The sequence below is a fragment of the Tenacibaculum caenipelagi genome (assembly GCF_004363005.1).
In the GTDB taxonomy this organism is placed as follows: domain Bacteria; phylum Bacteroidota; class Bacteroidia; order Flavobacteriales; family Flavobacteriaceae; genus Polaribacter; species Polaribacter caenipelagi.
This window is the reverse complement of the sequence record NZ_SNYH01000002.1, coordinates 1-115,343: the sequence shown is the minus strand read 5'-3', so window position 1 is coordinate 115,343 and position 115,343 is coordinate 1. Positions and strand designations below refer to the sequence as shown.

Sequence of the window (115,343 nt, the reverse complement as noted above, 5' to 3'; positions counted from 1 at the left end):
GGCTATCAAGTAAGTTGGTGTTTGAACTAAAATATATAAGAACCGAGTAAAATTTTTACTCGGTTTTTTATTTCCTGCCAAAATCAGCGGGAATTTCTCCCCAAGCTTTGGTCTCCCACTTTAAAAGTGGATTTTTAAAGGAGTTTTCTTGCAGCCATTTTTCAGCGCGTTTAATCAAATCTAATATTTCTTTGTTTGAGCTGTCAAAAACAATATTAGTTCTGCATTGTTTTTGTTTAACCCATCCCATGGCTATTTTTGAATCGGAATAAATAGGGCAGGTGTCCATTTTTTTGCTTTTTAATAAAGCAATTCCATGCACAAGAGCCAAAAACTCTCCTATGTTATTGGTTCCGTTTTTAAAAGGACCCATTTTAAAAATTTCCTTTTTATTGTGAGTTAGTACACCTCTGTATTCCATTAGTCCAGGATTCCCAGAACAAGCAGCATCAACAGAAATACTTTCTAATACAGGAGTACCATACTTAGCCTTTTCTTTTGCAGATAAAGTAGGCTTTTTAGTGTTTTTTCCTTTGTATTCGTCGTAGCTTTTGCTCAGTGCTAGTTCGGCTTCTTTTTTATCAGTAAAAGCTTTGTATTGTGCCCCAGTGAAACCGTCAATTTGTTTTTTACAGGCATCCCAAGACGAAAAAACTCCCGTTTTTTTACCTTTCCAAACGACGTAATATTTTTTCTTTTTACTCATTTTGTAAAATAACCTCTTCAATCACCTTTGGAAAATGTTTGTATTCCAATTCGTGCACTTTTTGAGCAATAGTTTCAGAGGTGTCTTCAGAGGAAATAGAAGTTTTTGCTTGAAAAATAACAGCACCTTCATCGTAATTCTCATTTACATAGTGAATAGTAATTCCTGTTTCGGGGTCATTATTTTCTTTTACAGCATTATGCACATGCATTCCGTACATTCCTTTTCCACCATATTTTGGTAATAAGGCAGGGTGGATATTGATAATTTTATTAGGAAAAGCAGCTATAATTTTAGCTGGAACTCGCCATAAAAAGCCCGCCAAAACAATAAAATCGGCTTCTGTTAGTAAAAAATTAAGTACGGTGTCATCATTTATAAAGCTATCTTTATCAAATAAAGAAGCATCAACCCCTAATTTTTCACAACGGTCAAAAACTTTAGCTTTTCCGTTATTAGACAACACATGAGTAACAATTGCTGTTTGAGTTGATTGGAAGTATTTAATAATATTTTCAGCATTACTGCCTGAACCAGAAGCAAAAATTACGATGCGTTTCATGTTAAATTATAGTAGTTATGTTACTACAAAAAAAAGAATAATTATTAACAATGATGGTATTTGTAGTAAAATATTCAGGTATTTTTTTTAATTTAGACATCACATTTTTGTGCAAAAGTTAGAATTAATAACTAAGATTTGTATTTTTGCCACGATTTTAAATTTTAAAACAAACAAATTATGTCAGACATTGCATCAAGAGTAAAAGCAATTATCGTAGACAAATTAGGAGTAGACGATAACGAAGTAACTAACGAAGCAAGCTTCACAAACGATTTAGGGGCAGATTCTTTAGATACGGTTGAGTTAATCATGGAATTCGAAAAAGAATTTGATATTCAAATTCCTGATGATCAAGCAGAAAACATTGGTACTGTAGGTCAAGCGATTAGCTATATTGAAGACGCAAAAAAATAAGATTATATGCAATTAAAACGAGTTGTAGTAACTGGACTTGGCGCATTAACGCCAATAGGAAACAATAAAGAAGAGTATTGGAATAGCTTGGTTAACGGAGTTAGCGGAGCAGCACCTATAACGTATTTTGATGCTGCCAAGTTCAAAACTCGTTTCGCATGTGAACTTAAAAACTTCGACGCGACCGAATTTATCAATAGAAAAGAGGCGCGTAAAATGGATAGATTTACGCAATATGCTATGATTGCTTCTGATGAGGCAATAGTTGATGCTAAACTAAATTTAGACGAAGTTAACAAGTTAAGAGTGGGTGTTATTTGGGGAGCTGGTATTGGAGGCTTAGAAACATTCCAAAATGAAATGTTAAACTATGCTGAAGGTGATGGTTCACCTCGTTTTAACCCATTCTTTATTCCTAAGATGATTGCAGATATTGCGCCAGGAAATATTTCTATTAAAAATGGATTTATGGGGCCTAATTATACTACGGTATCTGCTTGTGCATCATCTGCAAATGCAATGATTGACGCATTAAACTATATTAGACTAGGTCATTGTGATGTAATTGTAACGGGTGGTAGTGAAGCCGCTGTTACTCTTGCTGGTATGGGAGGTTTTAATGCAATGCATGCTTTATCAACCAGAAATGATAGCCCAGAAACAGCTTCAAGACCTTTTGATGCTGAACGAGATGGTTTCGTTTTAGGTGAAGGAGCAGGAGCTATTGTTTTAGAAGAATATGAACATGCCAAAGCTCGTGGAGCTAAAATTTATGCTGAAGTTATAGGTGGAGGATTGTCTTCGGATGCCTACCACATGACAGCGCCTCATCCTGATGGGTTAGGTGTAATTGCTGTAATGAGGAACTGTCTTGAAAATGCTGGAATAAAACCAGAAGACGTAGATCATATCAACACTCATGGTACTTCAACCCCCTTAGGAGATGTTGCAGAGTTAAAAGCAATCTCTGAAGTTTTTGGAGATCATGCTAAAAACATTAATATCAATTCAACAAAGTCTATGACAGGGCATTTGTTAGGTGCTGCTGGAGCTATTGAAGCTATTGCTTCTTTATTGGCAATGGAGCATGGTATTGTTCCCCCAACGATTAATCACACTAACGTTGATGAAAGCATCAACCCTGAGTTAAATTTAACACTAAATAAAGCTCAGAAAAGAGAGATTAAAGTTGCAATGAGTAATACATTTGGTTTTGGTGGTCATAATGCTTGTGTAGCCTTTAAAAAACTAGATTAATCTTATATGAATTTTTTTCGTAGAATCGTCAAACCCCAAAATGCTGAAGACGAAGCTTTTTACTACGAATTAAAAGAGTTACTTAATTTTAAACCAATTAAGTTATCTTATTATAAAAAAGCGTTTACGCATAGATCCTTAAAATTGACCGATAGTAAAGGGAATCCTGTTAACTACGAGCGATTAGAGTTTCTAGGTGATGCTATTTTAGGTACAGTAATTGCGTCGTATTTGTTTAAAAAAGTACCTTACGGTGACGAAGGGTATTTAACTCAAATGCGCTCAAAAATTGTAAGTAGAGAACATTTGAATAGCTTAGGAAAAGACCTAGATTTAATTAGGCTTGTAAAAAGCAATATTTCAAAAGAAAACGTTAGCAATAATATCTATGGTAATATATTTGAATCTTTAATAGGAGCTATTTATTTAGATAGAGGTTATAACTATTGCCATCAGTTTATCTATGAACAAGTAATAATGCCTTATGTAGATATTGAAAGATTAGAAGGAAAAATATCAAGTTACAAAGGGTTTGTTATTGAATGGTGCCAAAAAAAGAAGAAAAAATATAAGTTTGAATCGTACGAAGATTCAGGTAATCAAAATAAAAAATACTTTAGCGTTCGTGTTAGCATTGATGGTAACATTGTAGCAAAAGGTCGATCTACTTCAAAAAAGAAGGCAGAAGAAATTGCAGCCAAGAGAGTGTATTATGCCATGCAAAACCAAATGGCAAATTCTTAACATATAAGCTCTAACGTTTTCATAAATTTTACATGCTATTTTAGATACATTCATTAATTTAGCAAAAAGCAAATTATTGTTTTTATGCCAGTTTATGAGTTGAATATTGATGAATTTTCTAATGACAATTATACGTTAATAGGTATTCATACAATTCTGAATGAATACAAGTTGGCTTATTTATTAAATCAGTATTTGCATGTTAAGTTCAATAGAACGAATTACGATTTAGATTTTGTTCAAAGAAACAGCGAATCTTCGTTTGCTGTATATGAGTATACAAACACAAAGCTTTGTCAAAAATGGTTTTTAATATCGAATGTATATAAGTCAACTCGTAAAGCTACATCAATAGGTCTTTTTGAACACAGTGATTCAATTAGTCATTTGATACCAGAGAAGAAAAAAGTTGATTTTTTTTTGAAATTAGAAGGAGTGTTTGAGTACGAATCGGTTGTTAAAACCATAGAAAAAATTAATCAAATACCACAAATTATTACCTCTTATCAATTAGAGGTAAACTCATTAAAGTCGAAAGACTTCTTAATTTTTTAAACTATATGCCACACAACAAGAAAACAAAAATAGTAGCAACACTTGGTCCAGCAACCAATACAAAAGAAATTTTAGCTGATATGGCGACAGCTGGGGTAAATGTTTTTAGAATTAATTTTTCACATGCAGATTACGGTGTAGTAAAAGAGCGTATTCGTCAAATACGAGAGATTAATGAAGAAAGAGGTTATAATGTAGCCATTTTAGCCGATTTACAAGGCCCAAAACTAAGAGTTGGGGTAATGAAAGAAGGAGTTGAGTTAAAGGCAGGAAACATCTTTGTTTTTACTACTGAGAGGTGTGAAGGAACACATGAAAAGGCTTACATGACCTATCAACAGTTTCCAAGAGATGTGAAAGTAGGAGAGAAAATTTTGGTTGATGATGGAAAATTGATGTTTGAAGTAATAGCAACAGATAAAGACAAAGAGGTAGTTACTAAAGTAATAGTTGGAGGTGCTTTAAAATCGAAAAAAGGGGTTAATCTACCAAATACAAAGATTTCTTTACCTGCGTTAACTGAAAAAGATAAAAAAGATGTTGTTTTTGCATTGGAACAAGAAGTTGATTGGATAGCGCTTTCATTTGTTAGAACGCCTGAAGACTTACGTATTTTACGTGATTTGATCAAACAAAAATCTCGATATAGAGTACCAGTAATAGCGAAAATAGAAAAACCAGAAGCTGTTGAAAATATTGATGCATTAATTCCGTATTGTGATGGATTAATGGTGGCACGTGGTGATTTAGGAGTTGAAGTACCAATGCAAGATGTACCTTTAATTCAGAAAAGTTTAGTGTTAAGAGCTAAACAAGCTAGGATTCCTGTTATTATTGCAACGCAGATGATGGAAACGATGATTGAAAATCCAGTACCAACAAGAGCTGAAGTAAATGACGTAGCCAATTCTATCATGGATGGTGCTGATGCGGTAATGCTTTCTGGAGAAACATCGGTAGGGAAGCACCCGGTAGGAGTAATACAAAAGATGACAGAGATTATTGGAAGTGTTGAGTTTTCTGAATTGATTAAAGTACCTCAAGAACCACCTCATATACGAACTAATAGATTTGTTACAAAAGCGGTTTGTCATCATGCAGCTCTAATGGCAGATGATATCAATGCAGCGGCTATTTCAACTTTAACTAATAGTGGATATACTGCTTTCCAAATTTCTGCATGGAGACCTAAATCACATGTATTGGCATTTTCTTCAGAAAAAAGAATTTTAGGAAAATTGAATTTATTATGGGGAGTTAGAGCTTATTTTTATGATAGAGAATTAAGTACCGATGATACTATTGAAGATATCAATGAGATTGCCAGAGAGAAAGGTTTTGTAAAACCAGGAGATTTTATGATTAATTTATCTTCTATGCCTGTAGAAGCTAAAGGTATGGTAAACACTTTACGTGTTTCTCATATCAATTAGAATATTACACACTATAATAAAACAAAAAGCTCAACTTAAAAGTTGAGCTTTTTGTTTTTATAATTGAAGTTTTCGTGTACAAATAATAGCATCATTAATTACAAATGGCATTGGCATCATTACTTCGCTTCTCGGTTTTATAGTGAATTTTGGATGCGATAATAAGTCATTTGATATTTCATTTAATACAAGATCAGGTTTTATGTTTTTATCAATAGTAAAAGAAAGGGTTAAGGCCTTATCAGTATTTGCCATTTGATAAACTAATAAAGTTCCTTTATCAGCAGTAAAAGCTTTTCCAGAGTCATCATATGAAACTCCATTAACAGTAAAGTTATCCAGTCTTATTTTAGTATTGGTAAACAACTCATATCTGTCAATCTTTCGAGTAGGCGTAATGGTAAACGATAGATTTCTTTGATTATCAATAATAGTATCTTGATTAATCGTTATGTTAGAGATGCTAATACTTTTATTTTCTGCTTTTGTATAGTAATTAAAAGAGGTATTGTATTTACTGTTTCCTGCAATTAAATCTATACCTCCTTGTGGAGAATCGTCGTTTAAAAATTGTTTGGTGTAGCCGTCTAAAGTTTTATTATGACTTGCCCAATAAGAAGTGTTTGTGTCTGAATTTTGAATAAAAACTAAACTGTTGGGTTTTTTCTTTTCTAATGAAAAACCACTATTAAAAGTTGCAATGACAAAGAAAAGAAGTGACACTAAACCTGTTAAAGTTTGCCAACCATTTTTCTGTTTTTCTTGATGAAAAACAGGAAGCATAAACCCAAAGAGGAGTACCAATAGAATGGCAGAGATAAACAATGTTTTCAACCCTAAAGCTACAGGAAATAGTTGTATCATTGGAGCAATTATATAAATTGTAGGAATTGAAATAACAGCAAATAAAGCAGCTTTAGATTTTATTCTAATATTCATAAAAAGTTGAATAGCTAAAATGAATAATGCTATATAAACAGGAATAACTAAAAAGCCAGCACCAGGTAAGTTTACATAGACTAAATAGTTTAAAATTAATCCAAAAGTAATAGGAGCAATAAGTAAATCGTTTGTTTTATGCTCTTTAAGATAGTTATATATCTTAAAAATGAGCCAAAGATTTAAAAATATAAATGCAATAATATATTGATATCCATTATAGGTAAATCCATGTAGCATATCGGTATATTGAGGATGTATAATTAGTAATAATTGCCATAAACTATACGATATTCCAATGCAAATTACTAATGAAATTATATAAGGAATAAACCCCTTAAGCATTCCAATAACCGTTAGCTTTTTTCGTGAAATTCCTATGAAAATGAGAAATATAAATAAAGCAAAGGCAACAATTAACATTGGTAAAACCCAAGAAAACGGATAGCTTAAAAGTTTTGTAAAAGGAAAGTTTACATAAATATAATCGGTGTCACTATTCAAATTTGTTAAATCAGCATTTGCAAAATAATTTAAAGTAGTCGTTAAATAATCTGCCTGATGTAGTAAGGTTTCCCTATTTAATCTTTCATAAGAATCTTGTTCGGTATGATAATCAAAATGATCATCAATAAAGGCAAAATTGAATCCATTAATATTACCATTTTCTCTAAAAATTGTTAAATCCGTATCGTTAGGAAGCTTTTTGTAAACACCGTACATTAACGAATTGGCAGCTGGATAATTTGGATTGGCGTTTAAAAATTCTGCTAATAATTTTTTATTTTTTCCATTTGTCTCCATTAGCATATAGCTAGAGCCACCGCTACCACGAGCTTCAAAATTTAACACCAAACCTATATCTTTTGCCCAAGGGTGATTTTCAACAAAGGCTTGTGCCCCCAGTAAACCTAATTCTTCGGCATCTGAAAAAAGGATTATAATATCGTTTTTAGGAGTTTTATTTGCAGCTAAGTATGCTCTTATACCTTCTAAAATCGTTACAACACCAGAACCAGCATCACTAGCACCTAAAGATGAGTGTGGATTGGAATCATAATGTGTTAAAAGCAGTAAAGCTTTACTATTATCAGTTCCTTTAATTCTAGCGAGAATATTTTCTGTAGTTGTAGCTGCCCTCCATTTTTTATTAATAGCAGTTTGATATTGAATTTCAGGTTCTAAGTTTAATTTCTTTAACTCTTTTACAAGGTAATTTTGAACTTCTTTGTGTTCAACAGAACCTGTGTAATGAGGTTTTTGAGAAATGTTTTTTAGATGATATAGCGCATTGTCTATTGAAAAATCTGTGGTTTTTATATTTGTTTTTGGTGATGATACACTAGGTATCATATCAGTAAAGCTCCAGTAAACTGTTAAAATAATAACAATTACTGCAAGGTAATTTCTTGATGTTTTCATAGTTGAATTTTATCCCACATAAAAGTAAGTAATTTATTTTTTAGTGAGTCAATTTGTAATTGATTAAAAATCAGTATATTTAAGTTTATCTTTAAAATGAACTATTATGGGAATTATCAATTTTCAAGGTAAACGAAATAATCCGCCAGAAAAAGAGGAGGAGCTAATTTTAGTGTCAGATTACATGACAAAGAAGCTTATTACGTTTAAGGAAGATCAATCTATTCAAGAAGCTATTAATATATTGATTAATAATAAAATATCTGGAGGACCAGTTGTAAATGATAAAAATGAATTGGTAGGTATTATTTCAGAAGGTGATTGTATAAAACAAATTTCAGATAGCAGGTATCATAATTTGCCAATAGAGAATAGTACCGTTGGAAGAGCCATGGTGAAAGAGGTTGAAACGATAGATGGTAATATGAATATATTAGATGCCGCCAATAAGTTTTTACAATCTCGTAGAAGACGTTTTCCTATTGTTCAAAATGGTAAACTAGTTGGGCAAATCAGTCAAAAAGATGTGTTAATTGCCGCCATGAAGCTAAAAGGGAATACCTGGAAGTAGTTACTCTTGTTTAACTAATAAGTACATTTCATTTTCCAACTCTAAATACCCTTGGTCGTACACATAAAAATAGGTGTTACCAGTTTTTGTGATATATAGAGACGTGATAAATTTAAAGTCAAAACCTCTATCAAATAACTTGCGACGTGTTACTTTCGTTTTACCCGAAACATTTAATTCTGAAAGGATTTTATAGTTTTTTCGTAAACGGTTGTTGGTGTTTCTGATAAGGTTTTTACTCTCTTTATTAATCTTGTTGTTGTAAGCATTTCTACAGTAATCGGAACAGAATTTTTTATCAATTCGTCCGATTACCTTTTCTCCACACTCTAAACATTGTTTATCGGTCATAATCTGTTTTTTTTAATTCATACCAATTAACATCTACTCCCTTATAACCAAATTCATTCACAAATTGTAAACCTATTTTTTGTAGAATTTTGTTAGAACCAATATTTTCTACATCAGCAGCACCGTAAATTATATCATAGTTCATTTGTGTAAAGCCAAAATCTAAGCAAGCAAAAGCTGATTCAGAAGCATAACCTTTGCCCCAAAAGCGCGGAATAAAACGATAACCTATATCTATAAAATTAGTAAAGCCGTTTAATTCTTCTTTTTTTCCTATATTAAGTTTTAGTCCGGACCATCCAATGAATTCCCCCGAAGCTTTTTCGAAAGCTGCAAACCTACCAATACCTCTTTCTTTATACTGTTCTTCAAAAAATGTTATAATGTCTTCAGCCTGCTTGTAGGTGGTAATAGGGTTCTTTCCTAAATATTTATGTACTTCAGCGTTTGAGTCTAACTCAAAAATTCCCTCAGTTTCACTTTCTCTGAACTCTCTTAAAATTAAGCGTTCAGTTTCTAAATAAAATTTCATGCTCTAACTGTTTGATTTCAAAAATATTAAAAATATTTAAATGATTACATTCAATTACAAACGAAAATAAACGATTACTAACCATTTTTAATTTGCACACTGTTTCATCTTTGCAGTGTCAATTCGTTTGAATGACAAGGTCTTAACTGTTTAACATTAAAAAATACTATTATGAACGCACTAAAAAACAGAGTACAGTTAATTGGAAATTTAGGAAATAATCCAGAAGTAATCACTTTAGAAAGTGGAAAGAAATTAGCAAAATTTGCTATAGCAACTAATGAAACGTATAAAAATGCCCAAGGCGAAAAAGTAACGGACACACAATGGCATAATGTAGTTGCCTGGAATAAAACAGCAGAAATTATTGAAAAATATTTAGAAAAAGGCAAAGAAGTAATGATAGAAGGGAAGCTTACTTCTCGCTCTTTTGACGATAAAGAAGGTAATAAACGCTACATAACAGAAGTAGTTTGTAGTGAGCTACTGATGTTAGGAAGTAAATAAGAGGGTAAGTTGCTGAAAAAGAGTTAAAAAAGAAATAAAAAACAAGCTGGTTATGTAATCAGCTTGTTTTTTTATGTTAAAAATTTAATTTTAACAAGAAGTTTGGGGTAGAACCTAGCGAATAACGAGAATACCTATTAGCACTATTATTTTCTACTCTATAATAATTATTAATACTATTTTTAGTATTGAATAAGTTCCATACTGAAACACCAATATTTACACTCATATCATCAGTTAGTTGTTTTTTGTACAGGGCAGAAGCATCTGCTCTTAAATAATTATTAAGTCTACTATTATTAGCACTTTCATAATTAATTTCATTATCAATAATTTCATTACCCGAAACAGGTTGAGAAGTTGGTTTTCCAGAAGTATAATTTAGTCCAAGCGAAATATTGAATAATTTGCTAGAATAAGTACTACCGACCGTAATAGCATGAGTAATATCAAAATTACTAGGAAATTGATATTCAACTAAATTGTCAAAAAAATATGTGTTTTGAATAAATGAATAACTTAACCAAGTATTTAGGTTTTTGAAGTTCTTTCTCAATAAAAAATCAATACCAAAAGCATCATAACTTCCTTTGTTTTTACTAAACTCATATTTGGTGGTAAAACTTTGACTTTGTGTGGTAATACCATCAATAGTTTTGTAGTATCCTGTAGCATCTACAAGCCATTGCTTCTTTTTATAAGTGAATCCTATTGAAGCCTGTTTACTTTTTAATACAGGAATGCTATCGTTGTCAGATAACTGCCATCTACGTTTTTCAATTCCTAAAAAATCATTCTGAAAATTGATAACTTGAGAGACATTTTGATGCTTAAACTCCCCCAGAACTTCTATAGAAAGAACGTCATTAACTTTTTTATGAATACTTAATCGAGGTTCTACAAGGATTTTGTTAAACTTCTCAATATAATTAATCCGTAACCCTGGTTTTATAGTAATGTTACTATTAGAGTTTTGATATTGAGTTTGTCCAAAAACGGCATGCTCTCTAATAACATTAGAGTACAATCTTACAAACCTAGGATTATCAACATCGTTTCGATTGGTTATTTGTGTTTCAACAAAATGATAACCACCATTGTATTTCCAACTATTTTTAGTGTAGTTACCTTTCAGTTTTACACCTGTTTCAGAAACGATGTTTTCTTGTAAAAAACGTTGATTATCTAGAATGTTTGCGTTAATAGCTTGTAAATTATAATCTGTCTCGTAAACCTGTAAGGTTGTGCTAAATTTTGGATTCCATTTTCGATGATAATTAATACCGCCAGCAATGCTTTGTTGCGACAAACTACTTTGTTTGGTCTCTGTTGAGTTATTTACAACTGCAGTTTCATCAAATGTTAAGTTGTTATCAATTAAAATAAAGTTTATTCGAATAGCATCTTTGTTGGTAGGAGTATATAACCATCGTAACGAGGTGTCGTAAAAATTAAACTCTTGATTAGAATTCGTAACGTTTTTATCGTTGTTTTCTATTTCGGTACTTTGGGTAACGCGCTTAAAGTAATTGTGATAAGTTGGAGTTTTAATCCAATCGTCAATAGATCTACGAGCGGCCACTTGAAGTGAAGACTTTTTTCCTAAAGGAGTATCAGCAAAAATATTAGCATTGATAAAGTTCAGACTCAAACTTCCTGTGAAATCTGTTTGTAAAGTAGCCGCTGTTTTCATGTGAATAGTTCCCGAAACTCCATTAGAGTAAGAAGCATCAGTACCGTTGTTAATTACATACGCAGTTTGCGTGATTTTTGGATTGAAGCTAGAGATTAACCCGAAAAAATGTCCAGTTTGATACATTTTTATACCGTCCCATAAAATAAGGTTTTGATCGTGTGAGCCTCCTCTAATAGTGATGTTTGAAACTGTTTCATCTACACTTTGAATACCTGGTAGAGCTTGCACAGTTTGCAACACATCAGATTCAATTAATCCTGGAAGTAGGGTAAATTTTGAAAAATCGATAATAGTGTTACCATTAATAGTTTTATCAATACCTTTTACCAAATATCCATTGACAGTAATATTAGAAATTAACTCTTGATGTTCACTTAAAAAAAGGTTTTTACAGTCTGTAGAAGACAACTCACTTGCTAATTTATCAATTGTATGATAACCAATAAACCGAATGTTTACTTTTTCAGAATTACTTCTAGTTTTAAGGTCAAAAAAACCATGATTGTCAGTAACGGTATAGTTATTATCTGTCTTAATAGTTGCTCCAACCAAAGGAGCTTTTGTTGTAGAATCTTTTAAGTATCCGCAAATTATTACAGGAGATGAAATTCCAACTATTTGTGAATCTAAAAGAGTAAATATAAAATTTGTTTGTGCTTCTAGTTTTTTAAGTTTATTACCTAAGCTAAGCTTATTAGAAATAGGAAATACATAGATGTTCTTAATTAAACTACTACTGTAGTTAAATTGGATGCTGTGTGTATTTGCAATTTGCTCTAATACCGTTTTAAGAGGCGCTTTTTTAGGTTCAGTTTGCGCTTGTATGCCAAAACAAAAAGACCAGATGAGTATTAAAAAAAAGAAGGATTTATAGTTGTTCATCCCAAATAATTACATGTTGCTTATTCTTAATTTCGTACGATAAATTAAATGGAAGAGTGATTGATTTTAAGGCTTTTTCAAGGTTATTGTTTGTAAAAGCACCTGTAAATTTTAGATCACTATTTTGTATGCTAAGTTGTGCCTTAATGCTGTATTGTTGCTCAAGTTCAGCAACAACTTGAGAAAGCAAGACATTTTCAAAAACACTCATGTTTTTCAACCATTTTGGTTGTGATAAAATTGTACTGGTCTTTTGTTCTATTCCTTTAATAATACTCAACTCTTTTCCAACAGGTAGTTTTGTAATTTTATTTTTATAGTTTACTTGTACCAATCCTTCATAACATGAAACTTTAAAAATACTGTCTCTGTCTAGTACATTAAACTCAGTACCTAAAACACTTATAATTCCGTTTTTAGTTATAACATCAAAACGCATTCCTTTTTCAACATCAAAAAAAGCTTCGCCTTTTAATTGCAAACTTCGTTGCTTTTTCCAGGTATTACTATTGTATTCAAGGTGAGAAAATTCATTTAGTTCTACTATCGAATTATCGGGAAGTGTAATGGTTTTACTCTCGGCATATTGAGTATTAAAAGCGTTTACTTGTTTAGCATTGAAAAAATAAAATATACCTAAACCAATAATAAATACTGCGGCAATTTTAGAAACGACTAATAGCCAATTTGTTTGGGGTGGTTTTTTAGAGGGTAAACGATTGTTTAAGCTTTCAAAAGAAGGTATAGAAATATGCTTGTCAGCTTTAAATCGCTGACCTTCTTGAATAATTTCTTCAAGAAAACTAGCATCTTCTAAGGTGTTAAAAGCTGCTTGTTCTTCGTTGGTTAATTCGTTACGTAACCATTTTTGTATTAAATCATCCTTCTTCATGAGTGATTGCCTATATTAATAAAACACTTTACTTAGTGAAAATCCCGATTTTTTATTTAAAATCTTCTAGTTGATCTTTTAATTTTTTAAATGCCGAATAAATTCTGTGTTCAGCAACCTTTTTTGTAACTCCTAATATTTCTCCTATCTCCTTGTGGGTTTTACCATCTATTTTATTCAACATAAAGGCAACACGTTCTTCTTCTTTTAAGTTTGATAAAGCTTTTTCATACCGCTGTAAAAACTCTTTTTTGCGAAGTATAAATTCAGGTGACTCATTTGTGTAATCTTTAGGCTTTATTTCTTGATGTTTAAAAACTACTTTTTGATGCTTCACAGCATTTAACATTAAATTGTTAGCAACGGTATAAAGAAAAGATTTAACTTTTTCAGGAACTACTTTCGCACAATTTTCCCATAATTTAATAAAAGTATCCTGAACTTTATCAGTAGGATTTAAAGTATTTCCATATTTATAGTATAAAAAATTACCTAACTCTTGAGCATATTTTTCATACAATAAAGAAAAATTCTTTTCATTACAAACGTTATTATGTAGGGGTTTTGACAAACTAAAATAGGGTTTTAAGAGTGAGAAAGGTATAAAAAAATATTTTTCTCGGGATATTAAAGAAGTTAGTTGTTTTATAATAAAAGCCGAAAGAAATCAAACTAAAACAAATAAATAACCCCAAGATTATGAAATTTTTAAAAACAACCTTAGTATTATTTAGTGTTCTACTAGTACTTTCTTCATGTAGAACCGAAGAAATTCAAATTATTAACCCTCCAATTGAAAATGAGCTTGTAGCAAACTCTACAGTAGCTAATTTGATGAAATATACTGTTACAAAAGACGGTTCTGATGATAATATTATTGATAGAGCTAGTTGTCTTAGTGTTAAATTACCAGTAACTGTTACTGTAAATTCTAAAGAAATAACGGTAAATGATGAAGATGGCTATGAAGAAATAGAAGATATTTTTGATCTTTTTGATGATGATGTAGATTCTATAGTTATTTCGTACCCTATTGAAGTAATACTAAGTGATTATACAGTAAAAACAGTTAATTCTGATGAAGAGTTAGAAGCTTTAGCACAAAACTGTAAAGGAGAAAATGAAGATGATGATGATATTGAGTGTTTAGATTTTTACTACCCGCTTACAGCTTCTGTGTTCAATTCAAATCAAGAGTTAATACTTACCCTTACCATAGAGAATGATGAAGAGATGTATGAATTAATAGGGAACTTAAAAGATTATGCAGCAGTGACTATAGATTTTCCTTTTAAGGTGATTTTAAATGGAGACACATATGTGTATATTAACAATATGCAAGAATTAGAAGAGGCTATAGCAGCAGCAAAAAATAGTTGTGATGAAGATGATGATAATGATTACAATGATGATGATTGTGATGGATGTACTACCGAAGGGGTTAAAGAGATATTTGCAAACTGCAATGAATGGATTGTTGAGAAACTATACATAGACCAAACGTATCTTACTGATGAATACAAAGATTTTGTGTTTAATTTTAAAGAAGGAGGAATAATCTTAGTAAATAAAAATGGAACTGTTTACGAAGGTAGTTGGGAAGTTTCAGGAGAAGCTAATGACATGAAAATAGTTGTTAACGTTCCAGATTTTCCAGATTTTAATGCTATTTGGTATCTACATGAAGTTAAAGAAGGTTCAGGGGAAGTAAGTGTACATTTATTACTTGAAGGAAATCATCTTCGTTTTAAAAGTCAATGTTCTGTTGTAAAAGATGAATTGAGTGATATTTTATTAGCAGAAGGTAGTGTTTGGGCAGTTGAAAACTATAAAAATAACGGAGTTGATGAAACAGAAACTTTTACCAATTATCAGATCTATTTTTATTTAGATAATGTTGTTAAGGCGAAAAAAGATGGAGTTGTTATGGTAGGATCTTGGGAAGTATCGAGTGATGCTAGCATATTAGCTTTAAATTTTTCTGATGCTCCTGTAAATGAATTTAATAAAGAGTGGGCAGTTGTCTCAACCTCTGAAATTCAAGTAGTTTTAGAAGCAAATGATAGAAGGTTAGTTATAAAACGCATTAATTAAAAGAATAAAATTAATTATCCTTTAGTGTCTATTTATCAATTTTTGATTGCAAAAGCCAGCTTTAAACAGCTGGCTTTTGTTTTAAAAACTCATACTTAGTTGAATACGTTTTCTTGAAATATCTACCTCTAAAACCTTAACCTGAACGTGTTGATGCAAGCTTACATGTTCATTTACATCTTTAACAAATGTGTCAGATAGATTGGATACATGAACTAAACCACTTTCTTTAATTCCAATATCCACAAAACAACCAAAATTGGTAATGTTATTTACAATCCCAGGAAGTACCATGCCTATTCGTAGATCATCTATTGTTTTAATATGTTCGTTAAAACTAAAAGCTTTGGCTTTTTCGCGAGGATCTAATCCTGGTTTTTCCAGTTCTTTTATAATGTCTTGTAGTGTTGGTAATCCGTAAGATTCGGTTACATATTGCTGTAGTTTAATTTGTTTTAAAACAGAAGAATTACCAATTAAGTCATCCACTTTAGTTCCCGCATCTTTTGCAATTTGTTTAACCAAAGTATAACGTTCTGGATGAACAGCAGAATCATCTAGTGGATTATCGCCGTTTTTAATTCGTAAGAATCCAGCAGATTGCTCAAATGCTTTTCCTCCTAAACGAGGGACTTTTTTAATGGCAGTTCTATTTGTAAAAGCACCATTTTCATTTCTGTAACTTACAATATTTTCAGCCAATTTAGGACCGATACCAGAAACATAGCTTAATAAGGAAGCACTAGCAGTATTAATATTAACTCCTACTTTGTTTACACAATGTTCTACTACAGTATCTAATGATTTTTTTAATTGTGTCTGGTCTACATCGTGCTGGTATTGTCCAACACCAATAGATTTTGCTTCAATCTTTACCAGTTCGGCTAAAGGATCTGCTAATCGACGCCCAATAGAAACTGTACCGCGAACAGTTACATCATAATTAGGAAACTCATCTCGTGCAATTTTAGAAGCTGAATAAATAGAGGCACCCGCCTCGCTTACTACAAATATTTCTACTGGATTTTTAAAATATACGCGTTTTACTAATTGTTCCGTTTCTCTAGAAGCAGTCCCATTACCTATAGCGATAGCTTCTATTTTATAAGCATCTGCTAAAGAACTAAGTTTATTCATTGCTTCTTTTGATTGATGCTGAGGTGCATGCGGAAAAATAGTTTCGTTATGTAATAAGTCTCCTTGTTCGTTTAAACAAACCACTTTACAACCAGTTCTAAATCCTGGGTCGATAGCTAAAATTCGTTTTTCACCCAATGGGGAACCTAACAGTAATTGCTGTAAGTTTTTAGCAAATACTTTAATGGCGCTTTCGTCTGCTTTTTCTTTAGCAATTGTTAAAGCTTCGTTTGATAGTGCAGGGAACAGCAAACGTTTGTATGCATCGGCAATAGCTAGTTCAATTTGTTCTGCACATTCATTATGTGAACGAATAATTCTGTCTTCCATTTTTTGAAGCGCTCGTTCGTCATCAATACTAACTTTTATGCGAATAAAACCTTCTTTTTCTGCACGTAAAATAGCTAACAATCGGTGAGAAGGAATTCGACTTAGATTTTCTTCCCAATCAAAATAATCTTTAAATTTTTGTGCAGCTTCGTCTTCTTTTTTTGTTTTAACGACTTTGGTTGCAATGGTCGCAAAACGTTCTAATTGATAACGAATGTTATTTCGAATATCAGTTCGTTCGTTAATCCATTCAGCAATAATATGGCGAGCACCTTCTAAGGCATCGTCTATTTGCTCTACTTCGTTCGAAAGGTATTTAGAAGCGGTAAATTCCAAATCGTTTACTCGCTGACTCATAATCATCTTTGCTAATGGTTCTAATCCATTTTTACGAGCCGTTTCTGCTTTGGTTTTACGTTTCTTTTTATACGGAAGATATAAATCTTCTAACGAGGTTAAATCTTCTGCTTTTTCAACCTTGTTTTTTAGTTCATCTGTTAAAACCTCTTGTTCTTCCAGAGCTTTTAAAATGGTGGTCTTACGCTTTTCTAAGGTTTCGAATTGTTCTTTGAATTGAACAATTTGACCAATTTCAACTTCATCTAAATTTCCTGTTTTTTCTTTTCGATAACGAGCAATAAAAGGAATGGTGCAATCTTCATTTAACAGTTCAATGGTGTTTTGAATAGCGACAGAAGAAAGGTTGGTATGAGAACCTATAAAGGATAGTAAATTCATAAAATAAAGCAAATATAAATTTTTATTTGAGGGTGTACAATCTATATGTTTTTAGACTATCTTTCGTAGTTAGTCTAATTTTAAATTTATTAATGCAAACAACTGTAAATGAATTGCATAAGCAACAGTATGAACGATTGATTACTGGCTTAATTTCCAACGAGTTTGGAGTTTGTGATAACTTTTTTTCTGCGGATATGATAGCAGGGCTTCGGAATAATTTGAAGCAACTTTATGAAGAAGGAATGATGTATAGAGCGGGTATTGGAAAAGACTCAGACTATACAAAAGACAAAGAGATAAGACGAGACGTTATTTGCTGGATTAACGAAAAAACTGAAGATGATCTAGAAAAAAAGTTTGTTCAAAAAATGAATGAGTTTGCTGAGTATCTAAACAAAACATGTTACACGAGTATCAATGCTTTTGAGTTTCATTATGCGTATTACGATATAGGTAGTTTTTACAAACGTCATGTCGATCAGTTTAAGAGCGATAACGGAAGGTTGTTTTCATTTGTTATGTACTTAAATGAGGACTGGAATGTTGATGATGGAGGGGAGTTAGTACTCTACACCAAAGAAAAAACAGAAACCATTTTACCTATTGGAGGTAGAGTTGCTTTTTTTAAGAGTGATGTAACTGAGCATGAGGTAAAAGTAGCGTTGATAAGACCTCGCTTAAGTATCGTAGGTTGGTTAAAGAATGTGTAAAATAAAAAACCTCGCAATTTGCGAGGTTTTTTATTTTATGAATATATGTTTTAAGCTATAAACTCTCCGTTGTTTACTTTTTCTGAAGGTTGCACAAAAGCTAATTTACCATCAGGAGTATCAGTCATTAAAATCATTCCTTGACTTTCTACGCCACGAATTTTTCTTGGTGCCAAATTACATAAAACAGTTACTTGCTGTCCAACAATATCTTCTGGTTTAAAGCTTTCAGCAATACCAGAAACGATTGTACGAACATCCATACCTACATCAACTTTTAGCTTTAATAACTTTTTAGCTTTAGCTACTTTTTCAGCTTCTAAAATAGTTCCAACACGCATGTCCATTTTGGTAAAATCATCAAACTCAATAGTGTCTTTTTGAGGTTCAACTACTTTGTTGGCAGCCTCATTTGCTTTTTTAGTTGCTTCTAATTTATCTAACTGTGCTTGAATAGTAGCATCTTCAATTTTAGAGAATAATAATTCAGCTTTATTTATTTGGTGGTCTTTAGCTAATAAAATATCTTTTTCAGCTACATCATTCCAGGTAAGCGTATTATCAATGTTTAAAATTGATTTTAACTTTGTTGAAGTAAATGGTAAAAATGGCTCTGATACTACTGCTAAGCCTGCTGCGATTTGTAACGCAACATTCATGATCGTTTTTGTGCGCTCTTCATCTTCTTTAATTACTTTCCAAGGCTCTTCATCTGCTAAATATTTATTACCCAAACGCGCTAAATTCATCATCTCTTGAGAAGCTTCTCTAAAACGATAACGCTCGATAGATTTCGCAATCACATCTGGGAATTGTTTTAATTGCTCTAAAGCATTTTCATCTGCTTCTGATAATTCACCAGCAGCAGGTACTAATCCGTTATAGTATTTGTTTGTTAGCACTACCACACGGTTGATAAAGTTTCCGAAAATGGCAACTAATTCATTATTATTTTTCGCCTGAAAATCTTTCCAAGTGAAATCATTATCTTTATTTTCAGGTGCGTTTGCTGTTAAAGTATAGCGTAATACATCTTGCTGATTAGGGAAGTCTTCTAAATACTCGTGTAACCAAACCGCCCAGTTTTTAGAGGTAGATAACTTATTTCCTTCTAAATTTAAAAACTCGTTTGCTGGTACATTTTCAGGTAAAATAAAATCTCCGTGTGCTTTTAGCATTGCAGGGAAAATAATACAGTGAAATACGATATTATCTTTACCGATAAAGTGTACTAATTTTGTGTCGTCTTTTTTCCAATAATCTTCCCAGTTTTTACCTTCACGCGCAGCCCATTCTTTGGTAGAAGAGATGTATCCGATAGGAGCATCAAACCAAACATATAATACTTTTCCGTCAGCACCTTCAACAGGAACTGGAATTCCCCAATCTAAATCACGAGTTACAGCACGAGGACGTAATCCGTCATCAATCCAAGATTTTACTTGACCTAATACGTTAGGCTTCCAATCGTTTTTATGTCCTTCTAAAATCCATTCGCGTAAAAAAGCTTCGTGTTTATCTAATGGTAAAAACCAGTGTTTGGTTTCTTTTAAAGTAGGTACATTTCCTGTAATTGCCGATTTAGGATTGATTAAATCGGTAGCATTATGGCTCGTCCCGCATTTTTCACATTGATCACCATAACTTTCTTCATTTCCACATTTTGGACAGGTACCAACAACAAAACGATCTGCTAAAAATTGATTAGCCTCTTCATCATACAATTGTTTGGTAACTTCTTCAATAAACTCACCATCGTTGTATAATTTGGTAAAGAAATCTGAAGCTGTTTTATGATGAATTTCTGCTGAGGTACGCGAGTAATTATCAAAAGAAATTCCGAAATCTTCAAACGATTTTTTTATGATTCCGTTGTATTTGTCAATGATAGCTTGTGGGGTAACACCTTCTTTTTTAGCACGCATAGGTATGGCAACTCCATGCTCATCAGAACCACAAATGTACGCCACGTCTTTTCCTTTTTGGCGTAAATAACGTGCATAAATATCTCCAGGAACATACACCCCTGCTAAATGACCGATGTGGATAGGTCCGTTTGTATAAGGTAATGCTGCTGTAATAGTATATCTCTTAGGTGTATTCATGAATTTTGTGCTAAAAATTAAACTGCAAAAGTACAAAAAAGCAATTTTTTAAACTGTTATAAATTGGGTACATTTACTAATTAGTACTTTTAGTTTCATAATATGAATACCATTATAGTTAGGCAAGCAGAAAAAGAAGAAATAGATTGGATTAATGCACAATACTTATCAATTGATTTTAAACCGTCTAATTTTGAAAATGAATACATAGTTATTGCAGAAATAGATGGGAAAAAGTGTGGTTTAGGACGATTGGTAAAAATAGATAAACAAAATACCGAATTAGGAGGTATTTATGTTTTTAATGATTATAGAGGATTGGGAGTAACTGATGTTATAGTTCAGTTTTTATGTAAAAACAATCCGTTTTTAAATACAATCGTTTGGTGTTTGCCTTTTGAAAACTTGCAAGATTTTTATGGTAAGTTTGGTTTTATTAAACAGAAATTAATACCGCCTAAAGAAATTGCAAAAAAACATGAATGGTGTAATACTAGCGGAATTTATTCAAAAAAAGTACTTTTACTATCTAAATCTTGTTATTCATGAGAAAAGAACTTTATTTTTTGCTGCTAATTTTTATAGGTTCAATGGTTAATGGTCAAAATTCAAATATGAAATTAATAACGCCACCGTATTTACAAAAGGGAGATACCATAGCAATGGTTGCTCCTGCTGGAATTTTAAAGAATAGAAAACAGGTAATTGATAAAGCTAAAGAATTAGTTGAAAGTTGGGGGTTAAAAGTAGTATATGGTAAACATCTATTTAATCAAAATGATCATTTTGCAGGCACCGATGAGGAGCGCTGCCAAGATTTTCAAGAAGCATTAGATAATCCTACTATTAAAGCGATTTGGAGTGCGAGAGGAGGATATGGTTCTGTAAGAATTATAGATCAGCTAGATTTTACGAAGTTTAAACAGCACCCAAAGTGGGTAATAGGATATTCTGATATTACAGCATTCCACAATCATATTCATAATTTAGGAGTTGAAACCTTGCATGCTATGATGGGTACAAGTATGGAAGAAAAACCTGAAGAAACAATACAGACAATAGCTACTTTTAAAAAGGCATTGTTTGGTGAAGAATTACGTTATGAAGTTTTGTCATCAAAAATGAATAGAGTAGGAGAAACCTCAGGAGAGTTAGTGGGGGGAAATATTGCTATTTTAGCTTCGATGTTAGGGTCGGATAGTCAAATTTCTACGGATGGGAAAATTCTGTTTATTGAAGAAATAGGAGAATATAAATATTCGATAGATAGAATGTTACAAAGCTTAAAACGTGCAGGATATTTTACAAAAGTTAAAGCGATTATTGTGGGTAATATGACTAAAGTTAAAAAAAATACGACTCCATGGGGAAGTTCGATAGAACAATTAATTTTAGATGTTGTTCCAAAAGATATTCCTGTACTATTTAATTTTCCTGCAGGTCATGAGCCTGATAATAGAGCCTTAATTATGGGAAGAAAGGTTTCTTTAAGTATACATAAAGACAACACTTCTACTGTTGCGTTTGACTAATTTATTCTTTAGACTTACGAGTGTTTATGCCAAATAAGGAATAAAGCGGGCAAAAGTTTATCAAACTGGTAACCAAAAATACAATTGCTAAAACCAACAGTACATTACCCAGTACTCCTGTAATAATATCAAAGTAAGACAAGCAGGCAATAATTAAAGCAATTAAAGTTCTAATAGCTTTATCGGTATTCCCCATATTTTTTTTCATGGTAAAAGTTTTTTAAATTACTCAAATTTAACATTTTAAATGGCAATACACAATGAACTTGGTAAAAAAGGAGAAGAATTAGCTATAGAATATTTGATTGAAAAAGGATATTCAATAGTTGAAAAAAACTACCGTTTTTTAAAAGCTGAGGTTGATATTATTACTATGAAAGGAAATGAATTAATAGCGGTTGAAGTTAAAACCCGTACGACAGCTTATTATGGAAATCCGCAAGATTTTGTAAACCCTAAGAAAATAAACCTCTTAGTTTCTGCAATTGATAATTATGTTAATCAACGTGATTTAGATGTAGAAATTCGATTTGACATAGTAGCTATTTTAAAAGAGAACAACACATATGTAATTGAGCATATTGAGAATGCATTTTTGTATTTCTAAAAAAATAAAAAGCTCAACAAAATTTGTTGAGCTTTTTTAATTTGTCTGGATTAAGACCTAGTTGTTTTCAAAATATTTTTGAACATCTTGAACATGATCAGGCATCGCTATAATTCTTTTTTCTCTGTCTAGTACAAAATAAGATGGTGTTCCTAGCAAATTATATTTCTTTACCGTTTCGTTATCAAACTTATATTCTGGGTGAGTTCCTACTGCATTATGCCATTCTGGTAAGTCTTTTACAAACTCAGTCCATTCAGTTTCGTCATTTTCAATACCAAATGAAACTACAGAAACTTCTTTATGAGTTTTCATGTATTTATAAAGCTCAGGAATCTCTTTTAGACAGTGAGGACAACCTGTACTCCAAAACACTAATAAATATTTGTTTCCGTCATTTAAAGTAGATAATTTTTGGTCTTCATTGTTCTCTTTCCATGAAAAATCAGGAGCAACTCTACCTACAGTTGCAAGTAAAATACCTAGTTTTTCTTTTTTAAATTCAGCATCTTGATCTTCAGTAGGAAGGTCGTCGTAGTATTCAGAGAACATCCAGTCTACGGCAGGTCCGTTACGTTTGTCGGTAAGTGTACTAATTAAGTAATAGATAACTGCTTTTTCTAATTTATCAGAAGAGATTTTTTTCATTACATCAGTAATTGACTCTTTTATCAATTTCTGTTGCATTTCTTTATCTTCAGAATAGTTTAAATAGAAAACGTAATCATTAATTTTATCAATTAAAAAAGAAGAATTAAATAAAGCTTCATTTTTAAAATCGATATACTTAAAAAAGTTATCAGATGTAGCTGATAAATAATCTTGAATATTGTCATGAATATTATAAGAGTTGTAACGACGAGAAGCTTTAATGAAGTTGTTTACTAACATTCCTTCAGATTTATTTTCATAAGCTTCTTGAACATCTTCAAGCTCCTTAATTTCTTTCTTATATGCTTTTTTAGCATCTCTCGAATCTGTTTCGATGTATGCAGCTTGGGCAGAGTCTATTTTCTTTTGAATCTTATTAATAGCTTGTTTATATTCACTATATAATTTATTCTCTCTAGAACTTGTAAAAAGCAATGATTGCTCTGGAAATTTAGGATTGAAAACAAATTCAACATTTTCTTTGTTAAAGAAGAAATCAACAAATCCTGCACCAGTGTTTCTGTAGGTTGCTCTATAAGCTCCAGCTTCTGCTGTATTTGGCAATTCAAAGCTAAATTTACCTAGTATTTGTTTTTCACCACCAATAATTACTGTGTCATGCTTAATGGTTGTATCTTTTATATACTTTTGCTTGGCACCTTCAATTTTATAAAGAATTACCCAGTCACTTTTTTCTGGAGGGGTTATGGTACCTTTAATAGTATATTGAGCACTAACGATAGATGTAGTAAATATTAATAGAGCCAGTAATTTTTTCATCATGATATTTTAAAGGGTTATTAATAAGGTTTTAAAACTAGTCATTTACAAACTTCTTTCCAAGAAGTATACCACTTTTATTTTTTTCTAAAATTAAAACCTTTTTTTAGTTGTTTGATATTTGTTTGTTATGAAATGTTGTGGTTTTTGTAATGTTTTTAATTCAGAATTTGAAAAAACAAAATTGTTAAAAAAAGTTTATTCCTTCAAAATAGTTAATAATTGCTTCTTTCATTAATACGGTTTGCTCACCTGGTTTTAAACTAGGTAACTCAGTTATTGTTTTATAATGTGGCCAACCATCATCATCAAAAAAGTCAAATTCATAATAACCATAAGGTTCCAATAGTTTACATATGGCGATATGCATTAAATTGACTTTTTCGTCTTTTTTAAATTTTCGATGCCCTTGCCCCAATTCTTGAACGCCAATTAAATAAATAATTCCATCAATGGTTAATTCATCACCATCAGCAAACTGATGCGATAATTGGGCTATCACAAAATCCCATTTTTCTTTTAAGTTAGTTTTTTCGGTCATTTGTACTTTTTGAAAAAGCAAAGATATGAATGAGTTGTGTATATTTACACGGAAGAATTAAATAACTATGAATACTTTCGATATTATTATAACAGCCTTGTTATTGTTTGGTTTTGTTCGCGGATTAATGAAAGGGTTGTTTGTTGAAGTTGCCTCTTTGGTGGCTTTAGTGGCTGGAGTTTATGGAGCAATACATTTTTCGTATTTTATAGGAGATTGGTTAAAAGATAGTGTAAACTGGGAAGAGAAATATATCTCTCTAGCAGCTTTTGCAGGAACTTTTGTAGTAATAATTGTAGTGATTGCTTTGCTAGGTAAAATCTTAACGAAGATAGCTGATTTTGCTTCACTAGGAATTTTAAATAAGATTTTAGGAGGTGTTTTTGGAGCTTTAAAAATAGGATTAATTTTAAGTGTGATTTTTATTTTCTTTGGAAAAATGAACGATACAATTCCGTTTGTAAAGCAACAAAGTTTAGAAGAGTCTATTTTATATAAACCTGTAAAAAAGATTGCACCGACTATTTTTCCATCCATTATTAAAGATGGAGAAGATGAAGACAGTAAGCAAGAGTCGGAAACTACTGCATAAAAAACAAAAACGGATGAAGAAATTCATCCGTTTTTATTTTTAATTAAATTAGAAGTTAATCTAAATGATATATTTCCATAATGTCTTCTAAGATATGTTCAAAATCGATATTCAAATCGATTAGCCCGCCTGTTTTAATATCAAATACCCAACCATATACTTTCAATCCTCTATCTCTGTAAGCTTTTTGTACAGCGGCGGTTTTAATTAAGTTAACACATTGTTCTTGCACATTTAAATCAACTAATCGATCATAACGAGCTTCTTCATCTTCAATTTTGTTTAATTCTTCTTTATGTAAGCGGTATACATCTCTAATATAGCGTAACCAAGGATTTAACAAGCCTAAATCTGCAGATTGCATGGCAGCTTTAACACCACCACATGAATAATGTCCACAAACTACAATATGATTTACTTTCAAATGTTCTACAGCATATTCAATTACCGATGCTGAATTTAAATCGATAGCAGGAACCATATTAGCTATGTTTCTATGAACAAAAACTTCACCAGGTTTTAATCCCATCAAGTTTTCTACAGAAACTCTACTGTCTGAACATCCGATGTATAAAAAATTTGGGCTCTGACCCTCATTTAATTTTTTAAAGTAATCGGGATTAATGGATAGTTTTTCTTGCACCCATTTTTTATTGTTTTCAAATATTTTTGATAAATCCATAATAGGAAGTGTTTATTGGGTTGAGCCATTTACATTTTGTTTAATCCATTCTAAACAATTAGAGAAAGAATCAAAAATATGTTCTTTAGAAATTAGGTCAGGAATTATATCAATACGTTCCATCATATAACGTGGTTGTTTTAATACATCTACTAATAAAACAGTAATTCCATTTTTCTCTAAATCAACCAATATATCTTCTAAAGTGTATAAACCAGATTGATCTATGTATTGCATTCTATCCATACGAATAATTACATGTGAAGCAGTAGCAGGAATTTGTTTTGCTAATGCTTGAAAGTTACTAGTTGAACCAAAAAATAATGGTCCTTTAACATGTTTTATAAATACTTTTTCAGAAAATTCTTTAGGGAAATTTTTTTCATCCGCCCAAGGTTCCTCTTTTAGAGATTTTAAGTTAGAGCGTTCAGCTGTTAAATCACCAATTTTTTTCATAAACATTAGAGAGGCTATTACTAAACCGATACCAACTGCGTAAACTAAATTCCAAAAAGTTGATAGAATTAACACAACGAGCATAATAATAACTTCTGAACTTACTTTAAATGGACCTATTTTGGCATCTCTTGGTAGGTTAGGAATAGCTTTTAGCCCTTTGTAATCCATTACACCTATACCTACAGTAATCAGGATACCAGCCAGTACAGCAGCGGGAATTTTTGATGCAATAGGTCCTAAACCTAATAAAATAATTAAAAGCATAACACCAGCAACCATTCCAGATAACTTAGTTTTACCACCAGAATTAATGTTTACTACTGTACGTATAGTTGCTCCTGCACCAGGGATACCACCAAAAACAGCAGCGATACTGTTTCCTATACCTTGACCAACTAATTCTTTATTGGGTTTGTGTTTAGTCTTAGTCATATTATCAGCAACTACAGAAGTTAATAGGGAGTCAATGGCTCCTAATAAGGCTAAAGTTAAAGCTGTAAAAATGTATGGGGTAATACTTGTTAAGCTAAATTGTGAAAAGATTTTCATATTTGGAATAGGAAAGCCTCCAGGAATTTCTTCTATAGGACGGTAGTTTAGTCCAAAAGCTAAAGCTATACCCGACATGACAACTAAAGCGACTAATGTACTAGGTATTGTTGTAGTAATTCGTTTAAATCCGTAAATAATAAAGATAGTACCTAAAGCTAAAATTAACTCCAGCCAATTTATATTTTTTAATGCTCGTGGTAATACTTTAAAAGTACCTAAAACACCTGAAGCTTCTTTTCCTGCAATGGTTTTACTCTCTTTTAAAATATCTGCTTGAGTAGTAGCTTCTGCTCTTTTTACAGTCTCTTTAAAATCTTCAAGCACTAAGATGCCTTCTCCGGCTTCTTCTTTTAAGATATTTTCTAGAATTAATTCTTCTGCTTGAGGTTTAAATTGCTCGACAAATTGAGTGTCTTCTTTAGCATAATAACCTACAGCTGGAAGAATTTGAGTAACCAAAATAATTACTCCAATAGCAGTCATAAAACCTGATACTACAGGGTAAGGAATATAACGGATATATTTACCTAAACCTAAAAGGCCTAACCCAATCTGAATTAAACCAGCAAGTAAAAAGACAGTTAGAATTGCTGGTAAAGCTTTGTTAATATCGCCATCATTTGTAGCCAAAATTCCTGCTATGACTACCATACTTACAGCTGTCATAGGTGCAGTTGGTCCAGATATTTGGGTGTCAGTACCACCAAATAAAGCAGCGAAAAAGGCAATAAAAATAGCACCGTATAACCCTGCGCTAGGGCCTAAACCAGAAGAAACCCCAAAGGCTAATGCTAGAGGTAAAGCAACAATTCCTGCTGTAATACCACCGAATAAATCACCCTTAAAGTTTGAGAATAGTTTTTTCATAAATCAATTAATATATAGAACTACTAAGATAGTTATTATAGCGTAAAAAAAAAGAGAATCAAGGTTTGTTTACCTTAGATTCTCTTTAAAGTTGAAAACAACAATTTCGTTTATTCAAAGAAAGTTACAGCACCATCTTTAATATTATACATGGCCCCTACAATCATTATTTCTCCACTTTTATGCATGTCTGCTAGTACATCACTTTCTTGTAAAATTCTATTAATAGTAAGTTTTACATTTTTTTCAGCAACTGTATCTACAAATTCTAGATTTGAAGAGTTTCTTAAGCTTGTATCTTTTGGTTCAGTAACAGCTTCTACAGCTGGCTTAATTTTACGTAACATGTTTGTTAAATTTCCTAGCTCGGCATTATCACAAGCTCCTTTAACAGCTCCACAACTTGTATGACCTAAAACTACGATTAATTTTGTGCCAGCAAGCTTACAAGCAAACTCCATACTACCTAGTATATCTTCGTTTACGAAATTTCCGGCAATTCTTACACTAAAAATATCTCCTAACCCTTGGTCAAAAACCAACTCTGAAGAAACTCTAGAATCAATACAACTTAAAATAGTTGCGAACGGGAATTGACCGTCTCTAGTATCGTTTACTTGTTCTAATAAGTTACGATTAGCTTTTAAATTGTTTTGAAATCTTTGATTCCCTTCTTTTAGATATTGTAATGACTTTTGCGGAGTCATTGTAGCTTGTGTTTCTTTAGTATGTGCTTTCATAATGTATGTTTTATTAAGGTTGTTATTTTAAATAGACGTAACTAATAGTGATGTTTTTAAATTATTAATCACTGCTTTAATGTCAGATTTAGTTAATGAGTTTTTATCCTTTCTTCTGTTAATATGTAGAAGGTGAATTTTGTTTTTTAATAAATAACTTGAAAGGTTTTTAATTGTATTGTTATTCTGATCAAAAACATAATCTACTGATTCTTCATTTAGAGAATTTTGTATGTTGTTTGCACTGCCTTGGTTTTTAGCAATGTTAAAAGATACTAATGGCTCTGTTGTATTTGCTAGAATTTTTTTTGTGAAACTTTCATTTAATGAGTCTTTATTACTATTTAATAAACCTAAAGTAAAGGGTTTATAAGGTTCTAGACTATTATTGTTTTCTGCAATAAAAATTGTACTAGTGTATCTTTTTAAAATAAAATCAGTAAGGTTATCACCAGTAATATTAAACATAGTCGATTTTCTTTTTCCTAAAACAATAATATCTGGTGTGTTTTCCTTTATGTACTGATCTATTTCATTTTTAATATTGCCAAAAGAAAATTTATAGTTTATCGATACTCCGTATTCTTCTGTAAAAGGAGATATAAAATTCTGAATTTTCTTACTGATGGTATTGTATTCTTTATTTATAGTGCGCATTGCCGATAACTGACTCTCTTCTTTAACAACATCAGTTGGTTTTTTTACATGAAAAAAAGTGATGTTACCTTGAGTCATTTTTGCAATACTAACAGCACTTCTGAGAGTACTGTTAGTTGAACTTTTCATATCGGAAAGCACTAGTATTTTATAATTACTTTGCTTCATGGTGTTCAGTTTTAGGCAGCTTTTGGTCTTAACTTAAAGAATTGAATGAAACTGTCTGGGTTTTCTACAACACCACGCTCAGAAATAAGTTTAATATTGATATTTCTTTCTTTTGCTTTGAAGGCAAAGTCTTCTAGTATTTCAACAATATCGTTGTCTAAATATCTAGTTTTTCTTACGTCTAATTCTAAATACGTGTCTCTTGGTAAGTTGTCTAATTCTTTTAAAATGGCACCTTTGTTAAAGAAAGTTACTTCTTCTGCAAGTGTCATTTTTATTTTGTGTAAACCGTTACTCTTATCTTCAATATGTAAGAAGTGAGAGTTTTGGTAACTTTTAATTAAGATAACGATTACACCAACAGCCAACCCTAATGAGATACCGGTTAGTAAATCGGTAAAAACAATACCAGCTACAGTTACAATGAAAGGGACAAATTGTTTTCGTCCTAAGGCATACATTTGTTTAAAAAGACTAGGCTTTGCTAACTTGTAGCCTACTACTAGCAAAATTGAGGCTAGTATTGATAAAGGAATTTTGTTTAATAACCTAGGAATTAAAATAACAGAGATTAATAAAAGAAAACCGTGTAAAATAGCAGACATTTTACTTTTTCCTCCAGATTGTACGTTAGCAGAACTTCTAACAATTACTTGAGTAATTGGTAAACCTCCAATTAATCCCGATATAATATTACCAGTACCTTGTGCTAATAACTCTCTGTTAGTTGGCGTGATATTTTTATCAGGATCTATTTTATCAGTAGCCTCTACACAAAGTAAGGTTTCTAAACTAGCTACTAAGGCAATAGTAAAAGCCGTAATCCAAACTTCAGGACTTGTAATTGCACTAAAGTTAGGAAATGTAAATTGCTCCATAAACGATGCTGCACTTTCAGGAATAGGTACACTTACCAAATGAGAAGCCTGTATTGATAGTACTTCGTTTCCTTGAGTTAACACAAAAAAGATAATACCAATTACAACTGCTACTAAAGGTCCTTGAATTAAATGGAATATTTTCCCTTTTTTGCTAAGAACTTTATCCCAAAGAATTAAAATAGCCAGCCCAATAAAACCTATAAGCATTGAGCCTATAGTAATATGATCCGTAATGTGTAAAATAGCAGAAAAGGTATTTTCTCCTGAGGTTTCAATAAAACTATCGGCACCTTCTGGTTCTGCATCATACCCAAAGAAATGAGGGATTTGTTTTAAAATGATAATGATACCAATACCAGTTAACATCCCTTTAATAACAGAAGATGGAAAGTAATAACCAATAACTCCTGCTTTAAGAACTCCAAAAAGTATTTGAATAATACCTCCTAATACAACAGCTACTAGAAAGTTTTCGTAACCTCCTAAAGAACTAATAGCGGTTAAAACAATAGCAGCTAAACCAGCTGCGGGACCACTAACTCCTATTTTAGAACCACTTAAGGCTCCAACAACAATTCCTCCTATAATTCCTGCTATTACACCTGAAAAAAGAGGTGCGCCACTTGCTAGTGCAATACCTAAACATAAAGGTAATGCGACAAAAAATACGACAATACTTGCGGGTAAGTCGCTTTTAATATTTTTAAACATGATATATGCGTTTCTACACCCTAAATGAATATTTAGAGTATTGATTTAAATAATTGATTTTGATACTAAATAATTTGAAAAACTAAATAGTAAAAAACTCAGGAGGTGGGGTTAGAATTTTAGGATATTGAGAAACGTAATTTTTCGATTGAAAACGTACGTTTTTCTTTTTTTGAATCCTGTAATATAAAAATGAAGAATTGTTGTTGTTTTCTATAGGATGAATTGTCATCTCCAACCCTTTTATTTCTTTAGTGTTCTCTTCTTCCTCATTTAAGCTTAAAAAAATAGTAAGGTCTTGATTTTTGTCCATCAAAGTAACTACCGTAGGTGTAACAATAATACTTGCGAATAGAACAATAAAAAAGATGGCTGCTTTAGACTTCAAGAGAGAGATTTATAAGTTCGATGGGCGAAAGTAACTAATTTTTTACACTTTAAATGTTATAATTCTTTTAAATTTTCGGAAGGAACCCAACCAACTTTTCCGTCTACCAGCTTTATTTTCTTCCAGTTATCTACCGAGTCTAGTACATTTACTTTTGTTCCTTCATGTAAGGTGAAAACTTCGCTAGAATTTGAGGTTGGTTCATTATTTACAGAAACTTCTTCAACAAAAATAATAGCCTGAATATTGTTTTTTGATTGATTGTATTGTGTATAGGTTATTACAAGTGATATAATTAATAGTAAAAATGAAATAATACTTGTGGTAAAATAAGTTCTTTTTTTACTGGAAGCATCCGAAAAATAAAATAACAAGAATAATACAGAAGCGATAAATGAAAATACAATGGTAATTATCGCCCAAGTGTTGTAGGTGAATTTTTGTAAATAGTTATGGTTAAATTTTTGAAATATCGATTTTGGCAATGCTTCGATTCTATCTAGTGTTAGACGTTTAGCTAAAATTAAATTGTTTTGAGCATCTTCATTTAAAGGATTTAATTTTAACGCCCTTTCATAGTTGTAAATAGTTGGGGCAACTTTGTTTAGTTTATAATAACAGTTTCCTAAATTATAATATAGTTCTGATGAAATGGCATTTTCATCTTCTATTTGTTCGTATAACCTAATAGCCTCTTCATACTTCCCTTCTTTGTATAAATCATTGGCTTTTAAAAATAAATCGCTGGTGCTTTGTGCTAACGTAATTGTTGACACAAATAAGAATAATAATATGGCTATAGTTCTCATTATAATTGTCTGTCTAATTGCGTTATTACTTGTTTTGCTTTTTCGTACTCTTCTTTCATTTGTACATTAGTAATTGGAGTGTACCGAGCAAAATCACAATCGTTTAATACATTAATAAAATTAGTAATGGTACTTGAATCAATATTTTTACCATGCAATAAATCAGTGATTTTATCGCGACTAATATCAGAGGTTTCTACACCTAGTTTAGCTTTTAAATAGTTATGTAAAACTCTTTCTAAAGCTTCATAAAAAGCTTCTTTGTTTCCTAACTGTTTTTGTGCTTCAAACAAATATTTTTTTGCAAGCTTATCGGCTTTTCTTAATTTATTTCCTAGAATGTCACTATTACGCTCTTCTTTCTTTTTATGAATGGATATTCCAACAGGAATAGCTAAAATTGGAAGCAACAAAAAGATATAAAACCATGTAGATTTAAAGAAATCTTCTGTTTGCGTAGGTTGAAAGTTAGTAGATGTTTGAATATATCTAAAATCACTACCAGTAACTGTTACATTTTGTTTTGATACGGCATTTGTATTAGAATCTGAAGGGACTTCTTTGCCCTCTAATACGTCAACATATAAATCGTCTGTTGTAATAGTTTGATATACTTCTTCTTTTGGATTAAAGTAAGAAAAGGAGGTCTTTGGAATTTTGTACTTTCCTTTAAATTGTGGAACTACGGTGTAGTTCTCAGTAACCGATCCTTTTAAGCCATCAGAAGCAATACCAACATTTTCTTTTCTTTCAGGTTGATATACTTCTAGTTCTTTCGGAGTTTCAATCTTAGGAAGTTCAAACAATTTTAAATTCCCTTTTCCTTTAACAGAAACACTTATTTGCGAAGATTCATTTGCTTTTAAAGTGTTTTTACTTAGTGATACATCAAAAGAAAATTCACCTACTGCACCTGTAAAATTTTCCGGCTTGTTCTGTAGAGGTAAAGCTTTGGCGTTAATCACTTTTTTTACTGAAGAAAACTCTTTACGAACCTGACGAGTGATGACATTTCCAAAAAAATCTGCTCTTCCAGTAGGAACAGCTACAATAACATCCATTTTCATAGGGTCAATTGTCAGTTTACCAGAAGCTGTAGGAATTAATAAAGCTTTGTGTAATACAGCATAACGATAACGTTCTCCATTGTACATGCCATTTTTCACGGGCATTCCGTTACGTTTAATTTCTTGATTCCAAAATCCGTTGTATTGTGGTGCTTCAGTTACAGCGTTGTCATAGATACCTACATTATCACTAAAATATAAGCGATACTCTACATAAATTCCTTCACCAACATAAGGGGTTGCTTTGGAAACTTCAGCAACTAAATGAATATTTTGCTCAGCAATATAATTAGGGTCATTCGGATTTTTTGGAACTTCAACGGCATCCAAAACAATCACTTTTATGGGGTTGGATGTAAGGGTCTCTCCGTCAACTTCAATACTAGCAGAAGGGATATTAAACTCTCCTTTTCTTTTAGGTTGTAATATGTAAGTGTACGATTGATTAAAAGAAACTTTACCATTAATCCATGATTGACTTACAGATTGACTTGGTCCTCCAACGATTTTGAAATTTGTAAAGTTTGGTGCTTTAAAATTATCGGCACCTTGTTTGTTAATTGAAAACTCAATACGTAATCGTTGGTTTACGCCTAATTTGTTTTTGCTAACTGTAGCTGTCAGTGCAGCTTCTTGTGCACTAATAGCAATGGTTATAAAACTAACTAATAACGATATGTATAATTTCAACTTCATATTATTTTTTAAAAAGCCCTAAAAATAATTAAGATTTTAACAACTGTAAAATTACCAGTCTTTTTCTTGTTTTACTTTTCTACCCTTTGATTTTTGCGCATTCATTTTCTTTTGCGTCTTGTTTTCCTCATTGTTTAAACTCTCTAACAATTGTTTCATTTGTTCAGGAGTCATTTTGCCTTGTTGAGGTTTAGGCTGTTGATCTTGTTTGTCTTTTTGATCTTGATTAGGTTTCTGCTGATTTTTTTGATCGTCATTTTTCTGATCTTGCTTATCATCTTTTTTATCCTTATCGTCGCCTTTTTGATCTTTATTCTTATCGTTCTGCTTGTCTTTGTTGTCCTTTTTTTGTTGATCCTTATCTTTCTGATCTTTATTCTTATCCTTATTGTTCTGCTGATTTTGTTGTTGCTCTTTGGCTTCTTTTTGCGCTACAGCCAAGTTGTAACGTGTTTCGTCATCATTAGGATTTCTTCGTAAAGCATTTTTGTATGCATCAACAGCTTGTTGATATTGTTTTTGCTCCATCATAGCATTACCGATATTATGGTAAGCTTCAGCTTGAGCTATTTTGTCTTTTGAAGTTTTTGTAGTTACTTCATATTGTTCAATTGCTTCTTTGTATTTTTTTTCTTGATATAAAGTATTTCCAAAGTTATAACTCGCTTTTTCGTACTTGCTATCTTTACCTAAAGCTTTTCTATAGGCAATTGCAGCATCACTAAATTTTTGTTTATTGTATAGTTTGTTCCCTTCTCGCAATAAGGCACGTGCTTCACGTTGTAATTTAAGAGTGTCTTGTTGTGCATTTGCTATAGCAGAAATGACAAAGATGAGGATAAACACTATGTTTTGTAAACTTTTCATACTACATTTTAAGATTCTTCATTAAATAAATCTACTTTCTTCAACCATTTGGTTTTTTTATCAAATAGAAACATATCAAAAATTAAAAAGAATAAACCGATTGCAACAAACCACTGAAATTGGTCTTTGTAATCTGAAAATTGTTTGGTTTCAAATTCACTTTTTTGTGCGTTTCCAATAATTTTTTCAATTGCTTCTACTGGGTTTTCAGTTTTATTACCGTCAAAATATTTTCCGTCAGAAGCATCGGCAATTCCTTGTAAAACATCAGGTTTCCTTTTGGTAATTACCGTTTCTCCCATTCTGTCTTTTTTGTAACCAATAAGTGCGCCATTTAACTTTATAGGAATTGGGCCACCTTTTTCGCTTCCCACGCCTACAGTAAAAACTTTAACTCCTTCGTTAGCTATGTTTTGTGCAACTTGTTTGGTTTCTTCTTGATGATCTTCACCATCAGAAATAATAATTAAAAAGCGATTGGTTTGCTCATCGTTATCATAATAGGTTTTGGCTAAGTTTAAAGCTTCATTTATAGCGGTACCTTGACTTGAAACCATGTCTGGGTTAGCATTTTGCAAAAACATTTTTGCAGCTGCATGGTCGGTAGTGATTGGAAGTAGTGGATAGGCATTACCAGCATATATAATAATACCAACTCTATCGCTACCTAGTTTGTCGATAGTTTTAGAAATAATTTGCTTCGCTTTTTCAAGTCGATTCGGAGCAATATCTTCAGCCAACATACTTTTAGAAACATCTAAAGCAAAAACCACATCAACTCCTTCTCTTTTTACCGTTTTAAGTTTTGTGCCCATCTTCGGGTTTACTAATGATAGAATTAAAAAAGATAATCCTAAAATGAAGAAAATTAGTTTTAAAACAGGTTTAAAAGTAGAGCTATTCGGAGCTATTTTTGTTAATAGTACTATGTTGGCAAACTTTTTTTGTGTTCGCTTTTTCCACCATAAAACCAACAGGAAAAAGACAACTATTACAGGAATAATTGCAAAAAAGTAAAAGTATATTGGTTCTTCTAGTTTGTACATATTACTTAAATAAAACTTTTAAATAGGGTGTTTTTTAGGGTAAATTCTAAGAGTAAAAAGAATCCTGCTAGGAATACTAAAAATCGATATTTTTCTGAGTAATTGTAATATTTAAACTCTTCTATTTTAGTTTTTTCTAGCTTGTCAATTTCGTCATAAATAGCTTTTAGTTTTGCATTGTTTGTAGCTCTAAAATATTGTCCATCGGTTTGGTTAGCTATGTATTTTAATAAACTTTCATCTATTTCAACTGATTGATTCTTGAAAGAAATTTTACCAGTTCTAGGATCTCTTGTCCATGGAAAAAGTGCCATTCCGTTGGTTCCAATTCCAATAGTATATACTTTTATTCCGTTTCCTTTGGCTAACTCTGTTGCTGTTTTTGGGTCTACAAAACCTGCGTTGTTCACTCCATCAGTCAACAGAATAATTACCTTACTCTTTGCTTTACTTTCTTTTAATCGATTTACTGCCGATCCTAACCCCATACCTATGGCTGTACCTCCTTCTAACTGTCCCCATTTAATTTCAGAAATGGTTCTTTTTACAATAGACTTATCACTAGTAATAGGGGTTTGTGTAAAACTTTCTCCTGCATACACAACGATTCCTATACGATCGTTCGGGCGGCGATTTACAAAATCAGTAGCTACCCTTTTTAAAGCTTCTAGTCTGTTAGGTTGTAGGTCTTTTGCTAGCATACTAGCTGAAACATCAATAGCCATTACGATATCAATTCCTCGGTTTGTTTTTGTCTTTTTGCTGACAGCTACGTTTCTCGGACGAGCTAATGCTATGATTAAACAACTTACTGCTAACAATCGTAACAAGTATAATAAAGGTTTCAATTTAGGCAAAATTGAAGTTTGTACTTTAAACCCTTTAGTACTTGGTATTTTTAATTCGGCACTATCTTTTTTTCGGGTGTAAAAACTCCAGAATGCTAATAGTGGAATCAGTATTAGCAACCATAAAAACTCAGGGCTATGAAATTCGAAATTATTCCACATTATCTTCTTCTACTTGTTTTTTAGGTTTTAAATGATCAATAATATATTTAGCGTCTTTTCTGTCTTCCTCTATTTCGTGAGATAAAGGTTTAGATTTTGCAAACTTTACTAAGTCTGATTCTTGTAATAATCCTTTTAGCTTTTCAATAGTTTCTTTGGTGGTTTCAATTGATTTTATGTTGTTAAAATCTTGTAAAATATCTATTAACTCATCGGTAGTGCTTTCTAAGGCAGGAACATGTAGTTCTCGCTCAATATAGCCTCTAATAATGTCTGTTAATTCACTGTAATATTTTTTAACCTGGTTGTTTTGCCACAATAATTTCTTATCTAATTCTTCTAACTTTTGCATCGCTTCCTCATAAGGAGCTAATAAAGGAATGATAACTTCTTCTTGTTTTTCTTTTTTCTTTTTGAAAACAAAGAAGTATAGTAGCAGTGCAACGAGTGCTAAAGCAATTACAGCCCACCAGATGTACTGTTTAAAATCGTCCAACTGATACGGTTCTCCCTTAATTCCTTTGATAGGGAATTTTTTCACCTTGGTAGTGTCAATAGGTACAGTAGTGACATTTATTAATAAACTATCGGTTAAATAGACTTGATTTCTAATGAATATTTGTTGGCGAGGAATGTGAAAGGCGCCACTATCAAAACCCGTTAAAATATACTTTTGAACTAGTTTGTTTTTGATTGTGTCTATTTTTAGGCTATCTATAACCTCTAGTCCTTTTAAGTTTTCTAGTTTAGGAATGATAACATTCTCGGTTGCATCAACAGATATTTTATATTGAAATTGTTCACCAATTCTAATATTTGAGGTGTCAACTTCTACTTTTACTTGAGGTTGTTGAGCAAAGGTTAAAGAAGCTAAAAACAAGCATATATAAAGTAGTTTGTATTTCATTATTGTTCTTATCCTTTTTGTTTAAAATAACCTAATAGTTTTCGCACGTAGCTTTCATCAACTCTTGTGTTGATGGTTCCTGCACCACTTTTTGTAAAAGTACTTTCAAAATAATCAACTAATCGTAAGGCATTTGCCTTGTAATGAGTTCTAATCGATTTTGAACTAGTGTTTACTAAATGTATCTTTCCTGTTTCAGAATCGAGCATAGGAACCATTCCTAAATTTGGAATTTCTTCATCGTGTTTATCATATACTCGAATACCAGTTACATCATGCTTGTTTCCAACAATTTTTAAAGTACGTTCGTAACCCTCATCCATAAAATCAGAAAGCATAAAAACAATGGCTTTCTTTTTCATAATGTTAGATAGGAATTTTAACGCTTCACTAATGTCGGTATGCTTACTTTTTGGTTGAAACTCGATAAGTTCTCGTATAATTCTCAGTACATGACTTTTTCCTTTTTTAGGAGGAATGTATAACTCAATTTGATTAGAAAATAGAATTAGTCCTACTTTATCATTGTTTTGAATAGCAGAAAAAGCTAGCGTTGCAGCAATTTCGGTAATGGTATCTTTTTTAAATTGGTTAGAAGTACCAAAAAATTCTGAGCCAGAAACATCAACTACCAACATCATGGTAAGTTCTCGTTCTTCTTCGAAAATTTTCACATAAGGTTCGTTGTAGCGCGCAGTTACATTCCAATCAATTGCTCTAATATCATCTCCATATTGATATTGACGTACTTCAGAAAAAGTCATACCCCTACCTTTAAAAGTAGAGTGGTATTCTCCTCCAAAAATATGATTAGACAATCTACGTGTCTTTATTTCTATTTTCCGAACTTTTTTTAGTAACTCTTTTGTATCCATTAATTTAACCAAGATTCAGGTAGTGGAGGAAGCTCCACTTCTGTATATTCAACGCTCTTTTCAAAAGCTAAAAAAGGTGCTTCTTGTATTGATAAATTTACGTTGTTCTTCTTGCCTATTTCTTTTATAACTTCTTGTATACACCTTTGTTGACTTAAGACTAAACTATTCATAATTACGTTAGATTCTGTTTGTAAATCAAAACAGTTTACATAATAACTAGGTTTATCATCTTTGTAAACAATAGCTTCTGTTTTTCTCTTCTTTTTTAATTCTAAAATTTTTTTCGTTCCTTTTAATGTTTTGTACGTTGTTAATTTAAAAGTCATTAATAGCTAATTTAAGGGGATTAATATTAATAGTAGGTTTTGGTTAGTTATAAACGAGTATGTGTACTTTATCTAGGGTACCTGTACCTCATTTATGATTGAATTTATTATATCTATAGATGTGATATTCTCAGCTTCAGCTTCATAAGTAATTCCAATTCTATGACGTAAAACATCGTTTACGATAGCTCTAACATCTTCTGGAATTACATAACCTCTTCTTTTAATAAAAGCGTAGCACTTTGCAGCTTTAGCTAATGCAATACTACCACGAGGAGAAGAACCAAAGCTTATTAATGGTTGTAATTTTTCTAAATTGTATTTTTCAGGATAACGTGTAGCAAAAACGATATCTAAGATATATTTCTCAATTTTCTCATCCATATAAACCTCATTTACAGCTTTACGAGCTTTAATGATTTGGTCTATAGAGATTACAGGATTTATCTTTTGAAAACTACCATTTAGGTTTTGACGCATGATAAGTTGTTCGTCTAGTAGTTTTGGGTAATCAATTACTGTTTTTAACATAAAACGATCTACCTGCGCTTCTGGAAGCGGATATGTTCCTTCTTGTTCCACAGGGTTTTGTGTTGCCATTACTAAGAAAGGTTCGTCAAGTTTAAAGGTTTCATCGCCAATGGTAATTTGACGTTCTTGCATGGCCTCTAATAAAGCAGACTGTACTTTGGCAGGGGCACGGTTAATCTCATCTGCTAATACAAAGTTGGCAAAAATAGGCCCTTTTTTAATAGAAAAATCGTTTTCCTTTACGTTGTATATCATAGTACCTACAACATCGGCAGGAAGTAAGTCTGGAGTGAACTGAATACGACTAAAGCTTCCGTCTACTGCTTTTGAAAGTGTGTTGATAGCGAGAGTTTTAGCCAGTCCTGGTACACCTTCGAGTAAGATGTGTCCATTTCCTAAAAGCCCAATTAGTAATCGTTCAATCATGTGCTTTTGACCAACAATTACTTTGTTCATTTCTGTAGTTAATAAATCTACAAAAGCACTTTCTCTTTCTATTTTTTCATTGATGGCTCTTACATCTATATCCATAGTAATTGAAATAAATTAGATTTTTATGAAACAAAGCTACAATATTAAGAAATTAAAGCTTGTTAAAGTATGGTTAAAGATAAAATCGTGATTATAGCTGTTTTATGTTTGGTTTTTAAATTTTTAACTTGCGTTATTTCTTGTTAAATGACCTAAATATTGCTATGTTTATAAAAAATTAACTTTTTTAACAGAAAAAACGAAGTCAAATTAAATCGTGTAAATATGAAAAAAAAAATGAAATTTCTTGTTTGTATTTTATTGATGTCTTTTGCATCAATAACTGGACAAACCATTAAGGGTACGGTAACAGATGAAAGTGGTGCGCCACTTCCTTTTGTAAATGTTCTAGAAAAAGATACTGCTAATGGAGTAAGTACGAACGAAGAGGGACACTTTGAACTTAAAGTTAAGAGAATACCTGTTACGTTAGTGTTCTCTTCGGTGGGCTTTGTTACTTTAGAAAAAACAGTTTATTCTGTTGCAGAATTTACGGTAGTTTTAAAAGAAGGAAATGTTTTAGATGAGGTTGTGTTAACGGGAAACCGTTCTAAGCCAAGAACAATCTTAGACTCTCCAGTACCAATTGATAATATTGATGTAGCCGAACTACAAAATAGCGGGAAGCCTACTTTTGATAGGATGTTGGTGTTTAAAGTGCCTTCGTTTAATGCGCAAAACCAAGCTATTTCAGATGCTACGGCTCATTATGACCCGGCCGATTTACGTGGTTTAGGACCAAGTAGAACGCTGGTTTTGATTAATGGAAAACGTAAAAATCAAAGTGCGCAAGTATATCTAAACAGAACCCCAGGAAAAGGAGAGGTGGGAGTCGATTTAAAAAGTATCCCTACCGCAGCTATAGAACGTGTTGAAGTATTGCGTGATGGAGCTTCTGCGCAATATGGTTCTGATGCAATTGCAGGAGTGTTAAACATTATTTTGAAAAAGAATGTTGAGTTTTCGACTTTTTCAACAAAAGCAGGAATAACTTCGGAAAAAGATGGGTTTAACTTTTCAGCTGATTTTAATACGGCATTCGATTTTGGAGAAGGAGGTTTTATCAATTTAACACTTGGATATTACAATCAAGAAATAACCAATAGAGCTGGGTCTCCAGGAGTTTCTGATTTGCCAGATAATCCGCTTCCTAATTGGGTTGAATGGGCACAAGAAAACCCGCGTCTTGGTATGAAAGTAGGTCAGCCAGAAATGGAAAAGATGGATTTATTTGTAAATATAGAGCATCCTTTAGGTGAAAAATCTACGTTGTACTCTTTTCATGGGTTTACCAAAAGAGAAGGGAAAAGTTTTGCTTATTATAGAGCGCCATATTGGAGACAAAGTGATGTAGGAGATACAGGGTTTCTTACTAGACCTGAAGACTTTAAAGGGTATCAGCCAACTTTTGAAGCTGAGATTACTGATCATATTAACGCGGCTGGAATCAAATTGTTGTTAACAGAAGGATGGAATGCTGATGCGAGTATTACATATGGATCTAATGATGTCTTTTATACGGTTAATAACTCTGTAAATAGAGATTATTTAGTTGATCATACTGTTTATGATACCAATACAGGTGATGTAATTATCGGAGGTACTTCTCCAAGAACATTCAAGCCTGGAGGATATAGATTAACGAATGTTATTGGAAATTTTGATGTGTCAGGTTTAATTTCAGAGGAATTAAGTACAGCGATAGGTGTTGAATACAAAGAGGAAGGTTTTAGAGCCTTTGAAGGTGATCCGTTGTCTTATTATAAAGGTGGTTCTGATTCTTTTGCTGGAATAAAACCGGATGAAGCAGGGAAATGGTCTAGAAATAACTTTGCCGGGTATGCGCAGTTAGATTATGACATTAATAAAGATTTCTTGTTTGGTGCAGCGGCTAGGTATGAAGACTTTTCAGATGCTGGAGATAATTTTTCTTGGAAAGTAAGCGGAAGGTATAAACTAGGTGAAAAAGGTGCGATTAGAGCTTCTTATAGTACTGGCTTTAGAGCACCAACACTACACCAGTCGCATATTACTTTAAGTCAGTATATTATTATTGCGGGTTCTTCTGAACCTTTATTACAAGGTACTTTAGCGAATGATAATCCAGCAGTTCAAGCCTTGGGTGTTCCACAATTAACCCATGAGATTTCAAAAAATTTGTCAGCAGGGGCAACCTATAAATTCAATAAAGATTTTTCAGCTTCTTTAGATATTTATCAAATAAAAGTAGATGATAGAATTTTATTTTCTTCTCAAATTGGTTCTGATAGTGATAATACTACCACAAATCCTGTAGAGCAAATTTTAGAAGATAATAATGTGGTTGCTGTTCAGTTTTTTATCAATGCAGGAGATACCAAAACAACTGGAGGTGATTTAGTTTTGAATTATAGGAATATAGAGATTGGGAGTGGTAAATTATCAGCTAGTCTAGCTGCAAACTATAATAAAACCACAATTGATGCAATTAATACGCCAAAGGTTTTGGCAGATAATGGGTATAACATTTTTGATAGACAAGAACAAGGATTGATAACAAACTCAAGACCAAAATCTAAAATTATATTAGGACTGAACTACGACATTGAAAAATGGAATATTAGTTTAAATAATACCAGATTTGGAGAGGTAACAGTTACTGCGCCACAATCTGGAGGGATTGACCAAGAACTGGAAGCTAAAATCACAACCGATTTAGGATTGGTATATAACTTAACAGATAAAGTAAGTATTAACGCAAATGTTAATAATATTTTTGATGTATATCCTGACCCAACAGATCCAGCTACAAATACAGCACAAGCAGGAGGACGTTTTATATATTCTTCAGAAGTACAGCAATTAGGTCAACTAGGAACTAATTTTAGTATAGGTTTGAATTATCAGTTTTAATTATTAGTACCTATACATACTCTGTATAACAAAAGCCACACAATATTGAAAATGGAGTTTACTTAACTGTGGTTAAGGTTTGAATTTTTAATATTTCAGTGTTGTGTGGTTTATTTTGTGTCATTTACTGTTTAAAGTTCTAAATATTTACTATGTTTATAAAAAATTAACTTTTTTAACATTTATGTATTAATTAAACTTAGTGATATGTGTATGAATCAAAAAAACAAAATTTTTGTTTTCATCCTATTGATGTCTTTCACATCAATGATTGGGCAAACAATTAAAGGTAAAGTAACAGACAAAAGTGGGGAGCCACTTTCTTTTGTTAATGTACTAGAAAAAGAGACAGTTAATGGAGTAACTACAGATGAACAAGGAGAATTTGTCCTCAATGTGAAAAAGATGCCTACCACTTTAGTGTTTTCTTTTGTAGGTTTTACTACGGTAGAGAAAACATTATATAATGTTTCTTATGTTACAATAACTTTGAATGAAGATAATGTTCTTGACGAGGTTGTGTTGACAGGAAACCGTTCTAAACCAAGAACAATATTAGACTCTGCAGTTCCTATAGATAATGTTAGTGTGCGAGAGTTACAAGCAACGGGTCAAACTAATATTGACCAAATGTTAACCTATACGGTTCCTTCTTACAATTCAAGTAATCAAACAATTTCTGATGCTACAGCTCATTTTGATCCAGCAGATTTACGTGGACTGGGGCCAAGTAGAACATTGGTTTTAGTAAATGGAAAGCGTAAGAATCAAAGTGCTTTAGTGTATGTAAATGATACGCCAGGTAAAGGTGAAGTTGGAGTAGATATGAAAAGTATTCCGACAGCAGCTATTGAAAGAGTAGAGATTTTACGTGATGGAGCTTCGGCACAGTATGGTTCTGATGCAGTAGCTGGAGTTGTAAATATTATATTGAAGAAAAATATTGAATTTACGCAGGTAAATGTGAACTCAGGAGTGACAAAAGAAGGAGATGGATTTAATGTTGATGGTGATGTTAATCATACTTTTACTTTTGGTGAAGGAGGATTTGTAAATGCTACATTAGGTTTAAGTTATCAAGAAAAAACAAATAGAGCAGGTGAACCTGGAAAAGATGATTTATTTGGTGTAGATAACCAATGGACAAGAGATAATCCAGATTTAGGGATGACTATAGGTCAGCCAGAAATGAAAAAAGGGGATTTGTTTGTAAATGCAGAATATCCTTTAAATGATAATACTAAGCTTTATGCTTTTGGTGGATTTAATATGAGACAAGGTAAAAGTTTTGCTTTGTATAGACCACCGTATTGGATTACTGATGACTTTGGGTTACTAACACCTCCAGGAGAAACCTATGATGGGTTTCAGCCAACCTTTGAGACTGATATTCAGGATGTTTTGTTTACTGCAGGTAGCAAGTTTAAGTTAGGAGGTTTTGATGCTGATTTAAGTGGAAGCTTTGGTCGTAATTCGGTAGATTACACTATTGGAAACACAATTAATGTAAGTTTAGGAGCGAATAGTCCAACATCTTTTGATGCAGGAGCCTATGCCTTTAGCAACATTATAGGTAACTTTGATGTGAGTCGTTCTTTTGGAGATGTAAGTATTGGATTAGGGGTGGAAGCAAGACAAGAACGATTTGAGGTAACAGCTGGTGAAGAGGCTTCTTATATTGACGGAGGAGCACAATCATTTCCAGGATTACAGCCAAGTAATGCTTTGGATGAAACAAGAACTAATATCGGAGGTTATGGTACTTTAGATTGGGATGCTTCTGAAGATTTTTTAATTGGAGGGGCAATTCGTTATGAAAATTATTCGGATTTTGGTGATAACTTTTCTTGGAAGATTAGCTCAAGGTATAAATTAGGAGAAGCAGGAGTTTTAAGGGCTTCATATAGCACAGGGTTTAGAGCTCCTTCATTACATCAAGTATATTTAAGTAATGTACAAACATTAGTTTCTGGAGGAACAATTTCTAATCAAGGAACATTTAATAATGTAAGTCCAGTAATTAAGGCCTTAGGAGTAGATCCATTATTTGCAGAAACTTCAAAAAATATCTCTGCTGGTATAACAGTAAAAGCTTCTAATAATTTTACCATTTCGTTAGATTATTATAATGTGAAGGTAGACGATAGAGTATTATTCTCTGGAGAAATTGGAGGAACTGATGATAACGGGAACCCTAATGCTACAGTTCAACAAATCTTAGATGACTATGATGTGACAAGTATTAAGTTCTTTATTAATGCAGCAGATACTAAAACAGAAGGATTTGATTATACAATGCGTTATAAAAATATTGATTTTGCTGCCGGAAAATTAGGATTAAATTTAGCATTAAATATTAATAGAACTAAATTAGAAGGAGAAGTTAAAACACCTACAAATTTAGCAAATTATAAAGACGCTATTTTTAATAGAAAAGAACAATCAAGAATCATTAGCGCAAGACCAAATACAAAATTCTTATTTGGAGGTGATTATAAATACAAAAAGTTTACGGCTTATTTGAATAACACTTATTTTGGAGAAGTGACATGGCAACATGCTACTGACCCAGGAAAAGATCAAACATTCAGTGGAAAAATAATAACTGATTTATCTTTAGGTTATGAATTTTCTGATATGATCTCTTTTAATGCTCAAGTAAATAATTTATTTGATGTGTATCCAGACGAAATTGATACTAAGGGAGATGTTGTAACTGATTTAGGAGGACGTTTTAAATATCCTTGGGAAGTAAATCAGTTTGGTTTTAATGGAATGACATTTAAAGCAGGATTAACCTTTAAGTTTTAAGCTTAATTATTTGATAACCGAAAAAGCACCTTAAAGAGGTGCTTTTTTTATGAGTTGTATTCTTTTAAAACTAATTTATCTTTTTCAAAAACAGCATATGTAAAATATTGAATCCAATCACCAGTATTCAAATAAGTACTATTTTCTTTAAGTTGAATTTCTAAAGGAAGATGTCGATGTCCAAACACAAAATAATCGTAGTGTTTAGCTTCTAGTTTACGTTTGCAATACTGCACTAACCATTCGTTATCTTCTCCTAAAAACTTAGCATCTTCATCACCAGAAATTAATTTGTTCTTAACTGACATATACTGTCCTAATCGAACACCTAAATCTGGATGTAACCAGCGAAATAGCCATTGAAATAAAGGAAAAGTAAATACCTTTTTCATACGTTTATACCCTTTATCTCCTGGGCCTAATCCATCACCATGACCAATTAAAAACAGCTTGTTATTGATTTTGAATTCTTGAGGAGAGTGGTATACAGGAATGTTTAATTCCTTTTCAAAATAATCATGCATCCATAGGTCGTGATTTCCAACAAAAAAGTAAATAGGAATGCCACTGTCTTTTATTTCTGCGAGCTTACCTAGAACGCGCACAAAGCCTTTAGGAACTACAGTTTTGTATTCGAACCAAAAATCGAATAAATCACCTAGAATAAAAATAGCCTCAGCATCTTCTTTAACTTTGTTTAACCACGCAACAAATTTTTGTTCACGAGGAAAACTAGCTTCAGAAGTAGGAGCTCCTAAATGTTGATCAGAAGCAAAATAAACTTTTTTATTGTCAGAAGTGTTGATTGAAATCAAATCGTAAATTTTGGTAAAAATAAGTATTTTACTCAGAGTTAGCACAAACAAATTTTGGCTACATTTGTTTAAGAACTTGCATAAACCCACGTATATGAATCCGTTTGATGATGTCTACTTTATGAAAAAAGCCTTACAGGAAGCCGAAATCGCTTTTGATAAAGGAGAGGTTCCGGTGGGTGCTGTAATTGTTTTTAATAATCAGATTATAGCTAGAACACATAACTTAACAGAATTGTTAACAGATGTTACTGCGCATGCAGAAATGCAAGCATTTACAGCAGCGGCAGATTTTTTAGGCGGAAAATATTTAAAAGATTGCACGTTGTATGTTACGCTAGAGCCTTGTCAGATGTGTGCTGGGGCAAGTTACTGGACACAGATAGGGAAGATAGTGTATGGAGCGAGTGAACCGAAACTAGGTTTTTCTGTATTGCAAACTAAATTACATCCAAAAACGAAAGTAGTATCTGGGGTTTTAGAAGAAGAATGCGGGTTTTTACTGAAGAAGTTTTTTATAGAAAAGCGAAACTTAAATTAATAATCTTCATTACGAGGAGTTGAATAACGAAATAATCTCGACAAAAGATTACTTCATCTCGAAGTTCGTAATGACGACAATCAGAACAATGTTTGTTGTTTTGCTCCACTTTCGTGTTCTAATAACCACTTTTTACGCCAAACACCACCTGCATATCCTGTTAAGGAACCATCAGAACCAATAACTCTGTGACACGGAATTATTATCCAAATAGGATTTTTACCGTTAGCAGAGGCTACAGCGCGAATCGCTTTTACATCCCCTAGTTGTTTGGTTTGTTCTAAATACGTTCTGGTACTTCCAAAAGGAATGTTAAGTAATTCTTTCCAAACTGATTGTTGAAAGGTTGTTCCCTGTGGATTCAATTTTATATCAAACACTGTTCTTGTTCCAGTAAAATATTCCTTTAGTTGGGTAACACATTCTTGTAAACAAGCAGGAACATCTTTTTGAGTACTGATTGGAGTTGAGGTGTCTTCATCTAAAACAGAAATCGATTGAATTCCGTTTTCATCACCTTCAATTTTAGCAGTACCGATAGGGGTTTTATAATATGTGGTTTGTAAGTTCAATTTAATCTAACTGTTGATGTTTTTTCTTTGTCTATCTGAGCTTTTAAAATACAAATCGTTGAAAAAAGGGTACTCTTTTGAAACTTTTATTCGAATTATTTTTTTGTTTTTACAGTCTTCTAAAATACTACAATTTATACTATCCTTATGAAGTCTGGTTCTAAAAGAAAAATCTTGATTATTAAAATTATAACTAATATAAAAGTCTAAAGCTGGATAATGCCCTTCTAAAACCTTTGTTATTTTTCCATTAACATAAACTCCATCATTAATAAATTTTTTTGGGTTTAGAGGTTTTTCTGTTAATAATAGCTTACTTACATTATTTTTTTCTAGACTATAAAGAATGGGATAAAACCCAAGTTTTTCAGGAAGGAGGCTGTTTTCTTGAATTTTTTGAGAACCATTGTAAATTTTTCCACCAACAGAGTATTTGTAATGTACATAGGTTCTTGTTTTGACCGAAGAAATGTCTGTCATTAAAGCTACACTTCTGACACCCTCTTTATCTAAATTTTCATGTAGATAATCTTCATTACTTCTTGAAAATTTTAATATTATATAAGATAATATTAAAATTAAAAATATTAAATCTTGACGGAGTAATTTTCTAAACACCAAAAACTTCTTTAGAGTTCTCTGTTGTAATTTCTGAAATTTCTTGGAAAGTCAATCCATAAATGTCTACTAACTTATCTACAACCTGAGTAATATAACTACTTTCATTACGTTTGCCGCGGTAAGGAGTGGGTGCTAAGTATGGAGAATCCGTTTCTAAGACAATATGCTTGATGTCTATTTGATTTAAAAATTGGTCAATTTTTCCGTTTTTAAAAGTGGCTACACCACCAATTCCTAATTTCATATTGTATGAAATTGCTTTTTTGGCTTGTTCTAAGGTTCCAGTAAAGCAGTGAAAAATTCCGAATAAATTGGCTCCTTTTTCTGTTTCTAAAACTTCAAAAATTTCATCAAAAGCATCACGACAATGGATGACAATCGGTAGTTTTTTTTCTTTTGCCCATTGAATTTGTGTACGAAAAGCTTCTTGCTGTTGTGGTAAAAAAGTTTTATCCCAATACAAATCGATACCAATTTCACCAATTGCGTAAAAATCACGTTTGTCTAACCATTCTTTTACGTGCGCTAACTCTTCTTGGTAGTTTTCTTTTACTGAAGTTGGATGTAACCCCATCATCAAAAATACATCGTTCGGGTAGTTTTTTTCTAAATCGAACATACGTTCAGTGTAAGAACTATCAATAGCAGGAATAAAGAAACGAGAAACCCCAGCATCTTTTGCGCGTTGTATCATTTCATTTCTGTCTTCATCAAATTGGCTTGAGTATAAGTGGGTATGTGTATCGGTTATCATTTTTTGTTATTATGTCATTGCGAGGAAGTAATGACGAAGCAATCTGTTTATAAAGATTACTTTACTTTGTTCGTAATGACGTATTTTTGTGCAAAAGTACAAGAAATGGCAAGTTTGAAAAAAGTATTACGAAAAAAGAAATACATCAAAATAAAACTCAAAAAAATGGTGACAAACCACTTGGAGTTAACTGCTGAAATAAATGGGGTAAAGGGAACCTTTATTCTAGATACCGGAGCGTCTAATTCTTGTGTTGGATTGGATTTAATTGAGCGTTTTAAACTTATTTCTGAAGAAAGTGATGTAAAAGCGGCTGGAGCTGGAGCGACGGATATGGATACGCATAAGTCTGAAAATAATTCATTGGTAATAGGGAAATGGAGAGACAATCAATGTGATTTGGTGTTGTTTGATTTAACTCATGTAAATACTGCTTTAAAACAACATGATGCTGATGAGGTAGATGGAATTATAGGAGCAGATATTTTAGAAGCAGGAAAAGCATTTATCGACTATAACAAAAAAACATTGTACTTAAAGAAGCCTAAAAAGAAGAAAGTTAGAAAATTAAAAGTCCCTTTTTAATATAGGTTTCAAAGTAGAGACTTCAATGTATGAGATTTCTCACTCGTTGTTCTCGATTCGAAATCGATGACTTATAGAAAACAAAAATCCGTAAGAAATTTCTTACGGATTTTTTTATACTTGACTGTTTAAGTTAATTAACTTAGAACTTCTTTAATTCTTTTGATAGCTTCTCGTAATTGTAACTCAGAAGCAGCATACGATAAGCGTACACAGTTTGGAGCACCAAAAGCCTCACCTGTTACTGTAGCTACATTTGCTTCTTCTAACAATAACATAGAAAAATCGTTGGCATCTTTAATTTCTTTTCCGCGGATAGTTTTTCCAAAGAAATCAGAAATGTTTGGGAAAATATAAAAGGCACCTTCAGGTACGTTTAATTTAAATCCGTCGATTTCACCTAATAACTGTAATACTAAATCTCTACGGTTTTTAAACTCATCTACCATGTATTGTACCTTTTCAGGAGATGCTTTTACGGCAGTAATTGCAGCACGTTGTGCAATACAGTTAGTTCCTGAAGTAATTTGACCTTGCATTTTTGTACACGCTTTAGCAATCCACTCAGGAGCTCCTATGTAACCAATCCTCCATCCCGTCATGGCAAAAGCTTTTGCTAACCCGTTAACAGTAATAGTACGATCATACATGTTTTCTATAGCAGCAAAACTAAACGGTTTCGTTCCGTAGTTGATATGCTCGTAAATTTCATCGGATAAAATATAAATATCTGGATATTTTTCTAATACTTTAGCCAAAGCACGATATTCTTCTTCGCTATAAATTGTTCCACTCGGGTTATTTGGCGAGTTAAAGAAAATCATTTTTGTTTTTGGTGAAATAGCAGCTTCTAATTGTTCTGGAGTGATTTTAAAATCATTTTCAATAGAAGAAGGAATTTCTGTATAGGTTGCTTCGCATAAAGTAGCGATAGCAGAATAACTTACCCAATATGGTGCTGGTAATAACACTTCATCACCAGGGTTTAATAATACTTGAGCTACATTAGCAATTGATTGCTTTGCTCCTGTAGAAACTACTATTTGATTTGGGTTGTATGTTAAGTTGTTATCGCGTTTAAACTTTTCGCAAATAGCTTCTTTTAACTCTACATATCCGTCAACTGGAGTATAAGCGTTGTAATTTTGATTAATGGCTTCAATAGCAGCATCTTTAATAAAATCAGGAGTGTTAAAATCTGGTTCTCCTAAACTTAAACTGATAATATCTCTACCCTCAGCTTTCAATTCTCTTGCTTTAGCAGCCATAGCCAAAGTTTGAGATACAGGTAAACTGTTAATTCTGTTTGATAATGCGTTTGACATTGTGTTGTTATGTTGTATGTTGATTTATGCTAATTGTGGCTTTTTTCCTAATTCAGATAAATGTTTAAAATGCTCGATAACTGCTTTACGTGTAGTTTTGTATTCGTTATAAGGAAGGTTAAATTCCTTAGCAGTTTCTTTAACAATTTTAGCTAATTTATCGTAGTGAATATGCGATATGTGTGGGAAAATATGGTGTTCTACTTGATGATTTAAACCACCTGTATAAAAATTAATAAACCAGTTTTTAGGTGCAAAGTTTGAAGTGGTATATAATTGATGAATAGCCCAAGTATTCTTTATATTTCCATCTTCATCAGGTAAAGGAGTTTCTGTTTTAGGAACAATGTGTGCTAATTGAAAAACAACACTTAAAATAATACCAGCAGTGTAGTGCATTACAAAAAATCCAATTAATACCTTCCACCAAGCAACATTCATAACTGCGATTGGTAATACAATCCAAAGTACATAATAAATAACTTTAGAAACTACTAATTTGGTCCATTCTTTAGCTGGATTTGGAAATTCACCATATGATAGTTTACGCTTTAAATAACTATGCATTTGTTTAAAATCGGTGGTAATTGCCCAGTTAATAGTTAACAATCCGTATAAAAAGATTGAGTAATATTTTTGGAACCTGTGAATCCATAACCATTGTGAGTGTTTAGAAAAGCGAATAATTCTACCAGCATCCATGTCTTCATCATGATCTTGAATGTTTGTATAGGTATGGTGTAATACATTGTGTTGTACTTTCCAGTTATATACGTTACCTGCTAAAATATAAATACTACTTCCAAAAAGTTTATTTACCCATTTTTTACTTGAAAAAGATTCGTGGTTAGCATCGTGCATTACATTCATTCCTACTCCTGCCATTCCAATTCCCATTAAAACAGTTAGGGCTAATTTTATCCATTGCGACATATCTATCGTTAAAATTAATATGAATGGAATAATAAAAGTAGCTAACATAATTATAGCTTTGGAATATAATTTCCAGTTACCTGTACGTTTAATATTGTTTTCTTTAAAGTAGGTATTAACTCTTTTATTTAGAGTTCTAAAAAACTTAGTTTTATCTATCCTTGAGAAGTTTACTGTCTTCATTTGTTGTTTGTTTGTGTCGCAAAAATAAACGTTTTTGCTTCATGGTTATTGCTAAAGCCTAACTTTTTAACTAGATTAATATCTTTTGCATAAAAATTAACAATACCAATTAGTTTTTTATTTTTGCAAAGGAAAAAATCACTTCATGGAACTTATAAAAAAATACTTTGACAATTTATCAGAAACGCAGTTAGAACAATTATCTAAGTTGCAAGAATTATACCAAGATTGGAACTTGAAAATTAATGTTGTTTCTCGTAAAGATATTGATGAGTTGTATTTACGTCATGTTTTACATTCGCTAGGAATTGCTAAGGTGATGGAGTTTCAACCTGGAGCAAAAGTAATGGATGTAGGTACTGGAGGAGGTTTTCCAGGAATTCCTTTGGCAATCTTATTTCCTGAAACTCAATTTCACTTGGTAGATTCTATCGGAAAAAAAATTAAAGTGGTAAATGAAGTGGTTGAGGGCTTAGGGTTACAAAATGTGAAAACGACTCACGGACGCGTTGAAGAAGTAGATGAGACTTACGATTTTATTGTAAGTAGAGCTGTAGCGCAGATGGAAACATTTCACCGTTGGGTAAAGGATAAAGTGCAGAAGAAACAAAACCATGCACTTAAAAACGGAATTTTATATTTAAAAGGAGGCGACCTTACGGAAGAACTTGCGAATTTCCCTAAAGCCACCATTTATGATTTACCTAACTTTTTTGAAGAAGATTTCTTCGAAACAAAAAAAGTGGTGCATTTACCTATAAAATATAAAGGTTAATGTTTTATTGAGGAAAATACATATTGCATTTCTGAAGCTATTTCTAAACTGCGCTCTAAGTATTTTTCTTTTTCTAAAGATGTTCCGTCATATAATTTTGGGTCTTCATAAGTAACGGGTACTCTTTTATCAGCACCAGCAATAAAAGGACATCCTTCATCAGCTTGTGAACAAGTCATGATAGCGAAAAATCTTGATGTTGGATTAAAACCATCATCATACTTTTTAGAAAAACCTATAATAGGGGGTATATTATCAGCATACTTTACCGCGTAAATAGGATTAGTTCCATTAGATAATTGTTGAATTTGAAATCCGTTATCAACTAATGTTTTTACCACTGTTGAATTCATGGCAGTAGCTTCAGTTCCTCCAGAAAAACTATGTACATTCAAAACTTTATAATGATGTGCCATGGTTTGTGCCCATACTTGTGATAAATGACTTCGTCTTGAATTATGTGTACAAATAAAATTCAGATTTATTACTTCCTTATTATTGAGTTTTTCTTGAATGTAATTGATAAGAGGCTGTAAAATTTCTTTTCGCTCTTCTGAAACAGTTGGTAAATTCGAAAGAGTTTGCTGTATTTCAGAAAATAGTAATGAGGTAAGTGTCTTCATATTAGCAGCATCCTGAGTTAGGTGTACAACAAGCTTCCGTTTGTTTTTGTAAATCTGATAATCGCACTCTAGGTTTTTCTGATGGAATTCCGCAACTACTTTTTGCTAAGCAATCGGTTTGTTTGGTGGTTAATAGGAAGTTTGTTCCGTCAAAATCCAATCCGTATTTACCAATGGTGCTTCCTTGGTATTCCACTTCGATTCTTAAATCAGGAGAAATGTGTAACACTTTTTCTGATAGTTCTATGATGTGGATTAACTTTTCAGGGTGTAATCGATGGTCATAATCATCGGCATCCCATAATTGAAAATTTACGACTTCTTCGTCTCTAATAGTGCCTCCGCAGTCAATAAAGTTTTTGGTGATTTTTCCTACTTCGGTTACGTGAAAGTGATTAGGGACTAAACTTCCATCAGGTAATTGAAAAGCGATGGTTTTTAATGTACTTAAATGTTGTTTAATTTCTGAGAGTTTCATGGTATTTACATTTATTGTAATATTACGATTAATGGATTCAAATTTTTTTAGCAACAACTCTGGTTATTCATATCAAGGTTTAAAAAAGAAGAAAGTAAGGTTTTAATTTCTTTCCATGTTGATGGATTGATGCAATAGCAAACGCTAGTTCCTTCAATAGTTCCTTTAATGATACCAACTTTTTTTAATTCTTTTAAATGCTGCGAAATAGTAGGTTGCGCCAAACCGATTTCATTTACCAAATCACCACAAACACAAGAATTCAATTTGAATAAGTGTTGTATAATAGCGATACGAGCTGGATGCCCTAATACTTTCGCAATCGTAGCTAATTGATTTTGCTCTTCAGTAAATATTTCTGATTTGGTTAATCCCATTGATTCATTATTATATTGCAATATTACGATTAATAAATAAAAGCCACAACATTTTATCTTATTTTTTTAATAAAAGGTTTAATACCAGCGTTTTTTCTTCTTTTTAGAAGCTTCTGATTTTCTTCCTTTTTTGTGTTTACTAACAGTATTGGGTTGTTTTTTAGGCTTAGGTTTAGCTAAAGGAAATGGATGGTCTTCTACAATTTTTATAGTTCTATCCATAAATTCTTGAATAGCTTTGATGTAAGAAGTTTCATCGGCACTACACAATGAAAAGGCAATTCCAGATTTACCAGCTCTACCTGTTCTACCAATTCTATGCACGTAAGTTTCAGGAATGTTGGGTAAGTCAACATTAATTACAGCATCTACTTTGCTAACGTCAATTCCACGAGCAGCAACATCCGTAGCAATTAAAATATTGGCTTTGTTGTTTTTGAAATCCTCTATAGCTTGATTTCGTAGATTCTGAGACTTGTCACCATGTACACTGGTTGCTTTGTATCCGTTTTTTTGAAGTGTTTTTTCGAGTTTATCAACCCCAAATTTGGTACGACGAAATATAATAATTCGACCTTTTATGGTGTTGCGTAATAAGTGCAAACACAAATCGACCTTATGTTTTTTTGGTGTGTAATACAGTAACTGACCGATATTTGTTGCCGTAGTTTCAGCAGGCGAAATATCTACCTTTTCAGGATTGCGTAGCATCGATTTTGCTAAATCACTTACCTTTTCAGGTATCGTTGCAGAAAAAAGTAAGGTTTGCTTTTTACGTGGACATAATTCTTCAATCTTTTGAACGTCTTCAATAAAGCCCATATCTAGCATTAAATCAGCTTCATCTAGCACCAATGTTTTTAGTTGACGAACATCAATACTACCTTGTTTGTGTAAATCGATAAAACGACCAGGGGTAGCAATTAAAATATCGATACCTTTTTCCAAAACATCTTTTTGAGGCTGGATAGCAACACCACCATAAATAACCGTAGTTCTTAAATTAGTGTATTTGCTATAGGTTTTAAAGTTATCTTGAATTTGAATCGCTAATTCACGAGTAGGGCTTACCACTAACGCTTTTATCTTTTTGGCTCTTTTTTCAACATCAGCTTCTTCAGAAAGCTCTTGAATAATAGGCAACGCAAAAGCAGCTGTTTTACCTGTACCTGTTTGAGCAGCTACAATCACATCTTTTTTATCGAGTACTAACGGAATTACTTCTTGTTGTACTAAAGTTGGTTTGTGGTGTCTTTCTTCGGTAAGTGCTTTTAAGATAGACTTGTTAAGTTGTAGGTCTGAAAACTGCATCAAATATTTTTTTGCAAAGGTAGGCTAAAAGGAATGATATTATAAGGTTTACCAATAAGTTAAAATATATCCTAACATAGCGCCTCCTAAAACGATAAAAGCACTATTTAATTTTTTTAAATAAAAAACAGCTACTAGGCTTATAATAGCAATAACAATAGTACGCCAATCAGTTATGGTATCTTTTGCCATTTCAATACAGACAGCAATTATCAGAGCCACGACAGCTACATTTACAGCATCTAGAATAGCACCAATAAGCTTCGATTTCCTCATTTTAGGAATCAACGGATTTAAAACTAAAACAAAAAAGAAGGATGGTAAAAATATCCCTACAGTTGCTGCAAGTGCGCCAGTTATTCCATTCATTTGCCAACCAATAAAAGTAGCGGTAGATAAAACAGGACCTGGAGTTATTTGTCCTACAGCAACTGCATCTATTAGTACTTGTCTTGAAAGCCATCCGTTAGCAACCAATTCTGCATCTAAAAAAGCAAATAATACATAACCACTTCCGTATAAGATTGCTCCAACTTTTAAAAAGGTAAATAAAATTTTCAGATTGTTAACTTGAAGCGTTTCACTCGCCTGAAATATAAAAAAAGGAAGTATGCTGGTTAAATTATTACGGTTTTGGTTGAAAAAATAGAGTAACGCACCTAGTAAGCCACAGCCAAATAAAGCTGCTATTTCGTTAACACCTAAAAGGCAGGCAACTAAAGTAATTAACCCTAAAATAGCTAAAGATGTATTCTTTACAGCTTTTTTACCTAATCGATAAGCTGCCATAACAATAATGGCGATTACTGCGGGTTTTATTCCGTAGATAAAAGGTTCAACTTTAGGAAGCTGACCATATTCTTGGTATAACCACGCAACTATTGATGTAATTACTACGGCAGGAAAAATAAAACAAAAGCCAGCTACAATTAACCCTTTCCAACCAGCTCTTTCATGTCCGCAATGCATGGTCATTTCAGTAGAGTTGGGGCCTGGTATTAAATTGGTAGCTCCCATTAAATCTAGAAAATGTTGCTGAGTCATCCATTTTCTTTTTTTAACAACTTCATCTTCCATCATGGCAATATGCGCAGCAGGTCCGCCAAAAGCAATACAACCTAGTTTAAAAAATAGTTTGGCGACTTCTTTAAGTTGAGTTTTTTGTGACATTTTAAAGTGTTAGAAAAATAGATTTTAGTGGTTTTTGGAGGTAAATTTAAATAAAAGTACACTGGTTAAAGCTTTTTTACACTTTTTTGACAATTGATTTACACTTTTAACGGAAGGTTGCGATAGTTTTGATGAAAACTTTAAAAACGAATATTATGAAAACCATTAAAAATAGAATTTTGTTAGTTGGGGCGTTATTAACTATTGTTTTGATTAGCGGGTTTGCTAAAAGTACTTCAACAGTTACACCAAAAGAGGAAAAAAAGGTGATAGAAACTGTAAAAAATCAAACAATCAATATGTTTGTAACACATGGACATTGTAGTACACCGTTTGGAGGTATTGTAGACGATTTAAAAGTAGATATTCCTGTGCGAATGGATGCTGGAAATCCGTTAGAAAACATGCGTATTTCTTTTGAAGTTGATCCAAACTCATTTAGAGCATGTAGAGGTGATGTTGCTGATTTAACCAAAAGAGTTAAAACCAAAGGAGTGTTTATTAGCGATAACAACGAAAAAATAAGGTTTAAAACGACCAATGTGTATGTGATGGGAGTAGATTGGTATCAAATTAATGGAGTGATGTCTATTAAAGGAGTGGAAAGAGAAGTGAAGTTTTTTGCAACAGGAATTAGAGATTCATACAAAAGCATGTCTAGCGAACTGGTATTACAAGGTCAAGTGAATTTATTGGACTGGGGTATTGATTATGATAAGCTAGTAAACGGACAATCATTAGATGTACCAACAAAATGGTTGTATTTGAATATGAAAATTGAGTTGAGTTAATAAGCCTATGAAACCCAAAATAGTATCTAGATACTATTTTGGGTTTAGCTAATGTTTTTATGTGGCTGAGTGTAGTATTTATTTTAACTTGTATCGTTCTTTGAATTTCTTTACATACGTGTTTTTATTATCAATACTATCTTTATACCCTAAATCCATTTCAGTGATTAACTCATTTTGAATCTCTTGAGTAAAGTCTAGAAAGTCCCATCTTTTTGGAAAGTCATTAAATGGAAGTTTTATAATTTTATGTGGATTGGTTAGGATGTTTTCAGCTATTGAAGTATAAACAGCTATGAAAGTTCCTATCTTTTCTTTCAACTCTTTTTTGGGTAAGTAAGAGTTGTTTAAGACAAACAATCGTGTAAGTTTATTTTGTAAATCTATATTTTCTGATACTTCCCTTAAAACTTTTACCTGCCTTAAATATTTTTCTTTTTCAGATTCATTTTTCGTTTCCGAAATAATGTCATTTTTAAAATGATTAGTGTCTTCAAAATATTGATAATTACCCACAAGAATATGAGTTATTTCAAGCATTTCTTCTAATTTTTCAATTCGTAATTGTCTTTTTTCTATTCTCGAGTTTTGTATGTAGGCGATTATTGAAATTACAATAGCAGTTATTGAAATTATCCCAGTTACATAATCGTTTATTTCCATTTTAGTTATTGAATTTAGGTATTTTGTATTGTATATAATTTTTCAGGAATATGAATCCGTTTTAATAATTTATAATCAACGTCAATCAAGTTAGTTTAAATCGTATAAAAAATCAAACCTAAAAAATAGACTGTTCAGAAAGTGTGGTAAACTCTTCTAAAAAGCGCATGCCTCTATACGAGTTTCCTTTTTTGTTCAATTTAGGACTCCATACAGCAATGGCGTATTGGTTAGGGTGTATGGCAATAATACCACCACCAACACCACTTTTTCCTGCCAATCCAACTTTAAAAGCAAATTCACCCGATTCGTCATAAAACCCACAGGTTTGCATTAGCGCATTAATTCTCTTCGATTGACTTTTAGTTAGTATTTGTTCGCCCTGTCTGGTTTGTCCGTTATTGGCTAAGAAGAAAAACAATTCAGAAAGTTGCTCGCACGTCAATTCCAGCGAACATAAATCGAAATAGAAATCGAGTACTTCTTGAGGGGCGTTATGAATGTTTCCGTAGGATTTAATAAAATTACACAAAGCAACATTTCTATATCCTACCGATTTTTCAGAAGCTGCAATTTTTGCAGAGTAGTCAATGTCTTTATTTGTCGAAAGGCTCTTGATAAAATTTAATAAATCTTCCTTCGGGTTTACCAAACTGCTAATTAAAATATCGGCAATTACAATAGCACCTGCGTTGATAAACGGATTTCTAGGAATACCATTATCCGTTTCCAGTTGTATCAATGAGTTAAAACTATTACCAGATGGTTCTACACCCAATCTGTCCCAAATAGATTCACCAAGATGTTTGTATGCCAAACAAAGTGATAATACCTTAGCAATACTTTGAATAGAGAACTTTTCTTGAAAGTCTCCTAAACCAAAATTGGTATTGGAAATGGTTGATATGTGTACGCCAAATTTTTCAGGGTCAATTGTAGCTAATTCGGGGATATACGTAGCTAACTCACCTATGTTTTCAATAGGAGCTATTTTTTGATATACCGTTTCAAGTATTTCTTTGTAATCCATTGTTTTTAAATCTAACGAACAGTTGGTAAACGAAATTAGTTGAATTCTGTTTGAAAACAAATAAAAAAGCAACCTCATTTGAGGTTGCTTTTAGTTTATATAAAGATTCCTTGTTAGGAATATATTATCCTAAGAAAGGGTAACGGTAATCAGTTGGAGAAACAAATGTTTCTTTGATTAAACGAGGAGATACCCAACGTAATAAGTTTTGAGCAGATCCTGCTTTATCGTTTGTTCCTGAAGCTCTTGCTCCACCAAATGGTTGTTGTCCTACAACAGCACCTGTTGGTTTGTCATTCACGTAGAAGTTACCAGCACAGTTTTCTAAAGCTTTAGTAGCTTCTGCAATCGCATAACGATCTGTAGAGAATACAGCACCAGTTAAAGCGTATTCAGAAGTTCCGTCAACTAATTTTAAAGTATCAGCCCAATCTGCATCTTCGTATACATAAATAGTTACTACAGGACCGAATAATTCAGTTTCCATAGTAGTATATTTAGGGTTGGTAGTTAAGATAACAGTTGGCTCAATAAAGTATCCTTTTGACTTATCGTAGTTACCACCAGCAAAAATCTCAGCATCAGCATCTGCTTTAGCTTGGTCGATATACTTTGCTAACTTATCAAAAGAACCTTCGTGAATTACCGCAGTAATAAAGTTACTCATATCTTCTGGAGAACCCATTTTAAAAGAAGCGATATCTTCTTTTACATAGTTTAAAGTTTCTTCAGCTAATGATTTTGGTAAGTATACTCTTGAGGCTGCAGAACATTTTTGACCCTGAAATTCAAAAGCACCACGAGAAATACCTGTAGCTACTTGTTTTGGATTAGCAGAAGGGTGTGCAATGATAAAATCTTTACCTCCAGTTTCACCTACAATTCTTGGGTATGTTTTGTATGTGTGAATGTTTTCACCAATCTTTTTCCAGATTTCTTTGAATACATATGTAGAACCAGTAAAGTGGATTCCAGCAAAATCAGGAGACGATAAAACTACATCAGTAATTTCAACAGGATCACCATAAATTACATTGATAACACCGTCTGGTACACCAGCTTCTTTAAATACATCTACAATTACTTTAGCAGAGAAAATTTGACTATCAGATGGTTTCCATACTACAACATTCCCCATCATTGCAGCTGATGCAGGTAAGTTTGCAGCAATTGCAGTAAAGTTAAATGGAGTAATTGCGTATACAAATCCTTCTAACGGACGGTACTCAACACGGTTCCAAATTCCGTCGTCAGAGTTTGGTTGCTCGTTGTAAATTTCTGACATGTATTCTACATTAAAACGTAAAAAGTCAATCAACTCACAAGCTGCATCAATCTCAGCTTGGTGAACAGTTTTTGATTGTGCAATCATTGTAGCAGCGTTAATCTTTGCACGGTAAGGACCAGCAATTAACTCAGCAGCACGTAAAAAGATAGCAGCTCTTTGTTCCCATGGCATTTGTGCCCACTCAGTACGAGCTTCTAAAGCATTAGCAATAGCTTTTTCAGCATGAGATCTATCTCCAATATGATATTGACCTACCACGTGTTGGTGATCGTGTGGAGGAGTCATGTTACGAGTATTTCCTGTTCTAACTTCTTCGTTACCGATATACATTGGTACATCTACAGATCCGTTAAAATATTCTTTGTATTGTTTTGAAACCGCTTCACGCTCTGGAGATCCAGGAGCATATCCTTTTACGGGTTCGTTAATGGCAGTTGGTACGTGAAAAAATCCTTTTCCCATTTGTATGTTGTTTGTTGAATTAAATTTCTTTCTTTGTTATAGAAAAGTCTATATAAATTTTCTAGACGTACAAAGTTACGGTTATTTTGGAAATATTTAAATGGACATAAGGCTGGAATTATATAAAAGGAAAATAACATGTGTACGGTAACTTATTTACCTTTAGGGAATAAAGATTTTATATTAACTTCTAATAGAGATGAAGATCCAATACGAAGAACGATTTCTCCAAAAACTTATGTTGAAAATGGGATAAGATTAACCTATCCTAAAGATGAATTAGCAGGAGGAACGTGGATTGGTGTTAGTGAAAAAAAACGATTGATTTGTTTGTTGAATGGTGGGTTTACTAAGCATCAAAGAGCAGAGTCGTATCGAATGAGTAGAGGAGTAATTGTAAAACAATTATTAAAGGTTGACGATCCTGTTGAAATCATTAACCACTTTGATTTTGAAGGAATAGAGCCTTTTACTATTGTGTTGGTTGATTGGGCTACTGAGTTAAAAGCGTACGAGTTGGTTTGGGATGTGAAAGGGAAACATTTTAAAGAGTTAGATAATGAGCCAAAAATATGGTCGTCTTCTACATTGTATGATGAGAATATGAAAGAATTAAGAAAACAGTGGTTTGCAGATTGGTTAACAGAATATCCAATATATGAGCAATCAAATATCATTGATTTTCATCAAGATGAAACCAAAGGAACTCCTGAAATTTCTATAAAAATGAAGCGAAGTTATGTAGAAACTGTAAGTACTACGTGTATCATTAAGAAAGAAGATGAAGTTACTATGGAATATTATGATATTTTAGAGGAAAATAATAAAACAGCAGTTAAAATTACTGGGGCTTAAGAAAGGCTTTTGGTATATTTGCAAAAAAATATGATGAATAAAAAACTGCTATTATTTCTTTCTTTAACATCACTTTTTTTATTTACTAGTTGCTTTGAGTTTGTTGAAGAAGTAACTTTTAATAAAGATGGTTCTGGAAGTGCTGTATTAACTATTAACTTAAGTAAAAGTAAAACGAAGTTAGCTTCTATCATGTTATTAGATAGTGTGAATGGGTATAAAGTGCCTTCTAAAGCCATAATTAGAAGTAAAGTGAACGAAATAGTTCGTAAAATACAACAAACAAAAGGGGTGCGTAATGTGAAAAACACCTTAGATTTTAATGAATTTATTGTGACTGTTTCGTGTGATTTTGACAATGTTGAAGCGTTAAATGAAGTAATCTCAAATTTCAGTTCAAAAAAGCAAGCCGAGGTAATAAAAAAGAATAAGCATTTCACATTCAATAAGAAAAGCAAAACCTTTACACGTAGTCATCACTTTGATTTAGGAAAAGAGTTCCAAAAAACAAAAATGCAAGACCGTAAAGTTTTCGAAACTGCAACCTACACAAGTGTGTATCGATTTGAAACTCCAATACAGACAAGTGCGAATAAACAGGCAAGAATATCAAAAAGTAAAAAAGCTATTATGTTGCATTTACAAGCGCAAGATATAGTAGTAAATAGAGAAACGATAAAGAATAAAATACAATTAGAGAATTAAACTTAGGATGAAAAAAATTATTGCTACACTACTGTTTTTAAACACATTTACGATTTTGCAAGCTCAAGAATTAGAGACTAAAATCCCTAGTAATATAGATGTGTTAATTTCTGCAAATGCAGAAAATTTATTTAAGTTAATAAAAGTGTCTGATATTGATGAGAATGCTATCGGAAAAGAAATATTAAAAGATTTAAACAGAAAAAGGGAAGAAGATAAAGTGTCGTCTGTTGCAAATGCAGGAGTAAATATTAAAGCGAATGCATATTACTTTTTTAGTAAAACAGACAGTGTTTCGTATCATAACTTGTATGTTGAGTTAAACAACAAGCAGTTGTTTGAATCGATGTTAAGTGAAAGAGACAAGAAAAAAATTCAAAATAAAGATAACTATAGTTATATAGAAGGACGCAGTGCTTTTAAAATATGGAATGATAACTCTCTTTTAATAGTGGGTGGAGATATGTCAAGAGGATACTTTTCAGCTCACAAAGAACGCTTAGAAAAGTTGAAAGAAGAAGGAGAGTATAACTATTCGTTTAAAAAGAGAATAACCAAGGAGTGGACAAAAGAGTATGTATTAAGTGTTTTTAATAAGCGTTTTGATAACTCTATTGCTGCAAGTAATAAGTTTCTAAAAAGTAAAAAGAAAAACGCATCGGCAACACTTTGGGTTCGTAATTACGGTATGTTAATGACCGATTTGTTTAAGTCTTTTGGTGAGTATTTGTATCCTATGTATGCTGAAGGAGGAAGTCAAAATATTTATGGAGTTGAAGAAGTAACAGCTAATTTATTTTTTGATAAAAATGATGCAAGAGTTTTATTGGATATGTCGGTTAGTCCTGAGATGAAAAAATCTTTCAAAAAGATTTACAATAAAAGAATGAGCCGTAACCTAGTAAACAGCTTTGATCACGATAAAGCATTAGCTTTTTGGAGTGTATCTTTAAATACTGAAGAAACGTTAAAGCAATATCCAGAATTAGTACACAGAATGTACGGAGGTATTTTACCTAAATTTAAAGAAGAGATGGAAATTGTAGGAGACTTATTTTCTTTAATTATTGATGAAGAAGCAATAGGAAGGTTAATTACAGGAGATGCTCTTTTAGTATTGAACGATTTTTCTAAAGAAGAAGTAGAGTATACTACTTATGAATATGATAAAGACTATAAGCGTAAAGAAGTAACGAAAACGAAAGAAGAATTTATTCCTGATTTTACGTTAATGATTGGTTCTGAAGAAGAAGATTTGTTAAATAAATTTTTTAAGTTAGGAGAAAAACATCAAGCAGTAGAAATTGAAAATAACGTAGTTAAGTTTAAAACTAAAAAGTCTGATATACCTTTTGATTTATATTCAGTAGTTAAAAACGATGTGTTGTATTTAACAACGTCAAAAACTAATGCGTTAAGTATTGTTCGCGGAAATAATAATTTTAATACTAAAAAACACAATAAGTTGGTTAGAGATAATTCAACAGTGCTTTTTGTTGATGTGAATGCTGTTTTAAATAAAATTCCTAATAATTGGATGAGTAAATCGGAAAAAGAAGCAATGCGTTTTTCAACAGATAACTTAAACGACGGAGTATTTAGAGTATCTAGAATGAAAGGAAATACAATTTCTAGTGAACTAAAACTTTCTACACAGGGAAATAAAGAAAACACCTTAAAATTATTATTGGAGTTTATCAACTCGGTAGCAAAATAAGCTGAATGATAAAAAAAGTTGCATATATTTTTATAATAGGATGCTGTATTTTGGTTACGGTTGGGTTTTTTAGATATAATCCAACCGTAATTTATATTGATAAAGTACCAGTTTCTGCTGAAACAGTAGTACATGTTAATCTACGTGAAATAGAATACAATATTCTTTGCAGTTTTTTAAAACATCCATTTTCGCAATTAGATTTTGAAAGCTCATCGACAAAAAAAAGAGAGAAAAAAGAATCATTATTAGATCAGGTAGAAATTCCTAATAGCATCTTTTTTTATACTAATCAACAAGAGTTTAAGGGCTTTTTGATAAGTAATGAAATTTCTTTTAAAAAGAGTTTTGTTAAAACGTTACAAGAAGAAGGTTTTAAAGAGCAAAACATTAAAGGAGCTTCTTTTTATGTTAAAGGCAGGGTGGTTTGTGTTTTAAAAGAAAACACTTTTCAAGTATTGTGTAAGTTGGATAAAGATGCTGTGATTTCTCCAGAGTTATTAGCGTCGTTAAATAGTGAAGATTATTTTTCTAATGAAGCTCCGATTTTTGATAATATTAAAGACAAAGAAATCCCTATAGCTATAGCTACTTCTCAAGGTGATTTTTTTGAAATTATAATTGATGAAGGTCAGTTAATGCTTCGAGGTCAATTAAATGAAGAAAGCACTGCTTTTTTACCCTTTGATGCAACTCCAAGCAAAGGTTCTATTGCTATGCTTTCTGGAAAGTTGAACGCTAATCTATTAGTAGATAACTTAGGTGAAAAAGCAAAAAGTAGCTTTAAAAAGCTAACAAGTTTGTCGTTAGATTCGATTACTGGTAAATGGAATGGGGCGCTAAACTTTAATCTGTCGTCATTTATTGAAAAGTCAGATACTATAGTAAGCTATGAGTATGACGATGATTTTAATAAAGTAGAGAAAAAACAAATTCAGCATATGATAACTCCCAACGTAGTTTTAGATATAGAAGGGAAAGGGCTGTGTGGTTATTTGAATAAAAAACAAGCGATTAAGTTAGTGGAAAATGATTCGGTGTTTACATTGATGCCTTTGTTTACTACATATGTTTCTTGTAAAGAAGATGTATTGAGGTTAACTTCTGTAAAAAACCAATTCGAAAAAAAAGAAGCAGAAGAAACTAATAAATTTCTTTTTTGGTTTGATGTAGCAGCATATCAAGAAAAGGAAAGAGGAATGTATACTTTCCAAAACAAGTATTTAGATAAAATAAATACTATACAGTTTTCAGTAGCTAAGAACAATGAAGTTAAGGCTACTGTTCAGCTTAAAAACACTTCAAAAAACTTCTTTTTTCAGTTGTCTAACTAGTATAAAGCAAAAGCTGAAAGAGCTATTATTATTGCTCCAAATACTCCTAAAATAAAAAATACTATGTTAGCCAACATGTATTTTATAAATGTTTTAAAGTACCCCTGTTGGTAAAACTTTTTCATGGCTATAAAAAGATATATCATGAAGAGTAGTAGGAATACATTTAAAAAATCATCTGCTGATTTAAAAAAGTCAATTATATAAAAGACAGAAAAGAGTAGGAAAAATACTGTTTGGATATGAAAAACAAAGACTAAGTGTTCTACATAGGTATATTTTCTTCTAATATAAAAGAGTTTTAAAAATACTGTGAATAGGGGTAGTAATATAAAGAGTGATATAGAAGAGTATGATAGTAATTGGTCAGTTAGTTTCTTAAAAACCCCTTTGTCGGTTAAAAAACCGTTAATTAAAGGTGTTCTTGAGTAGGTGAATCGGTTAAAAAAAGTTTTTTCTATTTTAAGGCTATCTAAGGCGTTATCAATGGAAAGGTTTGGATGCTTTTCTTGAAACTGACACATTTCCTTAAATCTAACTTTTCTGCTACCAAACGCAAAATATGAGTTTTTTTCTTTTGTGACAAGGCTAGGTGAAGCTACAATAGAATCTTTTTGTATGGTTTTGGTTGCTTGGGAATCTGTTTTAATAGAATCTTTTTTTATATCCTCATCCATTGCACTTTTAATGGCTTTAATTAAAGTAACATCATCGCTTTCACCACCATTTTGTAATCTGTTAAACTCACTATATTTACTTGTTGCATTGATGATTAAAAAAAAGATAATAGAGGTGGCTAAATAAAATCGAAAAGGATTAGTGTATCTGCTTCGTTTCCCTTCTATATAATCTTTAGAAACTTTTCCGGGTCTTATTAGTAATGGGATAAGAGTTCGCCAAAATTTAGCGTCCCAAGAAAGAAATCCAGCAAAAATTTCTTTAAGAAAGTTTCCGAGTGTAATCTTTTTTCCACGGTTTTTTTGTCCGCATTCAGGGCAGAATTTTTCATCGTGTGAAAAAGGGTATCCGCAGTTTAAGCAATTAGGATCTTTTATAATTGCAACCTTATTTTTTTTAATCATTAGTTTAAAGTAGGAGTGGTTGTTAGTTGAAATGTTGGAATGGTTACTAAAAATTCTTTAGATGTTTCGAGGTTAATCATTTTATAATGTCCTCCCATTGCACCTGTAGAGGAAAGTAAAAAACAATTTGATTTGTAATTGTAAGTGTCGTTAGGTTTTATAGTTGGAGTTTCACCAACAACACCTTCACCTTCTACATATTCTGTATTGTTAAGTGCGTCGAATATAACCCAATAACGTTCTAGCAACTTCACAGCATCTTTTGATTTGTTTTCGATGGATATATAATAGCTAAAAGAATAATACTGTTCATAGTCTCTATGAACAGTGCCATTAAATGTAGTTTTTACTGAAATTTTTATCCCCTTAGTTACTTGCTGAAACATAGGATAAAGATAGTTCTTTTTCCGTTTTTAGTCAATGGTTATTGTAAGGCTTATCTGTTTTGGTTAAAATACCCGTTACCTACACCTATTACTCTATCGTAAATTTCACCAAAAGGTTTGTAGTAAACAATAACAGTGTATTCATTTTCGGTTTGATAAAAAGAGCCGTCAACTTCATGTAAATCAATGGTGTTGTTGTTGTCTAGGGTAACGTAGCTATAGTTGTAAAAACCCTGTTTAAAGGGCAAAGAAGCTTTATATATTTCTTGATTTGAGTCGTAGGTCATTTTATTGTTTTCCGACAATTCATAGTTGTTAAAAGCGCCATAAACGTATACGTTTTTGTTTTCATAAGGCTCAAAAGCATCTAATGAAAAATGAACTATTGAGTAATCAGCCTCTGTATCTGCTTGCTCATTAATAGCATCCCGTTCTGTAGTTCTTATCACAAATTGACCATTAATGTCAGGATTATAGGTGTATGTTTTATCAGCTCTAGGTTCATCGGTATAAAGATAGCTGTGATATAGGTTTTTACGTTCAACTTTAGCAATGTTTAAGCTACTGCTTCTAATGTATTTTGTATCAAAGTTTAAAAATTCATTTCCGCCCCAAAAATTAGTTTCTACTGTGTGATTGTATAGTAATTGTTGAGGTTTTATAAATAAAGGTTGTAAGTTGTTTATAACGGTATTCCAATTGTGGTTTTGAAATAAGGTGACATGAATTTCTTGAGATGGATTGTTGATTTGTGTATCTGGATGATTTATAGAAAATTGGACAGTTTGTTGTTGGTTAGCTGCGGATGCATTTCTACTTCTAAAAACGGCAACACCTACCGTAGTTATATCTTCATAAAAAACACAACGTCGTGTAAAAACTACTTCATAGTTTTGATCTATTACAGAAATTAAGTAATTACCACTTTTTGTAATAATGGTATTTTGGTTTGGAATTTCGACAGAATAATGAGTATAAGGTTGTAATGTGTTAAATGAATTTGAAAAATTGATGATTTCATTTTGTTCAAAACCTTCGATGTATTGATTACTGGTCATTGAACTTGATTTCCAATCATGTGTCATGTGTTCGATTTTATACTGATATTGCTTACTATCAGCATCTAAATCGTCAAAAGAAAGTTTTAAAACTTCACCCAATCGAACTATAGGGGCGTACTGATTTGGATTGTGTTTTGGTCGTAACTGTATTGTTTTTATGTTTTGAGCATAAGCTGAACCTAACAGTAAGTATGTGATTATTGTAAGAATCTTTTTTGTCATATCTTAACAAAAGTATCAAAATATAAGCCAAATGCTAAGATTTTTATTTAGAATAAATATAAATAAAGTTGTTTCTTGAAGATAAAAATGGTTTTGTTCTGCAATGGTTTTCAAAATTTTTAAATTTGCATGTTTTTTAAGAAAATCAAATTAATCAGTTACTATGTCAAAAGACATCCGTATTAAGAAAGGCTTGGATATCAAGCTAGTTGGCGAGGCAGAACAAGTAACTACCGAACTTCCATTAGGTAGTGTGTTTGCAATAAAGCCAGATGATTTTCACGGCGTTATTCCTAAAATTTTAGCTAAAGAAGGTACAGAAGTAAAAGCAGGTCAAGCACTTTTTTATTCAAAAAGTGATGAGCGTATTTTATTTCCAAGCCCAGTTAGTGGAAAAGTTACAGAAATCGTACGTGGAGCACGAAGAAAAGTTTTAGCAATTAAAATCACTGCTGATGCACAGCAGGAATACAAAGATTTTGGTAAAAAAGATGTTGATGCAATGTCTGGTGAAGAAGTGAAAAATCACTTATTTACTTCAGGTTGTTGGCCATTTGTAAAACAACGTCCTTACGACGTGATTGCAAATCCGAATCAAGCACCTAAAGCCATTTTTGTATCTGCCTATGCAAGTGCACCGCTAGCAGCTGATTATGATTATGCGTTAAAAGGTAAAGAAGCTGAGTTACAAGCAGCTTTAACAGCGTTAACAAAGTTAACTACTGGTAAAGTTCATGTTTCTGTAGCAGCAAATTCAACATTATCTCCGTTTAAAGAGTTAAAAGGTGTTGAATTACATAAAGTTTCAGGACCACACCCATCAGGTAACGTAAGTACACAAATTGCACAGATTAGCCCGATTAACAAAGGAGAAGTTGTGTGGGTGGTAACACCTCAAGACTTAGTGGTAATTGGGGAGTTGTTATTAACTGGTAAGGTTAATATTACACGTACTGTTGCTTTAGCAGGATCTAAGTTTAACAAACCTCAATATGTAACAGCGAAAGCTGGAGCACAAATAGCAGATGTTGTTAAAGGAAATTTAGATGCTGATAATACTCGTATGATTAGTGGAAATGTGTTAAGTGGTTTAGAAGTTGCTCAAGATGGTTTCTTAGGGTATTATGATAATTTGATTACTGCGATTCCAGAAGGAGATGATTATGAATTTTTCGGGTGGAATAAACCAGTATTTAACAAGATATCTGCTTCTAGAGCATTGACATTCTCTTGGTTAAATCCAAAGAAAAAATATGATTTAAATACAAATACTAATGGTGAGCACAGAGCATTTGTGGTAACTGGTTCGTATGAAGAAGTATTTCCATTAGATATCTATCCGATGCAATTATTAAAAGCTTGTATGTACAAAGACCTTGACGAAATGGAAGGGTTAGGAGCTTATGAAATTGCACCAGAAGATTTTGCATTAACAGAATTTATTTGTGTATCGAAACAACCTCACCAAAAAATAATTCGTGAAGGATTAGATTTAATGAGAGAAGAATTAGGATAAGATATGGGCTTGAAACAAAATTTACATAATTTAAAAGAGAAATATAAAGGTACTAAGATGGCACCTGCGTTTAACGCAATCCACACCTTTTTATATTTGCCTAATGAGACAACTCATGGAGGAACTCATATCAAGGCAGCCGATGATTTAAAACGTACGATGAATATCGTAATTATGGCATTAGTGCCATGTTTAATCTTTGGAATGTTCAATGCAGGGTATCAACATAACGCTGCTATTAACGGTTTTACTGAAGGAATGTCTTTCTTTAGTGGAGACTTTTGGAATATGAACAATTTCTTAATTGGTTTAACTAAAATTTTACCATTAGTAATTGTATCGTATGGAGTTGGTTTATTAATTGAATTTATCTTCGCTGTAATTAAAGGACACGAAGTAGAAGAAGGTTACTTAGTAACAGGAATGCTAGTTCCGTTAATTGTACCAGTAGATTTACCATTATGGATGTTAGCGGTAGCTGTAGCATTTGGAGTTGTAATTGGTAAAGAAGTATTTGGTGGTACAGGAATGAACATCTTAAACCCAGCTTTAACGATTCGTGCATTCTTATTCTTCGCATATCCAACATGGATGTCGGGAGATAAAGTATGGGTTCATGGAGCTGTTGAAGCTGCTGGTACAGCTGATGCTATTTCAGGAGAAACTATCTTAGGAAGTTTAGCACAGTCACAACCTTTAAGCTATTCGGTTTCTGATATGTTCTTTGGGTTTATCCCAGGTTCAGTAGGAGAAACATCAACATTATTAATCTTATTAGGAGCTTTATTCTTAATCTTTACAAAGATTGGAAGCTGGAGAATTATGGTGTCTGCAGTTATTGGAGCTTTAGTAATGGGATTCATCTTTAACCAAGTTGTGGCTTTAGGATGGATTGGTGAAACAAGCAAGTTTCATGGATTAATGAAATTAGAGTTTTGGAAGCATTTATTAATTGGAGGTTTTGCATTTGGTGCGGTATATATGGCAACTGACCCGGTAACAGCATCGCAAACTAACAAAGGAAAATGGATTTATGGTTTCTTAATCGGATTTATCTCGATTATGATTCGTGTATTCAATCCAGCATATCCAGAAGGAGTAATGTTAGCAATCTTATTAATGAATGTATTTGCTCCAACAATTGACTACTATGTAGTACAAGGAAATGTAAAGAGAAGACTAAAACGTTTAAAAGCTAAAACTGCCTAATTATGAGTAAGAAGACAGATAGTAATGTATATACAGTACTTTTCGCTATAGGAATGGTACTAGTAGTGGGTGCGTTGTTAGCTTTTACAGCGTCATCACTTCGCCCAACAATTGATGCGAATAAACGTATCGAAAAGCAACAAAATATTTTGTATGCTATGGGTGTAAACGAAAATGATGAAACAAGTGTAATTTTTGTTTCAAAAGATAAAGTAGCAGAAGAGTTTGCTAAGTACATCAAAAAGCAAATAGTTATCGAAGGAGATAAAACTACCGAAGATGAAAAAGCTTATTTAATTGATGTCAAAAAAGAACAAACAGCTGCTAAAGAAGGTAAAACAAGAAAATTACCATTGTTTATAGGAGAGAAAGAAGGTAAAACTTTTTACATCACTCCTATTAGAGGTAAAGGTCTTTGGGATGCTATATGGGGATATGTTGCTATGGATAAAAACATGGTAGTTCAAGGAGTATTCTTTGATCATAAGGGAGAAACTCCAGGTTTGGGAGCTAACATTAAGCAACGTTTCTTTATGGATGATTTTGCAGGAGAAGATTTAATGAGCAATGGTTCTTTTAAAGGAATTACAGTTGCTAAAGGAAATGGAGATCCAAAAAATCAAGATAAAAATGATAATGAGGTAGATGCTATTGCAGGAGCAACCATTACAGGTGATGGGGTAACTGCTATGATTAAATCAGAGTTAGCACTGTATGTACCTTACTTTAAAACATTAAAATAACTATGGGACTTTTATCAAAAAAAGACGCAGCATTAATTAAAGATCCGTTAGCAGATAATAACCCAATTACTATTCAGGTATTAGGTATTTGTTCTGCATTAGCTATTACAGCTGAATTAAAGGCGGCAATAGTAATGTCTATTTCTGTATTATTTGTATTAGGAGTAGGTAACGTGGTAATCTCATTAATGAGAAATATCATTCCTTCTAAAATTAGAATTATAGTACAGTTAGTTGTTGTAGCTGCATTAGTAATTATTGTAGATCAAGTACTAAAAGCATTTGCATATGAGTTAAGTAAAACTTTATCGGTATTTGTAGGGTTAATCATTACCAACTGTATCATTATGGGACGTTTTGAAGCATTTGCTTTAGGTAACGGACCATGGAGGTCTTTTTTAGATGGTATTGGTAACGCTGCAGGTTACGGTTTAATATTAGTACTTGTAGGATTCTTTAGAGAATTATTAGGTTCTGGTACTTTATTAGGTTTTAAAGTATTAGGTGACTCTATTGAAAAAACAGGATTGTATGCTTTAGGATATGAAAATAATGGATTCATGTTATTGTCTCCAATGGCGTTAATCGTTGTAGGTATTATTATTTGGGTACAGCGTTCAAAAAATAAAGCATTAATTGAAGACTAACCTAGTTAGTGTTCATTAAAAAAATAGAAGAATGGAACATATAGAATTATTTTTCAAGTCGATATTTATAGACAACATGGTATTTGCTACCTTCTTAGGAATGTGTTCATACCTAGCTGTATCTAAAAAAGTATCAACAGCCGTAGGTTTAGGGGCGGCAGTAATCTTTGTATTAGCTGTAACTGTACCTGTAAACTGGTTGTTAGATCAATACTTATTACAACCTGGAGCTTTAAAATGGTTAGGAGCTGAATATGCAGACTACGATTTAAGTTTCTTGTCATTTATCATGTTTATTGCAACAATTGCAACCATGGTACAATTGGTAGAAATTATCGTAGAAAAATTCGCACCAGCATTATACAACTCTTTAGGTATTTTCTTACCGTTAATTGCTGTAAACTGTGCAATTTTAGGAGGATCTTTATTTATGCAATCTCGTGAAATTCCAACTTTAGGATTATCATTCGTATATGGTATTGGTTCAGGAATTGGATGGTTTTTAGCAATTTTAGCTATTGCAGCTATTCGTGAAAAAATCAGATACTCTTCTGTACCACCAGCATTAAGAGGATTAGGAATTACATTCATTACTACTGGTTTAATGGCTATCGGATTTATGAGTTTTGGAGGTATGTTAACAGGAGGTGATGATGCAAGTAAAGAAAAAGAAGCTCCTAAAGCTGAAGTGAAGGTTAAGGTAGAAGAGAAGAAAGAAGAGGTAAAAAAGGAAGCTGAAGAATTGGCTAATAACACTAAAGAAATTACAGAATAATGGTATTTTTAGAAGTAAGCACAGGAGGAACAGTTGCTATTACAGTATTAGCGTTTTTAGCGGTACTTTTAGTATTAGTAGCCTTATTATTATTTGTAAAGCAAAAATTAGCACCATCTGGACCTGTAAAGATTACAATCAATGGTGATAAGACAATAGAAGTAGCTTCAGGAGGTACATTGTTATCTACCTTAGGAAACGAGAAAATCTTTTTACCATCAGCTTGTGGTGGAGGTGGATCTTGTATTCAATGTGAGTGTCACGTACTTTCAGGTGGAGGAGAAGCTTTACCAACAGAAACACCACACTTTACTCGTAAAGAATTACAACATGGAGCTCGTTTAGCATGTCAGGTTAAAGTAAAACAAGACATGGATATTTCAATTCCAGAAGAAATTTTTGGTATTAAGAAATGGGAAGCTACAGTTGTACGTAACTATAACGTAGCATCTTTTATTAAAGAATTCGTAGTTGAGATTCCAGAAGACATGAACTACAAAGCAGGAGGGTATATTCAAATTGAAATTCCACCATGTGAAATAAAGTTCTCAGATATGGATATCACTGCACACCCTGAAGAGCACGAAACTCCAGACAAGTTCCAAGAAGAATGGGATAAGTTTAAGTTATGGCCTTTAGTAATGAAAAACCCAGAAACAGTAGAGAGAGCATACTCTATGGCTTCTTATCCAGCAGAAGGACGTGAAATCATGTTAAACGTTCGTATTGCTACTCCACCGTTCGATAGAGCTAAAGGAGGATGGATGGATGTAAATCCAGGAGTTGCATCTTCATATGTATTCTCTAGAAAAATAGGAGATAAAGTAACTATTTCTGGACCTTATGGTGAGTTCTTCATCAATGAGTCAGATGCAGAAATGTTATATGTAGGTGGAGGAGCAGGTATGGCACCAATGCGTTCTCACTTATATCACTTATTCAAAACCTTAAAAACAGGAAGAAAAGTTTCTTATTGGTACGGAGGTCGTTCTAAGCGCGAATTATTCTACTTAGAGCACTTCTGGGCATTAGAAAAAGAATTCCCTAATTTCAAATTCCATATTGCATTATCAGAACCTTTACCGGAAGATAACTGGAAAGTAAAGAATAGTATGGAAGATGAAGGTGATGGTTTTGTTGGTTTTGTTCATAACTGTGTAATCGATAATTACTTAAGTAAGCACGAAGCACCAGAAGATATTGAATTATACTTCTGTGGACCACCGCTAATGAACAAAGCAGTAGAGAAAATGGGACAAGACTTTGGTATTCCAGATGAGAATATTCGTTTTGATGACTTTGGAGGATAATCACTTAGTGATTTTAAATATAAAACCGATACAGAAATGTATCGGTTTTTTTATACAGAAAAAATCACATTCTATAATTGATTTTTAACCATTTGCAGATTTTTTAACATTCAGTTAAACTTAATAAGCTTCCTTTGTATACAAACAAAAGAAATTTATGAACTGCCCAAATTGCCAATCTACATTTGTAAGAAGAAAAAGAAGAAGTCTTGTTCAGAAACTCATCTTTTTCAATAAAAGAAGGTTTAAGTGTTTTGAATGTAAAACGATGTTTTTAGCAAAATAATTACTCGTAAATTACATCAAACTGATATACAGGAGTGTCTTTTTCGTATTCAAAAATTTTAGAATAATCCATAACGTTTGCTACGTTATCTAACTTACATAAGTGAGCAACCACAGCACATAAGCCATTAAATAGGGTTTCTTTATTTGTAGGGTCTTGGGGTTTTGGGTTATAATGACATAAAGGAACCACAAACCCACAAGCTTCAAGAAAAACTTTTTCAATTTGTAATAATTCTAAGGGAGAGTAACCGTTAAATTTTCTGCCTAAATTTTGATGTACTCTACCAACATAACTCAACTCTAACGAACCGTGACCATTTGTTAGATGTTTCCAGCTATCTCTATTGTCTAAAATATTTCCAACAGCACAAGCTGAGCAACATTCTGGGTTCAATTCATTGTTATGAAAAGCATTGTAAAGTTTTATAAGCGCTTGCTCTAGTCGTTTAGGTGTTTCCATAATCAAAAAGGATTAACTCCTTTAAATATACAAAATATTGATTATGTTTTAAGTTAACTTGTTGTTAATGAGTTTTTTTAGGTGTTTGGTTCGTGAAAAAACAGGGTGTTCAGTAAGTTTTTTACTTTTCCATACAATGATTGTTATTAATATACTTTTTAGGTCTTTATTAAGATCAAAATGTATTTTTGCAGCATTAAGGGATATATTTATGTTGAAACTTTCTAATTGTGTATATAAACTGGTAATTATATTACTAACTATATCGTCATCGGTTGTTGCGCAATCTAAGGATAGTACACTTTATGAATTAAAATCTAATATAAAAGAATCGTCTTCAGATTCTATTCGCATTCATTCTAAAATAGAATTGACTAAGTATATACTTAATCGAGATATTGATACAGCTAGAATATTGATTAATGAGGTTATAAAAGTGTTAGAAGCTAGCAAATATAATAATGTATACTTTACTGGTAAAAAAGCAGAAGCAATTAATTATTTGGCTATTATAGAAGCTAAACAAAGTTTTCCTGAAAAAGCATTATCTAATTATCTAAAAGCTCTTGAAATTAGTAAGAATATTAAGGATTCTACTATGCTTGGATTAACCTTACATAATCTAGGAATGTTTTACAGGCGACAAAAAGAGTATGATAAAGCTAAAACATATTTTAAAGAAGCAATTGAAATAAGAGAGCGTACCCATGGCAATTATGATGATTTAGCAACTTCTTATAATATGTTGGGTGTTACCTATTTTTATGAAAAACAATATGATTCAGCATTCATTAAGTATAGTAAAGCGAAAGAACTATTTACCTCTAAACAAGGTATTGCTAAAGTCAATGGTAATTTAGCGCTATTATATTATTCGTCGAAACAATATGACAAAGCAATTAAAACTTTTCAGGAAAATATAAAGATTTTTAAGGAATTAGGTTTATTAAATGAATTAAGTACAGCCTACCTGAACCTTGCAGCTTCTTATAATGGAATTAAAAATTATAAAGAATCTATCCTAAGACTGGACAGTGCTATTACTATTTCCAAAAGAATAAAGCATAAAGAACTTTTACGTAAACAGTATTACAGTCGTAGTTCTGTTTATAAGACCACTGGTAATTTTGAACATGCATTAAAGGATTATACATTGTATAAAGCGTATAATGATAGTCTAAATGATACGGAAAAGGCAAAACGAATCACAGCTTTAGAGCTAAATTATCAATTTGAAAAAGAAAAGCTACAAACAGAATTGAAACTTCAAAACGAAAAGGCTAAAAAGCAATGGTACTTTGGATTATTAATGTTATCTGTAGCATCTGCAATAACCATTTTTCTGTTGATTAGAAAAAATACTAAAAATCGATTGGCACTTTCGACAAGAAAATTAGAGAATGAACAGTTACAGAGAAAAACAGCTGAACAGGTTTTACAACTAAAAGAAGCTGAGCTTAAAAATGAGCACTTAAACAATCAAATTAAACAAGAATATCAAGAGCTTTTTATAAAAGAATTAAAGAGTATTTTAAGTATTGAGTCAGGAGAAGATAAAACCAAAGCGATTAAATCTCTTTTAGCATCTTTAAAATCTAAAAATATAGACTATAATACCTCATTAAGTTTAGCAGAGTATCTAGATAAGGTAAGTCCTAGTTTTAAAATAAAATTGAATACACATTTTTCATTTCTTAATGAAAAAGAAAAGAAGTTACTATACTTAATGAAGTTGGGGTTATCTACCAATGAAATTAAAGATTTGCAAAGTATAAGTTTAGCATCAGTAAAATCAACACGATATCGAATCAGAAAAAAATTAGAAATTAACTCTGATGAGGATATTATAAATTATATAGAAAACTACATACCTAAAGAGTAGAGATTTTTATTTATGTCAGTGATTTTGAGTGTTTGATACCCATTTGCTACCTTAGTTTTCTTTAAGGTTTAGTGCTATTTTCATTTTTTTGCGCTCGATAAAATAGTTCTAATCCACTCGTATATGGCAAAAAAATTACTCTCATTAATTACTTTGTTTTTTTCATTAGTAGTATCAGCGCAAACTACTTCCATACCAGATTCAGCTTTTGAACAAGCTTTAATTGATCTGAGCATCGATTCTGATGGTGTTGTTAACGGTGTTGTACTAACCTCAGATATTTCATCGGTGACAACTTTAAATGTTAAAAATAAAAACATTCAAGATTTAACAGGTATAGAAGACTTTACAGCTTTAGAGTCACTTAATGTTAGAAGTAATAAACTTACAGAATTAGATATTTCTAACAATGTAGAGTTAATTACACTGCACTGTGGAGCTAACTTAATTTCAAGACTAGATTTAACAAATAATAATAATCTGGAAAGTTTAATAGCCGAAAACAACAATCTAACAAGGGTTATTCCTAATGTCTTACCAACCTCTTTAAAGTATATTAATTTGGCGGGTAATAAAATGTCGTCATTAGATTTAAGTAATTTGATAAATTTGGGAGCCTTATGGTTAACTAATTGTCCAAATTTAGAGTATTTAAATGTAAGGAACGGTAATAATACCAGTATAACCAATGCAGGTAATTTCGATATTCGAACTAACCCTTTACTGGATTGCATTATGGTAGATGATCCTAATTTCAGTGATACTTATTGGATCAATAAAGATGTACATACAACGTTCAATACTTTTTGTGAGGAATATGTATACGTTCCAGATGATAATTTTGAACAAGCATTAATTGATTTAGGCTACGATAATGCATTGGACGATTATGTTTTAAAGTCAAACATAAGTGCAGTAACTTCATTAGAAATAGAAGAAAAAAGCATCTCGGACTTAACTGGTATAGAGGGTTTTACAGCATTAACGATTTTAGTGGTTAGAGGAAATGACCTATCGGAACTAGATCTTTATAGTAATACAGAGTTAATGACTGTATATGCAGGATACAATAAGTTATCATCTGTTGATTTATCAACAAATACCAAACTAGCTCGCTTAGCCCTTGAGGGTAACGGATTAGAAGAACTTATAATACCAAGTTCAGCAGTAAATCTTTCTGAATTTAATGTTGCTGAAAACAACCTTACAGAAATTGATTTGAGCGGCTATCCGAATTTAGTTTTGACTATAATGAAGGACAATCCGTTCCTTGAAAAATTTTCAATAAAAAACGGGAATAATAGTGGACTAAGAGTTTTCCAAGCTACTAATACACCTTTGTTGTATTGTATAGATGTGGATGATGTATCGTATAGTGAAACCAATTGGACAAATAAAGATGCTCATACTAATTTTAGTCAAAATTGTTTTAATGACTATGCCTATGTTCCTGATGATAATTTCGAACAGACGCTAATTGATTTAGGGTATGATGATGTATTAGATAATTATGTTTTAACAGCAAACATCGATTCTGTAACTATTTTAAATCTTTACAATAAGAATATTAGTGACCTTACCGGAATTGAGCGATTCACAGCTTTAAAGGATTTAGATTGTAGAGTAAATAATCTATCAGAGCTAGATGTTTCAAGTAATACAGAGCTTACAGATTTATTATGTGGTAGTAATAATATTACAAAACTTGATATTAGTGCCAATACCAAGCTAATATATTTTGCAGCAGAAGGAAATGGATTAACGGAGTTATTACCATCAAGTTTGCCAACGAGTATTTTCAGCTTAAACCTTAATGATAATCATCTGGCAGCAATAGATTTATCGGGTATGACTAATTTAAAACATATAAGGCTAAGAGATAACCCTTATTTAGGAGAACTAACCTTAAAAGACATTGATGAAACTAAAATCCTAACTTTCGAGACCATAAATACTCCAGAATTGTATTGCATTCAAGTGGATAATCCTAGCTATAGTACTACAAACTGGACAACTATAGATGCACACACTTCATTTAGTGATTCTTGCCGTTACGATTCTGTCTATGTTCCAGATGATAACTTTGAGCAAGCATTGATAGATTTAGGTTATGATGATGGGCTAGATAATTATGTGTTAAAGAAAAATATCAATACTGTTTATCAATTAAATTTGAATGGAAAAGATATATTTGACTTAACAGGTATAAAAGGCTTTACTAACTTAGGTAGATTGTTTTTAATAGGTAATAACTTAACTGAACTTGATGTTTCTAGAAATCTAGAGTTAGGTGAAATATATTGCGAGTTAAATAATATTTCAAAAATAGATGTATCACTCAATACAAAATTAACGAGATTATCTATTGGTAGCAACCCACTTACTGAGTTATTACCATCACAGTTAACAAAGAGTCTACTTGTTTTAGAAATTAGCTATAGTGAGTTAAAAGAGTTAGATGTTAGCGGGCTTCCTAACCTTCTTCAATTAAGGGTTTTTGGTAATAGTTTGTTGGAATATTTTAATGTTAAAAATAACAACAATACAAAAATTACAGCTTTTCAATCAACATCAAATCCCTTGCTACGCTGTATTGAAGTTGATAACCCTTTTTATAGTGCTATAAGTTGGTCCAGTATTGATGCACATACTAATTTTGGAGATGACTGTAAAGCTCCAGTTATTACACTAAAAGGAGCGAATCCACAAACAATAGAATTAGGAGCAGGCTATTCAGAATTAGGAGCTACGACAGATGATGGATCGGATGTTATTATCAACACTTCTAACTTTAGAGATGCAGTAGGAACCTATACCATTTATTACGATGCTATGGATGCATCTTGGAATGCAGCAGACCAAGTTACCCGAACAGTGAATGTGATAGATACAACAGCACCTGTTATTACATTAAACGGAGCGAATCCACAAACGATAGAGTTAGGTGCAGGCTATTCAGAATTAGGAGCGACTACAGATGATGAATCAGATGTCGTAATCAATACTTCTGAATTTAGAGATGCGGTTGGAACTTATACTATTTATTACGATGCTACGGATGCTTCTGGAAATACAGCAGCACAAGTAACCCGAACAGTAAATGTAGTAGATACCGCACCAGTAATCACATTAGTAGGAGCAAATCCACAAACGATAGAATTAGGAGCTGGCTATTCAGAATTGGGGGCAACCACAAATGACGGTTCGGATGTTGTTATCAATACTTCTGAGTTTAGAGATGCAATAGGAAGTTATACAATTTATTACGATGCTACGGATGCTTATGGAAATAAAGCAAACCAAGTCACCCGAACAGTGAAAGTGGTAGATACCACTGCGCCAGTAATTACACTAAACGGAACATTCATACAAACGATAGAATTAGGAACAGGCTATTTAGAATTGGGGGCAACCATAGATGATGGATCGGATGTTATTATCAATTCTTCTAATTTTAGAGATGCCGTAGGAGCCTATGTAATTTTTTATGATGCTACGGATGCTTCAGGGAATTCTGCAGACCAAGTCGCCCGAATCGTTCAAGTAGTAGATACCACAGCGCCAGTGATTGCGCTTAATGGAGGGAACCCACAAACAATAGAGTTAGGATCAGGTTATTCTGAATTGGGAGCGACTACAGATGACGGATCGGATGTTGTTATCAATACTTCTGAGTTTAGAGATGCAGTTGGAACTTACACCATTTATTACAATGCTACGGATGCTTCTTGGAATACAGCAGAGCAAGTTACCCGAACAGTGAAAGTGGTAGATACCACTGCGCCAGTAATTACACTAAACGGAGCGAATCCTCAAACGATAGAGTTAGGAGCAGGCTATTTAGAATTAGGAGCTACGACAGATGACGGATCGGATGTTGTTATCAATACTTCTGAGTTTAGAGATGCAGTTGGAACTTACACCATTTATTACAATGCTACGGATGCTTCAGGAAATACAGCAGCACAAGTAACTCGAACAGTGAAAGTGGTAGATACCACTGTACCAGTAATTACCCTAAATGGAGCAAATCCACAAACGATAGCACTAGGATCTGGCTATTCAGAATTAGGAGCGACTACAGATGATGGATCGGATATTATTATCAATACTTCTGAGTTTAGAGATGAAATAGGATCCTATACTATTTATTACGATGCTACGGATGTTTCAGGAAATACAGCAGACCAAGTAATTCGAATAGTAAATGTGATAGATACCACAGCACCAGTAATCACATTAGTAGGAGCAAACCCACAAACAATAGAACTAGGAGCAGGCTATTCAGAGTTAGGAGCTACGACAGATGATGGATCAGATGTTGTTATCAATGCATCCGAATTTGTAGATGCCGTAGGAACCTATACTATTTATTATGATGCTACAGATGCTTTAGGAAATACAGCAGACCAAGTAACCCGAACTGTGTATGTGGTAGATACCACAGCACCAGTAATTACATTAAACGGAACAAGCCCTCAGACGATAGAACTAGGAGCAGGCTATTCAGAATTAGGAGCCACGACAGATGATGGATCAGATGTTGTAATCAATACTTCCGAATTTAGAGATGTAGTTGGAACTTACACCATTTACTACGATGCTACGGATGCTTATGGAAATAAAGCAGACCAAGTAACCCGAACAGTGTATGTGATAGATACCACAGCACCAGTAATTACATTAAACGGAGCAAACCCACAAACGATAGAACTAGGAGTAGGTTATTCAGAATTAGGAGCTACGACAGATGATGGATCGGATGTTATTATCAATACTTCCGAATTTGTAGATGCTGTAGGAACCTACACAATTTATTACAATGCTACGGATGCTTCAGGAAATACAGCAACACAAGTAACTCGAACAGTAAATGTGATAGATACAACTGCACCAGTTATTAGTTTAATAGGAGCCAACCCACAAACGATAGAATTAGGAGTAGGTTATTCAGAATTAGGAGCTACGACAGATGATGGATCGGATGTTATTATTAATACTTCCGAATTTGTAGATGCTGTAGGAACCTACACAATTTATTACAATGCTACGGATGCTTCAGGAAATACAGCAACACAAGTAACTCGAACAGTAAATGTGATAGATACAACTGCACCAGTTATTAGTTTAATAGGAGCCAACCCACAAACGATAGAGTTGGGAGTAGGTTATTCAGAATTAGGAGCTACGACAGATGATGGATCGGATGTTGTTATCAATACTTCTGAATTTGTAGATGCTGTAGGAACCTACACAATTTATTACAATGCTACAGATGCTTCAGGAAATGCAGCAGCACAAGTAACTCGAATAGTAAATGTGGTAGATACCACTGCGCCTACGGTAAACTGTATTTCAGAAGCTATTTTTGCTCTAGATGAAACAGGAAGTTATGTGATTGAAGCAAGTGATATTGATAATGGATCAACTGATTTATCAGGAATAAAGTCTTTGAGTATTGATAGAAATTCTTTTAACTGTTCAGATATAGGAAATCCAATTGCTGTCACATTAACTGTTATTGATAATAATGATTTGGTAGCTACATGTACTACAATGATAAGAGTGGTAGATACTTTATATCCTGTGTTTGATGTAACTACTTTACCAAATGATATGGTTGTAGGAGTTAACAATACAGAGAATAATGGATATATATTGGAAGATTTTAGAAATCAAATTACAGTTACAGATAATTGTGCCAGTATATTAAGTGTGGAACAATATCCTTCACCAGGACAAATATTGACAGCAGGAGACCATACCATTACTATTGAAGTTTTTGACAATTATAACAACTATAGTTTCCATGAATTTGTTATAACGGTTGATAAATCTCTGAGCATGGGAGGTGATGATGAAAGTGATGAATTTATTCTATATCCTAATCCAACTCAAGGAAAAGTATATTCTACTATTGAAATAGATAGTTTTGAACTATACAATCTGTCCGGACAAAAGATTGTGAAAAGTTCAGAAAAGGAAATTGATTTAGAAAGCTTTATAAAAGGTGTTTACTTTGCTCGTGTATACACACAAAAAGGGATAAAGGTGTTTAAAATTATAAAAGAGTAAGGGGAAGGATATAATTTGCTGTGAAACCTTTTATAAAGGCATGGTACATTCAAAAATAATAACCGTATTTAATTAAACAAAAAATATTGGTTGTACCTTTGCAGCAAATTATTGTTAATGACTACTTTTCAAGATTTAGACTTATCAAATCCACTAAGAAATTCAATTGAAGAATTAGGTTTTATAAATCCAACACCTATTCAAGAAGAAGCATTTCCTGTTATTCGCTCAGGAAAAGATGTGGTTGGTATTGCACAAACAGGTACAGGGAAAACCTTTGGATATTTATTACCGATATTACGTGATTTAAAGTTTTCAAAACAACAACACCCAAGGGTGATGATATTGGTGCCTACACGAGAATTAGTGGTGCAGGTGGTAGAAGAGATTGAAAAGTTAGCAAAATACATGACCTTACGTACTATTGGGGTGTATGGAGGCGTCAACTTAAATCGACATAAAGAAGCAGTAATACAAGGTGCTGATATTATTGTTGCTACTCCAGGACGTTTATATGATTTAGCTTTAAGCAACGTATTGAAATTAAAGTCTATTCAGAAATTGGTGATTGATGAAGTAGATGTGATGCTTGATTTAGGCTTTCGTTTTCAGTTGTTAAATATTTTTGATTTGTTACCTCAAAGACGTCAAAATATCATGTTCTCAGCAACCATGACAGAGGATGTGGAAGCTTTAATTGATGATTTTTTTATTGCTCCACATAAAATAGCGATTGCAGTTAGTGGAACACCGCTAGACAATATTCAGCAAACAAGCTATGACGTTCCTAATTTTTACACTAAAGTTAACTTGTTGAATTATTTGTTATTTGATAAATCAGAGTTTAGTAAAGTGTTAGTATTTGCGCCTAATAAGCGAAATGCAGATAGGTTATTTGATTGTGTTGCTGAAGAATATCCGTCGCAAGCTTGTGTTATTCACTCAAATAAAACACAGAACTATCGTTTACGTTCCATAGAACAATTCAATAAAGGAGAAAAGCGAATTTTAATTGCGACAGATGTAATTGCTCGTGGATTAGATTTAGAAGAAATTACACATGTAATCAATTTCAATACACCACATTTTCCAGAAAACTATATGCACAGAATAGGTCGTACAGGACGTGCAGAGCATGAAGGGAAAACTATTTTATTTGCTACAGAAAAAGAACAGGAAGCAAAACAACGAATAGAAGAGTTGATGGATTACACAATTCCGAAGTTAGAAATTCCAGAGCAGGTAGAAATCTCTAAAGAGTTAACTGAAGAAGAGCGTCCGAAAGAAGAACAAGAAAGTAATAAGAACAGAACTTCTCAAGAGTATATTCCTGGGCCAGCTTTTCACGAGAAGAAAGAAAAGAATAAAAAAACGAATCAGGGAGGTTCTTACCGAAGAGAAATTGCTAAGAAATATAAAAAGCCAAAAACAAGAGGCGATAAGAATTATAACAAACGCAATAAGAAGAAATAATAATGCAAGAGCTTACCGAGCAAGAACTTCATAATTTAGGAATGAACATTGTGGGTAAAAAGCTGCAAGAAATGGGGTACGAGTTTATTGCAGTGAATAGTGAATTAAAAAAGCATCCACAGTTTGTATTGTACAAAAAAGGAGAGCCTACCATTTTTGTGCTGGTTAAAACTACGAATAACATTCAATCACCACAAGAGTACGATGTGTTGTGGATGGAGACATTTAAAGAGCATGCTCAAAAACAAAATGCAAAGGTTTGGTATGCAGGTATAGGTATTGCTAATGCAGAAAGTATAGAACTACCTGTTTTTAAAGACCAGCCATATTATGTTGCTTTTGATGACTTTATAAAAGTTTTATAAAAATCACCATTTTACTTACCAAGCTAGGAATAAACATAGTTAGGTTTTCTTTGATGTTAAAAAACTTTTGGGCTAGCTATTAAGTGGTTTTCATATAGTTTTTTGGTGTAAATTACTCTTTTTTCACTGATTGAAAAATAGTGGTTTAATAGATTGAAAAGGGTAAAAACCCTATTAGCTGTCAGATAGATGAGTATTAGTTTTACCGTAGGGAAATTAATAAAACATCTAAAAAAAATGAAAAGACAACTACTAACCAAAAAGGGAAAAGAATTAATGAAAGCTTTTATAGTATTTTTATCAGATTTAGGTAATGGTGCTAGCCATGCAATTAAGAATTAAGGTTTAAATAGTTAAAGCTTAAAAACACTCGTTTTACAATGTAATCGAGTGTTTTTTTATACATAAATACTAACTTTACAGTGTGGAGAATCTTTTGAGAAAAATAAAGGAATGTAAAATTTGTGAAAAGCACATAGAACCGAATCCTGTGGTTTTTGCTAATAAAAAATCAAAAATTATTATTGTAGGACAAGCACCAGGAACCAAAGTACATCAATCAGGAATTCCTTGGGATGATGCTAGCGGAAAGCAGCTTAGAAAATGGCTAGAGGTTACTGATGAACAATTTTACGATACTAATAATTTCGGAATTATTCCGATGGGTTTCTGTTATCCTGGAAAAGGAAAATCAGGAGATTTACCACCAAGAAAAGAATGTGCACCACAATGGCACCAGCCTTTATTAAAAGAAATGTCTAATGTGCAATTGATTATTTTAATAGGAATGTATGCACAGAATTACTACTTAAAAGACAAAACAAAAAGCACACTTACCGAAACTGTAAAAGCTTTTGAAGAGTATTTGCCAAACTATCTTGTGCTACCACATCCATCTCCAAGGAATCGATTTTGGTTAACTAAAAACCCTTGGTTTGAGAAAGTAGTGTTGCCACAATTAAGAGGTCTAGTAAAAGAGTTGTTATAACAATTTCTTTTCAAATTTATACTGTAAGAAAGTAGCGTAACTTACGTTGATAAATTCGTACTTTTGCAGCGTATGATAGAAACACGTGAAGCCATATCTGAAAAAGCGGTTTTAATAGGTATTATAACCCAATATCAAGACGAAAAACAGTCAGAAGAGTATCTAGATGAGTTAGAGTTTTTAACACTAACAGCTGGAGGTGTTGCTGTAAAACGTTTTGTACAAAAACTAGATAAACCTAACCCCAAAACCTTTTTGGGAACAGGTAAGTTAGAAGATGTAAAAGCTTATATAGACGCTAACGATATAGGGACAGCAATTTTTGATGATGAATTGTCGCCAGCTCAGTTAAGAAATATTGAACGTTTTTTAGATTGTAAAATTCTAGATAGAACTAATTTAATCTTGGATATTTTTGCTAGTAGAGCCCAAACTAGTTCAGCAAAAGCCCAGGTAGAACTGGCACAATATCAATATTTACTACCTCGATTAACAAGAATGTGGACACACCTTGATAAACAAAAAGGAGGAATTGGTATGCGTGGTCCTGGAGAAACAGAAATAGAAACTGACCGTCGTATTATTCGAGATAAAATTTCTTTACTTAAAAAGAAGTTAGAAACAATAGACAAGCAAATGGCAGTGCAACGTAAAAACCGCGGAAAGATGGTGCGTGTTGCATTAGTAGGGTATACCAACGTAGGGAAATCTACTTTGATGAATGTGATTAGTAAAAGTGAGGTGTTTGCAGAAAATAAACTGTTCGCAACCTTAGATACTACGGTAAGAAAAGTGGTGATTAAAAATATTCCTTTTTTAATGACAGATACTGTAGGGTTTATCAGAAAATTACCAACACAGTTAGTAGAATCATTCAAATCTACCTTAGACGAAGTTCGAGAAGCTGATTTGTTATTGCATGTAGTAGATATTTCACATCCAAACTTTGAAGATCATATAGCATCAGTAAATAAAATTTTAGATGAAATAGATAGTGCTAATAAGCCTACAGTAATGGTGTTTAATAAGATTGATGCTTATACTCATGAAACCATTGATGAAAACGATTTAATAACAGAAAAAACGAAAGCACACTATACTCTAGAAGACTGGAAAAAAACATGGATGAACGATATAGAAACTGAAAGTATTTTTATCTCAGCATTGAACAAAGATAATTTAGAGGACTTCAAAGAAAAAGTATACGAAGAAGTTAAAAAAATACACATTCAACGTTTTCCGTATAACGATTTTTTATATCAAGAATATTAATCTGTAGCTATAAAATACTAAAGGATATTTAAAAAAGAGCTTAAAAATTGTTGTTTAAGCTCTTTTTTTGTTATATTTACGTCCCTTATAGTAGAATTATAACTTTAAGGTAAGTATTTAATATTAGTATTTTTAACCATTTTATCCCCCCTATAAATGAAAAAATATAAATCTTCACAAGTAGAATCTTCAAGATTTTTTTTAGAACAATCAATTCATAAAGTCTAACTGCTAGATTGACCTTATTCAATTAATTATTGGGTAATAACCCTACAATTACTTGGAATGGATGCTCAATTTTTTTGTGTTACCCTGTATTATCTTAAATAGATTGTGATGAGAAAAATACTTTTATTCTTGATGTTGAGCTGTAGCATTCAGTTAGCTATGGCACAAGAAGTATGTACCTCCAAAAATAAAGAACTAACCGATGTAAATTCGGTAGATAAATGTCTTGTTGAGAAAACAAATGACAATGCTAAAGAATCGTCAATCATTGTAGCTACTACTGTTTCTAGTAGAAGGTATTTAAAAAGACGTGTTTATTTTGAAAGAGTAGAGAGTTTAGCCAATGGTTTAAAAGCACATGATATTTCAAAGTTGAATGTAATTAATGAGTTAGAATCTTGCCATTTGAGTGACTTATACCCGATATTTGTTAACACCGAATCCAAACCAATTGAGGTTGATGGGGTACCTTTTGACGTGGTAGATGAAATACCTTTATTTTCATCATGTGCCAGTGCTTCAATTAGTAAAGAAGATTGTTTTAATTATGAAATGAAAAATCATATAGTTAATACGTTTACTTATCCAGAGAAAGCCCTTGAAAAAGGAATTGAAGGAAATGTGAAGGTAAGCTTTATTATTGATGCTTCAGGAAAAGTAATCAGTATTAAAACTGAAGGAGCTGGAGTTCATGAAATTTTAAAGCAAGAAGCGGAAAGAATTGTTTCACTACTACCCAAATTTATACCAGGAAAGCAACAAGGAAAAAAGACAAATGTGTTGTACAGTTTTCCTATGGATTTTACCTTAAACCCCATAACAGAATAGTTTGCAAAAAATTAGTTTTTTTATAAAAAAAGAATACCTTTGCGCGTTCATTAGGCTCTTCAATATCAACTGTTAAAAGTTTGATAAGTATAATGTTAAACCACCCCCTTAGGTATGAGAAAAATTATTTTTTTTATAACGTTAGTTTGTTTTTACGTTACTACAGCTTTATCACAACGTGAAGTATGTGAGACTCCAGAAAGCTCTTTAGACTTAAATAGCATTACTAAATGTAGTATTGCTCCTAAAGATAAAAACAATAAGAGAACACGCCAAATCTCTGTAAAAGTATCTGCTAATAGAAGATATTTGAAGAAGAGAGAAACTCCAAAAAAGAGAGTCGTTTCAGAAGTTGCTGATTTAGCAGAAACTGCGAAGGTAGAAAGCACAAGTAATGAAACTGCTTTAACCCAATCTTTAGTGTTGGACAATCCTTCAGAGGAGTCTTTAGCGGCAAAGAATAATTTAGAGAACCTTAAAAATAAATTATCTGCAGAAGAAGTACGTCAAGCAGAAAAATTTAGTACCGTTGATAATATACCGCTGTTTTCTGCATGTAAAAATGCTAAGGAAAAAGACAGGTTAGATTGTTTTAATATTGAAATGGTAAAACATATTCAAAAACATTTTAGGTACCCAAGTCAAGCAGTTCAGGAATCAATCCAAGGAGAAGTTTGGGTTCGTTTCATTATTGATAAGAATGGGCAAGTTAAAAATATTAAAACGTTAGGACCAAAAAACGGAGAATTATTAAATAATGAAGCAGTAAGAGTGGTTTCTCAATTACCACAGTTTATTCCTGCTGAAAAAGGAGGTAATCATACCTCTGTAAAATACGGATTTCCAATCATGTTTGCTCTAGACGAGTAAATAAATCACAAATAACTTAATACCAATAATTAATTAAAATTAAACACTATGTTTAAAAAACTACTGTCTATACTTTTTATAGCATGTAGTGTGTCTTTTTATGGACAAACTACAATAAATGGAAAGGTTTATGACGAATATTTAGAACCTTTTTCAAATGCAGTTGTTGTTTCGGGTGATGCTAGAGCAACCTCTGATTTTGATGGAAACTTTACGTTAACAGTAAAGGAAAATTTCCCTTTTGAAATTCAAGTTTCTGCTTTTGGATACAAAACAGAAATCATTGAAGTAGCTACAAAAGATCAAGAAATAAATGTTATTTTAAAAGAAAATGTTGCGTTAGATGAAGTTGTAATTTCAGCTTCGAGATCTCCTGAACGAGTTATTGAATCACCAGTAACTATTGAAAGAATGGGAGAAATAGATATTAAAAGAAATACTTCTCCTTCGTTTTATGATGGATTGGTAAACTTAAAAGGAATTGAGTCACGTGAGGCAAACTATGGGTTTAAATCTATCAACGCTCGTGGTTTCTCTACGTTTGATAACACTCGTTTTGTGCAGTTAGTGGATGGGGTGGAAACCTCAATTCCAGCGTTAAACTTCTCAGCAGGAAACCTTGTTGGACTTTCAGATTTAGATGTTAAGAATGTTGAAATTCTTCCGGGAGCTTCTTCTGCTCTTTATGGGGCGAATGCCTTTAACGGTATTTTATTAATGAGAAGTAAAAATCCATTTGATAAAGCTGGTATTAGTACTTATATTAAAACAGGTACTATGTCACAAGAGGAAGCAGGGAATAATCCTTTTTATGATGCAGGAGTACGCATGGCTTATAAGTTTAATAACTATATCGCAGGAAAAGTTAATTTAACGTATTTCTCAGCAGAAGAATGGCATGCAAATGATACTAGTAATACAACCGGTATTGGAGGAACAATTACTGATGGAGATAGAGATACAGCAATTGATTACGATGGTGTAAATGTATACGGAGATGAAATTTCATACACTATACCAGGCATTGGAAAAGTAAGTAGAACGGGATATGATGAAAAGGATTTAACAAATTATAATGGTTATAACTTAAAATTTGATGGATCATTACATATTAGACCTTGGGCCAATGATGCGTTAGAAATTGTATTGAATACTCGTTACTCTAGAGGAGATAATACGTATCAAGGAACGAATAGGTTCTCACAAAAAGGATATTTTATTGAGCAGTATAAATTAGAGTTCTTAGGTAAAAACTTTTTCGTAAGAGGGTATTATACAGGAAACGATTCAGGAAAAAGTCACGATTTACGATTTGCAGCGATTGCTTTAAATGAAAAGTACAATTCATCTAAAAATTGGTTTGGAGAATATGCAACCGTTTTTTCTACAACGGGTAGTGATGAACAAGCAAGAAATTATGCTAACAGAAATAGATTTGTACCAGGAACGGTTGAATTTAAAAATGCGTTAGAAGAGGTAATCAATACTCCAATTAATGAAGGAGGAGCTGCAATTAAAGATCAAACATCTTTTTATCATGCAGATGCAAATTATAACTTTAGAGATATTATTCGTTGGGGAGAAATTCAGATAGGAGGTTCTTACCGTAAGTATGATATTAACTCTAATGGAACCTTGTTTACTGATGAAAACAGTGGTATTACTTTCGATATGGTAGGTGCATACTCTCAAATTCAAAAGAAATTTTTAGATGACAGGTTAAAACTTACAGGATCTGTTCGTTATGATAAGTCTAAAAACTTTGAAGGGAATTTCTCGCCAAGGGTAGCTGTAAACTATTCTTTAGGTCAAACTAAAAATCACATATTAAGAGCTTCATATCAAACAGGATTTAGAAACCCAAGTATCACTGAGCAGTATTTTGGATTACGTTCAGGGCCTAGTAAGTACATCTTAGGTACGTCAAATGAGAACATAGATCGTTTTTCAACAACGGTATTGAACCAGGATGGTACGACTAATGAAATTACAGGAAGTGATGCTTTTGGAAAATCTTTTGAAAATTTATCTAATTTGGTAAAGATAGATGTCGATCCGATAAAACCAGAACAAGTTACTTCTTATGAAGTTGGATATAGAAGTATTATTGATTTGGATAGTAAAAGTTTATTAGAGTTAGATATTAACGGTTATTATAATCAATATGAAAACTTCGTAGCATTTAAAAATGTTTTTGTACCTAATTACGGAGGAGTAGAAGTAGATGGGACTCCAGATGCACAGGCAGATGCTGCCTTTGCTAATGGCGATTATACAGAGTTTGTGTTAAACACAAACACGTCTGCTGATATTGATTCATATGGTATTGGAATAGGATTGAACACAAAAGTGTTTAAAACATTTAATTTCGGAGCAAACTATACATATACAAAATTAGTTTTTGATCAAAGTACAGACCCAACTTTTAAATCAGGGTTTAACACTCCAGAACATCAAGTAAAAGTTATGTTTGGAAACCAAAACTTATTTAATAACTTTGGGTTCAACATAAATCTTAGATGGCAAAATGAGTTCTTATGGCAATCAAGTTTCTTAGATGCTACGGTAGACTCAAGAACTGTATTAGATGCACAAATGAACTATAGAGTTCCTGCTATAAAATCAAGATTTAAAATTGGAGGAACTAACTTAACAGGTAAAGAATATATGGTTGCACCAGGATCAGGTTTAATTGGTTCGATGTACTATGTTTCTTGGATAATAAATGACTAACAAATAGATAGTTGTTTAGTACATAAAAGATAAACAAAAAGAGGTGTGAATCAATTCACACCTCTTTTTATTTTGAATATAATTAGAAGCTCTTATTCGTTTTTAGTATCATCAATTATTCCTAGTCGTTTAGCACGTTGTTCCCAGCTTTTTCTAGCCATGTTTTGTAGATTGGCAACATTATCACTCTCGTCCATAATTTCAAAGCCTAAAAGGGTTTCTATAACGTCTTCTTGCGTAACTAGTCCACTTACTGATCCGTATTCATCAACAACTAAAGCTAGATGTTCTCTTTGCGCTATTAATTTTTCAAATAAATTAGGGATAGATAGCTCTTTGCTGGCGATAATGATTTCTCTTTTAATTGATTTTAAAGGTTCATTTCCTTTATTGTCAACAAGAGAAAGTAATAGTTGATCTTTTAAAATATACCCTGTTATATTATCAGAGTTTTCAGCATATACAGGAATTCTAGAAAAAGGTAAAGGCCTGTTTTCATTGAAAAAAGATTCAATGGTTTGGTTTTCATCAGCAGTTTTAAGAACCGTTCTAGGGGTCATAATATGTTTTGCTTGTACTTGTTTAAAGTTTAACATATTTCTTATCACTTTACTTTCACTTTCATGAAAAACGCCTTCTTGTTCAGCAATATCGGTCATGGCAGAAAAATCTTCTCTACTTAAAACACTTTCGCCATGGGCTCCTTTACCAAATAGTTTGGTAAATAGTTGCAATACCCAAATAATACCTGTGTATTTGCAAAAGAAAATAAGAATATTTAATGCTTTTGTTGAAAAGCCAGCTAATGATTTCCAATAAGTAGCTCCAATAGTTTTAGGAATAATTTCAGAAGCAACTAAAATTAAAATGGTCATTATTGCAGAAACAATGAAAACACCATTTCCTTCATCGCTAAAGATTTTTTTTGCTTGTGCGCCCACTAAAATTGCACCTACAGTATGTGCAATTGTATTTACTGTTAAAATAGCGATTAAAGGTTTGTCAACATCTTTTTTTAAGGCTTCAAGCTGATTAGCATAAGCTTTTTCTTCTTTCTTTTTAACATTTATAAACGTGGGGGTTACACTTAATAAAACAGCTTCTAATATGGAGCATAAAAAAGAGAAGAATATAGAAAGGGTTGCGTAAACTATTAATAAAGACATTTGTTAAATTTTTAAGCTAAAATACATAAAAAAGAAAACCTCAAGAGCATTATTCTTGAGGTTTTGGTTAAGTATGTTGTGTTTTTTAAAAGCCGTAGTTTATACCTAGGCCAAATACTTCTCTTGTTTGAAAACCTTCATAAGCATTGTCGTCATAAATTGTTTGCATAGAAAGATTTGCTGATAAGTATTTATTAACCTTCATAACTACGTTAATGGTATAATCGATGTCAACATTTTGAAAATCTTCTAAATAGTTGCTGTATAAATTTAAAATATTTTCTACAGATACATTTTTCATTACATCCAACTTATAATATGCATTTACAGCAGCTCCTAATTCATAACGAGAGGTTTCTCCTTGAGCTACACCAAAAGCTTCTCCAGTTTCTGTTAAATGTCCATGTACAAGAATTACTTTAGAGGTTGCAGGAGCAATATTTACTTTTAAGTTATCGTGTTTTTTCCATAGCATACCAGGTCCAAATTGAAAATATGCTGGAGAGAAAAAGTGAGAGGTTTGCGTTCCGTCTGCATAAGTTGATGATATTTGCGTTTTAAAATTTAAAAAAGCAGAATAATACCAGTATCCGCTTGCTTTTTTTCCAACCAAAGAATTGAACTCCAAACGATCATCAGTTTTCTGTATCTCTTCTCCTTTTAACTTTGTTAAACCGTAAGAAGCAATTAATTTGTTGTCCCAGGCCCAATCACCTTTTGTATAATTAAAATTATAGTTAAGCCCAACGGTACCAGAAATGTTATTGGTTCCACCTGCCAACCAGTTATTAAAAGCTGATTGATTGAATAAGAATGTGATATTACCGCTTCGTTTCCACCCATCTTTTGGCTCTTCTTTCTTATCATCTTGTGCGCTTAATGTTAAAGCACCTAAAAACAAAATGATTGCTAGTAATTTTTTCATTGTAGTAATTTTTAATTTATTTTTTTAAGGGCGCGAAAATACGCCTTATATAGGTTTTAGACAAAATGCTAAGGTGAAAGTCACGTTTTATGGAAAATATAATTTAAGCCTAGTCCAAATACCTCTTTAAGCTGTACATTTTTAGAGGAATCATCATCAACCAAGGCGTGTAAACCAAGGTTTGTAGACAAGTTTTTATTAATTTTAACAAAGAAGTTTAGTTGATAATCAATATCAATATTTTGAGGATTACTTAAATAGTCTGAATAGAGTGCTACAATACTTTCCATAGTTACATCTTCCATAATTTCTCGTTTAAAATATGCTGAAAGGTTAAACCCCAATCCAAACTTTGTGTTTCTGTTTTCTGCAACACCATATTTTCCTGAAAACTCATCAGAAACAAACGTATAACGAGCTGTAGCTGGTGCAATGTTTATCCTTGCATCGTCATTTTTTTTCCATAACATACCAGGACCGAAACTCCAATAAGCAGGAGAAAAGAAATCTGACACAGAAACTACAGGGGTTTGCTTATAGTCATATCCTCTAGAGTATTGTGTTTTAAAATTACTAAAAAAAGAGAAAAACCATAATTTTGAGGTTTTTAACCCAAGCAACGAGTTGTATTCAAATTGGTCATCGGTTTTTCTTACTCCTTGTCCGTCTACATAACTTAAACCATAGGCAGTGATTATTTTGTTATCCCAGTTCCATTTATTTTTTTTGTAGTTGAAGTCATAGCCAAGACTCATGTTACCTGCAACTGTGTTATTTCCACCAGCAGCCCAATTAGAAAATGATGATTGATTAAAAAGAAAAGTATACTTACCTATAACAGTCCATTTTTTTGGGACATCTTTCTTTTTTAAAGGTTTGGCAGATATGCTATCGTTAAGCACAATAGAAGCGATGTCTATTTTTATAGGATTAGATGCTAATTTTAATGTAGGGATGCTATCCTTTTGAGTTTCTTGGGAAACTATAGTGAAAGAACAACATACAAACAGCGTTAGTAATAGCTTTTTCATTAAGTTAAAGAGTTTTATAAATCGAATTACTTTTTTCTTTTATAAAGGGGGACTGTCGAGCAAGCCTCACCAAACATAATGGTTTTTGCTACAGGTTTAATTTTTTCAATTAATAAGGTATACGCAGATGATGGTATTTGCTTATTAGCACAACCTTTAATAATTACAGGTTTATCTTTATAATCGGATGTATTAATCAGATTTATAATATCTTGATAAATAACTGTTTCAAGCAAAGTTAAATCTCCAACTACTATTTTTTTAGCAAAAGCAGATAATTCTACAGTTAATAACAAGTATGCCCAAGAAGGGATGATGGCGTCAGAAGAACAAGTTAAAGCTACATAGTTATCTTGGTATTGAGACCAATCGTGATTTTTTACAGACTCTCTAAAATCTTTTTCACGAAGAATCAATCCTTCAAATAACCAGTCTTTAATATCGAATACTATGCGGTTGCCTTTTGGATAAAAATCTTCAAGATCTATCGTAATAAGGTTGCTATTTGCTATTCTGTTAATAATTTCTTCTGCCATGATTTAGTTGAAAAAGGTTAAAAACTTTAATTTAAAAGGTAAACTATAACATTCCTAACTCTAATTTAGCTTCTTCACTCATCATGTCTTGTGTCCAAGTAGGGTCAAAAGTAATTTCAACCTCACAATTGTTAATTTCTTTTAACGTCTTTACCTTTTCTTCAACTTCAACAGGTAAAGTCTCCGCAACAGGACAGTTAGGAGAAGTCAACGTCATTAATATTTTGGCATCGTTTTCTTCTGAAATAAATACATCATAAATCAACCCTAGTTCGTAAATATCAACTGGGATTTCTGGGTCGTATATAGTTTTTAATACACGAACGATTTTATCTCCTAATTCTTCTAATTGATCTTCAGTCATGCTCATAACTTCTTAATTAGCTAATTTTGATTGCTGTGCAATCGCATACATTTTTATTTGTTTTACCATTGATACTAATCCGTTAGCACGTGTAGGGCTTAAGTGTTCTTTTAATCCTATTTCGTCTATAAATTCAGTATCGGCATCTAAAATAGCTTTCGGTGTTTGGTTAGAAAATACTCTCAATAATAGCGCCACAATTCCTTTAGTTAAAATGGCATCACTATCAGCAGTAAAGTTTATAACACCATCATTTAATTCAGAGTGTAACCATACCTTTGATTGACACCCTTTTATTAAATTTTCATCTAATTTATACGCCTCGTCTATTAAAGGTAATGATTTTCCTAGTTCAATGATGTATTCGTAACGCTCCATCCAGTCTTCAAACATTGAAAACTCATCAATAATTTCTTCTTGTATTTCTTTGATAGTCATTTTTTAAAACTATTTTTGCAAAGTCAAAAAAGACCTTTTTTGTTTAAAAAGGCAAAATTACGATAAAAAAGACAGTTAACATGATAAGTTTGAGTCTTAATAGATAGAATTAATAAAACTTTAAGTCTATAGCATCGTTAAGGTTGAATGAAATAAAATAGTTCTTCCTATAAAGGAAGATTAAGTAGAGTTATGAGTAAATTATTAGCAGTAGGAACCGTAGCATTTGACGCTATTGAAACACCTTTTGGAAAAACAGATAAGATTTTAGGAGGATCAGGAACTTTTGTTGGATTAGCAGCTTCGCAATTTGGGGTGCAAACAGGAATAGTTTCGGTTGTAGGTGGAGATTTTCCACAATCATATTTAGATATGATGAACGAAAAGGGAATCGATACAGACGGGATTGAAATCGTAAAAGAAGGAAAAACATTTTTCTGGAGTGGAAAATATCATAATGATATGAACTCGCGTGATACTTTAATTACTGAATTAAATGTGTTAGAGCATTTTCAACCAGTAGTGCCAGAATCACTTAAAGACGCACCAGTTGTAATGTTAGGAAATTTACACCCGTTAACACAAGCATCTGTTTTAGATCAAATGAATGAACGACCAAAATTAGTAGTGTTAGATACTATGAATTTTTGGATGGACATTGCGTTGAATGATCTTCATGAAGTATTAAAACGTATAGATGTCATTACTATTAATGATGAAGAAGCACGTCAGTTAAGTGGAGAATATTCATTGGTAAATGCAGCAAAGAAGATTCATGAAATGGGACCTAAATATGTGGTAATTAAAAAAGGAGAACACGGAGCTTTGTTATTTAATGAAGGGAATATGTTCTTTGCACCAGCATTACCATTAGCAGAAGTGTTTGACCCTACAGGAGCAGGAGATACATTTGCTGGAGGTTTCTGTGGATATTTAGCTAAAACCGAAGATATTTCATTTGAAAACATGAAGAATGCCATTATATATGGATCAAATTTAGCATCGTTCTGTGTAGAAAAATTCGGAACACAGCGCATGGAAGAGCTAACAAACGAAGAGGTGCAAACGCGTTTACAAGCTTTTAAAGAATTAACACAATTTGATATTGAACTATCATAAAATATAAATCCGCGCTTTTTGCTGCGGATTTTTTTATACAACACACAAAACCACAACACAACTAAATACTTGAAATTAAATGAGTGACGCTATTAAACATGAATGCGGAATTGCAATGGTTCGTTTAAAGAAACCACTACAGTATTATAAAGATAAGTACGGTACTGCGTTTTATGGTGTAAACAAAATGTATTTGTTAATGGAGAAACAGCACAACAGAGGACAAGACGGTGCTGGATTAGCAAGTATTAAATTTAATGTAGAGCCAGGAACTAGATATATTAGTAGAGTTCGATCTAATGAATCACAACCGATTCAAGATATCTTTGGTAAGATCAATGAAAGAATCAATGGGGTTTTTGAAGAAAATCCTGATAAAGTTGATGATGTTGAATGGCAAGAAAAAAATGTACCATACATTGGTAATTTATTTTTAGGGCATGTTCGTTATGGAACCTTTGGAGGGAACTCTATTGAAAATGTGCACCCTTTTTTACGTCAAAGTAACTGGAAACACCAAAGCTTAATTGTTGCGGGGAACTTTAATATGACTAACTCTAAACAATTATTAAATGATTTAATTGAGTTAGGGCAACATCCAAAAGAGTCTACTGATACAGTGACAGTAATGGAAAAGATAGGTCATTTTTTAGCGTCAGAAGTTTCTGATTTATACTTAAAGGCCAAAGAAGAAGGATTCAACAAAAAAGACGCTTCACCTTATATTGAAGAGCATTTAGATATTCAACGTATTTTAAAACGTTCAGCTAAGAACTGGGATGGTGGTTATGCAATGGCAGGATTGTTAGGGCATGGAGATGCATTTGTGTTGAGAGATCCATCGGCTATTCGTCCAGCTTTCTTTTACGAAGATGAAGAAGTTGTAGTGGTAGCTTCTGAGCGTCCAGTAATCCAAACAGTGTTTAATGTAGATATCAATTCAATAAAAGAGATTGATAGAGGCCATGCATTAATTATTAAGAAAAACGGACAAACATCGATGTCGCCAATTTTAGAGCAAAGAGCTAAAAAAGCGTGTTCGTTTGAACGTATCTATTTTTCAAGAGGAAGCGATGCGTCAATTTATGAAGAGCGAAAAAACTTAGGAAAGTATGTGTTTCCTGAAGTGCTTAAGTCGATTGATAATGATATTGAAAACTCTGTGTTTTCATACATTCCAAACACAGCAGAGACTTCTTTCTTCGGAATGATGGAGGCTGCGGAAGATGTGTTAAATCAACAAAAGACCGATGCTATTTTAGCAGGTGAAGGAAAATTATCAAAAGATAGAGTAATTGAGATTCTTTCTAAAAGACCACGTTTTGAAAAGATAGCTATTAAAGATGCAAAGCTACGTACGTTTATTACAGATGATAGTAGTCGTGATGATTTAGTAGCACATGTATATGATGTTACCTATGGAGTAGTAAAACCAACCGATAATTTGGTGATTATAGATGATAGTATTGTAAGAGGGACTACCTTAAAGAAGAGTATCATCAAGATTTTGGATCGATTAAATCCAAAGAAAATTGTAGTGGTTTCATCAGCGCCTCAAATACGTTATCCAGATTGTTATGGTATTGATATGGCAAAAATTAATGATTTTATCGCGTTTAAAGCTGCTTTAGAGTTGTTAAAAGAAACAAATCAATATCATATTGTTGACGATGTGTATCAAAAATGTAAGGAACAAGAACATAGTGAAGATAAAGATGTGGTGAACTATGTAAAAGAAGTTTATGCACCTTTTACTGATGAAGAAATTTCTGCAAAAATAGCACAGATGTTAAAAACTGAAGAAATCAAAGCTGAGGTTGAAGTAATCTTCCAGCCTGTTAGTGAATTGCACAAGGCATGTCCTGAAAATTTAGGAGATTGGTATTTTACTGGTGATTATCCAACAGATGGAGGTCATAGAGTAGTAAACCAAGCTTTCATTAATTTTTATGAAGGAAGTGATGCAAGAGCTTATTAAAAGTTAAAACATTGAGTTATAAAATAAAAAAAAGAGCAATCAACAGATTGCTCTTTTTTTATTTGACACGGTATTTTTTACATAGGCACTACAATAGCACCTGAGAATTTTTCGCGAATTTTATTTAAAGCTCTATCAGCAAGTAAACGAGTTTTATAATTTCCAACTTGTATTTTCCACTCTGGAGCTTTGTAAGTTAATTTAGTATAAACACCAGGGTATTCGATTTGAAATCTATTGCGTAAACTTTTTGCTGTTCTTTCAAGTCCATTATATAGCTGAATTCTATATCCGGTACCATTGTGTTTGTTGTATTCGCGCTTCTTCTCTATTAAAGAAGCGATGTCTTTATTGTCAGTGTATTTTGTTTGTGCATTTAAGCTGCAAATGCTTGCAGTAAAGACAAATAAAAAAGTAATTAATAAACTGCTTTTTTTCATTTTTTTTAATCTTTTTACAAAAGTAACGACTTGTCAGTTAATAGATTGTTAAAGACTATTATTTAGAATTATTATAAATTATAAATTAGCAATCTCTTAACATTTCACAATTTAGACAGAAGTAGTACTTTTGTGCAACTTTCTGTAGGCTGTTTTTAGATTAGTGTAACAGAAATAATTGTACCAAAATAGATACAAAACTTATATTTTATAGTATGAAAAGTGTGAAACATCACAGCAGATTAACCAGGACACTCGTAAAGAGTTTAACTTTCCTTTTAGTTTTTTTAGTAAGTTTTTCGGCGTTTTCGCAAGATATTGACGAAGCGCGTCAGAAAGAAGGAAAAAAATTATTTAAATCTCTTTGTGCTTCTTGTCACAAGTTAGATAAAAAACTTGTTGGACCAGCTCTTGGTGGAGTGGAAGACAGAAGAGCTAATGATTGGCTAAAATCTTGGATTAAGAATAATGCTGAGCTTAGAGCTTCAGGAGACAAGGATGCGAATGCAATTTTTGATGAGTATAATGGTTCTAACATGACCGCATTCCCTCAGTTGACAGATAAGAATATTGATGATATTCTTTATTATACAACTGTAGGAGAAGTTGAATCTGTAGCTGTAGCAGGAGCAGAGGTTGTTGGTCAGTCTCAAGAGAATCAAGCTCCTAAGTGGGTGTTGTACATTTTAGCGGCGGCTATAGTAGTGGCGTTTTTAATTATAGGTAGTTTGTTAAAGACTATTAGTGAATTAAAAGGAGCACCAAAGACTCCAGGTTTAATGGGGCAAACAGCTGAGTTGTGGGAAGGAATTAAGAAAAACACATTCTTACATGTGTTAACTGTGATATTTGTGGCTTTAGTTGCGGCTTACTTTTTGTTTGGGTCGTTGTTTAAGGTAGGAGTTGATCAAGGATATCAACCAATTCAACCAATAGCATTTTCACATAAAATCCACGCAGGAGATAATAAGATTGATTGTCAGTACTGTCACTCGTCTGCAAAGCATAGTAAAACATCTGGTATTCCTTCAGTGAATGTTTGTATGAATTGTCATAAAAATATTTCAGAAGTAGCTGATGATACTAAAGTGGTAATGGATGATCACACTTTAACTAAACCAGATTTAGATAAGGAGATTGCTAAGATTTATGAAGCTGCAGGATGGGATGCTGAAAAGTTAGCTTATACTGGAAATACGAAACCTATAAAATGGGTTAGAGTTCATAATTTACCAGACTTTGCATATTATAACCACTCTCAGCACGTAACAGTTGCAGGGTTAAAATGTCAAAAATGTCATGGTCCTGTAGAGGAAATGGAAGAAGTGTATCAATATTCTCCACTAACAATGGGGTGGTGTATTGATTGTCATAAGGAAACAAAAGTTGACTTAAAGGGTAATGAATACTACGCTAAGATACATAAAGAGTTAGCGAAAAAGTATGGTGTTGAGCAAGTAACTATTGCGCAATTAGGAGGTAAAGAGTGTGGTAAGTGCCACTATTAATCAATTAGAAAGTAGAAAAACACGTATATAAATGGCTTCAAACAAAAAATACTGGCAAAGTGTTGAAGAACTAAAAGGTAGTTCTGTTGTTGAAACGCTACGTAATAATGAGTTTGTACAAGAGATTCCTATAGATGAGTTTTTAGGTGATAAAGAAACTTTAGAAACATCGTCAACTTCACGTAGAGATTTCTTGAAATATGTTGGATTTACCACTGCAGCTGCATCTTTAGCTGCCTGTGAAGGTCCGGTAAGAAAATCAATTCCTTATGTAGTGCAACCAAATGATATTGTTGTAGGTGTTGCTGATTGGTACGCAACTACAATTGCAGATGGTTTTGATTTCGCAAACGTATTAGTTAAAACACGCGAGGGACGTCCAATTCAAATCATGCCAAATAAAGAGGCAGGTGGAGTAACAAGCGCGCGTACTCAAGCATCAGTTTTATCATTATATGATGATAAGTTACGCTTAAAAGAACCAAGAAAAGGAGATGCTCAAATTTCTTGGACAGATGCTGATAAAGAAATAGCTGCAAAGTTAAACCAGTTAAAAGATGCTAACGAAGCAGTCGTATTGTTAACAGGTACCCTAGCGAGTCCTTCTACTGAAAAAGTGATAGCTGATTTTGTTGCAGCATACCCAAATGTTAAGCATGTAATATATGATGCTATTTCAGAAAGTGGTGCTGCTGATGCTTTTGAAGCTATGTATGGTAAAAGAGCTTTACCAAGCTACGACTTTAGTAAAGCTGAAGTTATCGCATCTATTGGAGCTGATTTCTTAGGAGATTGGCAAGGTGGATACGAAAAATCGTATGCTGAAGGTCGTAGAGTAAAAACTGGTAAAATGTCTTACCATGTTCAGATTGAGGCTAATATGTCTTTAGCAGGAGCAAATGCTGATAAGAGAATTGTTGCTAAGCCATCTGAGCAAGTTTTTGCTTTAATCAATTTATATAACGAAATAACTGGTAGCACACTTCCTACTAAAGCAACTAAGTTTGATGCTGAAGTTAAAACTTTAGCAAATGATCTTAAAAAAGCAGGCTCAAAAGGAGTTGTTGTTACTGGATTAAATGATAAAAATGCTCAGTTGATTGCTTTAGCAATTAATAAAGCATTGAGTAGCGAAGTAATCGATACTCAAGCGGTAAACTTAAAGCGTCAAGGTAATGATGCTGAAGTTGCTCAATTAGTAGCAGATGTTAAAGCTGGAAAAGTAAAAGGTTTAATTACATATAATGTAAACCCTTTATATAGTTTATCGAACGCTGCTGATTTAGCAGAAGGAATTAAGAATTTAAAATTATCTGTAGCTATTTCTATCCAAGATGATGCTACAGCTAATGCTACACAATATACGTTACCTGCACCTCACAACTTAGAAAGTTGGGGAGATGTTATGGTAAAAGAAGGTATGTATGGTTTAATACAGCCTACTATTCAACCATTATTCAATACACGTCAGTTCCAAGATGTGTTATTAAAATGGACAGGTAGTACTGTAAATTACTATGATACATTAAAAGAGTTTTGGAGTACTAATGTATTAGGAGGAGCTTCATGGAATCAAGCACTACATGATGGATTCTTTAAAGCAGAAGTTGTTGCAGGAGAAACTACTTTTGAATCTACAGCAGATGTAAATGCTGCAGCAGTTCAATTGGTAAGATCAGCAAGTAATTCTTCAAAATTTGAATTAAACTTATATTCATCAACAGCATTAGGAGATGGTAAACAAGCTAATAACCCTTGGTTACAAGAATTACCAGATCCTATTACACGAGCTTCTTGGGATAACTACTTAACAGTATCTATGGCAGATGCTAAAGAGTTAGGTTTTGAAAATCCAGTAAAAGATAACGGTGCTATTGATGGAAACTACGCTAACGTAACGGTTAACGGAGTAACAATTAATAAGATTCCAGTAATCATTCAGCCAGGACAAGCTAAAGGATCTATTGGTTTAGCACTAGGATATGGTAGAACTCAAAACTTAAAATCAGAAATGCAAGTTGGGGTAAATGCTTACCCATTCTACCAAAACGGAAACAATGTTCAGTACAATGTTTCTATAGAAAAAGCTTCAGGATGGCATAAATTTGCTTGTGTTCAGGTACAAAGCACATTAGCTGGTCGTAATGATATTTTAAGAGAAGCTACGCTAAAAGAAGTAAACGATAAGCATTTAGATCCTAAACATACTTGGAACAAGCCATTTATGGTTTCTTACGATCATCAAGAAGTTGAAGGTAGTAAGATTGATTTATGGGATGATCATGATAGAAGTTTAGGACACCATTTTAATTTATCTATCGATTTAACATCTTGTACAGGTTGTGGAGCTTGTGTGGTTGCATGTCATGCAGAAAACAATGTTCCTGTTGTTGGAAAAGATGAAGTTCGTGTAGGTAGAGATATGCACTGGTTGCGTATTGATCGTTATTATTCTTCTACAGTAGAAGACAAGCAATATGACGAGAAAGTTGTAATGACTATGGAGCAATTTAAGGCTGCGAATCCTAAAATTGCAGAGAAAGATCTTGAAAGACGTTATACAGAGAAAGTTTTAAAGCTTAGTAAAGGAGATTTATTTGATGCATTAGAAAATCCGGCTGAAAACCCACAAGTGGCTTTCCAACCAATGATGTGTCAACACTGTAACCATGCACCATGTGAAACAGTATGTCCTGTAGCTGCAACTTCTCACGGACGTCAAGGTCAAAACCAAATGGCATACAACCGTTGTGTTGGTACTCGTTACTGTGCAAACAACTGTCCATATAGAGTTCGTCGTTTCAACTGGTTTAACTACGCAGAAAACAATGAGTTTGACTTCAACATGAATAACGAATACGGTAAAATGGTATTGAATCCAGACGTAGTTGTTCGTTCTCGTGGAGTTATGGAAAAATGTTCTATGTGTATTCAAATGACACAAGCTACCATCTTAAAAGCTAAGAAAGAAGGTAGAGCAGTTAGAAAAGATGAGTTTGAAACTGCATGTTCGGCAGCATGTTCTACAGGAGCAATGGTGTTTGGAGATGTAAATAACTCTGAAGATACAGTAGCAGCATTAAAAGAAGATAGAAGAGCTTTCCACGTGTTAGATTATATTGGTACAAAACCAAACGTAGTATATCAAGTGAAAGTAAGAAATACAAACGAAGCTTAATAGTAAAATTAATAAGTATATAGATTTATGTCGTCTCATTACGAATCATCTTATAGAGAGCCTTTAGTGTTAGGTAACAAAAGTTACCACGATATCACTGAAGACATTGCTAAGCCCATCGAAGGTAAAGCGAACAAAAATTGGTATATAGCATTCTATATTTCTTTAGCAGCAATGTTATGGGGATTTGGATGTATCTTCTACACCGTAGGAACAGGAATCGGTGTATGGGGTTTAAGTAAAAACATCGGTTGGGCATGGGATATTACCAACTTCGTATGGTGGGTAGGTATTGGTCACGCAGGAACACTTATCTCTGCAGTACTTTTATTATTCCGTCAAAAATGGAGAATGGCAATTAACCGTTCTGCAGAAGCGATGACAATCTTTGCGGTATTCCAAGCAGGATTGTTCCCAATTATTCACATGGGGCGTCCATGGAATGGATACTGGGTATTACCAATTCCTAACCAATTCGGATCATTATGGGTTAACTTTAACTCACCATTATTATGGGATGTATTCGCAATTTCTACGTATTTATCGGTATCATTAGTATTCTGGTGGACTGGTTTATTACCTGATTTTGCAATGATTCGTGATAGAGCAGTAAAGCCTTTCCAAAAGAAAATATACTCTTTATTATCTTTCGGATGGTCTGGTAGAGCTAAAGACTGGCAACGTTTTGAAGAAGTGTCGTTAGTATTAGCAGGTTTAGCAACTCCATTAGTACTTTCTGTACACACAATTGTATCGATGGACTTCGCAACATCTATCAACCCAGGATGGCACTCAACAATATTCCCTCCATATTTCGTAGCAGGAGCAATCTTCTCAGGATTTGCAATGGTACAAACCTTATTAGGTATTATGCGTAAGGTTACGAATATGGAAGCATATATTACACGTTTACACGTAGAGTATATGAACATCGTAATTATCTTAACAGGAGGTATCGTAGCTGTAGCATATGCAACTGAATTCTTTATTGCATGGTATACAGGATCTCCTTACGAAAACTATACTTACTTATCATTTGGAGCAGAGGCAGGAGCTTATGGATGGGCATTCTGGTCATTACTAATCTGTAACATTTTCACTCCACAGTTACTATGGATTAAGAAAATTAGAAGAAGCTTCATCTGGTCTTTCATCATTTCAATTGTAATTAACATTGGTATGTGGTTCGAGCGTTTCGATATCATCGCAATTGTATTAAGTAAAGGTCAATTACCATCTACTTGGTGGCGTTTTGAGCCTACTTATGTTGATGTAGGTATCTTCGTTGGAACTATCGGATTCTTCTTCGTATTATTCTTATTATATGCAAGAACTTTCCCAGTAATAGCACAAGCAGAGGTTAAAACAATCTTGAAATCTTCAGGAGAGAATTTTAAAAAATTAAGAGACGAGAACGATGAGCACTAATAAAGTAATTCACGCATTATATAATGATGATGATATCTTAATGGATGCCGTTAAGAAAGTAAAAGCAGAACATCATCATATTGAAGAAGTATTTTGTCCATTCCCAGTTCACGGATTAGACAAAGCAATGGGATTAGCACCAACACGTTTAGCTATTACTGCTTTTTTATATGGTATTACAGGTTTATCAGTAGCAGTTTGGTTAACATGGTATACTATGATAGCTGATTGGCCACAAGATATTGGAGGTAAGCCAAACTTCTCTTGGGGAGTTAACATGCCAGCGTTTGTGCCAATTTTATTTGAATTAACAGTGTTTTTTGCATCACACTTAATGGTAATTACTTTTTACATGCGTAGTAAATTATGGCCATTTAAAGATGCTGAAAATCCAGATCCAAGAACAACTGATGATCACTTCTTAATGGAAATTCCTGTTAATGGAAATGAAGAGGAGTTAAAAGCATTGTTAGAAACAACAGGAGCTGTAGAAATTAACGTAGTAGAAACGCACTAATAAAGAGATATGAAGAGTTTAAAAATAATTATCGCTTTAGTTGTAGTTGCAAGCTTAGCTTCTTGTAACAATAAACGTGAAAGACAAGTACAGTATATGCCAGATATGTATGTATCTGTACCTTACGACGCGAATGGAGCTGAAGGAATCAATAAAGAATTGGTAAATAAATTACCAGTAGCTGGTACTGTAAGTAGAAGTGGTGTGGTAGCTTATGATATTCCTGATACTAATGAAGGATACGAAAAAGCAAAAGCAGAATTAAAAAATCCATTACCTGCTACTGAAGCTAACTTAGAAAAAGGTAAAGAGTTATTCGGGATTTATTGTGCCGCTTGTCATGGAACAAAAGGTGATGGTAACGGAATTTTATCACAAAGAGATAAATTCAACGGTATCCCAAGTTACATTGATAGAGATATTAATGAAGGAAGTATTTATCATGTAATTATGTATGGTAAAAACTTAATGGGATCACATGCATCACAGTTAAGATACAATGAGCGTTGGCAAGTTGTACAATACGTAGAAAAATTAAGAAGCGAATTAAAATAAGTCTATAATAGATAGTTAAGATATGTACCAGTTTTCAGGAAAATTAAAAATGCTTGCTATTGCTCTTATGATTTTAGGAGCTTTAGGTACTGCCTATAATTTTATGTCGGCACCTAAAACAATAGAAGAAGCAAAAGAAATTTTAGCAAAACAAGATGCTCATCACGGAGGTCATGAAGCTGCAACAACTACGCATGCAGAAGAAGAAACTCATGCAGAAGAGGCTAAAGTTGAAGAACATGTAGAAGCAACAACGACTGAAGAGCACGAAGTAGCTCAAGATAGTACAGCTGCACATGTTGAAGAAACTCATGCTAATGAGCAAGATCATGCAGCAGGAGAAGAAGCTACAGAGCATGCTCAAGATACAACAGCTGTTCACACAGAAGAGAACACTCATGGAGAAGCTGTAGCTGATGAAGCACATGAAACAACAAATGAAGCACACGCAGAAGTTGCTCAAGCACACCACGAAGAAGACCATGGTGATGCTCATGCAGAACACGCTTTACACCAAATGCAAAATAGACCTTGGTCTGCATTTTATGTAGCTTTATTATTCTCGTTAGGAATTACTTTATTAGTATTAGCATTTTACGCTTCACAAAGAGTAGCTCATGCTGGTTGGTCAGTTGTATTATTTAGAGTTATGGAGGCTATTACTAACAATATTTACTTTGTAAGTGCTATTATGTTAGCATTTTTAGTAATTACCTTTATGCACGGTAACCACTTATTTCCATGGATGGCAGAAGGAGTTGTAGATCCTGCAAGTCCTAACTACGATGCTATCATTGATGGAAAAAAATGGTTTTTAAATACTCCAGGATGGTTAATTAGAGGTATTATCTATTTAGCTGGTTGGAATGCTTACCGTTTCTTAATTAGAAAAGGATCATTAGCTCAAGAGAATGGAGATTTAAGTTTACACAAGAAAAATTACAACATGTCAGTTATCTTTATCGTATTCTTTATGATTACTGAAAGTATGGCATCTTGGGATTGGATTATGGGAATTGACCCACACTGGTTCTCTACATTATTTGGATGGTATGTATTAGCAACATTCTTAGTATCTGCATTAACGGTAATCGCTTTAGTAACTATTTACTTACGTTCAAAAGGAGCTTTACCATTAGTTAACGATAGTCATATTCACGATTTAGCGAAGTTTATGTTTGGTTTCTCAGTATTCTGGACATACTTATGGTTCGCTCAATTTATGTTAATATGGTATGCAGATATGCCAGAAGAAACGACTTATTTCTTATTACGTTTCAACGAGTATAAAGTACCTTTCTTAGGAATGGTAGTATTAAACTTTGTATTCCCAATTTTATTATTAATCAATAGTGATTTCAAGAGTATTCCTTGGTTAGTAATTATTGGAGGTGTTGTTATCTTAATAGGTCACTATGTTGATTTATTCATCATGGTAATGCCAGGGACTGTTGGTGCTCAATGGGGATTTGGAATTGGTGAAGTTAGTGGATTGTTATTCTTTATTGGATTGTTTATCTATGCAACATTTAGTGCATTTGCTAAAACAAGCTCAGTAGCTAAAGGTAACCCATTCTTACACGAAAGTGAAACATACCATTACTATAATATCGAACACAGAGGAGAAGATAGTAATCATCATTAATAAAAAGAATTAATAAACAAATAGTTTAGATAATATGCTCGCTTTATTTTATATTTTCATAGCAGTTGCAATCGGAGTAAGTTTTTGGCAAATTACTCGTATAATGAATTTACGTTCTGTAATTGCTACAGATAAAGACAACGAAACACAAGGTAAATTAGCTTTAGGATTTTTAGCCTTCCTTTATGCAATGATGATTTACTGCTTAATAGCCATGAACGTAATTATGTTACCTGAAGCTGCTTCTTTTGAAGGAGAGCATGATGATAACTTATTCAACATAACCTTCTGGTTAATCGGAATCGTTCAATTTGCAATGCAGTTTTTAATTTTCTTCTTTACTTATAAGTATAGAGGAAATAAGAATAACAAAGCATTGTTTTATGCAGACAGTCACAAGTTAGAATTAATTTGGACAACAATTCCTGCAGTAACAATTGTATTGTTAATTGGATATGGTTTATGGGCTTGGAACAACATAATGTATGTTGGTAGTGAAGAAGATCCAATCGTAATTGAGGTTTACTCACAGCAGTTCCGTTGGGATGCGCGTTACGCAGGTGAAGACAACCAATTAGGGTTAGGTAATGTAAACTACATCAAAGGAATTAACACTATGGGAGTTGATATGTCAGACCCAAGTGCACAAGATGATAAACAAGTAACTGAGTTGTACTTACCAAAAGGTAAAAAAGTATTATTCAAGTTCCGTTCACAAGATGTGTTACACTCAGCTTACATGCCACACTTTAGAGCTCAAATGAACTGTGTTCCTGGTATGGTTACACAATTTGCATATACGCCTAAGTATACTACTGCTGAAATGAGAGAGAAGGATGAAGTTAAAGCTAAAGTAGAAGGTATAAATAAGATTAGAAGAGCAAAAGGAGAAGATCCTTATGAATTTGATTACTTACTATTATGTAACAAAATTTGTGGAGCATCTCACTACAACATGCAAATGAAAATTACTGTTGTAGAAGAAGAAGAGTACAACAAATGGTTGTCAGAACAAAAAACATTAGCTCAAGTTATTAAATAAGATATTTTTTAAAGTATATAAAGATATAGATTATGTCAGATCATCATCACAAAGAAACATTTGTAACGAAGTACATCTTTAGTCAAGATCATAAAATGATCTCGAAACAGTTCCTTGTTACAGGTATATTTATGGGTATCATAGGAGGCTTCATGTCTATGTTATTTCGTTTGCAAATAGCATGGCCAGATACTTCATTTTCAATTGTAGAAGCATTCTTAGGTAACCATCAAACAGATGGTATTATGGATCCTGATATGTACTTAGCGTTAGTTACAATTCACGGTACTATCATGGTATTCTTTGTATTAACGGCAGGATTAAGTGGTACATTCTCAAATTTATTAATTCCGTTACAAATTGGAGCTCGTGATATGGCTTCAGGATTCTTAAATATGGTGTCATATTGGTTATTCTTCTTATCATCAGTAATAATGATTATTTCATTATTTGTTGAAGCAGGACCAGCATCTGCAGGATGGACAATTTACCCTCCATTATCTGCCTTACCACAAGCAATACCAGGTTCAGGAACAGGTATGACATTATGGTTAGTATCTATGGCGATATTTATTGCATCTTCTTTAATGGGATCATTAAACTATATCGTTACTATTTTAAACTTACGTACCAAAGGAATGAAAATGACAAGATTGCCATTAACAATGTGGGCATTCTTCATTACAGCTATTATCGGTGTAATTTCATTCCCAGTATTATTATCTGCAGCATTATTATTAATTTTCGATAGAAGTTTTGGTACTTCTTTCTACTTGTCAGATATCTTTATCTCAGGAGAAGTATTACACTACCAAGGAGGATCACCAGTATTATTTGAACACTTATTCTGGTTCTTAGGTCACCCAGAGGTATATATTATATTATTACCTGCATTAGGAATTAGTTCTGAAGTAATTTCTACGAATGCACGTAAACCAATTTTTGGATACCGCGCAATGGTTGGATCTATCATGGCAATTGCGTTCTTATCAACAATTGTATGGGGTCACCACATGTTCGTATCAGGAATGAACCCATTCTTAGGTTCTGTATTTACATTTACAACGGTATTAATTGCAATTCCATCAGCAGTAAAAGCATTTAACTATGTAACTACGTTATGGAAAGGTAACTTACAGTTAAACCCAGCAATGTTATTCTCTATCGGATTAGTTTCTACATTCGTAACAGGAGGTTTAACAGGATTAGTTTTAGGAGATTCTGCATTAGATATTAATGTACACGATACGTACTTCGTAGTAGCACACTTCCACTTAGTAATGGGTGTATCTGCTTTATTAGGAATGTTTGCTGGTGTTTATCACTGGTTCCCTAAAATGTATGGTAGAATGATGAACAAAGCATTAGGATACTGGCACTTCTGGTTAACGATTATTACTGCTTACGGAGTATTCTTCCCAATGCACTTTATCGGGTTAGCTGGTTTACCACGTCGTTATTATACAAACACTAACTTCCCAATGTTTGATGATTTAGCTGATATCAATGTGTTTATGACAGTAATGGCTATTATTGGAGGAGCTGCTCAGTTAATATTTATTGCGAACTTCTTTATCTCTATGTACAGAGGTCAAAAAGCGACTCAAAACCCATGGAAATCGAACACTATCGAGTGGACTACACCAGTAGAGCACATTCATGGAAACTGGCCAGGAGCTATCCCTGAGGTTCACAGATGGGCTTACGATTACAGTAAAACAGATGAGAATGGTGAGTATGTGCACGGACAAGATTTCGTACCGCAAACTGTACCATTATTAGATGGCGAAGAACCATCTTAAGATAAAATATAGATAAGAAAAGCCTTCCAATTTTGGAAGGCTTTTTTTGTCTTAAATAGTTTTAAAAAAATACTATATTTCGGGCCAGAAAATTGCTATTCTGAACAAATTGCTAATTATTATACATTTTATGAAAAAAACTATGTTAAGCATTCTTGCAATGCTATTTTGTGTAGGGGGGTATGCACAAGAATTACCAGATATTATCCCACCATCACCTATTGCTTATGAACTAGGAAAGTATGGGGCAAATTCTGTAGGTATGTTTACAGGAACACCCAATATTGATATTCCCTTGTATAATTATTCTACCAAGAACCTTTCTGTGCCTATATCATTAAGTTATAATAGTAATGGAGTTCAAGTTGATCAAATAAGTACAAATGTAGGTTTGGGATGGAGTTTAAATGCAGGAGGAACAATAACAAGAGTAGTTAAAGGACAACCTGATGAGGAAAGTAATTATTTATTTCCGGAAGATGAAATTAAAGAAGTAGGGCATAGAAGCCCAATGGCCTTAGACTTTTTCTATGAGGCAGGTAATAGTAATTTTGATACTGAAAAAGATATTTTCATGTATAATTTCATGGGAAATACAGGGAAATTTATTTTAGATAATGAAAAAAAAATTGTATTGATACCCAAAAAGGATATACTAATGTCTCAATATTATGAGGAGGATAAGAAGGGGTTTAAAGCTATCCTTTCAGACGGTACTGAGTTTTATTTCTTAGAAGAAGAAATTTCTATGACAAGATCATCCGGGGCAGGTCACGAGGTACCAGGGCTACCAAAAGTTACAGCATGGTATTTATCGAAAATTATACATCCAAAAGGAGATGTTGTTTACTTTAAATATGAAACTATGAATTATAGTTATGATCAAAGTTGTTCTGAGTCTATGTCTATACCTTTACCAACATACCAATCCGATTGTAAAGGAAACTTAGTTACTGGACCTGGGTATTCAAAAAAACCAGTGTCAACATTGCAAATGACAATCACAGGAAAAAGGCTTACAGAAATTAGCAGTAATAATACTAAGACAGGAAAGATTCTATTCAATGCAAACGAAACACATCCTATTGGACTTAAGTTACTCTCTAATTTAAAAGTTTTAAATGATAAAGATGAAGTAAAAGAAGATATAAATTATAATTATGTCACTACTACAAATAGCAGGGTGTTTTTAAGTAGCTTAAATTTTAAAACCACAAATAAAGATTATGCTTTTGAATATGATGATCCCCAAGGATTACCTGTAAGGCTTTCTGCATCCCAAGATTATTGGGGATATTACAACGGTAAATCTAATTCGTACTATTTTCCCAATCCTCAAAATTTAGAGATTGCTGATCCTAGATTTAAATCATACAATATTGGAGCTAATAAAGAGGTAGATGAGTCTTACGCTAAAAAAGGACTTTTAAAAAAAATAACATATCCAACAAAAGGATCAACACTTTTTGAATATGAGTCAAACACTTATTATGATGAAGTGATAACTAATCCTTCAACAAAAGATTACTTTTCTTTATCTGTGAGTACAAATTTGTCTGAGAAAGGAGAATTCTATAAGGAAGAAAAAATCACAGCAAGTATTCCATTTAGTCAAGAAGCTATGTTTACTTGTTATGTAAATTTTAACTCTGATGAGTGTTCATCAGATTTATTAAAATCTCAAATTACAATTACAATTAAAGATAATCAAACAGGGGAGAATATACTTATTAAAGAAAAAACACAATATGGAAATGTTTCTTTAGGTAACTCAGTTGCGGTATCATATAATAATTCTAACAATGAGTTTTATGTTGATTTAATTGAAAATCATTCATATACAGTAACTTTAGTGCCTTCATACTTTTGTACAAAAGGAAGTTTGAATTTAAGTTATTATACTACCCCGCCATATACTGAGTTTAAAAATGTTTTATCTGGAGGTTTAAGAGTAAAAAGAGTATCAAATTATACATCAGATAATAATTTGGCAGATACTAAAAGGTACTATTATGGAAAAAAAGAAACTTTTAATGAATCTTCAGGAGAAAAAAGTTTAGTTCCTTATTACTTTTCTAAGCAAACTAATAGGGTGCAATGTGAGGCATCATGTTCGTATTATGATGTGAGTCATACTTCTTTGGTGTCTAGTTCTCTTAGATCTTTGTTTGCATCTTCAGGTAACCAGACTACATATTATAAGTATGTAACTGTAAGTTATGGAGGTGATAATTTTGAAAATGGAGGAGAAGAGCATGAATATATAATTCATAATGATGTTCCTGGATATCCAGTTACAGGAGATGTAATTCAAAACTCAACATGGGTAAATACAGGATGGGATAATGGTTTTTTAAAAAAGAAAACAATATTCAAAAAAAAATCAATAAACGAGTTTCTTTATCAAAAAGAAATAGAGAATAATTATATACAGGACACTAGGATAAATGATAAAGTGTATGGATACACAATAAATAAAAAATTTAATTTAATATGTACACAACCTATAACCTACAAATGTAAGGCAGAAGATTTAACAAAAGTGTATAAGTACAAAACATGTACCGCTAATCATTCTCATCATTGGTATACAGGTTGGCTTTTTGATGATACAAAGTGTATTGCAAGTGGAGCTAATAATACAGTAATAACTAAACCTCATCCTTGTTATGCTAAAGAAGTTGGTTATGTAGTAACCAAACCGGATATGCTTGAAAATTTAGATATTATGGAGTATTCTGTAAACTCTTATTGGGGCTATTTATCACAAACAACAGAAAAGCAGTATGATAATAATGGTTTAAATCCCGTAACAACTACAACCAATTATTTTTATGACAACCCTAATCATTTACAACAAACCAGAACAGAAGTTGTAAATAGCCAAGGTGAAGCATTAAAAACAGAGACTCAATATGCTCATGATGTAAACGATACAAGGTTGATACGTGAACACCGTATTGCTGAGCCATTAGAGGTGAAAACCTATAAAAACACCAATTTATTGTCTTATCAGAGAACGGAATATGACAGTATTCATAATCCATCAAACTTATATCTTCCAGAAATTATCCAAACCTCCAAAGGAGCTCAGAGTTTAGAAGATCGTATTGTATATCACAGTTATGATGATAAGGGTAACCCTACGGAAGTTAGTAAGGCAGATGGTACTCATATTGTTTACATCTGGGGGTATCAACAGACGCAACCCGTAGCAAAAATAGAGGATGTAACGTTATCTCAAGTATCTAGTTATGTAAGTAATATTCAAACGAAGTCGAATGTCGATAATGATCGAACACAAGGAATCACTGGTAACGAGGGGGCTTTACGTTCTGCTTTAAATAATTTAAGATCAGTATTACCAAACGCTCAGGTCACTACATTTACTTACGATCCTTTAATAGGAGTTACGAGTATTACCGATCCAAGAGGACAAACAGTTTATTATGAGTATGATGAATTTAATCGATTAGAGTTTATAAAAGATGCTGACGGGAATCTTTTAAAAGAAAACAAATACAATTATAAGAATTAATTAGCTATGAAAAGTTTACAATTGAATTATTTGTTAGGAGTGGTATTTAT

At 32.6% G+C, this 115,343-nt stretch carries 103 protein-coding genes (1 of these 103 running past the window's edge); 50 read left to right on the top strand and 53 right to left on the bottom strand.

What is annotated here, in order from left to right; all coding sequences use genetic code 11:
- On the top strand, window positions 1-13 hold the end of the coding sequence (locus DFQ07_RS04045; RefSeq protein ID WP_133535002.1) for a toxin-antitoxin system YwqK family antitoxin. 335 nt of this gene lie to the left of the window's left edge; 13 of the gene's 348 nt are visible here — the last part of the coding sequence; its start codon lies beyond the left edge, outside the window; it ends in the stop codon at window positions 11-13.
- A 54-nt stretch (window positions 14-67) separates the two neighbouring features.
- Here the strand turns inward: DFQ07_RS04045 and DFQ07_RS04040 are convergent, their stop codons facing one another.
- Together DFQ07_RS04040 and purN are read right to left on the bottom strand one after the other, a co-directional pair.
- Entirely contained in the window at window positions 68-706 is a 639-nt protein-coding gene (locus DFQ07_RS04040) for a ribonuclease H1 domain-containing protein (protein ID WP_133535001.1), read from the bottom strand.
- On the bottom strand, window positions 699-1,268 hold the full coding sequence (gene purN / locus DFQ07_RS04035) for a phosphoribosylglycinamide formyltransferase (protein ID WP_133535000.1): 570 nt from the start codon (window positions 1,266-1,268) through the stop codon (window positions 699-701). The genes DFQ07_RS04040 and purN overlap by 8 nt, the downstream gene beginning before the upstream one ends.
- Window positions 1,269-1,448: 180 nt before the next feature.
- On the opposite strand from purN, the gene DFQ07_RS04030 reads away from it, so the two are divergent.
- From DFQ07_RS04030 to pyk, 5 genes are all read left to right on the top strand, one after another.
- Complete coding sequence (locus DFQ07_RS04030) at window positions 1,449-1,685, top strand: acyl carrier protein (RefSeq protein ID WP_028891431.1); 237 nt, start codon at window positions 1,449-1,451, stop codon at window positions 1,683-1,685.
- A gap of 6 nt (window positions 1,686-1,691) precedes the next feature.
- Window positions 1,692-2,942 (top strand): beta-ketoacyl-ACP synthase II, encoded by a 1,251-nt coding sequence (fabF, locus tag DFQ07_RS04025; protein ID WP_133534999.1) that lies wholly within the window; start codon window positions 1,692-1,694, stop codon window positions 2,940-2,942.
- A gap of 6 nt (window positions 2,943-2,948) precedes the next feature.
- Window positions 2,949-3,686 (top strand): ribonuclease III, encoded by a 738-nt coding sequence (gene rnc / locus DFQ07_RS04020; RefSeq protein WP_133534998.1) that lies wholly within the window; start codon window positions 2,949-2,951, stop codon window positions 3,684-3,686.
- A gap of 84 nt (window positions 3,687-3,770) precedes the next feature.
- Window positions 3,771-4,241: an IPExxxVDY family protein gene (locus DFQ07_RS04015; protein ID WP_133534997.1), complete on the top strand. Its 471-nt coding sequence runs from the start codon at window positions 3,771-3,773 to the stop codon at window positions 4,239-4,241.
- Between the two features lie 5 nt (window positions 4,242-4,246).
- Complete coding sequence (pyk, locus tag DFQ07_RS04010; RefSeq protein WP_133534996.1) at window positions 4,247-5,674, top strand: pyruvate kinase; 1,428 nt, start codon at window positions 4,247-4,249, stop codon at window positions 5,672-5,674.
- Between the two features lie 57 nt (window positions 5,675-5,731).
- Here the strand turns inward: pyk and DFQ07_RS04005 are convergent, their stop codons facing one another.
- The gene (locus DFQ07_RS04005; protein WP_133534995.1) at window positions 5,732-8,035 is read right to left on the bottom strand and encodes a M20/M25/M40 family metallo-hydrolase; all 2,304 of its coding nucleotides are present in this window, start codon (window positions 8,033-8,035) and stop codon (window positions 5,732-5,734) included.
- Window positions 8,036-8,141: 106 nt separating this feature from the next.
- On the opposite strand from DFQ07_RS04005, the gene DFQ07_RS04000 reads away from it, so the two are divergent.
- Complete coding sequence (locus DFQ07_RS04000; RefSeq protein ID WP_133534994.1) at window positions 8,142-8,606, top strand: CBS domain-containing protein; 465 nt, start codon at window positions 8,142-8,144, stop codon at window positions 8,604-8,606.
- On the opposite strand, the gene DFQ07_RS03995 is transcribed toward DFQ07_RS04000, so the two are convergent.
- A complete protein-coding gene (locus DFQ07_RS03995) occupies window positions 8,607-8,957 on the bottom strand; it encodes a hypothetical protein (protein WP_133534993.1) in 351 nt (116 codons plus the stop codon).
- The gene (locus DFQ07_RS03990) at window positions 8,947-9,489 is read right to left on the bottom strand and encodes a GNAT family N-acetyltransferase (protein ID WP_133534992.1); all 543 of its coding nucleotides are present in this window, start codon (window positions 9,487-9,489) and stop codon (window positions 8,947-8,949) included. The genes DFQ07_RS03995 and DFQ07_RS03990 overlap by 11 nt, the downstream gene beginning before the upstream one ends.
- Before the next feature lie 171 nt (window positions 9,490-9,660).
- Here DFQ07_RS03990 and DFQ07_RS03985 point away from each other — a divergent pair, with 171 nt between their 5' ends.
- Window positions 9,661-9,996: a single-stranded DNA-binding protein gene (locus DFQ07_RS03985; protein WP_133534991.1), complete on the top strand. Its 336-nt coding sequence runs from the start codon at window positions 9,661-9,663 to the stop codon at window positions 9,994-9,996.
- 76 nt (window positions 9,997-10,072) lie between these two features.
- Here DFQ07_RS03985 and DFQ07_RS03980 read toward each other — a convergent pair whose 3' ends face one another.
- From DFQ07_RS03980 to DFQ07_RS03970, 3 genes are read right to left on the bottom strand one after another with little or no spacing between them, the layout of a single operon-like run.
- Window positions 10,073-12,574, bottom strand: a complete 2,502-nt coding sequence (locus tag DFQ07_RS03980) for a TonB-dependent receptor (protein ID WP_133534990.1) — start codon at window positions 12,572-12,574, stop codon at window positions 10,073-10,075.
- Window positions 12,561-13,466, bottom strand: a complete 906-nt coding sequence (locus DFQ07_RS03975; protein WP_133534989.1) for a FecR family protein — start codon at window positions 13,464-13,466, stop codon at window positions 12,561-12,563. The genes DFQ07_RS03980 and DFQ07_RS03975 overlap by 14 nt, the downstream gene beginning before the upstream one ends.
- A gap of 52 nt (window positions 13,467-13,518) precedes the next feature.
- Window positions 13,519-14,037 (bottom strand): RNA polymerase sigma factor, encoded by a 519-nt coding sequence (locus DFQ07_RS03970; RefSeq protein WP_133534988.1) that lies wholly within the window; start codon window positions 14,035-14,037, stop codon window positions 13,519-13,521.
- Between the two features lie 128 nt (window positions 14,038-14,165).
- On the opposite strand from DFQ07_RS03970, the gene DFQ07_RS03965 reads away from it, so the two are divergent.
- On the top strand, window positions 14,166-15,560 hold the full coding sequence (locus DFQ07_RS03965) for a hypothetical protein (protein WP_133534987.1): 1,395 nt from the start codon (window positions 14,166-14,168) through the stop codon (window positions 15,558-15,560).
- A gap of 81 nt (window positions 15,561-15,641) precedes the next feature.
- Here the strand turns inward: DFQ07_RS03965 and DFQ07_RS03960 are convergent, their stop codons facing one another.
- Entirely contained in the window at window positions 15,642-17,765 is a 2,124-nt protein-coding gene (locus DFQ07_RS03960) for a Tex family protein (protein WP_133534986.1), read from the bottom strand.
- A gap of 92 nt (window positions 17,766-17,857) precedes the next feature.
- Between DFQ07_RS03960 and DFQ07_RS03955 the strand changes: the two genes are divergently transcribed.
- A complete protein-coding gene (locus DFQ07_RS03955; RefSeq protein ID WP_133534985.1) occupies window positions 17,858-18,478 on the top strand; it encodes a 2OG-Fe(II) oxygenase in 621 nt (206 codons plus the stop codon).
- A 50-nt stretch (window positions 18,479-18,528) separates the two neighbouring features.
- On the opposite strand, the gene metG is transcribed toward DFQ07_RS03955, so the two are convergent.
- On the bottom strand, window positions 18,529-20,583 hold the full coding sequence (gene metG, locus DFQ07_RS03950; protein ID WP_133534984.1) for a methionine--tRNA ligase: 2,055 nt from the start codon (window positions 20,581-20,583) through the stop codon (window positions 18,529-18,531).
- A gap of 102 nt (window positions 20,584-20,685) precedes the next feature.
- Between metG and DFQ07_RS03945 the strand changes: the two genes are divergently transcribed.
- On the top strand, window positions 20,686-21,132 hold the full coding sequence (locus DFQ07_RS03945; protein WP_133534983.1) for a GNAT family N-acetyltransferase: 447 nt from the start codon (window positions 20,686-20,688) through the stop codon (window positions 21,130-21,132).
- Window positions 21,133-21,197: 65 nt separating this feature from the next.
- Entirely contained in the window at window positions 21,198-22,115 is a 918-nt protein-coding gene (locus DFQ07_RS03940) for a S66 peptidase family protein (protein WP_243743929.1), read from the top strand.
- A gap of 1 nt (window position 22,116) precedes the next feature.
- Here DFQ07_RS03940 and DFQ07_RS03935 read toward each other — a convergent pair whose 3' ends face one another.
- On the bottom strand, window positions 22,117-22,323 hold the full coding sequence (locus DFQ07_RS03935; protein WP_133534981.1) for a YgaP family membrane protein: 207 nt from the start codon (window positions 22,321-22,323) through the stop codon (window positions 22,117-22,119).
- Between the two features lie 39 nt (window positions 22,324-22,362).
- On the opposite strand from DFQ07_RS03935, the gene DFQ07_RS03930 reads away from it, so the two are divergent.
- On the top strand, window positions 22,363-22,722 hold the full coding sequence (locus DFQ07_RS03930; protein ID WP_133534980.1) for a YraN family protein: 360 nt from the start codon (window positions 22,363-22,365) through the stop codon (window positions 22,720-22,722).
- Between the two features lie 57 nt (window positions 22,723-22,779).
- On the opposite strand, the gene DFQ07_RS03925 is transcribed toward DFQ07_RS03930, so the two are convergent.
- Window positions 22,780-24,153, bottom strand: a complete 1,374-nt coding sequence (locus DFQ07_RS03925) for a TlpA family protein disulfide reductase (protein ID WP_166627716.1) — start codon at window positions 24,151-24,153, stop codon at window positions 22,780-22,782.
- 187 nt (window positions 24,154-24,340) lie between these two features.
- A complete protein-coding gene (locus tag DFQ07_RS03920) occupies window positions 24,341-24,694 on the bottom strand; it encodes a hypothetical protein (protein WP_133534978.1) in 354 nt (117 codons plus the stop codon).
- A 67-nt stretch (window positions 24,695-24,761) separates the two neighbouring features.
- On the opposite strand from DFQ07_RS03920, the gene DFQ07_RS03915 reads away from it, so the two are divergent.
- Window positions 24,762-25,286: a CvpA family protein gene (locus DFQ07_RS03915; protein WP_133534977.1), complete on the top strand. Its 525-nt coding sequence runs from the start codon at window positions 24,762-24,764 to the stop codon at window positions 25,284-25,286.
- A 55-nt stretch (window positions 25,287-25,341) separates the two neighbouring features.
- Here the strand turns inward: DFQ07_RS03915 and DFQ07_RS03910 are convergent, their stop codons facing one another.
- The 15 genes from DFQ07_RS03910 to DFQ07_RS03840 form a co-directional block, all read right to left on the bottom strand.
- Window positions 25,342-25,968, bottom strand: coding sequence for a carbonic anhydrase (locus tag DFQ07_RS03910; protein WP_133534976.1), 627 nt, complete (start codon window positions 25,966-25,968; stop codon window positions 25,342-25,344).
- A 12-nt stretch (window positions 25,969-25,980) separates the two neighbouring features.
- On the bottom strand, window positions 25,981-27,846 hold the full coding sequence (locus DFQ07_RS03905) for a SulP family inorganic anion transporter (protein WP_133534975.1): 1,866 nt from the start codon (window positions 27,844-27,846) through the stop codon (window positions 25,981-25,983).
- Window positions 27,847-27,956: 110 nt separating this feature from the next.
- Window positions 27,957-28,586 carry a carbonic anhydrase family protein gene (locus DFQ07_RS03900; RefSeq protein WP_133534974.1) on the bottom strand — a complete coding sequence of 210 codons (630 nt, stop codon included), beginning with the start codon at window positions 28,584-28,586 and terminating at the stop codon, window positions 27,957-27,959.
- Between the two features lie 27 nt (window positions 28,587-28,613).
- Window positions 28,614-29,411, bottom strand: a complete 798-nt coding sequence (locus tag DFQ07_RS03895; protein ID WP_133534973.1) for a universal stress protein — start codon at window positions 29,409-29,411, stop codon at window positions 28,614-28,616.
- Window positions 29,412-29,422: 11 nt separating this feature from the next.
- Window positions 29,423-31,003 carry a SulP family inorganic anion transporter gene (locus DFQ07_RS03890; protein ID WP_133534972.1) on the bottom strand — a complete coding sequence of 527 codons (1,581 nt, stop codon included), beginning with the start codon at window positions 31,001-31,003 and terminating at the stop codon, window positions 29,423-29,425.
- An 82-nt stretch (window positions 31,004-31,085) separates the two neighbouring features.
- Entirely contained in the window at window positions 31,086-31,391 is a 306-nt protein-coding gene (locus DFQ07_RS03885; RefSeq protein WP_133534971.1) for a hypothetical protein, read from the bottom strand.
- 56 nt (window positions 31,392-31,447) lie between these two features.
- Window positions 31,448-32,200, bottom strand: coding sequence for a tetratricopeptide repeat protein (locus DFQ07_RS03880; RefSeq protein ID WP_133534970.1), 753 nt, complete (start codon window positions 32,198-32,200; stop codon window positions 31,448-31,450).
- Window positions 32,200-33,963 carry a BatD family protein gene (locus tag DFQ07_RS03875; protein WP_133534969.1) on the bottom strand — a complete coding sequence of 588 codons (1,764 nt, stop codon included), beginning with the start codon at window positions 33,961-33,963 and terminating at the stop codon, window positions 32,200-32,202. The genes DFQ07_RS03880 and DFQ07_RS03875 overlap by 1 nt, the downstream gene beginning before the upstream one ends.
- A 51-nt stretch (window positions 33,964-34,014) precedes the next feature.
- Complete coding sequence (locus DFQ07_RS03870) at window positions 34,015-34,830, bottom strand: tetratricopeptide repeat protein (protein ID WP_133534968.1); 816 nt, start codon at window positions 34,828-34,830, stop codon at window positions 34,015-34,017.
- An 8-nt stretch (window positions 34,831-34,838) separates the two neighbouring features.
- Window positions 34,839-35,876, bottom strand: a complete 1,038-nt coding sequence (locus DFQ07_RS03865) for a VWA domain-containing protein (RefSeq protein ID WP_208107668.1) — start codon at window positions 35,874-35,876, stop codon at window positions 34,839-34,841.
- A gap of 5 nt (window positions 35,877-35,881) precedes the next feature.
- A complete protein-coding gene (locus DFQ07_RS03860; protein WP_208107667.1) occupies window positions 35,882-36,886 on the bottom strand; it encodes a vWA domain-containing protein in 1,005 nt (334 codons plus the stop codon).
- The gene (locus DFQ07_RS03855; RefSeq protein ID WP_133534966.1) at window positions 36,876-37,793 is read right to left on the bottom strand and encodes a BatD family protein; all 918 of its coding nucleotides are present in this window, start codon (window positions 37,791-37,793) and stop codon (window positions 36,876-36,878) included. Before DFQ07_RS03855 ends, DFQ07_RS03860 begins: the two co-directional genes overlap by 11 nt.
- Window positions 37,794-37,801: 8 nt before the next feature.
- Window positions 37,802-38,668, bottom strand: coding sequence for a DUF58 domain-containing protein (locus DFQ07_RS03850; RefSeq protein WP_133534965.1), 867 nt, complete (start codon window positions 38,666-38,668; stop codon window positions 37,802-37,804).
- Window positions 38,668-38,997, bottom strand: a complete 330-nt coding sequence (locus tag DFQ07_RS03845; RefSeq protein WP_133534964.1) for a hypothetical protein — start codon at window positions 38,995-38,997, stop codon at window positions 38,668-38,670. The genes DFQ07_RS03850 and DFQ07_RS03845 overlap by 1 nt, the downstream gene beginning before the upstream one ends.
- Before the next feature lie 72 nt (window positions 38,998-39,069).
- Window positions 39,070-40,059 carry an AAA family ATPase gene (locus DFQ07_RS03840; RefSeq protein ID WP_133534963.1) on the bottom strand — a complete coding sequence of 330 codons (990 nt, stop codon included), beginning with the start codon at window positions 40,057-40,059 and terminating at the stop codon, window positions 39,070-39,072.
- A gap of 237 nt (window positions 40,060-40,296) precedes the next feature.
- On the opposite strand from DFQ07_RS03840, the gene DFQ07_RS03835 reads away from it, so the two are divergent.
- Both DFQ07_RS03835 and DFQ07_RS03830 read left to right on the top strand, forming a co-directional pair.
- Entirely contained in the window at window positions 40,297-42,951 is a 2,655-nt protein-coding gene (locus DFQ07_RS03835; RefSeq protein ID WP_243743928.1) for a TonB-dependent receptor, read from the top strand.
- Window positions 42,952-43,164: 213 nt separating this feature from the next.
- On the top strand, window positions 43,165-45,762 hold the full coding sequence (locus tag DFQ07_RS03830) for a TonB-dependent receptor (protein WP_133534961.1): 2,598 nt from the start codon (window positions 43,165-43,167) through the stop codon (window positions 45,760-45,762).
- A gap of 47 nt (window positions 45,763-45,809) precedes the next feature.
- Here DFQ07_RS03830 and DFQ07_RS03825 read toward each other — a convergent pair whose 3' ends face one another.
- Window positions 45,810-46,577, bottom strand: coding sequence for a UDP-2,3-diacylglucosamine diphosphatase (locus tag DFQ07_RS03825; protein WP_166627715.1), 768 nt, complete (start codon window positions 46,575-46,577; stop codon window positions 45,810-45,812).
- Between the two features lie 94 nt (window positions 46,578-46,671).
- Between DFQ07_RS03825 and DFQ07_RS03820 the strand changes: the two genes are divergently transcribed.
- Complete coding sequence (locus DFQ07_RS03820) at window positions 46,672-47,118, top strand: nucleoside deaminase (protein ID WP_133534960.1); 447 nt, start codon at window positions 46,672-46,674, stop codon at window positions 47,116-47,118.
- 80 nt (window positions 47,119-47,198) lie between these two features.
- Here DFQ07_RS03820 and DFQ07_RS03815 read toward each other — a convergent pair whose 3' ends face one another.
- The 3 genes from DFQ07_RS03815 to DFQ07_RS03805 are packed head-to-tail and all read right to left on the bottom strand — an operon-like array spanning window position 47,199 to window position 49,065.
- On the bottom strand, window positions 47,199-47,690 hold the full coding sequence (locus DFQ07_RS03815) for a methylated-DNA--[protein]-cysteine S-methyltransferase (protein WP_133534959.1): 492 nt from the start codon (window positions 47,688-47,690) through the stop codon (window positions 47,199-47,201).
- A 6-nt stretch (window positions 47,691-47,696) separates the two neighbouring features.
- The gene (locus tag DFQ07_RS03810) at window positions 47,697-48,308 is read right to left on the bottom strand and encodes a hypothetical protein (RefSeq protein ID WP_133534958.1); all 612 of its coding nucleotides are present in this window, start codon (window positions 48,306-48,308) and stop codon (window positions 47,697-47,699) included.
- Entirely contained in the window at window positions 48,301-49,065 is a 765-nt protein-coding gene (locus tag DFQ07_RS03805) for a TatD family hydrolase (protein ID WP_133534957.1), read from the bottom strand. Before DFQ07_RS03805 ends, DFQ07_RS03810 begins: the two co-directional genes overlap by 8 nt.
- A gap of 105 nt (window positions 49,066-49,170) precedes the next feature.
- Here DFQ07_RS03805 and DFQ07_RS03800 point away from each other — a divergent pair, with 105 nt between their 5' ends.
- A complete protein-coding gene (locus DFQ07_RS03800) occupies window positions 49,171-49,650 on the top strand; it encodes a retropepsin-like aspartic protease (RefSeq protein WP_133534956.1) in 480 nt (159 codons plus the stop codon).
- Window positions 49,651-49,787: 137 nt separating this feature from the next.
- Here the strand turns inward: DFQ07_RS03800 and DFQ07_RS03795 are convergent, their stop codons facing one another.
- Window positions 49,788-50,975, bottom strand: a complete 1,188-nt coding sequence (locus DFQ07_RS03795; protein WP_208107666.1) for a pyridoxal phosphate-dependent aminotransferase — start codon at window positions 50,973-50,975, stop codon at window positions 49,788-49,790.
- A gap of 24 nt (window positions 50,976-50,999) precedes the next feature.
- Window positions 51,000-52,091, bottom strand: coding sequence for a fatty acid desaturase family protein (locus DFQ07_RS03790; protein ID WP_133534955.1), 1,092 nt, complete (start codon window positions 52,089-52,091; stop codon window positions 51,000-51,002).
- A gap of 145 nt (window positions 52,092-52,236) precedes the next feature.
- Between DFQ07_RS03790 and rsmG the strand changes: the two genes are divergently transcribed.
- Window positions 52,237-52,866 (top strand): 16S rRNA (guanine(527)-N(7))-methyltransferase RsmG, encoded by a 630-nt coding sequence (gene rsmG / locus DFQ07_RS03785; RefSeq protein WP_133534954.1) that lies wholly within the window; start codon window positions 52,237-52,239, stop codon window positions 52,864-52,866.
- Here rsmG and DFQ07_RS03780 read toward each other — a convergent pair.
- From DFQ07_RS03780 to chrA, 5 genes are all read right to left on the bottom strand, one after another.
- Window positions 52,863-53,489 carry an arsenate-mycothiol transferase ArsC gene (locus DFQ07_RS03780; protein ID WP_133534953.1) on the bottom strand — a complete coding sequence of 209 codons (627 nt, stop codon included), beginning with the start codon at window positions 53,487-53,489 and terminating at the stop codon, window positions 52,863-52,865. The two genes, rsmG and DFQ07_RS03780, sit on opposite strands and share 4 nt — an antisense overlap.
- A gap of 1 nt (window position 53,490) precedes the next feature.
- Window positions 53,491-53,967: a DUF6428 family protein gene (locus DFQ07_RS03775; RefSeq protein ID WP_133534952.1), complete on the bottom strand. Its 477-nt coding sequence runs from the start codon at window positions 53,965-53,967 to the stop codon at window positions 53,491-53,493.
- A gap of 47 nt (window positions 53,968-54,014) precedes the next feature.
- Complete coding sequence (locus tag DFQ07_RS03770) at window positions 54,015-54,344, bottom strand: ArsR/SmtB family transcription factor (protein WP_133534951.1); 330 nt, start codon at window positions 54,342-54,344, stop codon at window positions 54,015-54,017.
- A gap of 78 nt (window positions 54,345-54,422) precedes the next feature.
- Window positions 54,423-55,655 carry a DEAD/DEAH box helicase gene (locus DFQ07_RS03765; RefSeq protein WP_133534950.1) on the bottom strand — a complete coding sequence of 411 codons (1,233 nt, stop codon included), beginning with the start codon at window positions 55,653-55,655 and terminating at the stop codon, window positions 54,423-54,425.
- A gap of 48 nt (window positions 55,656-55,703) precedes the next feature.
- Window positions 55,704-56,825 (bottom strand): chromate efflux transporter, encoded by a 1,122-nt coding sequence (chrA, locus tag DFQ07_RS03760; protein ID WP_133534949.1) that lies wholly within the window; start codon window positions 56,823-56,825, stop codon window positions 55,704-55,706.
- 155 nt (window positions 56,826-56,980) lie between these two features.
- Here chrA and DFQ07_RS03755 point away from each other — a divergent pair, with 155 nt between their 5' ends.
- Window positions 56,981-57,616 (top strand): YceI family protein, encoded by a 636-nt coding sequence (locus tag DFQ07_RS03755; protein WP_166627714.1) that lies wholly within the window; start codon window positions 56,981-56,983, stop codon window positions 57,614-57,616.
- A 78-nt stretch (window positions 57,617-57,694) separates the two neighbouring features.
- Here DFQ07_RS03755 and DFQ07_RS03750 read toward each other — a convergent pair whose 3' ends face one another.
- The 3 genes from DFQ07_RS03750 to pruA all read right to left on the bottom strand — a co-directional run bounded on the left by DFQ07_RS03750 (window position 57,695) and on the right by pruA (window position 61,059).
- Window positions 57,695-58,279 carry a hypothetical protein gene (locus DFQ07_RS03750; RefSeq protein ID WP_133534947.1) on the bottom strand — a complete coding sequence of 195 codons (585 nt, stop codon included), beginning with the start codon at window positions 58,277-58,279 and terminating at the stop codon, window positions 57,695-57,697.
- A 118-nt stretch (window positions 58,280-58,397) separates the two neighbouring features.
- A complete protein-coding gene (locus tag DFQ07_RS03745) occupies window positions 58,398-59,309 on the bottom strand; it encodes a glutaminase (RefSeq protein ID WP_133535427.1) in 912 nt (303 codons plus the stop codon).
- Between the two features lie 124 nt (window positions 59,310-59,433).
- Window positions 59,434-61,059: an L-glutamate gamma-semialdehyde dehydrogenase gene (pruA, locus tag DFQ07_RS03740; RefSeq protein ID WP_133534946.1), complete on the bottom strand. Its 1,626-nt coding sequence runs from the start codon at window positions 61,057-61,059 to the stop codon at window positions 59,434-59,436.
- A 138-nt stretch (window positions 61,060-61,197) separates the two neighbouring features.
- Here pruA and DFQ07_RS03735 point away from each other — a divergent pair, with 138 nt between their 5' ends.
- From DFQ07_RS03735 to DFQ07_RS03720, 4 genes are read left to right on the top strand one after another with little or no spacing between them, the layout of a single operon-like run.
- Entirely contained in the window at window positions 61,198-61,914 is a 717-nt protein-coding gene (locus tag DFQ07_RS03735) for an NRDE family protein (RefSeq protein ID WP_133534945.1), read from the top strand.
- Window positions 61,915-61,944: 30 nt separating this feature from the next.
- Window positions 61,945-62,619, top strand: coding sequence for a hypothetical protein (locus tag DFQ07_RS03730; protein ID WP_133534944.1), 675 nt, complete (start codon window positions 61,945-61,947; stop codon window positions 62,617-62,619).
- 7 nt (window positions 62,620-62,626) lie between these two features.
- Window positions 62,627-64,336 (top strand): hypothetical protein, encoded by a 1,710-nt coding sequence (locus DFQ07_RS03725; RefSeq protein WP_133534943.1) that lies wholly within the window; start codon window positions 62,627-62,629, stop codon window positions 64,334-64,336.
- Window positions 64,337-64,341: 5 nt separating this feature from the next.
- Window positions 64,342-65,670 (top strand): hypothetical protein, encoded by a 1,329-nt coding sequence (locus DFQ07_RS03720; RefSeq protein ID WP_133534942.1) that lies wholly within the window; start codon window positions 64,342-64,344, stop codon window positions 65,668-65,670.
- On the opposite strand, the gene DFQ07_RS03715 is transcribed toward DFQ07_RS03720, so the two are convergent.
- From DFQ07_RS03715 to DFQ07_RS03705, 3 genes are read right to left on the bottom strand one after another with little or no spacing between them, the layout of a single operon-like run.
- Window positions 65,667-66,752, bottom strand: coding sequence for a DUF3667 domain-containing protein (locus DFQ07_RS03715; RefSeq protein WP_133534941.1), 1,086 nt, complete (start codon window positions 66,750-66,752; stop codon window positions 65,667-65,669). The two genes, DFQ07_RS03720 and DFQ07_RS03715, sit on opposite strands and share 4 nt — an antisense overlap.
- Complete coding sequence (gene apaG, locus DFQ07_RS03710) at window positions 66,752-67,138, bottom strand: Co2+/Mg2+ efflux protein ApaG (protein ID WP_133534940.1); 387 nt, start codon at window positions 67,136-67,138, stop codon at window positions 66,752-66,754. Before apaG ends, DFQ07_RS03715 begins: the two co-directional genes overlap by 1 nt.
- A gap of 50 nt (window positions 67,139-67,188) precedes the next feature.
- Window positions 67,189-68,421 (bottom strand): type IX secretion system plug protein, encoded by a 1,233-nt coding sequence (locus DFQ07_RS03705; protein WP_133534939.1) that lies wholly within the window; start codon window positions 68,419-68,421, stop codon window positions 67,189-67,191.
- 163 nt (window positions 68,422-68,584) lie between these two features.
- Between DFQ07_RS03705 and DFQ07_RS03700 the strand changes: the two genes are divergently transcribed.
- The 6 genes from DFQ07_RS03700 to nqrF are packed head-to-tail and all read left to right on the top strand — an operon-like array spanning window position 68,585 to window position 74,621.
- The gene (locus tag DFQ07_RS03700; RefSeq protein WP_133534938.1) at window positions 68,585-69,937 is read left to right on the top strand and encodes a Na(+)-translocating NADH-quinone reductase subunit A; all 1,353 of its coding nucleotides are present in this window, start codon (window positions 68,585-68,587) and stop codon (window positions 69,935-69,937) included.
- Window positions 69,938-69,940: 3 nt separating this feature from the next.
- Window positions 69,941-71,146, top strand: a complete 1,206-nt coding sequence (locus tag DFQ07_RS03695) for an NADH:ubiquinone reductase (Na(+)-transporting) subunit B (RefSeq protein WP_133534937.1) — start codon at window positions 69,941-69,943, stop codon at window positions 71,144-71,146.
- 2 nt (window positions 71,147-71,148) lie between these two features.
- Window positions 71,149-71,889 (top strand): Na(+)-translocating NADH-quinone reductase subunit C, encoded by a 741-nt coding sequence (locus tag DFQ07_RS03690; RefSeq protein ID WP_133534936.1) that lies wholly within the window; start codon window positions 71,149-71,151, stop codon window positions 71,887-71,889.
- Between the two features lie 2 nt (window positions 71,890-71,891).
- Window positions 71,892-72,536, top strand: coding sequence for an NADH:ubiquinone reductase (Na(+)-transporting) subunit D (locus tag DFQ07_RS03685; protein ID WP_133534935.1), 645 nt, complete (start codon window positions 71,892-71,894; stop codon window positions 72,534-72,536).
- A 31-nt stretch (window positions 72,537-72,567) separates the two neighbouring features.
- Window positions 72,568-73,311, top strand: coding sequence for an NADH:ubiquinone reductase (Na(+)-transporting) subunit E (gene nqrE, locus DFQ07_RS03680; protein ID WP_133534934.1), 744 nt, complete (start codon window positions 72,568-72,570; stop codon window positions 73,309-73,311).
- The gene (gene nqrF / locus DFQ07_RS03675) at window positions 73,311-74,621 is read left to right on the top strand and encodes an NADH:ubiquinone reductase (Na(+)-transporting) subunit F (RefSeq protein WP_133534933.1); all 1,311 of its coding nucleotides are present in this window, start codon (window positions 73,311-73,313) and stop codon (window positions 74,619-74,621) included. Before nqrE ends, nqrF begins: the two co-directional genes overlap by 1 nt.
- A gap of 286 nt (window positions 74,622-74,907) precedes the next feature.
- Here the strand turns inward: nqrF and DFQ07_RS03670 are convergent, their stop codons facing one another.
- A complete protein-coding gene (locus DFQ07_RS03670) occupies window positions 74,908-75,369 on the bottom strand; it encodes a Na(+)-translocating NADH-quinone reductase subunit F (RefSeq protein ID WP_133534932.1) in 462 nt (153 codons plus the stop codon).
- A 211-nt stretch (window positions 75,370-75,580) separates the two neighbouring features.
- Between DFQ07_RS03670 and DFQ07_RS03665 the strand changes: the two genes are divergently transcribed.
- The 9 genes from DFQ07_RS03665 (at window position 75,581) to DFQ07_RS03625 (ending at window position 92,083) form a co-directional block, all read left to right on the top strand.
- Entirely contained in the window at window positions 75,581-77,251 is a 1,671-nt protein-coding gene (locus DFQ07_RS03665; RefSeq protein WP_166627713.1) for a tetratricopeptide repeat protein, read from the top strand.
- Between the two features lie 123 nt (window positions 77,252-77,374).
- The gene (locus DFQ07_RS03660; RefSeq protein WP_133534930.1) at window positions 77,375-83,326 is read left to right on the top strand and encodes an immunoglobulin-like domain-containing protein; all 5,952 of its coding nucleotides are present in this window, start codon (window positions 77,375-77,377) and stop codon (window positions 83,324-83,326) included.
- 117 nt (window positions 83,327-83,443) lie between these two features.
- Window positions 83,444-84,799, top strand: a complete 1,356-nt coding sequence (locus DFQ07_RS03655; protein ID WP_133534929.1) for a DEAD/DEAH box helicase — start codon at window positions 83,444-83,446, stop codon at window positions 84,797-84,799.
- Window positions 84,800-84,801: 2 nt separating this feature from the next.
- The gene (locus tag DFQ07_RS03650) at window positions 84,802-85,164 is read left to right on the top strand and encodes a Na(+)-translocating NADH-quinone reductase subunit F (RefSeq protein ID WP_133534928.1); all 363 of its coding nucleotides are present in this window, start codon (window positions 84,802-84,804) and stop codon (window positions 85,162-85,164) included.
- A gap of 424 nt (window positions 85,165-85,588) precedes the next feature.
- Window positions 85,589-86,152 (top strand): uracil-DNA glycosylase family protein, encoded by a 564-nt coding sequence (locus tag DFQ07_RS03645; RefSeq protein WP_133534927.1) that lies wholly within the window; start codon window positions 85,589-85,591, stop codon window positions 86,150-86,152.
- 72 nt (window positions 86,153-86,224) lie between these two features.
- Window positions 86,225-87,424, top strand: a complete 1,200-nt coding sequence (gene hflX / locus DFQ07_RS03640) for a GTPase HflX (protein ID WP_133534926.1) — start codon at window positions 86,225-86,227, stop codon at window positions 87,422-87,424.
- A gap of 336 nt (window positions 87,425-87,760) precedes the next feature.
- Window positions 87,761-88,480 carry an energy transducer TonB gene (locus tag DFQ07_RS03635; RefSeq protein WP_133534925.1) on the top strand — a complete coding sequence of 240 codons (720 nt, stop codon included), beginning with the start codon at window positions 87,761-87,763 and terminating at the stop codon, window positions 88,478-88,480.
- Between the two features lie 114 nt (window positions 88,481-88,594).
- Window positions 88,595-89,350, top strand: coding sequence for an energy transducer TonB (locus tag DFQ07_RS03630; RefSeq protein WP_133534924.1), 756 nt, complete (start codon window positions 88,595-88,597; stop codon window positions 89,348-89,350).
- Between the two features lie 48 nt (window positions 89,351-89,398).
- A complete protein-coding gene (locus DFQ07_RS03625; RefSeq protein WP_243743927.1) occupies window positions 89,399-92,083 on the top strand; it encodes a TonB-dependent receptor in 2,685 nt (894 codons plus the stop codon).
- A 92-nt stretch (window positions 92,084-92,175) separates the two neighbouring features.
- Here the strand turns inward: DFQ07_RS03625 and DFQ07_RS03620 are convergent, their stop codons facing one another.
- From DFQ07_RS03620 to DFQ07_RS03595, 6 genes are all read right to left on the bottom strand, one after another.
- Window positions 92,176-93,249: a CNNM domain-containing protein gene (locus DFQ07_RS03620; RefSeq protein ID WP_133534923.1), complete on the bottom strand. Its 1,074-nt coding sequence runs from the start codon at window positions 93,247-93,249 to the stop codon at window positions 92,176-92,178.
- Between the two features lie 85 nt (window positions 93,250-93,334).
- Window positions 93,335-94,174, bottom strand: coding sequence for a DUF3078 domain-containing protein (locus DFQ07_RS03615; protein WP_133534922.1), 840 nt, complete (start codon window positions 94,172-94,174; stop codon window positions 93,335-93,337).
- An 80-nt stretch (window positions 94,175-94,254) separates the two neighbouring features.
- Window positions 94,255-95,205 (bottom strand): DUF3078 domain-containing protein, encoded by a 951-nt coding sequence (locus tag DFQ07_RS03610; protein WP_133534921.1) that lies wholly within the window; start codon window positions 95,203-95,205, stop codon window positions 94,255-94,257.
- A 26-nt stretch (window positions 95,206-95,231) separates the two neighbouring features.
- Window positions 95,232-95,741, bottom strand: a complete 510-nt coding sequence (locus DFQ07_RS03605; RefSeq protein ID WP_133534920.1) for a DUF2480 family protein — start codon at window positions 95,739-95,741, stop codon at window positions 95,232-95,234.
- A gap of 43 nt (window positions 95,742-95,784) precedes the next feature.
- Window positions 95,785-96,105, bottom strand: coding sequence for a DUF59 domain-containing protein (locus DFQ07_RS03600; RefSeq protein WP_028891358.1), 321 nt, complete (start codon window positions 96,103-96,105; stop codon window positions 95,785-95,787).
- 12 nt (window positions 96,106-96,117) lie between these two features.
- The gene (locus DFQ07_RS03595) at window positions 96,118-96,543 is read right to left on the bottom strand and encodes a SufE family protein (protein ID WP_133534919.1); all 426 of its coding nucleotides are present in this window, start codon (window positions 96,541-96,543) and stop codon (window positions 96,118-96,120) included.
- Between the two features lie 192 nt (window positions 96,544-96,735).
- On the opposite strand from DFQ07_RS03595, the gene DFQ07_RS03590 reads away from it, so the two are divergent.
- Window positions 96,736-97,662, top strand: a complete 927-nt coding sequence (locus DFQ07_RS03590) for a PfkB family carbohydrate kinase (protein WP_133534918.1) — start codon at window positions 96,736-96,738, stop codon at window positions 97,660-97,662.
- A gap of 79 nt (window positions 97,663-97,741) precedes the next feature.
- Entirely contained in the window at window positions 97,742-99,640 is a 1,899-nt protein-coding gene (locus DFQ07_RS03585) for an amidophosphoribosyltransferase (protein WP_133534917.1), read from the top strand.
- A gap of 77 nt (window positions 99,641-99,717) precedes the next feature.
- On the opposite strand, the gene DFQ07_RS03580 is transcribed toward DFQ07_RS03585, so the two are convergent.
- Window positions 99,718-100,080, bottom strand: coding sequence for an SPOR domain-containing protein (locus DFQ07_RS03580; RefSeq protein WP_133534916.1), 363 nt, complete (start codon window positions 100,078-100,080; stop codon window positions 99,718-99,720).
- 215 nt (window positions 100,081-100,295) lie between these two features.
- On the opposite strand from DFQ07_RS03580, the gene DFQ07_RS03575 reads away from it, so the two are divergent.
- From DFQ07_RS03575 to DFQ07_RS03535, 9 genes are all read left to right on the top strand, one after another.
- Window positions 100,296-101,588: a c-type cytochrome gene (locus DFQ07_RS03575; protein ID WP_133534915.1), complete on the top strand. Its 1,293-nt coding sequence runs from the start codon at window positions 100,296-100,298 to the stop codon at window positions 101,586-101,588.
- 31 nt (window positions 101,589-101,619) lie between these two features.
- Window positions 101,620-104,766: a TAT-variant-translocated molybdopterin oxidoreductase gene (locus tag DFQ07_RS03570; protein ID WP_133534914.1), complete on the top strand. Its 3,147-nt coding sequence runs from the start codon at window positions 101,620-101,622 to the stop codon at window positions 104,764-104,766.
- 27 nt (window positions 104,767-104,793) lie between these two features.
- The gene (gene nrfD / locus DFQ07_RS03565) at window positions 104,794-106,194 is read left to right on the top strand and encodes an NrfD/PsrC family molybdoenzyme membrane anchor subunit (RefSeq protein WP_133534913.1); all 1,401 of its coding nucleotides are present in this window, start codon (window positions 104,794-104,796) and stop codon (window positions 106,192-106,194) included.
- Entirely contained in the window at window positions 106,184-106,711 is a 528-nt protein-coding gene (locus DFQ07_RS03560) for a DUF3341 domain-containing protein (protein WP_133534912.1), read from the top strand. Before nrfD ends, DFQ07_RS03560 begins: the two co-directional genes overlap by 11 nt.
- Window positions 106,712-106,720: 9 nt before the next feature.
- Window positions 106,721-107,266, top strand: coding sequence for a c-type cytochrome (locus DFQ07_RS03555; RefSeq protein ID WP_208107665.1), 546 nt, complete (start codon window positions 106,721-106,723; stop codon window positions 107,264-107,266).
- Between the two features lie 22 nt (window positions 107,267-107,288).
- The gene (locus tag DFQ07_RS03550; protein ID WP_133534911.1) at window positions 107,289-108,911 is read left to right on the top strand and encodes a quinol:cytochrome C oxidoreductase; all 1,623 of its coding nucleotides are present in this window, start codon (window positions 107,289-107,291) and stop codon (window positions 108,909-108,911) included.
- A 34-nt stretch (window positions 108,912-108,945) separates the two neighbouring features.
- Complete coding sequence (locus tag DFQ07_RS03545) at window positions 108,946-109,953, top strand: cytochrome c oxidase subunit II (protein WP_133534910.1); 1,008 nt, start codon at window positions 108,946-108,948, stop codon at window positions 109,951-109,953.
- A 32-nt stretch (window positions 109,954-109,985) separates the two neighbouring features.
- Window positions 109,986-111,755, top strand: a complete 1,770-nt coding sequence (locus DFQ07_RS03540) for a cytochrome c oxidase subunit I (RefSeq protein WP_133534909.1) — start codon at window positions 109,986-109,988, stop codon at window positions 111,753-111,755.
- A gap of 130 nt (window positions 111,756-111,885) precedes the next feature.
- Entirely contained in the window at window positions 111,886-115,293 is a 3,408-nt protein-coding gene (locus DFQ07_RS03535) for an RHS repeat protein (protein ID WP_133534908.1), read from the top strand.
- Window positions 115,294-115,343 lie beyond the last annotated feature (50 nt).

Excerpts from the sequence above, each read along its gene's own strand:
- DFQ07_RS04040 (WP_133535001.1), bottom strand. The coding sequence starts at position 706 with ATGAGTAAAAAGAAAAAATATTACGTCGTTTGGAAAGGTAAAAAAACG.
- purN (WP_133535000.1), bottom strand. The coding sequence starts at position 1,268 with ATGAAACGCATCGTAATTTTTGCTTCTGGTTCAGGCAGTAATGCTGAA.
- DFQ07_RS04030 (WP_028891431.1), top strand. The coding sequence starts at position 1,449 with ATGTCAGACATTGCATCAAGAGTAAAAGCAATTATCGTAGACAAATTA.
- fabF (WP_133534999.1), top strand. The coding sequence starts at position 1,692 with ATGCAATTAAAACGAGTTGTAGTAACTGGACTTGGCGCATTAACGCCA.
- rnc (WP_133534998.1), top strand. The coding sequence starts at position 2,949 with ATGAATTTTTTTCGTAGAATCGTCAAACCCCAAAATGCTGAAGACGAA.
- DFQ07_RS04015 (WP_133534997.1), top strand. The coding sequence starts at position 3,771 with ATGCCAGTTTATGAGTTGAATATTGATGAATTTTCTAATGACAATTAT.
- pyk (WP_133534996.1), top strand. The coding sequence starts at position 4,247 with ATGCCACACAACAAGAAAACAAAAATAGTAGCAACACTTGGTCCAGCA.
- DFQ07_RS04005 (WP_133534995.1), bottom strand. The coding sequence starts at position 8,035 with ATGAAAACATCAAGAAATTACCTTGCAGTAATTGTTATTATTTTAACA.
- DFQ07_RS04000 (WP_133534994.1), top strand. The coding sequence starts at position 8,142 with ATGGGAATTATCAATTTTCAAGGTAAACGAAATAATCCGCCAGAAAAA.
- DFQ07_RS03995 (WP_133534993.1), bottom strand. The coding sequence starts at position 8,957 with ATGACCGATAAACAATGTTTAGAGTGTGGAGAAAAGGTAATCGGACGA.
- DFQ07_RS03990 (WP_133534992.1), bottom strand. The coding sequence starts at position 9,489 with ATGAAATTTTATTTAGAAACTGAACGCTTAATTTTAAGAGAGTTCAGA.
- DFQ07_RS03985 (WP_133534991.1), top strand. The coding sequence starts at position 9,661 with ATGAACGCACTAAAAAACAGAGTACAGTTAATTGGAAATTTAGGAAAT.
- DFQ07_RS03980 (WP_133534990.1), bottom strand. The coding sequence starts at position 12,574 with ATGAACAACTATAAATCCTTCTTTTTTTTAATACTCATCTGGTCTTTT.
- DFQ07_RS03975 (WP_133534989.1), bottom strand. The coding sequence starts at position 13,466 with ATGAAGAAGGATGATTTAATACAAAAATGGTTACGTAACGAATTAACC.
- DFQ07_RS03965 (WP_133534987.1), top strand. The coding sequence starts at position 14,166 with ATGAAATTTTTAAAAACAACCTTAGTATTATTTAGTGTTCTACTAGTA.
- DFQ07_RS03960 (WP_133534986.1), bottom strand. The coding sequence starts at position 17,765 with ATGAATTTACTATCCTTTATAGGTTCTCATACCAACCTTTCTTCTGTC.
- DFQ07_RS03955 (WP_133534985.1), top strand. The coding sequence starts at position 17,858 with ATGCAAACAACTGTAAATGAATTGCATAAGCAACAGTATGAACGATTG.
- metG (WP_133534984.1), bottom strand. The coding sequence starts at position 20,583 with ATGAATACACCTAAGAGATATACTATTACAGCAGCATTACCTTATACA.
- DFQ07_RS03945 (WP_133534983.1), top strand. The coding sequence starts at position 20,686 with ATGAATACCATTATAGTTAGGCAAGCAGAAAAAGAAGAAATAGATTGG.
- DFQ07_RS03940 (WP_243743929.1), top strand. The coding sequence starts at position 21,198 with ATGAAATTAATAACGCCACCGTATTTACAAAAGGGAGATACCATAGCA.
- DFQ07_RS03935 (WP_133534981.1), bottom strand. The coding sequence starts at position 22,323 with ATGAAAAAAAATATGGGGAATACCGATAAAGCTATTAGAACTTTAATT.
- DFQ07_RS03930 (WP_133534980.1), top strand. The coding sequence starts at position 22,363 with ATGGCAATACACAATGAACTTGGTAAAAAAGGAGAAGAATTAGCTATA.
- DFQ07_RS03925 (WP_166627716.1), bottom strand. The coding sequence starts at position 24,153 with ATGAAAAAATTACTGGCTCTATTAATATTTACTACATCTATCGTTAGT.
- DFQ07_RS03920 (WP_133534978.1), bottom strand. The coding sequence starts at position 24,694 with ATGACCGAAAAAACTAACTTAAAAGAAAAATGGGATTTTGTGATAGCC.
- DFQ07_RS03915 (WP_133534977.1), top strand. The coding sequence starts at position 24,762 with ATGAATACTTTCGATATTATTATAACAGCCTTGTTATTGTTTGGTTTT.
- DFQ07_RS03910 (WP_133534976.1), bottom strand. The coding sequence starts at position 25,968 with ATGGATTTATCAAAAATATTTGAAAACAATAAAAAATGGGTGCAAGAA.
- DFQ07_RS03905 (WP_133534975.1), bottom strand. The coding sequence starts at position 27,846 with ATGAAAAAACTATTCTCAAACTTTAAGGGTGATTTATTCGGTGGTATT.
- DFQ07_RS03900 (WP_133534974.1), bottom strand. The coding sequence starts at position 28,586 with ATGAAAGCACATACTAAAGAAACACAAGCTACAATGACTCCGCAAAAG.
- DFQ07_RS03895 (WP_133534973.1), bottom strand. The coding sequence starts at position 29,411 with ATGAAGCAAAGTAATTATAAAATACTAGTGCTTTCCGATATGAAAAGT.
- DFQ07_RS03890 (WP_133534972.1), bottom strand. The coding sequence starts at position 31,003 with ATGTTTAAAAATATTAAAAGCGACTTACCCGCAAGTATTGTCGTATTT.
- DFQ07_RS03880 (WP_133534970.1), bottom strand. The coding sequence starts at position 32,200 with ATGAGAACTATAGCCATATTATTATTCTTATTTGTGTCAACAATTACG.
- DFQ07_RS03875 (WP_133534969.1), bottom strand. The coding sequence starts at position 33,963 with ATGAAGTTGAAATTATACATATCGTTATTAGTTAGTTTTATAACCATT.
- DFQ07_RS03870 (WP_133534968.1), bottom strand. The coding sequence starts at position 34,830 with ATGAAAAGTTTACAAAACATAGTGTTTATCCTCATCTTTGTCATTTCT.
- DFQ07_RS03865 (WP_208107668.1), bottom strand. The coding sequence starts at position 35,876 with ATGTACAAACTAGAAGAACCAATATACTTTTACTTTTTTGCAATTATT.
- DFQ07_RS03860 (WP_208107667.1), bottom strand. The coding sequence starts at position 36,886 with ATGTGGAATAATTTCGAATTTCATAGCCCTGAGTTTTTATGGTTGCTA.
- DFQ07_RS03855 (WP_133534966.1), bottom strand. The coding sequence starts at position 37,793 with ATGAAATACAAACTACTTTATATATGCTTGTTTTTAGCTTCTTTAACC.
- DFQ07_RS03850 (WP_133534965.1), bottom strand. The coding sequence starts at position 38,668 with ATGGATACAAAAGAGTTACTAAAAAAAGTTCGGAAAATAGAAATAAAG.
- DFQ07_RS03845 (WP_133534964.1), bottom strand. The coding sequence starts at position 38,997 with ATGACTTTTAAATTAACAACGTACAAAACATTAAAAGGAACGAAAAAA.
- DFQ07_RS03840 (WP_133534963.1), bottom strand. The coding sequence starts at position 40,059 with ATGGATATAGATGTAAGAGCCATCAATGAAAAAATAGAAAGAGAAAGT.
- DFQ07_RS03835 (WP_243743928.1), top strand. The coding sequence starts at position 40,297 with ATGAAATTTCTTGTTTGTATTTTATTGATGTCTTTTGCATCAATAACT.
- DFQ07_RS03830 (WP_133534961.1), top strand. The coding sequence starts at position 43,165 with ATGAATCAAAAAAACAAAATTTTTGTTTTCATCCTATTGATGTCTTTC.
- DFQ07_RS03820 (WP_133534960.1), top strand. The coding sequence starts at position 46,672 with ATGAATCCGTTTGATGATGTCTACTTTATGAAAAAAGCCTTACAGGAA.
- DFQ07_RS03805 (WP_133534957.1), bottom strand. The coding sequence starts at position 49,065 with ATGATAACCGATACACATACCCACTTATACTCAAGCCAATTTGATGAA.
- DFQ07_RS03800 (WP_133534956.1), top strand. The coding sequence starts at position 49,171 with ATGGCAAGTTTGAAAAAAGTATTACGAAAAAAGAAATACATCAAAATA.
- DFQ07_RS03795 (WP_208107666.1), bottom strand. The coding sequence starts at position 50,975 with ATGTCAAACGCATTATCAAACAGAATTAACAGTTTACCTGTATCTCAA.
- DFQ07_RS03790 (WP_133534955.1), bottom strand. The coding sequence starts at position 52,091 with ATGAAGACAGTAAACTTCTCAAGGATAGATAAAACTAAGTTTTTTAGA.
- rsmG (WP_133534954.1), top strand. The coding sequence starts at position 52,237 with ATGGAACTTATAAAAAAATACTTTGACAATTTATCAGAAACGCAGTTA.
- DFQ07_RS03780 (WP_133534953.1), bottom strand. The coding sequence starts at position 53,489 with ATGAAGACACTTACCTCATTACTATTTTCTGAAATACAGCAAACTCTT.
- DFQ07_RS03775 (WP_133534952.1), bottom strand. The coding sequence starts at position 53,967 with ATGAAACTCTCAGAAATTAAACAACATTTAAGTACATTAAAAACCATC.
- DFQ07_RS03770 (WP_133534951.1), bottom strand. The coding sequence starts at position 54,344 with ATGGGATTAACCAAATCAGAAATATTTACTGAAGAGCAAAATCAATTA.
- DFQ07_RS03765 (WP_133534950.1), bottom strand. The coding sequence starts at position 55,655 with ATGCAGTTTTCAGACCTACAACTTAACAAGTCTATCTTAAAAGCACTT.
- chrA (WP_133534949.1), bottom strand. The coding sequence starts at position 56,825 with ATGTCACAAAAAACTCAACTTAAAGAAGTCGCCAAACTATTTTTTAAA.
- DFQ07_RS03755 (WP_166627714.1), top strand. The coding sequence starts at position 56,981 with ATGAAAACCATTAAAAATAGAATTTTGTTAGTTGGGGCGTTATTAACT.
- DFQ07_RS03750 (WP_133534947.1), bottom strand. The coding sequence starts at position 58,279 with ATGGAAATAAACGATTATGTAACTGGGATAATTTCAATAACTGCTATT.
- DFQ07_RS03745 (WP_133535427.1), bottom strand. The coding sequence starts at position 59,309 with ATGGATTACAAAGAAATACTTGAAACGGTATATCAAAAAATAGCTCCT.
- pruA (WP_133534946.1), bottom strand. The coding sequence starts at position 61,059 with ATGGGAAAAGGATTTTTTCACGTACCAACTGCCATTAACGAACCCGTA.
- DFQ07_RS03735 (WP_133534945.1), top strand. The coding sequence starts at position 61,198 with ATGTGTACGGTAACTTATTTACCTTTAGGGAATAAAGATTTTATATTA.
- DFQ07_RS03730 (WP_133534944.1), top strand. The coding sequence starts at position 61,945 with ATGATGAATAAAAAACTGCTATTATTTCTTTCTTTAACATCACTTTTT.
- DFQ07_RS03725 (WP_133534943.1), top strand. The coding sequence starts at position 62,627 with ATGAAAAAAATTATTGCTACACTACTGTTTTTAAACACATTTACGATT.
- DFQ07_RS03720 (WP_133534942.1), top strand. The coding sequence starts at position 64,342 with ATGATAAAAAAAGTTGCATATATTTTTATAATAGGATGCTGTATTTTG.
- DFQ07_RS03715 (WP_133534941.1), bottom strand. The coding sequence starts at position 66,752 with ATGATTAAAAAAAATAAGGTTGCAATTATAAAAGATCCTAATTGCTTA.
- apaG (WP_133534940.1), bottom strand. The coding sequence starts at position 67,138 with ATGTTTCAGCAAGTAACTAAGGGGATAAAAATTTCAGTAAAAACTACA.
- DFQ07_RS03705 (WP_133534939.1), bottom strand. The coding sequence starts at position 68,421 with ATGACAAAAAAGATTCTTACAATAATCACATACTTACTGTTAGGTTCA.
- DFQ07_RS03700 (WP_133534938.1), top strand. The coding sequence starts at position 68,585 with ATGTCAAAAGACATCCGTATTAAGAAAGGCTTGGATATCAAGCTAGTT.
- DFQ07_RS03695 (WP_133534937.1), top strand. The coding sequence starts at position 69,941 with ATGGGCTTGAAACAAAATTTACATAATTTAAAAGAGAAATATAAAGGT.
- DFQ07_RS03690 (WP_133534936.1), top strand. The coding sequence starts at position 71,149 with ATGAGTAAGAAGACAGATAGTAATGTATATACAGTACTTTTCGCTATA.
- DFQ07_RS03685 (WP_133534935.1), top strand. The coding sequence starts at position 71,892 with ATGGGACTTTTATCAAAAAAAGACGCAGCATTAATTAAAGATCCGTTA.
- nqrE (WP_133534934.1), top strand. The coding sequence starts at position 72,568 with ATGGAACATATAGAATTATTTTTCAAGTCGATATTTATAGACAACATG.
- nqrF (WP_133534933.1), top strand. The coding sequence starts at position 73,311 with ATGGTATTTTTAGAAGTAAGCACAGGAGGAACAGTTGCTATTACAGTA.
- DFQ07_RS03670 (WP_133534932.1), bottom strand. The coding sequence starts at position 75,369 with ATGGAAACACCTAAACGACTAGAGCAAGCGCTTATAAAACTTTACAAT.
- DFQ07_RS03665 (WP_166627713.1), top strand. The coding sequence starts at position 75,581 with ATGTTGAAACTTTCTAATTGTGTATATAAACTGGTAATTATATTACTA.
- DFQ07_RS03660 (WP_133534930.1), top strand. The coding sequence starts at position 77,375 with ATGGCAAAAAAATTACTCTCATTAATTACTTTGTTTTTTTCATTAGTA.
- DFQ07_RS03655 (WP_133534929.1), top strand. The coding sequence starts at position 83,444 with ATGACTACTTTTCAAGATTTAGACTTATCAAATCCACTAAGAAATTCA.
- DFQ07_RS03650 (WP_133534928.1), top strand. The coding sequence starts at position 84,802 with ATGCAAGAGCTTACCGAGCAAGAACTTCATAATTTAGGAATGAACATT.
- hflX (WP_133534926.1), top strand. The coding sequence starts at position 86,225 with ATGATAGAAACACGTGAAGCCATATCTGAAAAAGCGGTTTTAATAGGT.
- DFQ07_RS03635 (WP_133534925.1), top strand. The coding sequence starts at position 87,761 with ATGAGAAAAATACTTTTATTCTTGATGTTGAGCTGTAGCATTCAGTTA.
- DFQ07_RS03630 (WP_133534924.1), top strand. The coding sequence starts at position 88,595 with ATGAGAAAAATTATTTTTTTTATAACGTTAGTTTGTTTTTACGTTACT.
- DFQ07_RS03625 (WP_243743927.1), top strand. The coding sequence starts at position 89,399 with ATGTTTAAAAAACTACTGTCTATACTTTTTATAGCATGTAGTGTGTCT.
- DFQ07_RS03620 (WP_133534923.1), bottom strand. The coding sequence starts at position 93,249 with ATGTCTTTATTAATAGTTTACGCAACCCTTTCTATATTCTTCTCTTTT.
- DFQ07_RS03615 (WP_133534922.1), bottom strand. The coding sequence starts at position 94,174 with ATGAAAAAATTACTAGCAATCATTTTGTTTTTAGGTGCTTTAACATTA.
- DFQ07_RS03610 (WP_133534921.1), bottom strand. The coding sequence starts at position 95,205 with ATGAAAAAGCTATTACTAACGCTGTTTGTATGTTGTTCTTTCACTATA.
- DFQ07_RS03605 (WP_133534920.1), bottom strand. The coding sequence starts at position 95,741 with ATGGCAGAAGAAATTATTAACAGAATAGCAAATAGCAACCTTATTACG.
- DFQ07_RS03600 (WP_028891358.1), bottom strand. The coding sequence starts at position 96,105 with ATGACTGAAGATCAATTAGAAGAATTAGGAGATAAAATCGTTCGTGTA.
- DFQ07_RS03595 (WP_133534919.1), bottom strand. The coding sequence starts at position 96,543 with ATGACTATCAAAGAAATACAAGAAGAAATTATTGATGAGTTTTCAATG.
- DFQ07_RS03590 (WP_133534918.1), top strand. The coding sequence starts at position 96,736 with ATGAGTAAATTATTAGCAGTAGGAACCGTAGCATTTGACGCTATTGAA.
- DFQ07_RS03585 (WP_133534917.1), top strand. The coding sequence starts at position 97,742 with ATGAGTGACGCTATTAAACATGAATGCGGAATTGCAATGGTTCGTTTA.
- DFQ07_RS03580 (WP_133534916.1), bottom strand. The coding sequence starts at position 100,080 with ATGAAAAAAAGCAGTTTATTAATTACTTTTTTATTTGTCTTTACTGCA.
- DFQ07_RS03575 (WP_133534915.1), top strand. The coding sequence starts at position 100,296 with ATGAAAAGTGTGAAACATCACAGCAGATTAACCAGGACACTCGTAAAG.
- DFQ07_RS03570 (WP_133534914.1), top strand. The coding sequence starts at position 101,620 with ATGGCTTCAAACAAAAAATACTGGCAAAGTGTTGAAGAACTAAAAGGT.
- nrfD (WP_133534913.1), top strand. The coding sequence starts at position 104,794 with ATGTCGTCTCATTACGAATCATCTTATAGAGAGCCTTTAGTGTTAGGT.
- DFQ07_RS03560 (WP_133534912.1), top strand. The coding sequence starts at position 106,184 with ATGAGCACTAATAAAGTAATTCACGCATTATATAATGATGATGATATC.
- DFQ07_RS03555 (WP_208107665.1), top strand. The coding sequence starts at position 106,721 with ATGAAGAGTTTAAAAATAATTATCGCTTTAGTTGTAGTTGCAAGCTTA.
- DFQ07_RS03550 (WP_133534911.1), top strand. The coding sequence starts at position 107,289 with ATGTACCAGTTTTCAGGAAAATTAAAAATGCTTGCTATTGCTCTTATG.
- DFQ07_RS03545 (WP_133534910.1), top strand. The coding sequence starts at position 108,946 with ATGCTCGCTTTATTTTATATTTTCATAGCAGTTGCAATCGGAGTAAGT.
- DFQ07_RS03540 (WP_133534909.1), top strand. The coding sequence starts at position 109,986 with ATGTCAGATCATCATCACAAAGAAACATTTGTAACGAAGTACATCTTT.
- DFQ07_RS03535 (WP_133534908.1), top strand. The coding sequence starts at position 111,886 with ATGAAAAAAACTATGTTAAGCATTCTTGCAATGCTATTTTGTGTAGGG.